Annotated in this window: 99 protein-coding genes and 2 tRNA genes (2 of these 101 only partly in view); 36 read left to right on the top strand and 65 right to left on the bottom strand. The window is 61.6% G+C overall.

Annotated features, from left to right (window positions below):
- On the bottom strand, positions 1-1,001 hold the 5' portion of the coding sequence (locus H7X45_RS06575) for a thiolase family protein (RefSeq protein WP_187336703.1). The gene continues 190 nt to the left of window position 1, outside the view; 1,001 of the gene's 1,191 nt are visible here — the first part of the coding sequence; its start codon is at positions 999-1,001; its stop codon lies beyond the left edge, outside the window.
- Positions 1,002-1,160: 159 nt separating this feature from the next.
- Between H7X45_RS06575 and H7X45_RS06570 the strand changes: the two genes are divergently transcribed.
- From H7X45_RS06570 to H7X45_RS06545, 6 genes are all read left to right on the top strand, one after another.
- The gene (locus H7X45_RS06570) at positions 1,161-2,615 is read left to right on the top strand and encodes a coniferyl aldehyde dehydrogenase (RefSeq protein WP_187337018.1); all 1,455 of its coding nucleotides are present in this window, start codon (positions 1,161-1,163) and stop codon (positions 2,613-2,615) included.
- 83 nt (positions 2,616-2,698) lie between these two features.
- A tRNA-Leu gene (locus H7X45_RS06565) sits at positions 2,699-2,783 on the top strand.
- A 28-nt stretch (positions 2,784-2,811) separates the two neighbouring features.
- Positions 2,812-3,864: an AI-2E family transporter gene (locus H7X45_RS06560; protein WP_187336702.1), complete on the top strand. Its 1,053-nt coding sequence runs from the start codon at positions 2,812-2,814 to the stop codon at positions 3,862-3,864.
- 76 nt (positions 3,865-3,940) lie between these two features.
- On the top strand, positions 3,941-4,573 hold the full coding sequence (locus H7X45_RS06555; RefSeq protein ID WP_187336701.1) for an N-acetylmuramidase family protein: 633 nt from the start codon (positions 3,941-3,943) through the stop codon (positions 4,571-4,573).
- Entirely contained in the window at positions 4,492-4,689 is a 198-nt protein-coding gene (locus tag H7X45_RS15300) for a peptidoglycan-binding protein (protein WP_187337017.1), read from the top strand. Before H7X45_RS06555 ends, H7X45_RS15300 begins: the two co-directional genes overlap by 82 nt.
- Positions 4,690-4,839: 150 nt before the next feature.
- The gene (locus H7X45_RS06545) at positions 4,840-5,979 is read left to right on the top strand and encodes an alpha/beta hydrolase (RefSeq protein WP_187336700.1); all 1,140 of its coding nucleotides are present in this window, start codon (positions 4,840-4,842) and stop codon (positions 5,977-5,979) included.
- A gap of 98 nt (positions 5,980-6,077) precedes the next feature.
- Here the strand turns inward: H7X45_RS06545 and H7X45_RS06540 are convergent, their stop codons facing one another.
- From H7X45_RS06540 to H7X45_RS06530, 3 genes are read right to left on the bottom strand one after another with little or no spacing between them, the layout of a single operon-like run.
- Complete coding sequence (locus tag H7X45_RS06540; RefSeq protein ID WP_187336699.1) at positions 6,078-6,389, bottom strand: hypothetical protein; 312 nt, start codon at positions 6,387-6,389, stop codon at positions 6,078-6,080.
- Complete coding sequence (locus tag H7X45_RS06535) at positions 6,386-7,816, bottom strand: UdgX family uracil-DNA binding protein (RefSeq protein ID WP_187336698.1); 1,431 nt, start codon at positions 7,814-7,816, stop codon at positions 6,386-6,388. The genes H7X45_RS06540 and H7X45_RS06535 overlap by 4 nt, the downstream gene beginning before the upstream one ends.
- A gap of 13 nt (positions 7,817-7,829) precedes the next feature.
- Positions 7,830-9,071: a putative DNA modification/repair radical SAM protein gene (locus H7X45_RS06530; RefSeq protein WP_187336697.1), complete on the bottom strand. Its 1,242-nt coding sequence runs from the start codon at positions 9,069-9,071 to the stop codon at positions 7,830-7,832.
- 280 nt (positions 9,072-9,351) lie between these two features.
- On the opposite strand from H7X45_RS06530, the gene H7X45_RS06525 reads away from it, so the two are divergent.
- On the top strand, positions 9,352-12,405 hold the full coding sequence (locus tag H7X45_RS06525) for a TonB-dependent receptor (RefSeq protein ID WP_187336696.1): 3,054 nt from the start codon (positions 9,352-9,354) through the stop codon (positions 12,403-12,405).
- A 127-nt stretch (positions 12,406-12,532) separates the two neighbouring features.
- Here H7X45_RS06525 and H7X45_RS06520 read toward each other — a convergent pair whose 3' ends face one another.
- The 9 genes from H7X45_RS06520 to H7X45_RS06480 form a co-directional block, all read right to left on the bottom strand.
- Positions 12,533-13,585: a DUF2332 domain-containing protein gene (locus tag H7X45_RS06520; RefSeq protein WP_187336695.1), complete on the bottom strand. Its 1,053-nt coding sequence runs from the start codon at positions 13,583-13,585 to the stop codon at positions 12,533-12,535.
- 41 nt (positions 13,586-13,626) lie between these two features.
- Positions 13,627-15,405, bottom strand: coding sequence for a methyl-accepting chemotaxis protein (locus tag H7X45_RS06515; protein WP_187336694.1), 1,779 nt, complete (start codon positions 15,403-15,405; stop codon positions 13,627-13,629).
- Between the two features lie 32 nt (positions 15,406-15,437).
- Positions 15,438-18,188, bottom strand: coding sequence for a TonB-dependent receptor (locus H7X45_RS06510; protein WP_187336693.1), 2,751 nt, complete (start codon positions 18,186-18,188; stop codon positions 15,438-15,440).
- Between the two features lie 323 nt (positions 18,189-18,511).
- Positions 18,512-19,465, bottom strand: coding sequence for a Csu type fimbrial protein (locus H7X45_RS06505; protein ID WP_187336692.1), 954 nt, complete (start codon positions 19,463-19,465; stop codon positions 18,512-18,514).
- Positions 19,456-21,726 (bottom strand): fimbria/pilus outer membrane usher protein, encoded by a 2,271-nt coding sequence (locus H7X45_RS06500; protein ID WP_187336691.1) that lies wholly within the window; start codon positions 21,724-21,726, stop codon positions 19,456-19,458. The genes H7X45_RS06505 and H7X45_RS06500 overlap by 10 nt, the downstream gene beginning before the upstream one ends.
- Positions 21,727-21,756: 30 nt before the next feature.
- Positions 21,757-22,467: a fimbrial biogenesis chaperone gene (locus H7X45_RS06495; protein ID WP_187336690.1), complete on the bottom strand. Its 711-nt coding sequence runs from the start codon at positions 22,465-22,467 to the stop codon at positions 21,757-21,759.
- Positions 22,468-22,493: 26 nt separating this feature from the next.
- Positions 22,494-22,886: a spore coat protein U domain-containing protein gene (locus H7X45_RS06490; protein WP_246449776.1), complete on the bottom strand. Its 393-nt coding sequence runs from the start codon at positions 22,884-22,886 to the stop codon at positions 22,494-22,496.
- Between the two features lie 124 nt (positions 22,887-23,010).
- Positions 23,011-23,550, bottom strand: coding sequence for a Csu type fimbrial protein (locus H7X45_RS06485; protein ID WP_187336688.1), 540 nt, complete (start codon positions 23,548-23,550; stop codon positions 23,011-23,013).
- Positions 23,551-23,647: 97 nt separating this feature from the next.
- Positions 23,648-24,289: a hypothetical protein gene (locus H7X45_RS06480; RefSeq protein ID WP_187336687.1), complete on the bottom strand. Its 642-nt coding sequence runs from the start codon at positions 24,287-24,289 to the stop codon at positions 23,648-23,650.
- Positions 24,290-24,407: 118 nt separating this feature from the next.
- On the opposite strand from H7X45_RS06480, the gene H7X45_RS06475 reads away from it, so the two are divergent.
- From H7X45_RS06475 to H7X45_RS06455, 5 genes are all read left to right on the top strand, one after another.
- A complete protein-coding gene (locus H7X45_RS06475; protein ID WP_343061126.1) occupies positions 24,408-25,058 on the top strand; it encodes a LuxR C-terminal-related transcriptional regulator in 651 nt (216 codons plus the stop codon).
- A complete protein-coding gene (locus tag H7X45_RS06470; protein ID WP_187336685.1) occupies positions 25,055-25,795 on the top strand; it encodes a CHASE3 domain-containing protein in 741 nt (246 codons plus the stop codon). The genes H7X45_RS06475 and H7X45_RS06470 overlap by 4 nt, the downstream gene beginning before the upstream one ends.
- Entirely contained in the window at positions 25,768-27,522 is a 1,755-nt protein-coding gene (locus tag H7X45_RS06465; protein ID WP_187336684.1) for an ATP-binding protein, read from the top strand. Before H7X45_RS06470 ends, H7X45_RS06465 begins: the two co-directional genes overlap by 28 nt.
- Complete coding sequence (locus tag H7X45_RS06460; RefSeq protein ID WP_187336683.1) at positions 27,519-27,911, top strand: response regulator; 393 nt, start codon at positions 27,519-27,521, stop codon at positions 27,909-27,911. Before H7X45_RS06465 ends, H7X45_RS06460 begins: the two co-directional genes overlap by 4 nt.
- Before the next feature lie 109 nt (positions 27,912-28,020).
- Positions 28,021-28,494 (top strand): hemerythrin domain-containing protein, encoded by a 474-nt coding sequence (locus H7X45_RS06455; RefSeq protein ID WP_187336682.1) that lies wholly within the window; start codon positions 28,021-28,023, stop codon positions 28,492-28,494.
- Between the two features lie 176 nt (positions 28,495-28,670).
- Here the strand turns inward: H7X45_RS06455 and H7X45_RS06450 are convergent, their stop codons facing one another.
- Together H7X45_RS06450 and uxaC are read right to left on the bottom strand one after the other, a co-directional pair.
- On the bottom strand, positions 28,671-30,032 hold the full coding sequence (locus tag H7X45_RS06450; protein ID WP_187336681.1) for a mannitol dehydrogenase family protein: 1,362 nt from the start codon (positions 30,030-30,032) through the stop codon (positions 28,671-28,673).
- On the bottom strand, positions 30,029-31,429 hold the full coding sequence (uxaC, locus tag H7X45_RS06445; protein WP_187336680.1) for a glucuronate isomerase: 1,401 nt from the start codon (positions 31,427-31,429) through the stop codon (positions 30,029-30,031). The genes H7X45_RS06450 and uxaC overlap by 4 nt, the downstream gene beginning before the upstream one ends.
- A 115-nt stretch (positions 31,430-31,544) precedes the next feature.
- Between uxaC and H7X45_RS06440 the strand changes: the two genes are divergently transcribed.
- Positions 31,545-33,032, top strand: a complete 1,488-nt coding sequence (locus H7X45_RS06440; protein WP_187336679.1) for a UxaA family hydrolase — start codon at positions 31,545-31,547, stop codon at positions 33,030-33,032.
- A 9-nt stretch (positions 33,033-33,041) separates the two neighbouring features.
- On the opposite strand, the gene H7X45_RS06435 is transcribed toward H7X45_RS06440, so the two are convergent.
- From H7X45_RS06435 to H7X45_RS06410, 6 genes are all read right to left on the bottom strand, one after another.
- Positions 33,042-34,328 carry a TRAP transporter large permease gene (locus tag H7X45_RS06435; RefSeq protein WP_187336678.1) on the bottom strand — a complete coding sequence of 429 codons (1,287 nt, stop codon included), beginning with the start codon at positions 34,326-34,328 and terminating at the stop codon, positions 33,042-33,044.
- Complete coding sequence (locus H7X45_RS06430; RefSeq protein ID WP_187336677.1) at positions 34,328-34,807, bottom strand: TRAP transporter small permease; 480 nt, start codon at positions 34,805-34,807, stop codon at positions 34,328-34,330. The genes H7X45_RS06435 and H7X45_RS06430 overlap by 1 nt, the downstream gene beginning before the upstream one ends.
- A gap of 2 nt (positions 34,808-34,809) precedes the next feature.
- Positions 34,810-35,724, bottom strand: coding sequence for a TRAP transporter substrate-binding protein (locus tag H7X45_RS06425; RefSeq protein WP_246449773.1), 915 nt, complete (start codon positions 35,722-35,724; stop codon positions 34,810-34,812).
- A gap of 104 nt (positions 35,725-35,828) precedes the next feature.
- Positions 35,829-37,451 carry a family 43 glycosylhydrolase gene (locus H7X45_RS06420; protein ID WP_187336676.1) on the bottom strand — a complete coding sequence of 541 codons (1,623 nt, stop codon included), beginning with the start codon at positions 37,449-37,451 and terminating at the stop codon, positions 35,829-35,831.
- Entirely contained in the window at positions 37,451-38,452 is a 1,002-nt protein-coding gene (locus tag H7X45_RS06415; RefSeq protein WP_187336675.1) for an alpha/beta hydrolase, read from the bottom strand. Before H7X45_RS06415 ends, H7X45_RS06420 begins: the two co-directional genes overlap by 1 nt.
- 36 nt (positions 38,453-38,488) lie before the next feature.
- On the bottom strand, positions 38,489-41,320 hold the full coding sequence (locus tag H7X45_RS06410) for a TonB-dependent receptor (protein WP_214645525.1): 2,832 nt from the start codon (positions 41,318-41,320) through the stop codon (positions 38,489-38,491).
- A gap of 181 nt (positions 41,321-41,501) precedes the next feature.
- On the opposite strand from H7X45_RS06410, the gene H7X45_RS06405 reads away from it, so the two are divergent.
- Positions 41,502-42,866 carry a pectate lyase family protein gene (locus H7X45_RS06405; RefSeq protein WP_187336674.1) on the top strand — a complete coding sequence of 455 codons (1,365 nt, stop codon included), beginning with the start codon at positions 41,502-41,504 and terminating at the stop codon, positions 42,864-42,866.
- Positions 42,867-42,946: 80 nt separating this feature from the next.
- Positions 42,947-43,297 carry a cupin domain-containing protein gene (locus H7X45_RS06400; protein WP_187337014.1) on the top strand — a complete coding sequence of 117 codons (351 nt, stop codon included), beginning with the start codon at positions 42,947-42,949 and terminating at the stop codon, positions 43,295-43,297.
- 3 nt (positions 43,298-43,300) lie between these two features.
- Here the strand turns inward: H7X45_RS06400 and H7X45_RS06395 are convergent, their stop codons facing one another.
- From H7X45_RS06395 to H7X45_RS06375, 5 genes are all read right to left on the bottom strand, one after another.
- Entirely contained in the window at positions 43,301-44,860 is a 1,560-nt protein-coding gene (locus tag H7X45_RS06395; protein ID WP_187336673.1) for a carboxylesterase/lipase family protein, read from the bottom strand.
- Positions 44,847-45,863, bottom strand: a complete 1,017-nt coding sequence (locus H7X45_RS06390; protein WP_187336672.1) for a sugar kinase — start codon at positions 45,861-45,863, stop codon at positions 44,847-44,849. Before H7X45_RS06390 ends, H7X45_RS06395 begins: the two co-directional genes overlap by 14 nt.
- Positions 45,860-46,627, bottom strand: coding sequence for a 2-dehydro-3-deoxy-D-gluconate 5-dehydrogenase KduD (kduD, locus tag H7X45_RS06385; RefSeq protein ID WP_187336671.1), 768 nt, complete (start codon positions 46,625-46,627; stop codon positions 45,860-45,862). The genes H7X45_RS06390 and kduD overlap by 4 nt, the downstream gene beginning before the upstream one ends.
- A gap of 66 nt (positions 46,628-46,693) precedes the next feature.
- Entirely contained in the window at positions 46,694-47,326 is a 633-nt protein-coding gene (locus H7X45_RS06380; RefSeq protein WP_187336670.1) for an RpiB/LacA/LacB family sugar-phosphate isomerase, read from the bottom strand.
- A 137-nt stretch (positions 47,327-47,463) separates the two neighbouring features.
- Positions 47,464-48,489, bottom strand: a complete 1,026-nt coding sequence (locus H7X45_RS06375; RefSeq protein WP_187336669.1) for a LacI family DNA-binding transcriptional regulator — start codon at positions 48,487-48,489, stop codon at positions 47,464-47,466.
- A gap of 340 nt (positions 48,490-48,829) precedes the next feature.
- Here H7X45_RS06375 and H7X45_RS06370 point away from each other — a divergent pair, with 340 nt between their 5' ends.
- The gene (locus tag H7X45_RS06370; RefSeq protein WP_246449771.1) at positions 48,830-49,483 is read left to right on the top strand and encodes a 2-keto-4-pentenoate hydratase; all 654 of its coding nucleotides are present in this window, start codon (positions 48,830-48,832) and stop codon (positions 49,481-49,483) included.
- A gap of 49 nt (positions 49,484-49,532) precedes the next feature.
- Positions 49,533-49,718 carry a hypothetical protein gene (locus H7X45_RS06365; RefSeq protein WP_187336667.1) on the top strand — a complete coding sequence of 62 codons (186 nt, stop codon included), beginning with the start codon at positions 49,533-49,535 and terminating at the stop codon, positions 49,716-49,718.
- A gap of 241 nt (positions 49,719-49,959) precedes the next feature.
- Here H7X45_RS06365 and H7X45_RS06360 read toward each other — a convergent pair.
- The 5 genes from H7X45_RS06360 to H7X45_RS06340 form a co-directional block, all read right to left on the bottom strand.
- A tRNA-Thr gene (locus H7X45_RS06360) sits at positions 49,960-50,035 on the bottom strand.
- Positions 50,036-50,115: 80 nt separating this feature from the next.
- Positions 50,116-50,988, bottom strand: coding sequence for a hypothetical protein (locus tag H7X45_RS06355; protein WP_187336666.1), 873 nt, complete (start codon positions 50,986-50,988; stop codon positions 50,116-50,118).
- A gap of 9 nt (positions 50,989-50,997) precedes the next feature.
- Complete coding sequence (locus H7X45_RS06350) at positions 50,998-52,389, bottom strand: serine hydrolase domain-containing protein (RefSeq protein ID WP_187336665.1); 1,392 nt, start codon at positions 52,387-52,389, stop codon at positions 50,998-51,000.
- The gene (locus H7X45_RS06345) at positions 52,370-53,686 is read right to left on the bottom strand and encodes a replication-associated recombination protein A (protein ID WP_187336664.1); all 1,317 of its coding nucleotides are present in this window, start codon (positions 53,684-53,686) and stop codon (positions 52,370-52,372) included. The genes H7X45_RS06350 and H7X45_RS06345 overlap by 20 nt, the downstream gene beginning before the upstream one ends.
- Before the next feature lie 46 nt (positions 53,687-53,732).
- Positions 53,733-54,881, bottom strand: a complete 1,149-nt coding sequence (locus tag H7X45_RS06340) for a glycosyltransferase family 4 protein (protein WP_187336663.1) — start codon at positions 54,879-54,881, stop codon at positions 53,733-53,735.
- Positions 54,882-54,976: 95 nt separating this feature from the next.
- Between H7X45_RS06340 and H7X45_RS06335 the strand changes: the two genes are divergently transcribed.
- Positions 54,977-55,207: a hypervirulence associated TUDOR domain-containing protein gene (locus tag H7X45_RS06335; RefSeq protein ID WP_187336662.1), complete on the top strand. Its 231-nt coding sequence runs from the start codon at positions 54,977-54,979 to the stop codon at positions 55,205-55,207.
- Positions 55,208-55,228: 21 nt separating this feature from the next.
- Positions 55,229-55,873 carry an MOSC domain-containing protein gene (locus H7X45_RS06330; RefSeq protein WP_187336661.1) on the top strand — a complete coding sequence of 215 codons (645 nt, stop codon included), beginning with the start codon at positions 55,229-55,231 and terminating at the stop codon, positions 55,871-55,873.
- 46 nt (positions 55,874-55,919) lie between these two features.
- Here H7X45_RS06330 and H7X45_RS06325 read toward each other — a convergent pair whose 3' ends face one another.
- From H7X45_RS06325 to cysD, 14 genes are all read right to left on the bottom strand, one after another.
- Positions 55,920-56,834: a hemolysin family protein gene (locus H7X45_RS06325; protein ID WP_187336660.1), complete on the bottom strand. Its 915-nt coding sequence runs from the start codon at positions 56,832-56,834 to the stop codon at positions 55,920-55,922.
- Positions 56,835-56,887: 53 nt separating this feature from the next.
- The gene (gene ybeY / locus H7X45_RS06320) at positions 56,888-57,385 is read right to left on the bottom strand and encodes an rRNA maturation RNase YbeY (protein WP_187336659.1); all 498 of its coding nucleotides are present in this window, start codon (positions 57,383-57,385) and stop codon (positions 56,888-56,890) included.
- Positions 57,386-57,443: 58 nt separating this feature from the next.
- The gene (locus H7X45_RS06315; protein WP_187336658.1) at positions 57,444-59,810 is read right to left on the bottom strand and encodes a calcium-binding protein; all 2,367 of its coding nucleotides are present in this window, start codon (positions 59,808-59,810) and stop codon (positions 57,444-57,446) included.
- A 49-nt stretch (positions 59,811-59,859) separates the two neighbouring features.
- On the bottom strand, positions 59,860-60,852 hold the full coding sequence (locus tag H7X45_RS06310) for a PhoH family protein (RefSeq protein ID WP_187336657.1): 993 nt from the start codon (positions 60,850-60,852) through the stop codon (positions 59,860-59,862).
- Positions 60,852-62,174, bottom strand: coding sequence for a tRNA (N6-isopentenyl adenosine(37)-C2)-methylthiotransferase MiaB (gene miaB, locus H7X45_RS06305; protein ID WP_187336656.1), 1,323 nt, complete (start codon positions 62,172-62,174; stop codon positions 60,852-60,854). The genes H7X45_RS06310 and miaB overlap by 1 nt, the downstream gene beginning before the upstream one ends.
- 70 nt (positions 62,175-62,244) lie before the next feature.
- Complete coding sequence (locus H7X45_RS06300) at positions 62,245-63,084, bottom strand: lysophospholipid acyltransferase family protein (protein WP_425498182.1); 840 nt, start codon at positions 63,082-63,084, stop codon at positions 62,245-62,247.
- Positions 63,068-63,490: a Fur family transcriptional regulator gene (locus H7X45_RS06295; protein ID WP_187336654.1), complete on the bottom strand. Its 423-nt coding sequence runs from the start codon at positions 63,488-63,490 to the stop codon at positions 63,068-63,070. The genes H7X45_RS06300 and H7X45_RS06295 overlap by 17 nt, the downstream gene beginning before the upstream one ends.
- Positions 63,491-63,605: 115 nt before the next feature.
- Positions 63,606-64,013: a Ros/MucR family transcriptional regulator gene (locus tag H7X45_RS06290; protein WP_198095627.1), complete on the bottom strand. Its 408-nt coding sequence runs from the start codon at positions 64,011-64,013 to the stop codon at positions 63,606-63,608.
- Between the two features lie 136 nt (positions 64,014-64,149).
- The gene (gene rimI, locus H7X45_RS06285; protein ID WP_187336652.1) at positions 64,150-64,560 is read right to left on the bottom strand and encodes a ribosomal protein S18-alanine N-acetyltransferase; all 411 of its coding nucleotides are present in this window, start codon (positions 64,558-64,560) and stop codon (positions 64,150-64,152) included.
- A gap of 38 nt (positions 64,561-64,598) precedes the next feature.
- Positions 64,599-65,219, bottom strand: a complete 621-nt coding sequence (gene tsaB, locus H7X45_RS06280) for a tRNA (adenosine(37)-N6)-threonylcarbamoyltransferase complex dimerization subunit type 1 TsaB (protein WP_246449767.1) — start codon at positions 65,217-65,219, stop codon at positions 64,599-64,601.
- Positions 65,220-65,241: 22 nt separating this feature from the next.
- Positions 65,242-65,841: a malonic semialdehyde reductase gene (locus tag H7X45_RS06275; protein ID WP_187336650.1), complete on the bottom strand. Its 600-nt coding sequence runs from the start codon at positions 65,839-65,841 to the stop codon at positions 65,242-65,244.
- Between the two features lie 73 nt (positions 65,842-65,914).
- Complete coding sequence (locus H7X45_RS06270) at positions 65,915-66,679, bottom strand: 3'(2'),5'-bisphosphate nucleotidase CysQ (protein ID WP_187336649.1); 765 nt, start codon at positions 66,677-66,679, stop codon at positions 65,915-65,917.
- On the bottom strand, positions 66,669-68,609 hold the full coding sequence (gene cysN, locus H7X45_RS06265; RefSeq protein ID WP_187336648.1) for a sulfate adenylyltransferase subunit CysN: 1,941 nt from the start codon (positions 68,607-68,609) through the stop codon (positions 66,669-66,671). Before cysN ends, H7X45_RS06270 begins: the two co-directional genes overlap by 11 nt.
- A complete protein-coding gene (gene cysD / locus H7X45_RS06260) occupies positions 68,609-69,517 on the bottom strand; it encodes a sulfate adenylyltransferase subunit CysD (protein ID WP_187336647.1) in 909 nt (302 codons plus the stop codon). The genes cysN and cysD overlap by 1 nt, the downstream gene beginning before the upstream one ends.
- A 200-nt stretch (positions 69,518-69,717) precedes the next feature.
- Between cysD and H7X45_RS06255 the strand changes: the two genes are divergently transcribed.
- Positions 69,718-70,446: an SIMPL domain-containing protein gene (locus H7X45_RS06255; protein WP_187336646.1), complete on the top strand. Its 729-nt coding sequence runs from the start codon at positions 69,718-69,720 to the stop codon at positions 70,444-70,446.
- A gap of 50 nt (positions 70,447-70,496) precedes the next feature.
- Here H7X45_RS06255 and H7X45_RS06250 read toward each other — a convergent pair whose 3' ends face one another.
- Positions 70,497-71,081: a NifU family protein gene (locus H7X45_RS06250; RefSeq protein WP_187336645.1), complete on the bottom strand. Its 585-nt coding sequence runs from the start codon at positions 71,079-71,081 to the stop codon at positions 70,497-70,499.
- Between the two features lie 63 nt (positions 71,082-71,144).
- Between H7X45_RS06250 and H7X45_RS06245 the strand changes: the two genes are divergently transcribed.
- Positions 71,145-71,975 carry an SDR family NAD(P)-dependent oxidoreductase gene (locus H7X45_RS06245; RefSeq protein ID WP_246449764.1) on the top strand — a complete coding sequence of 277 codons (831 nt, stop codon included), beginning with the start codon at positions 71,145-71,147 and terminating at the stop codon, positions 71,973-71,975.
- Between the two features lie 74 nt (positions 71,976-72,049).
- Positions 72,050-74,926 (top strand): M16 family metallopeptidase, encoded by a 2,877-nt coding sequence (locus H7X45_RS06240; protein ID WP_187336644.1) that lies wholly within the window; start codon positions 72,050-72,052, stop codon positions 74,924-74,926.
- A gap of 13 nt (positions 74,927-74,939) precedes the next feature.
- Here H7X45_RS06240 and H7X45_RS06235 read toward each other — a convergent pair whose 3' ends face one another.
- The 13 genes from H7X45_RS06235 to H7X45_RS06180 all read right to left on the bottom strand — a co-directional run bounded on the left by H7X45_RS06235 (position 74,940) and on the right by H7X45_RS06180 (position 88,473).
- Complete coding sequence (locus H7X45_RS06235) at positions 74,940-76,001, bottom strand: phosphatase domain-containing protein (RefSeq protein WP_187336643.1); 1,062 nt, start codon at positions 75,999-76,001, stop codon at positions 74,940-74,942.
- A 56-nt stretch (positions 76,002-76,057) separates the two neighbouring features.
- Positions 76,058-77,362 carry an ATP-dependent protease ATPase subunit HslU gene (gene hslU, locus H7X45_RS06230; RefSeq protein ID WP_187336642.1) on the bottom strand — a complete coding sequence of 435 codons (1,305 nt, stop codon included), beginning with the start codon at positions 77,360-77,362 and terminating at the stop codon, positions 76,058-76,060.
- On the bottom strand, positions 77,359-77,484 hold the full coding sequence (locus H7X45_RS15275) for a hypothetical protein (protein WP_281385195.1): 126 nt from the start codon (positions 77,482-77,484) through the stop codon (positions 77,359-77,361). Before H7X45_RS15275 ends, hslU begins: the two co-directional genes overlap by 4 nt.
- 149 nt (positions 77,485-77,633) lie before the next feature.
- The gene (gene hslV, locus H7X45_RS06225) at positions 77,634-78,191 is read right to left on the bottom strand and encodes an ATP-dependent protease subunit HslV (RefSeq protein WP_187336641.1); all 558 of its coding nucleotides are present in this window, start codon (positions 78,189-78,191) and stop codon (positions 77,634-77,636) included.
- Positions 78,192-78,395: 204 nt separating this feature from the next.
- Complete coding sequence (locus H7X45_RS06220) at positions 78,396-79,697, bottom strand: UDP-glucose dehydrogenase family protein (protein ID WP_187336640.1); 1,302 nt, start codon at positions 79,695-79,697, stop codon at positions 78,396-78,398.
- A 78-nt stretch (positions 79,698-79,775) separates the two neighbouring features.
- Positions 79,776-80,849 carry a mannose-1-phosphate guanylyltransferase/mannose-6-phosphate isomerase gene (locus H7X45_RS06215; RefSeq protein ID WP_187336639.1) on the bottom strand — a complete coding sequence of 358 codons (1,074 nt, stop codon included), beginning with the start codon at positions 80,847-80,849 and terminating at the stop codon, positions 79,776-79,778.
- Positions 80,846-81,637, bottom strand: a complete 792-nt coding sequence (locus H7X45_RS06210) for a class I mannose-6-phosphate isomerase (protein ID WP_187336638.1) — start codon at positions 81,635-81,637, stop codon at positions 80,846-80,848. Before H7X45_RS06210 ends, H7X45_RS06215 begins: the two co-directional genes overlap by 4 nt.
- Before the next feature lie 72 nt (positions 81,638-81,709).
- Positions 81,710-82,711, bottom strand: a complete 1,002-nt coding sequence (galE, locus tag H7X45_RS06205; protein ID WP_187336637.1) for a UDP-glucose 4-epimerase GalE — start codon at positions 82,709-82,711, stop codon at positions 81,710-81,712.
- Between the two features lie 28 nt (positions 82,712-82,739).
- Positions 82,740-83,735: an SDR family NAD(P)-dependent oxidoreductase gene (locus H7X45_RS06200; protein WP_187336636.1), complete on the bottom strand. Its 996-nt coding sequence runs from the start codon at positions 83,733-83,735 to the stop codon at positions 82,740-82,742.
- Positions 83,736-83,766: 31 nt separating this feature from the next.
- Positions 83,767-85,062, bottom strand: coding sequence for a UDP-N-acetyl-D-mannosamine dehydrogenase (gene wecC / locus H7X45_RS06195; protein WP_187336635.1), 1,296 nt, complete (start codon positions 85,060-85,062; stop codon positions 83,767-83,769).
- A gap of 385 nt (positions 85,063-85,447) precedes the next feature.
- Complete coding sequence (locus H7X45_RS06190; RefSeq protein ID WP_187336634.1) at positions 85,448-85,699, bottom strand: hypothetical protein; 252 nt, start codon at positions 85,697-85,699, stop codon at positions 85,448-85,450.
- A 120-nt stretch (positions 85,700-85,819) separates the two neighbouring features.
- Positions 85,820-86,974 carry a non-hydrolyzing UDP-N-acetylglucosamine 2-epimerase gene (gene wecB, locus H7X45_RS06185; protein ID WP_187336633.1) on the bottom strand — a complete coding sequence of 385 codons (1,155 nt, stop codon included), beginning with the start codon at positions 86,972-86,974 and terminating at the stop codon, positions 85,820-85,822.
- Between the two features lie 71 nt (positions 86,975-87,045).
- The gene (locus H7X45_RS06180; protein WP_187336632.1) at positions 87,046-88,473 is read right to left on the bottom strand and encodes an FAD-binding oxidoreductase; all 1,428 of its coding nucleotides are present in this window, start codon (positions 88,471-88,473) and stop codon (positions 87,046-87,048) included.
- A 122-nt stretch (positions 88,474-88,595) separates the two neighbouring features.
- Here H7X45_RS06180 and H7X45_RS06175 point away from each other — a divergent pair, with 122 nt between their 5' ends.
- The 6 genes from H7X45_RS06175 to H7X45_RS06150 all read left to right on the top strand — a co-directional run bounded on the left by H7X45_RS06175 (position 88,596) and on the right by H7X45_RS06150 (position 94,651).
- Entirely contained in the window at positions 88,596-89,177 is a 582-nt protein-coding gene (locus tag H7X45_RS06175; RefSeq protein ID WP_187336631.1) for a sigma-70 family RNA polymerase sigma factor, read from the top strand.
- Positions 89,155-89,967, top strand: a complete 813-nt coding sequence (locus H7X45_RS06170; protein WP_187336630.1) for an anti-sigma factor — start codon at positions 89,155-89,157, stop codon at positions 89,965-89,967. The genes H7X45_RS06175 and H7X45_RS06170 overlap by 23 nt, the downstream gene beginning before the upstream one ends.
- Before the next feature lie 303 nt (positions 89,968-90,270).
- Positions 90,271-91,998 carry a YadA-like family protein gene (locus tag H7X45_RS06165; protein ID WP_187336629.1) on the top strand — a complete coding sequence of 576 codons (1,728 nt, stop codon included), beginning with the start codon at positions 90,271-90,273 and terminating at the stop codon, positions 91,996-91,998.
- 153 nt (positions 91,999-92,151) lie between these two features.
- Complete coding sequence (locus H7X45_RS06160) at positions 92,152-92,454, top strand: PepSY domain-containing protein (protein ID WP_187336628.1); 303 nt, start codon at positions 92,152-92,154, stop codon at positions 92,452-92,454.
- Positions 92,455-92,558: 104 nt separating this feature from the next.
- Positions 92,559-93,224 (top strand): response regulator transcription factor, encoded by a 666-nt coding sequence (locus tag H7X45_RS06155; protein ID WP_187336627.1) that lies wholly within the window; start codon positions 92,559-92,561, stop codon positions 93,222-93,224.
- A gap of 116 nt (positions 93,225-93,340) precedes the next feature.
- Entirely contained in the window at positions 93,341-94,651 is a 1,311-nt protein-coding gene (locus H7X45_RS06150) for an ATP-binding protein (RefSeq protein ID WP_187336626.1), read from the top strand.
- A 301-nt stretch (positions 94,652-94,952) separates the two neighbouring features.
- On the opposite strand, the gene H7X45_RS06145 is transcribed toward H7X45_RS06150, so the two are convergent.
- The gene (locus tag H7X45_RS06145) at positions 94,953-96,371 is read right to left on the bottom strand and encodes a carboxylesterase/lipase family protein (protein WP_187336625.1); all 1,419 of its coding nucleotides are present in this window, start codon (positions 96,369-96,371) and stop codon (positions 94,953-94,955) included.
- Positions 96,368-97,945, bottom strand: a complete 1,578-nt coding sequence (locus H7X45_RS06140) for a carboxylesterase/lipase family protein (RefSeq protein WP_246449759.1) — start codon at positions 97,943-97,945, stop codon at positions 96,368-96,370. The genes H7X45_RS06145 and H7X45_RS06140 overlap by 4 nt, the downstream gene beginning before the upstream one ends.
- A gap of 314 nt (positions 97,946-98,259) precedes the next feature.
- Between H7X45_RS06140 and H7X45_RS06135 the strand changes: the two genes are divergently transcribed.
- From H7X45_RS06135 to H7X45_RS06115, 5 genes are all read left to right on the top strand, one after another.
- Complete coding sequence (locus H7X45_RS06135; protein ID WP_246449756.1) at positions 98,260-99,879, top strand: carboxylesterase/lipase family protein; 1,620 nt, start codon at positions 98,260-98,262, stop codon at positions 99,877-99,879.
- Positions 99,876-101,414: an MmgE/PrpD family protein gene (locus H7X45_RS06130; protein WP_246449754.1), complete on the top strand. Its 1,539-nt coding sequence runs from the start codon at positions 99,876-99,878 to the stop codon at positions 101,412-101,414. The genes H7X45_RS06135 and H7X45_RS06130 overlap by 4 nt, the downstream gene beginning before the upstream one ends.
- A 143-nt stretch (positions 101,415-101,557) precedes the next feature.
- Positions 101,558-102,601: a dihydrodipicolinate synthase family protein gene (locus H7X45_RS06125; RefSeq protein ID WP_187336623.1), complete on the top strand. Its 1,044-nt coding sequence runs from the start codon at positions 101,558-101,560 to the stop codon at positions 102,599-102,601.
- Between the two features lie 115 nt (positions 102,602-102,716).
- A complete protein-coding gene (locus H7X45_RS06120; RefSeq protein ID WP_214645524.1) occupies positions 102,717-105,785 on the top strand; it encodes a TonB-dependent receptor domain-containing protein in 3,069 nt (1,022 codons plus the stop codon).
- Between the two features lie 66 nt (positions 105,786-105,851).
- Positions 105,852-106,544, top strand: coding sequence for a TetR/AcrR family transcriptional regulator (locus H7X45_RS06115; RefSeq protein WP_187336621.1), 693 nt, complete (start codon positions 105,852-105,854; stop codon positions 106,542-106,544).
- A gap of 522 nt (positions 106,545-107,066) precedes the next feature.
- On the opposite strand, the gene H7X45_RS06110 is transcribed toward H7X45_RS06115, so the two are convergent.
- Together H7X45_RS06110 and H7X45_RS15220 are read right to left on the bottom strand one after the other, a co-directional pair.
- On the bottom strand, positions 107,067-107,762 hold the full coding sequence (locus H7X45_RS06110; RefSeq protein ID WP_187336620.1) for a hypothetical protein: 696 nt from the start codon (positions 107,760-107,762) through the stop codon (positions 107,067-107,069).
- A 1-nt stretch (position 107,763) separates the two neighbouring features.
- Complete coding sequence (locus tag H7X45_RS15220; RefSeq protein WP_246449752.1) at positions 107,764-108,204, bottom strand: hypothetical protein; 441 nt, start codon at positions 108,202-108,204, stop codon at positions 107,764-107,766.
- On the opposite strand from H7X45_RS15220, the gene H7X45_RS06105 reads away from it, so the two are divergent.
- Positions 108,205-109,035 (top strand): glycosyltransferase, encoded by an 831-nt coding sequence (locus tag H7X45_RS06105; protein WP_246449750.1) that lies wholly within the window; start codon positions 108,205-108,207, stop codon positions 109,033-109,035.
- On the opposite strand, the gene H7X45_RS06100 is transcribed toward H7X45_RS06105, so the two are convergent.
- Both H7X45_RS06100 and H7X45_RS06095 read right to left on the bottom strand, forming a co-directional pair.
- Complete coding sequence (locus tag H7X45_RS06100; protein ID WP_214645523.1) at positions 109,028-109,711, bottom strand: glycosyltransferase family 2 protein; 684 nt, start codon at positions 109,709-109,711, stop codon at positions 109,028-109,030. The genes H7X45_RS06105 and H7X45_RS06100 overlap by 8 nt on opposite strands.
- 200 nt (positions 109,712-109,911) lie before the next feature.
- Entirely contained in the window at positions 109,912-111,957 is a 2,046-nt protein-coding gene (locus tag H7X45_RS06095; protein WP_187337009.1) for an HAD-IIB family hydrolase, read from the bottom strand.
- Between the two features lie 111 nt (positions 111,958-112,068).
- Here H7X45_RS06095 and H7X45_RS06090 point away from each other — a divergent pair, with 111 nt between their 5' ends.
- Together H7X45_RS06090 and H7X45_RS06085 are read left to right on the top strand one after the other, a co-directional pair.
- Positions 112,069-113,082: a glycosyltransferase family 4 protein gene (locus tag H7X45_RS06090; RefSeq protein WP_246449748.1), complete on the top strand. Its 1,014-nt coding sequence runs from the start codon at positions 112,069-112,071 to the stop codon at positions 113,080-113,082.
- A gap of 609 nt (positions 113,083-113,691) precedes the next feature.
- Positions 113,692-115,343, top strand: the 5' portion of a protein-coding gene (locus H7X45_RS06085; protein WP_187336617.1) for a TonB-dependent receptor. It continues 1,042 nt past the right edge of the window; 1,652 of the gene's 2,694 nt are visible here — the first part of the coding sequence; the start codon lies at positions 113,692-113,694; its stop codon lies off the right edge, out of view.

Below are 115,343 nucleotides of genomic sequence, written 5' to 3'. Positions count from 1 at the left end.
CCGATGTCCTGCATCGCGAACATGGTGACGCAGGCAAAGGCTTCGTTCACTTCCCAAAGATCGACATCGTCGACACTCCAGCCGGCCTGATCCAGCACCTTCTGAATGGCGCCCACGGGGGCGATGGTGAATTCGGCCGGCTCCTGCGCATGCGCGGCATGGGCGACGATGCGGGCGACCGGCTTCAGGCCCTTTTCCTTGGCTTTGCTTTCGCTGGACAGGACGATTGCCGCCGCGCCGTCGCTGATCGAGCTGCTGGTTGCCGCGGTGATGGTGCCGTCCTTGGCGAAGGCGGGGCGCAGGCTGGGGATCTTGTCCGGGCGGCCCTTGCTGGGGCCTTCATCGGTGTCCACCGTCTGCTCGCCGCCGCGATTGGTGAAGGTGACCGGCACGATCTCCTTCTCGAACGCACCGCTTTCAATGGCGGCGTTGGCGCGGCGCAGCGATTCGATCGAGAACTCGTCCATCGATTCGCGGGTCAGCTGATATTTGTCCGCCATTTCCTGCGCGAAGGTGCCCATCGCGCGGCCTTCCTCATAGGCGTCTTCCAGACCATCGAGGAACATATGGTCATAGGCGGTGTCATGGCCGATGCGCGCGCCCGAACGATGCTTCTTCAGAAGATAGGGGGCGTTCGTCATGCTCTCCATGCCGCCCGCGATCACGGTGCCGACCGAGCCGACCTGGATCGCTTCGGCGCCCATGATCACCGTCTGCATGCCGGAGCCGCAGACCTTGTTGACGGTGGTCGCCTGCACGCTCTTGGGCAGGCCGGCCTTGATCCCGGCCTGACGCGCGGGCGCCTGGCCGAGGCCTGCGGGCAGCACGCAGCCCATATATATGCGGTCCACGTCGCCGCCGTCGATCCCGGCACGTTCCACTGCGCCCTTCACCGCGGTCGCGCCCAGCTCGGTCGCGCTGACATCGGACAGCGCGCCCTGCATCGCGCCCATCGGCGTGCGGGCATAGGACAGGATGACGACGGGATCGGTGCTGGACATAGGAAAAGGCCTCTCGTTCGCGTTGGTTTCGAAGGTGATATAATGGCAATGGCCGAGCGCGCAATTCGGTCCTTAGTGCGCGCACATGCCGGTAATGTTTCCGTGGGAGCGCTTCGTGGGTTAGGCTTTGGCGAAACCCATCAGGAGAGAGCCATGCCGATGACCGAGGAAGACGCCCAGACGCCGAGCCACAGCGATGCCGAAATGCGCGCGCTGCTGGAGCGGCAGCGCGCCGCCTTCACCGCTGCGATGCCCGAAGATCTAGACGCGCGGGAGAACCGGCTCAATCGCGCGATCTTCCTGCTGACCGAAAATGCGGACTGGTTTGCCGAGACGATATCGGAAGATTTCGGCCATCGCAGCAAGGAACAGACGCTGCTCACCGATATCGGCCCGTCGGTGAACGCGCTGAAGCATGCCAAGAAGCATTTCCGCCATTGGGCGCGCGGTGAAAAGCGCAGCCCGATGTTCCCGCTCGGCCTGCTTGGCGGGCAGGCGCGGGTGGATATGATGCCCAAGGGCGTGGTCGGGGTGGTCGCGCCCTGGAATTTCCCCGTCGGCATGGTGTTCGTGCCGCTGGCGGGCGTGCTGTCCGCGGGCAACCGGGCGCTGGTGAAGCCGTCCGAATTTACCCCGCTCACCTCCCGCCTGATGGCTGAGCTGGCCCAGAAATATTTCCACGAGGAAGAGCTGGCCGTGGTCACCGGCGGGCCGGAGGTCGGCAAGGCTTTCACCGCGCTGCCGTTCGATCACATGATCTTTACCGGCGCGACCGGGGTGGGCCGCCATGTCATGCGCGCGGCGGCGGACAATCTGGTGCCGGTGACGCTGGAGCTGGGCGGAAAATCGCCCACCATCGTCGGCCGTTCGGCGGACCGCAAAAAGGCGGCGGAGCGAATCGCGCTCGGCAAGATGATGAACGCCGGGCAGATTTGCCTGGCGCCCGATTACGTCATGGTGCCGCAGGAGCAGGAGAGCGGCTTCATCGACGATCTGACCGAAAGCGTGGCTGCGCTATATCCCAAGCTGCTCGCTAATGACGATTACACGTCGGTGATCAATGGCCGCAATGCGGAGCGGCTCGCAGGCTATCTCAATGACGCGCGTAAGAAGGGCGCGGAGCTGATCGAGGTGAACCCGGCGGGCGAGGATTTCTTCAATTCCAACGGCAACAAGATGCCGCTCACTCTTCTGCGCAACGTCACCGACGATATGGCGGTGATGCAGGAGGAGATTTTCGGGCCGATTCTTCCGGTGAAGACCTATCACCGGATCGATGAGGCGATCGATTATGTGAACGCGCACGATCGCCCGCTCGGCCTCTATTATTTCGGCAGCGACGAGGCGGAGGAAGCGCAGGTGCTTGGCCATACCATGTCCGGCGGCGTCACCGTGAACGACGTGCTGTTCCACAACGCGATGGAGGATCTGCCTTTCGGCGGCATCGGCCCGTCCGGCATGGGCAATTATCATGGGGTCGACGGCTTCCGCACCTTCAGCCACGCCCGCGCGGTCTATCGCCAGTCGAAGCTGGATGTGGCCGGAATGGGCGGCTTCAAACCGCCTTATGGCAAGGCCACGGCCCGGGCGATCAAGGGGATGCTGAAGGGGTAGGGCGGCTTTTGATCTGCGATAACAAGCAAATCATTGCCCTTCGCCCGCGCGGTCCCTAAAGCGCTGGACCTGTCGCCGCCCGTGCCCCTGTGGTGGAATTGGTAGACGCGCTCGACTCAAAATCGAGTTCCGAAAGGAGTGCCGGTTCGACTCCGGCCAGGGGCACCATAGCGGCAGGCGTATCGAGGGGCCGGCAATGAACAATCTCACCAAAGCCGATATCGTCCGCAGCACTCTGATTGTACTGCTGCTGGTCGGCATTGCCATGTTGCTGGTGCAGGTAACGACAACGCTGATGCTAATTGCCGGGGCGATCCTTGTGGCCGCGGTAATCCGCGCCTTTTCCGATCCCTTGCAGCATCGCGGCGTGCCGGAAACCCTTTCCGTTCTGCTTGCGCTGATCATCATCATCGCGCTGCTGAGCGGCTTCGGCTATCTGTTCGGCCACTCGCTCAGTACGCAGTTCGACAATCTGGGCTCGCGGCTGACCGACGCCTACAACATGGCGCGCCAGTGGCTGGCCTCTCAGCCCTTCGGCAAGGCGATCCTTTCCTCCACGCCCGACATCCAGAGCTATGTCGGTCAGGCTCTTACCGTCGCCTTCGGTGCGATCGGCGTGATCACCAATCTGGTGCTGGTGATCGTCGGCGGCATCTATCTGGCACTCGACCCCGGCCTTTATGCGCGTGGTACCTCGAAACTGTTCCCGAAAAAGCATTCGGGCCGCGTGTTGGAGGCGCTGCGCGAAAGCGGGGCAGTGCTGCGGCGATATCTTGCCGCGCAGCTGATCACGATGACGGCGGTGGGATCGCTGGTCTATATCGGCATGCTGATCGTCGATATCCCGTCGGCAGGCGCTCTTGGCCTCATCAGCGCGCTCACTAACTTCATTCCGCTGATCGGGCCGTTCATCGGCGCGGTGCCGGGCATCCTGATCGCCTTCGCGGACGATCCGCACAAGATCATCTGGGCCGCGCTGGTCTATCTCGTCGCGCAGCAAATCGAGGGCAATGTGCTCACGCCGATCGTGCAGCGGCACGCGGTGGCCATTCCGCCGGCGGTGCTGATCTTCGCGCTGGGCGCCATGGGCACGCTGTTTGGCACCATCGGCATCGTCCTCGCCGCGCCGATTACGGTGGTGATCTACACGCTGGTGGCCGATCTCTGGTCGCGCGAGACGCTGGGGCATGAAGTCGATACGCTGGAAAATGCCGGTATCGACGATGACAGCGAGACCGCTTCCGAGTGATCGCGTGCATTTGCCGCATGCAATGTAGGGAATGATTTTCTAGTATTTCGAACCTATTTGGTTCGAGGAGAAGATCATGGACTTCCGGGGAAAGGCGCAGCCACTCAGCTTGGGCGCGGTGGCGCGGGCGGCTGCGGCACTGCATTGCGAAGAGGCGGCGATCCACGCGGTGATCGCGGTGGAAAGCCGCGGCGGGTTCGATCGGCAGGGGCGGCCGAAAATCCTGTTCGAACGCCATTATTTCCACCGGCTGACGAACGGCCGGTTCGCCGCCAATCATCCAGACATCAGCGCGCGGCAATGGGGCGGCTACGGGCCCGCATCGCGCCAATATGATCGGCTGGCCCGCGCGATCGCACTCGACCGGGAGGCGGCGTTGCGATCGGCGAGCTGGGGCATGTTCCAGATCATGGGCGACAATTTCGCCGCCGCCGGGTTCACCGATGTCGAGCCGATGGTCGCTGCCATGATGGAGGGCGAGGACCGGCATTTGCAGGCCTTCTGCGCGTTCGTGACCGCGCGCGGCCTGGCGGACGCTTTGGCCCGGCGCGATTGGGCCGCTTTCGCCCGCGGCTATAACGGTCCCGCTTATGCCGCAAACCGCTACGACGCGCGTCTGGCACAGGCATATGCAGCGGCCAGCGGCGGCCCCTGCGCCGCGGAAGCGAAGGCGCCGCGGTCCGCGATCTCCAGACGCGGCTGGGCCTGACCCCCGACGGCCATTTCGGCCCCCGCACCGAAGCCGCCGTCCGCGCCTTCCAGCGCACGGCAGGCTTGGCCGAGGACGGCGTGGCAGGACGCGCAACGCGAGAGGCGCTCGGCTGAGTGGGCGGTCAGGGAACAAGTAAATTTGTGAAAGCAGCCTCAGACTGCTTCGCTGACATTAGATGGGTTGTCACTTCCACCTGAACCCGGTCGTTGCGAGAGAACGATTCCGAAGGCTAGAGTGCGTGCGATTTCCCGGGAGGAGGCAAAGTGTTCAACAGGTTTTTATTCTCGTATCTGCTGCTTCCGGGGATGGCCTTTGGTTCTCCCGCAATGGCGCAACCGGAAAGCGATCATGCGGTACTTTCCGATCCCGATGGAACTCCGATCGTCATCGGATCGGTCCACCGTATTAGCTCGACCGTCTATGGCGACGAGCAAATCGTTACCGTGCGACTGCCGAGGGGATATGCGGATGACCCGAAGCGGCGCTATCCGGTGGTATTCTCGGTCGACGGCGGGCCGGACCAGGATTTTGAACTACTTTCCGGTATTGCCGCCGAAGCCGAATTCTCGACCAGCTTCGAGCCCTTCATCCTGATCGGTGTAAAAACGAAGGATCGCTATAGCCAGCTTACGCCGGATTGGACTCGGATTGATCCGGAGCGTCTGAGCGATGTGTTTGGCGATCGTATGGTGCCGGGTGGGGCCAGTCAATTTCGACGCTATCTCGAAACCGACATCATCCCGTGGGCGACCGGACGCTATCGGACCGGGCGCAAAGCGCTGACATCGGTGTCGTTGGGCGGTCTGTTCGTCATCGATACTTTTCTGGCAACTCCCGAACTGTTCGATGATTATATCGCATTGACGCCCAGCGTTTGGTGGGACGGCGGACGGATCGTGGACGAGGCTGCTGCGAAGCTGGCCAAACAGGATGCCTCGAACCGCCGTATCTATTTCACGATGGGCGACGAAGGCGTCGGAAACCGAAACGGCCTATGGCTGGAGACGCTGGTCGCGGCGTTTGAGACCTCAGCGCCAAAAGGGCTCAAATGGGCGTTCGTAGATCGCTCTTCCGAAGAAGAGCATAGAACGATGGCGTTGACGGGTTGGCTCGATGCGTTCCGCACTCTCTATCTCACCCCTTCGCGGAGCGGCAATCCGCTGCCCCTTGTCTACGAAGATTTTGAGGCTCCGACCTACTCCGCCGAAGCACGCGCCAACATCGATGCGGGAACTTGCCGACATGCAATTGCAACCGCCGTAACGTTTGAGGAAAAGAACAGCGCCCCCGCAGCGTATTACGGTCGCTGTCTGCTGATGAAGCCAGGTCAGAAATTAACTGCAGGCAATTTCGCGTTAGGCGAACTCGGTCTTGACGAAGATCTAGAAATAGTCCCGGAATGAGGAATGTCAGCTTCCAGTCTTTTGATCGGGAAAGCTGGCGGTCGCAAACTCACCTTAGTCCCCGACACAAACTTCTTATTCAAGCGCCGGTTCGCCGCTTAGCCCTCCCGTTCTGCCCACCAGTCGGCATAGGGCGTGTTTTCCACCTTGTAACGATTGTAATCCGGCGCGCCGTCGTTCCACCAGACGGGGCCGCGTTCGCCTAAAGCCCGCTTGGCCTCGTCGACGCGGCGGCGGTGGGCGGTGACGTCCGTGCCGTCCTCGGCTTGGCCGATGGCGCGGCGGGCGTCCATGAGGGTGCGGACCAATGCCTTCTCGCGCTCCGGCTCCAGATCGGGGCGGGTGGCGCGCCATAGGGTTCCGTCGACTACGATATAGCGCCCGTCCGGCGTTTTGGGCGGCTCGCTCATGCGGGCAGGGCGCTTTTTGCCAAGGACAAGTCGCGCACCAGTTTTTCAAACTCCACCTTCTGCCCCGCGCCGTCCGGCAGGCGCAGAAGATAGCTGGGGTGCACGGTGATCAGCAGCTTGGAAGATCCGATATAGTCGATGAGCTGGCTGCGGTTGCGTGATATGGTGAGTGTCTTGCCGGTCAGTGCGCGCACTGCGGTGGCACCCAGCGCCACGATCACCTGCGGCTCCACCACCTGCCGCTCCTGCTCCAGCCACCAGCGATAATATTCGATATCGTCATTGCTGGGCTTGGAATGGATGCGCCGCTTGCCGCGCTGGACGAACTTGAAGCGCTTCACTGCATTGGTGACATAAGCCTCGCCGCGGTCGATCTGCGCGGCGGCGAAGGCGCGGTCCAGCAGCTGGCCGGCGGGGCCGACGAAGGGGCGTCCGGCCTGATCCTCCTGATCGCCGGGCTGTTCGCCGACGAACATCATCCGGGCATCCTTCGGCCCTTCGCCGGGCACGAGCCGATCGGAAAAATCCTCGCGCGGCCAATCGTTTGCCGCGCGTAGCGCGTCGTAGAGCGGCTTCAGCCCGTCGAATCCGCCGCTGGCATGAGCAGGCGCCTGCGTCTCCTTCACCGCAATGGCGGGGGCGTTTTCGCCGTCCGGCGAGGCATTGTCGATCATGGCGTTCATCCGTGCTTCCGCCTCGCGTGTGAGGCCGGGGATCAACGCGGCTTCGGGCAGGTTTTTCCAATATTTTGCGGGCATTTCTGCCATCATCGCCTTCGTCTTCAGCCGAGCCGGATTGAAAATGGAGGCGTAATAGGTCTTCCATTCGCTCTCCACCGCATCCTCCTGCGGCACATCGGACTTCTGCCCGCCGGGGCCGACCTCCAGCTTTTTGCCGTCCCAGGCAATGCTGGCCTCCGGCGTCACGATCAGCCAGTTCATCCCGGTGAAGCGGTTCTGGAAGAATTTCGCGACTGCTTCGGTGATGTGATGTTCCGGCTCGAACCAGGAAACGAAGCTTTCGCGCCCGTTTTCCTCGCCCACTTTGCGGAAGCGCACGAAGGCGTGCATCTTGTGGATGTCGCGGCGCACCGATTTGGCGAGCGCGCGCAGCGTGTACATGTCCGGATCGGCCGGGTTCTGATGGATTTTCGGCTGGGTCTGCGCGCGGAACACGATGCGATAGGCGAGCGCAAACCGCTCCGGATCGCTGTGGAGCAGCGCGGTCTGGATATCGCCGAGCAGTTCTTTGGAAATCACCGGCTTGCGGTCGCCCGGCGGGGGGATGGGGTCGCCCTCGTCGAACAGGGTTTCGGTGCCGATGTTGAACTCTACACGGGCGGGAATCACGCCCGCGAGCAGCAGTTTGCGCGCCGCCTCGCGCCATCCGGCGATATCGGTTTGGGAGGCGAGGGCGATGCGGATCATGACGGGGCCGTCCTCACGCCGCGAACAATTCCATCTGCCGGGCGGGGCGGACCATCTTGCTGCGCAAGTTTGCGCCATCGAGCCAGCGGCCCGGATGCCAGTCCGCCGCGATAATCCAGGCCCGCATCTTCTTCGTGGACCGGCACAGCCGTTCGACATCGGCCAGACGTAGCCGCCCGAACCGCCGCGCACGCAGGATTGCGCCGACGCCTTTGGTGCCGAGGCCCGGTACCCGCAGCAGCATCTCGCGCGGGGCGCGGTTCAGATCGACGGGGAATTGATCGCGGTTCATCAGCGCCCAGGCGAGCTTGGGATCGACCTCCAAATCAAGATGGCCGCCCTGCGCGCCGCCCAAGATTTCGCTCACTGAAAAGCCATAGAAGCGTAACATCCAGTCTGCCTGATAAAGCCGGTGTTCGCGCATCAGAGGTGGTGCGGCGAGCGGCAGGCGCTTGCTCGCGTCGGGGATCGGGCTGAATGCGGAATAATAGACGCGCTTCAGGCCGACGCCAGTGTAGAGCTTCGAACTGGTCTGAAGGATCGCGGCATCGTCCGAAGCGTCCGCGCCCACGATCATTTGCGTGCTGTGCCCGCCCGGCGCGAACAGCGGTGCCTTGCGGCTTTTGCGCCGTTCCACCTTCGCTTCGGTGATCCGGCCGGAAAGGTCCGCCATGGTTTTGCGGATGAGCGGCCCGCTCTTTTCCGGTGCGAACTCCTCGATTGCCGCATCGCTCGGCAGTTCGATATTGATCGACAGCCGATCGGCATAGAGCCCCGCGTCGGCCAGCAAATCCGGGTCAGCCTCCGGAATGGTTTTCAGATGGATGTACCCGCCGAACTTATGCTCGATGCGCAACTTCTTGGCCACCTGCACCAGCAGTTCCATCGTGTAATCGGGCGAGCGAATGATGCCGGACGAAAGGAAAAGCCCTTCGATATAATTGCGCTTGTAGAAATCGAGCGTGAGATCGACGACCTCGTCCACCGTAAACGCCGCGCGGCGCACCCCGCTGGACGAGCGGTTAATGCAATAATGACAGTCGAACATGCAGTAGTTCGTCAGCAGGATTTTCAACAGCGAGATGCACCGGCCGTCCGGCGCGTAGCTGTGGCAGATGCCCATGCCAGTCGTTGACCCGATGCCCCCGGTCTTGCTGCTGCCGCGCTTGATCGAACCCGATGACGCGCAAGACGCGTCATATTTCGCGGCGTCCGCGAGGATTTCGAGTTTCTGGGATCGATCGAGCTGGGCCATGATGTTCGCTCAATGTTCTAGACCCGCCCGGGTTGCGCTGCAAGCGGCAAAGAAAAGTCCCCTCATGTTTCTTCGCCCGGCCAGTAGGTTCAACGGAGCAGAAAAATGGCCCGGTCTGTAGCCACAGCGCAACAAGTGAACCGCACTTTCATTTTTTCGGTACGGAAAATGCTGAACGCTCTGGACAAAGGTGGATCGCGATAGGATGAATGGGGACGAAGCCGCAAAAACGGCCATCCGCCTCGATATCGGGGCGGCACCAAATGGGAGAGGATGAACCATGCGTAAATCGCTGTTGCTTGTCGCGTGCGCTGCCAGCGCCTTGTCTGTGCCTGCCTTCGCGCAGCAGACGCAGGACCCCAGCACGGAAATCGACGCCGCACAGGGTGTTCTTCCAAACCAGGCCGATGCGCAGGAAAGCCCCACCGATACCAATCAGGCCAATTCGCAGGCGCAGCAAGTGGCCCGGTCCGCGCCGCTGTACGGCGATATCGTCGTCACCGCGCAGCGCCAGTCCGAGCGGCTGCAGGACGTGCCGATCGCGGTGTCCGCCTTTAGTGAGGAAGCGCTGGCCGCGCAGCAGATCGACAACGCGCTCGATCTGCAGGCGAGCTTGCCGAACGTGGTCTTTTCCAAGGGCAACTTCACCACATCGTCCTTTACAATCCGCGGCGTGGGCGATCTTTGCGTAGGCTTCTCCTGCGACAGCGCGACGGCGATCCACTCCAACGATATCCCGCTGCTTTCCACCCGCCTGTTCGAGGCGGAGTATTTCGATCTGGAGCGGATTGAAGTCCTTCGCGGGCCGCAGGGTACGCTGTTCGGCCGCAACGCGACCTCCGGCGTGGTTAACGTCATCACCGCCAAGCCCGATCTGTCCGGCTTCCACGCGGCGGGCGAGGCTGAATATGGCAATTACAACTCGATCCGCCTGAAGGGTATGGTCAACGTGCCGCTGGGCGACGTGTTCGGTGTGCGGCTGGCCGGCTATTATCTGAACCGCGACGGCTATACCTTCAACGAGTTCGACAACAGCCGGATCGATGACCGCGATCTTTATGCGATCCGCGGCACCGTGCGGTTCGAGCCGAGCCCGGACACCGTGCTCGATATCATCGGCTATTATTTCCACGAGGACGACAACCGCTCGCGCATCCAGAAACAGCTCTGTAACCGCGACGTAACGGCCATCCTCGGCTGTTCGCCAGACCGGCTGGAATATGAGACGACAAACGGCAACGCCACGCTGGGTGCGGCCCTGTCTTCGCGCCAGCTGTTCGCGCTGCAATCGCTGGCGCAGGGCGGGGTGCTCGGCAATCTAGGCATTGCCAACCTCACCAATCGTCCGGACATCTTCGCCGGTACGGTGAACCCCAGCGATCTGCGAACGGTGAATGTCGATTTCACGCCGACCTATTTCGCCGAAGAATATCACATCCTCGGCAAATTCTATCAGCGCATCGGCCAGTTCGATTTCACCCTATCCGGCGGCTTTACGCATGACGAGGTGGACAGCAGCGTGGATTACACGCTGGCCACATCCGATCCCTTCTCGGCCGAAAGCTTCGCCCGCGCTAATGCCGCCGCGCAGCTTTTCCCCAATAGCGTGGGCGCGGTGCTGCAGAACAATCAGCTTTGCGCATCCTATCCGGGCAGCGACCTGGTCGGTCAGTTCGGCGGCAACCGTTTCGGCTGCTCTACCCGCTCGATCGATTTCGACCGTTCACGCTCCAGCAGCGATCAATGGTCGGTCGAAGGCAAGATCTCGTCCGATTTCGACGGGATGTTCAACTTCCTGCTGGGCGGCATCTATGTCGATCAGAAGGTGAGGAACGGCGATTATTTCGTGGTTTCCACAGGCTTGGAATATGGCTCGGCCGTGCTCGGTGCGGCCGGTGGTGGAGACGGGCTTTTCCTGGCTCCGCCCTATTTCGCCAACACCGTGGGGCGCTACGACCTGAAGAGCTACGGCATTTTCGGCGAAGCCTATCTGGAGTTTACCGATCGGCTGAAGCTGACGGTGGGAGCGCGCTATTCCAACGACCAGAAGACGGTTCGCGCACGCAGCCCGATCCTGGACGTCATCGGCGCGATCGGTACCACCAGCTTCGATCAGCTGATCGGTTATCCCGGCTATGACGCCGACCCGTCGATTCCGGGCAACCAACCCTTCCGCGACACCGAAGTCGGCTTCGACGACGTGACCGGGCGCGTGGTGCTCGATTTCCAGGCGACGCCGGACAATCTGCTCTACGCCAGCTATTCGCGCGGCTACAAATCGGGCGGCGTGAACCCGCCGGTAAACCCCACGCTGAATGCGCCCGTCACCTTCGCTCCGGAAAATATCGATGCGTTCGAAATCGGTTCGAAGAACACCTTCGCGAACGGCGTGCTGCAACTGAATGGTGCGGCGTTCTACTATAGCTACAAGAACCTGCAGATCAGCCGCATCCTCAACCGCACCTCGTTCAACGACAATACCGATGCGGATATTTACGGCGCCGAGCTGGAGGCCATCATCCGGCCGACTCCCGAGTTCACGGTCAACCTGGGCTTCAGCTATCTGCAGACGCGGATCAAGGGCCTGAACCTCACCGATCCGCGCGATCCTTCGGGCGGCCGTCCGGACGTCACCATCATCAAGGATGTGGCGAGCGCGGCGAACTGCGTGCTGATCCCCACGGGCGGCGTCAGCGGCGATGCGCTGGTTTCCGTGGTGAACGGCTTCCTGAATGCCGCGAGCGGACCGGCCAATGGCGAGGCGCTGTTCCGTCCCGGCACGACGCCGGTTCCCGGCACCAATGCGCGCGGTGCGATCTCGTCTTGCGATCTGCTGACCGCAGCGGTGGCAGGCGGCGCTCCGGCCCCGCTGAACGCGCTACTCGGCAGCATCTTCGGCCCCGGCCCGCTGCCCTTCCAGCTCGATCCCGCCTCCAGCGCCCCGCTGCTGCCCACGGGCGTGACGCAGGATCTTACGGGCAACGAACTGCCCGGCGCGCCGAACGTCAAATTCTCGGCCGGTGCGCAATATGTCATCCCGTTCGATAATGGCATGAGCCTGCAGCTGCGCGGAGACCTGGTCTACACCGGCGGCTATTACGCCCGCCCGCAGAATCTGGAGATCGACAAGATCGAAGGCTATGCGCTGGCCAATGCGCAGATCCAGCTGAACGGCGACCAGGAGCGCTGGTTCGTGCGTGGCTTCGTGCAGAACCTGTTCGATAACAACGCGATCACCGGTCAGTATCTGACCGATCCCAGCTCGGGCCTCTACACCAACGTCTTCACCGTAGAACCGCGCCGCTACGGCATCGCAGCGGGCTTCAAGTTCTAAGGCAGCGTTAGAGCGCAAATGGCAGAGGGGCGGGCTTCGGTCCGCCCTTATTGTATTGGAAACCTAAATCAGACTTAATCTGCGAACCTGCAATGGAGCGACGCGCTGTTTCTGCCTTGACCGGAACCTAAAATGTTCGGTGATGCCAGTCGATCCACGCGCCATAAGCGTGGCATGTGGCAAGGTGGCGTTTGGTGCCGCTGGGCCAGCTCGTCAGCGAGAGGTGAACGGCATCGCGCGCAGGTGTCCATTCGAAGCTGATGCGAGCAAGCGGGCGATCGGCAGTCGCGCGTGCACCCGCGCTTACAAAAGCCTCTTCCACAATGGCGCGGGAGGGACCGTCCAGATATTGCAGGGCCATCGAATGGGTGACCACCCGGCATGTTCCCTCATCCTGCGGCGCGGCCAGGATTGCGGGAAGCCAGTGCGTGATGTCGCCCTGATCCACCTGAGGGGGATGGGCGCGTGCGATGCGCAGCGCTTCCGCAAGCCGGCGGGAGCGGCCGTTTTCGTCCGCCCAGACATAGGCCATCAGCCGCTCGCAAGCCTCCAGATCGGTGACGTCGAGCGGGCGCAGGTCTACGCCGCGCGCGGACCGGATCGTCACCGCACGCGGTTCGGGCGACGGCCCGTGCCACGCCGGCGCTATCTTGACCGGTGAGGCAGGATTGCCAACCCGCTTACCGCCCAGATCGAAAGCATAGCGATCGAGATTGAGGTTGAGCCCCGCGCTCGTGCCCAGTTCGTACAGATCGACGGGTAGGCCGACCGATTTGTCGAGCACCATCAGCGCCGCCATGATCGCGGCGGTTCGGCCCACTTCGTTGGTTTGCGGCGGAAAGCGCATCCATATCGCGATCTCGCCGTCCGCGGCAGCCATCGCGTCACCGATCACCCGGTCGAAATCGCCATCATAGGTGCTGTAGAGAAGGCTCAGTGCGGCATCGTCGCCAGCACGCGCCAGCGCATGCAGCGCAGCGTTGAAGCGCATCGCCAAGGCATCGGCCGCGCGGTCGCTCGGCCAGGCGGCGATCAGCGCTGCAGTCTTCGGCGCGCGCAAGAGCTGGCGTTCGCCGGCTTCCAGCACCGCTGCCACAAAGGGCGATCCCATCGCGCGGACCGCCACCGCCTGACGCGCGAGCGGCCCCATCTTGTCCCTGGGACGAACGCGCTCGGTCATTTCACGAACTTGGTCGAAGCATGTCATCATCACGTTCGGTTTCAGCGCCCGCCGGCGCTGACGAGGCGCAGCGGCTCGGACGCGTTCTGATGTTCGGACCGATCGGCTTGCCGTAGCGGTACAGCCCCCGCGCCCTCACCATCGATCTCGAACGTCGCGATGGATGCCGCCAGCTGCTGCGCTTCGGCGACCAGCAGGTGCGCAGCCGCAGAGGTCTGTTCAACCATCGCCGCATTCTCCTGTGTCATCCGGTCCATCTCGCCGATCGCCACATTGATCTGGCCCAGGCTCCTGGCCTGATTATCGGACGAGCGCGCGATCTCATCAATCGATCCACTCACTTCGGCAACCGAATCGATGATGCGCGAAAGCGCCTGTCCGGTTTGATCGACCAGATCGACGCCGGTGCGCACATGCGTGGAGGCGGACGTCACCTTGTCCTTCACCTCGGTCGCGGCATCGGCGGAGCGCTGCGCCAGAGCGCGCACTTCCGATGCAACCACCGCGAAACCCTTGCCCGCTTCCCCGGCCCGCGCCGCCTCGACGCCCGCGTTGAGGGCAAGCAGGTTGGTCTGGAAAGCGATGCCATCGATCAGGCTGATGATCGCTGCGATCTGGTCGCTTGCTTCCTGAATGCCGTGCATCGCCTCGATCGCCTGACGGGCCACATCGCCGCCGCGTTCGGCGTCCTCGCGGGCCTGGCTCATCGATGCACTGGCATCGATGGCCCTGCCGGCGCCGTCGCGGATGGAGGTGGTGACTTCGTCGAGCGCGGCAGCCGATTGCTGCAAGGCGGCGGCTTCCTGCTCGGTGCGACGCGCCAGATCGAGAGCGCCATGATTGATCTCGGTCGAATTGTGCTTGATCGACTGGACGCTACCGCGAACCTCTCCCAGCACGCGCGAAAGGCTGTCGGTGGCATTGTTGAAATCGTCCGAAAGGACGCGGAACGCCGGCGGCACATCGACGATGCGCGCCGTCAGATCGGCGTCCGAAAGACGGCGCAAACCGCCCCCGATCGCCGTCATGGCTGTGGCCCGGTCACGATCCGCAGCTACCTTTGCCGCGGCGGTGTCGCGGAACACCGCCACTGCGCGGGCCATGTCGCCCAGTTCGTCGGGGCGATCAGCCTCGACCTCGATGTCATGGCGTCCGCCGGCCAGCTGCGTCATCGCATCGGTAAGCACGGTGATCGGACGTGCGATCTGCCGGCTGAGCAGCATCGACAAGGTGACTGCCAGGCCGATCAGCGCGATCGCGCCGATCACCAGGGCAAACAGCGCGGTTTGGATCGCATTATGCTGGCTCGTCGCCGCGGCTTCGATCTGCTCGGTCTCGTCATTGCGCAGATCACGCAGCGGCAAGACGCTGTCGCTCACGAGCACGTTGGACCCCGCATCACGCACCGCCTGCTGCGCGTCCTCTCGCCGCCCGTCCTTCACCCAGGCAATCATGCGATCACCCCAGTTTCTCCGCCATTTCAGCGTTTCAAGGCGCGACATCTCCAGCCATTTGCGATGGTCCGGACTAACGAGGAGAGTCTTCAGATCGGCAGCGGTTTCGTCATATTCCTGGCGCGCCTCCTCATAGGATTTGAGATATTTGACATCACCTGTAACCAGAAACCCGCGAAACTGGCTGTTCTGCCGCAGAATCGACATCTCCAGCGTCAGCGCCTTGGCATAGATATCCTGGCTGACGTTGGTTCGTTCGGTGGAGCGGCTGATCATCGTGATCGTTCCGTAGAACACCAGCATCACGACGGCAGCCGTCGCGATGATGGTGAGGAACGCCAGGCCGAGCTTGCGCGGTATTTTCATGGTTCGAAAGATCCAGACCTTTGGTGATGCAATCAGAAGCGGGAGCGCAGCGTCACGCCATAGGTGCGCGGTTCGGCGAGGAATGCGTTGAAGATAGCATTCGCCGTGGCGAATTCTGGTGCACCGAAGGCCTTCACCTGCGAGGCGCTGCCCGCACCCTGGAAGGGCGCGGAGAAGGCGACCTGCGTGTAATCCACGTTGAAGATATTCTGGCCCCAGAACTCCAGTGCCCAGCGCTGATCGCGACCACGAATGCCGACACGCGCATTGACCAGGAAGAAACCGTCCTGCTCTTTCTCCAGGAACAGATCGGACCCGGTGTTATAGTCGCTGGTGAGGCGGCTATCGACATAGAACAGCGCTTCCATGCCGTTGTTGCCGATCGGCGGCGTCCACGCTGCGGAGCTGGTTATGGTATGACGCGGTGCGTTGGAAACCTGCGATCCCGGCAACAGGAACAGCGCGGCGTTCAGTGCCTCTCCCGAATCGCTGCCGACCAGATTGTCCTGATACTGCGTGTGTGCGTAGGTATAGCCCAGATTGAAGGTTAGATCCGGGGCCGGATAAGCCCCCGCCTCAAGCTCGAACCCTTGCGTGACAACGCCCTTGCCAACATCGCCCGTGCAGACGCCCGTGACCGAGGAGTTGTCGCGATCCGCGCCGTTCAGGCTTTCGCTGCACGATCCGATATTCTGGACGATGTAGTTGGTGCCGTTGAAGGTGTTGAGCTGGAAGTTGGTGAACTCTGACCGGAAGGCCGCCAGATTGGCGGTGAACTTGGCGGACGAATATTTGATGCCCAGTTCGAATGCCTGCACGGTTTCGGGATCGAACCGCAAGTTGGAAGCGGATGCCGGAGTGGGTGTTGCGAACACATTCGGGGTCAGGTCCGACCGGTCCAGGTTGAACCCGCCGGCCTTGTAGCCGCGCGCGTAGGAGCCGTAGATCAGGGTGCTGGATGCAGGCTTCCAGGACAGCACCGTCGTGCCGGTGAACTGGCCTTCCGAAATCTCGTCCTCGATCGGAACGCCGTTCAGCGCCGATGATGAATTGCCCGTGCAGCTCAGGGTAACGATGCCGCCAAGCAAGGGCTTCAGCGCGCCGGGCACAGCCGGATTGGCCAGAAGCGGGCTGATCGCGGCCTGCTGCGCGGGACAGATCGTGTTGTCGTTGTTGAACCGGGCATTCAGCCGCTTGCGCTCATTGGTGTAACGCAGGCCGCCGGTGATGCTGAGCGTGTCGGTGATTTTGTAGATATTGTGCGTGAAGAAGGCGAAGTTCGTGCTCGTCTGCTCATAGACATCGCCCAGACTGCCCACATTGTTGATAGTGCTGAGGCGATCCAGGCCACTGATGACCGCTTGGCCAACAGCGGGGGTCAGCACAGCACGTCCTGCCCCGCTCAGGCAACCGCTGGCGGTCGGATCGCGCAGTACCGCAGCGGGGTTGATCGTCGCAACCAGGCGGCATGAAGCAAAAGCGCCATATTGCGACCCGAAGCGCAGATTATCGACGAGATCGAGATTTTCGTGCGCATAATAGCCGCCGACAAGCCAATCGAGCCGGTTATCGAACAGGCCGCCGCTGAAACGGGTTTCCTGCGTGAACGTGCGGAACTTGCGATAGGCATTGCCATCGTCGGGACGGAAAATGATGTCGACATTGCTGAAATCGACATCGCCTGCCCCACCCGATGTATATTCGCGATAGGCGGAGATCGAGATCATGTCGACGGCGCCGAACGACCAGCCGATACGCGCAGACACGCCGCCGTCGGTTGTGAGGTTCGAATAGGCGCGGCCGGGGGTCTGGGCGATCTTGCGGTTATAAGTATCACCCTGGCTCGGCAGCACGCCGCCCAGGCTTTCCAGGATCGAAACGATACGATTTTCCGGAGCGATCGCATAGTCGCCGGGCACGCCCGGTGTCGGATCGAACTTCTCGCGCGTGTCGACATAGGTCGCGCCGCAGCATTTCTCGTCCCGGTGCGTATAATCGCCGATCAGGCGGATCGAGAAATCGTCGGTCGGCTTCCAGAACAGCTGGCCGCGGACGAAATAGCGATTGCGATCATTGAAGTCGGTGTTGTTGATGACGTCGTAGAGAAAGCCGTCGCGCTTGTTGTAAACGCCGTCGATGCGGAAGGCGAGCTTGTCGGCAATGACCGGTCCGGTCAGTGAACCGGCCAGTCGCACGGCATTGTAATTCCCGTAGCTCGCCTCGCCATAACCGCCGAATTCGAAATCGGGATATTTGGTGTAAATGCTAATCGCGCCTGCGGACGAGTTGCGGCCAGACAAGGTACCCTGCGGCCCGCGAAGAACCTCGATCCGCATCACCTCGCCCAGGTCATTGAGACCCGCGCCCGTGCGGCTGCGATAGACACCGTCGATGAATACGGCGACGGAGCTTTCAAGACCGGGATTGTCGCCCACCGTGCCGACGCCGCGAAGGCGCGCGGTCGCATTGGCTTCCGATCCCGTTGAAGAGACGATCAGCGAGGGCGCAAGCTGCGCCATTTGGCGAATGTCCGTCGCACCGGAATTCTGCAAGGCGGCGGAACTATAGGCGCTGACCGCGATGGGCACGTTCGATAGGCGTTGAGACCGACGGGTCGCCGTCACGACGATGTCGGCGGTGTTTTTGGATTCGGCTGGCGCCTCGGCCTTTTCCTCGTCGGTCTGCGTGTCAGAAGTCACCACGCCCCGCAACCCCTGCGCCCCTGCTGGCGAGATTGCACCCAAACATGATGCCGTCGCTGCCAGATACGCCCACTTACGCATAAACTTGTGTTCCCTCGATGATGTATTCCCCGAGGTTCATCTATTTCAGAAATAGATAATCATCCGTTAATCTTCAAATCGCTTGCGGAGACAACGGGTCACCACCGGCCAAACATTTGCTATGTGACGCGGGCATCTCCGGCCGGATCCCAATTTGGTGGAGCAACAGATAAGCATAGGTTTTACTCGTTCGATCAAGCAGTGCTATCGTCAACGAGATCTTCTTTAAAGCGCGGTATGCATCGTTCAGACTGTTAGAGGGAATGGAACCGCACCGGTGCGTAGCGCAACAACTCGTGAAATCTGCCGATCAGGAACTGTCATCAAAAACTAATTAGCAATGTCACCACGTCGCTATAGCTGCCTGGAGGTGGCGTAGGCTGGCTCGCGTCGATCCGTGCTACGAATGTTTGCAGGAGGGACGGGGTAGTCCCGCCAGTTCCCGGCCGCGGATCGGCGAGGGGGTTGGTCTCGTCCCAGATGGTAATGCCGTCGGGGCGGTAAAGGTTGTAATTCAGTCTGTTCCCCCCTCCATCGGTCATGGTTCGCCATGGGCGGGCGGTGCCGTTCTGCCCGCTACTGAAGGCGACCGTAAACAAACTCCCTTTAGTGCAGTCGACCCGCGCAGCTTGCGTAACCGGGACGAAGCCGTTGACGAGCGGCGCGCTGCCGAAACGCACATCGGGGGTATCGATCCGGCAATCGCTGGTAACGACGAGTGTGATCCGGAGCGTGGTCGATCCGCTGCCCGTATAGGTGAGGATACAGACACCGCCCACGCCCACGCCGCCGCAGATTCTCCAACTCCATTGGATCGTGACGATGTCGGTATAGGTTCCGGCGGCAGTATTCGGCATGTCCGTCAGATTGACATAGATGGGTGGGGCGAAATCCGTTTTATCGAGCAGACCTAAGAGCGAAATAAGGGTGGGGTCAAAATAGTCGATCGTCGCGCCCTGGTTGAACGAAAAGGTCCCGCCGGGATCGGCGGAAAGACGGTAGGCGATCGTGTCGCTGCTGTTCGCGCGCAAGCGAAATCCGTTCGTGCTGCTTGCGCTCGCACGCGCGTAGTTGGTGGAGAGCACGGAGAGGACGGCGCCGGTACAGGTCAGGCCGCTCTGAGCGGAGGTTTGCGCTACCTGTCCGGCCTTCACGGCATAGGAACCGGCGGTGCCGAGAGAGGCCGATGCATTGCTCGCTAAGCTGCAAGCCGCGCGCGCTGACCCGGGCAGAAGCAATGCAAACAGGCACACAGCGAACAGTGTGATCAGACGCACGGCACTTCTCCCAGATCGCTATAGGCTTGCGCGTCCTTTGGTACGGTGAAGCGGGCTGTACAGGCTCCTCCATTCGAAATGGCCGATAGCGTGCTATGAGAAGGCGCGTCATCGATGACCGTGACGCCGTCCCAACCGACAATCGTTGCGCTGCCATCAGCAAATTTGGCTGTTGTGCCTGCCGGAAGAGGGGTGCCCGTTATATCGGTCAATCGCACTACAACGCTCTGCGCATATCGGATTGGCATACGGATTATCGCGCCCGTATTTTCACGAAGAGCGGCGCGGGCTTCGACTTTGGTGGTTATGGCGTTGGCAGGAAGATTGATCGGGTCGATCGCGAAGCGGCTGGGAAAATAGGCGTTTACGCGGGGCACGAAAAGCCGCCCACCGGCATTTGTCAGGCCCAACAGCTGGTTTTCGTAATAAACCGGCACGTCAGCTACGCCGGTGGAGACCACGGCGAAGGCGTCGGGCAGGGCATTGGCCGCGAATACACGGCCGTCGATCCATGCAAGGGCGCCGGTTACGCTTCCCCAGGCGGAACTGCCTGATGGAGTGGTCGAGGCACCGAAACTGGCTTGGACCGAACGTCCACGCCATATGCCGCTTGCCTGGCCAAGCGCATTTCCGCGATCGTCGATGGCGGCACCGATCGCGTAGCCAAAGCCGCCATCGTTCGGCACGGCGCGCGAAGCGCTTGTTTCGCCGCGGAAGCTTCCATTTGGCTGCCGGGCCATGCCGCCGCTCACCATGGAGCTGCCGCCCAGCGGTATCATCAGGCGCAATTGCGCGCTCGTTCCGGTGCCGGAAAAATCATGATCGGCGGCAGCAAAAAGCGAAGCGCCGCTGCGCCTCAACGGCAGCGACCAAGATGCCGAGGCAATGCGCGCGCGCAGGCCGCCTTGCGTCCGGTTGTCGAAATAGCCCGCGCCCAAGCTTCCTAGTGCGCCGAGCGAGAGGCTTGCGCTGAAGCGATCTCCGCGGATTGCGCCGCCGCCGACCAAAGCGAGATCGAATGTGCCGAGATCGGCATAGTTTCCGCTGCGCTCCACATGGTCGAAGCCTAGTCCGAAATGCGTTCCGGCATAGCTGTATCCGAGGGTGATTTGATGGCCGGTCGTACCACTAAGACTGCTGACGCCCGCGGCGACATGTACTGCGCCCCAGAGTCCCGGTGCCCAAACCGCGCCTATTCCGCCCGTGGCAAGCTGCGCCGTAGCCTCCGCATGCGCTTCAAGGGTGAATTTGTCCGTCAGGCCTCTACGTGCGGTGGCGGAAAAGGCGAGCGCGCCATAATCAAAACTTGAAAGACCGTAGCCGCGTCTCAGCGCGCCTGCTTCGACTGCAAAATCGAGCATGCCTTGCTGCAGCAAATCGGGGGCCACGTAAAAGGGAACCACGGTTTCGACCTGACGTCCGGTGGCATCGGTGGTCACGATGCGGGCCTCCCCGGCGCCGGTAACCACAGGAATTTGATCCAGCACGAACCGCCCCGGCTCCACGCTGGCCTGCTGCTGGCGATAACCGTTCACGAATAGGTCAACCGCTGAAGGCACGGTCGCCTGACCCGAGAAGCTCGGTAAAGGTACGGTCACAAGATCGGGCCGGATACGGAAATTGCGCGCGATGCCGATGCCGCCCAGTCGAACCGAGCTGGACCATGGCAAGGAATGCGTGATGAGATCGCCTGCGGTGAAGCTCAAAGCGCGCTCGGTATCGACAGCGCGGATCCGGGTGTCGTATCGGACGTATCCGGTACGGCTCATACCGCCGAAGCGAAGAATTCCGCTGTTGGAGACGGTGGCGAGATCCGAAAACGCTCGCTGCTCGCTCCAGAGCGATGCACTCGTCGATGCTCCCCAAAACTGAACGTAGGCATCATAGTTGAGGACGAACCCTGGATCGACCTGTGTGACGTGGCGAATGGCGGCTTTCGCTCGAATACGGGAGGTTGGAAGAAGGCTTGGCGCTACATCGAGATAGAGCCGCTGCGCTGCCGCGTCGTAATTCGCTGTGAACCCGGGAGCCTGCTTCAGTTCGATCGGTTCATCGCCTTCGATAGCGATGCCGGCCGCGCGTAGCGTGGCGGGCGCAATCCAGAGCTCTCCGTCCTTTTCCCAAAGCTCCGCCAGGGTGCCATCGGCGCGTCCGTTCACGACCAGATCGACAAATAGCGTCGAAGAGCCTTGCGCAATATCCGGGATCTCACCGGCCACCGCCGGACTGGCCGCGCAGATTGCCAGCAATGCCGCGGCCATGGTGCGGGACAACATTTTACCCGAACCGGATTACGCTTGGAAAGCGAGCGTCTGGTCCGAGCCGTTGACGTTTACCTGAAACTGATCGAACGAGCGCGGCGGAAGGGGTATTTGGATGCTGCTGCCGGGCAGAACATAGCCCGCCAAGCCAGATTTGATTAGGGCCTCTTTTCCGCCGGACAGCCCACGTAGGTCGCTGAGACGGGCATGGCGGCTGCCGCTGTTGCGGATTGAGAGCATTGGCCCGGAGGGTGCCGCCACAATCCGCGCTTCCAGTTGCGGCGAAACGTTTTCTTGTTTGGAGCCGTAAACGAACAGCGGGATGGAATAGCGCATCTGCACTCGAAGCTGCGCCTGCAGTGTTTCGGCATCGGTGGCTGGCGCCGCTGGCAGTTCGTCGATCAGAAGACGATAGGCCGCTTCGGGTGTATCGGAGGCCTCGGCACGGCGAACGAGCCTTACAAGCTGGCGCCCCCCCGGCTCCACTTCGGCCATAGGCGGGCTGGCCACCAGATCAGCTTGCTGGCTTAGCACATTTTCTCCGGCCGACTGGGACCAGCTGAATGCGCGGACCTGTAGAGTCACGCGCTCCTTGCCCTTGTTCTCAATCCAGATCGCTGTTGCTTTCTGATTTTCGGAGATGGTCGGATCGACCGGCCAGATGACCACCGAAGAGGCCCGGGCAGCGGGCGCGGCGGCCAGCGTCATTACGGCGATGGGCAAAAGCACAGATTTCAGCATAAAACGGTTCCGGTCGAAAATGGTGCTCACCAGCTCAGCGTGACGCGAACGGTATCGGTGTAGAGTCCGGCCGGGATCGCGCCGGTCAGCGTGGCGCGAGCGCGCACGGGAATGGAAAGGCGCGAAACTCCGGCCCCGAATTGCAGCGGAAGCGGCTGGAGGTTCCAAGGTGTCGAACCGTCCGCTGCATAAAGCTGATATGGAATTGCCCCGCTACCGCCGCTACGCGCCAGCATCCGCATCCCGCCAGAAGAGTGGTCGCCCAGATCGACGCTCAAGGCGGCGGTGACGCCCGGCGTACATTCGATGGCAAGTCCCGCGCCTGACGCCGAGACGAGTCCGGCTTCGACCGTTGCCGAAGAGGCACCATCGACCGTTCCCAGATCGATGAGGCCCCAGCGTCCGCTCCCATCGCTCAAGACAGAGCAGCCGGCTACGACGTCAGCCGAAATGCGAAAACTCTTGGCGGTTTCGGCGTGGGCTTCGGCAGCGGGGTACGCGGCCCCGAGACAGCAGACTATGAGGTAAATTAGGCGCATCGGCTTACCAGCTCAAAGTCACCAGCACCGTATCGGTATAGGTGCCCGCAGCCACCACATTCCCGCCGCTGTTCACGCGCGCGAAGATCGGCACGATGATTGGATCAGTGGTGGCCGTACCCAGGCTAAGGCGCTGCCCGATGCCGATTTCGTTCGCTCGCTGAGCATCGGTATACAGGCGGTAGGGCAGGCTGTTACCAGCCGAAGCCATATAGCGCGTGCCCGATGCCGCGTTATCGCCAGAACCGATCGTCAGTTCAGGCAGTACACCCGGCGAACACAGCACCTGCAGCGCGCCAAGAGAGCCGACGAGTTCCCCATCGACGTCGCCGAAAATACCCGGCTGATCGGCAAAGGCGATATTGCCAATCGATCCGACATTGGATTGCACCGAATTCGCGCCGTTCACCACGCAGGCATTTTGCACCACGAGCGATACACCTATGGTGCCGCTGCTGCTGCTCTGCGCGGAGGCGGGAGAAAGAAAGAGTGCGCCCAAAGCAATTGCGGGGGCGATTCCGAAATAAGTATATCGAACAGTCATAGAACGTTCCTGTTGCTGGTCACAGGATCGATCCATCAGTTTAGTCTAAACGAAACCTTTAATGGTTCCACAGTGGTGACGCTAATTAGACTGAAGTCTAATAGGTGGGGCTAGAAAGTTTCTCGAGCGAGAGGGCCAAGGCCAATGTTCGTGCGCTGCGATATGCGTCATAACGCGCGGAAGAATGTCCCTCATCGAGCGCTCTCCAATACCGATTTGCCTCAGCAAAACCGAGCGTCCCCACAAGCCCCGCGATCCGATGTGCCTCTCCTGCCTTCAGACGATTTTCCCTCAAATTTTTAGCGGCCGACGAGAGTTCATCTCGGAGGCGGACAAGCATGGGACGAATAATATTGGTGCCGAATAGCTCTTCAATTTTTAGCGCGCCCTCCATCGACGGCGGCAACCATTTGAGGAGCGACGCGGCCAGCCCGTCTGCAGAGCTAGTGCAGATCATTGCTTCGAACGGCTCGGCGTCACCCAGTCGCGTTTCGTCCTGTCCCAAAGCCAGCGAGATTGGGGTATCCTCTCTCGCCAAGCCTATCTTGGTCGCCTCAAAAAGTGCAACATTTTTGGCATATCCGGAGAATAAACAAACATTATATTCGGATATGGTCTGGTTTGTCCTGCTCACCTTATCTGGAGCAATCAGCTCCACTGTCCAGTGGACCTGCAGCATTTCGATCAGCCCATCGTTACTGGTCGGGATTTCGCCTATAATCGTCAGCTTTGGCTTCATAACGTTTATTCTGTCATATTATACTATAAGGGTATTTTGGTGTACCTTGCTAAACATGGAAGTTTCGCCGAAAGCCATATGTACCAGTTGAAAATCTCGGTTGCACCAGGTGGGGTGATTGTTGAGCCAGGGTGGATATGTACTGATTGCGGATGATCATCCGTTAACGCGAGAAGGCCTTGCGCTAGCGGCGAGGGCTGCGATGCCGGGCGTCGCGCCTATCTCTGCCGGAACTGTGGAACAGGCTGAGCAAGCGCTGGCATCGCGCCGCGCCGTTCGACTGATTTTGCTGGATTTCGTGTTGCCGGATTCGAACGGCTATTCGGGCTTCATGCGCCTTCAGATGGCAAGCCGGTCCAGCCCCATCGTCATTGTTTCCGGGCGGGAAGAGGTTGGCTTGATCGAGGCGGCTCGCGCTCTGGGAGCCGCCGGCTTCATTTTTAAGAGTGATCCGCTGGACAATATCGCCGAGAAGTTACGCAGGATCGATGCAGGCGCCAGCATCTTTCCTTCTGAAGGCAGTCCGGACTCTGTGATTCAAGCTGCGTGCCAAAAGATCGCGAACCTTTCCCCAAGCCAGTTGAAAGTGCTCGTGGCGTTGGCGGATGGGCGGCTCAACAAGCAGATCGCCGCCGATTTGGATGTAACGGAGGCGACGGTAAAGGCGCATCTGACTGCCATATTCCGCAAATTGGGCGTCACAAACCGAACGCAAGCACTTCTCGCGGTGCAGCCGTTGATCGGAAATGGTGGTCTGTCGCTTCAATGAAGACCCGCGCTGCGAAAACCGTAGCAGGGCGGCCGTCTTGGCGCGTCTTCGCCGCCATTGCAGTTGGCGTGCCCTTGCTGATGGCGCTTTTGTTTTTTTGGCTCAGTCATGAGTATCGACGGTCCGAACATCTGCGCAATGAAGAGCGAACCTCCTATGATCGGCGGATGGAGGTGGTGTCCTTACTTGGCCACTTGGCCGATGCCGAAACGGCGCAGCGAGGCTATTTGCTCACCGGAAAACAGGATTATCTGCGGCCCTATTATCCGGCTCGCGCCCAAGCCCGCAGATCGATGGCTTCGCTTGCAAAATCCTCGCGAGAGCGCGGACGAGACGCCGAGAATATCGAGCTGCAGACTTTAGCTGCTGCGAAGTTCATGGAGATGGAGCGCGTTATCGCTCTTCGGGAACAAGGGCGGGCGGCGGAAGCCTATGCCGTTGTTGAACAGGGCCAAGGCAAAAGGGTGATGGACCGCTTACGACGTATCGCCGACCGGATGTTGGTCCGAGAAAGCCGGACGTTGGATGGCCGCCGTACGGCATTTTACGAACAGCGAACCCGTATGCGGACGCTCATCGTGACCGCGATGAGCGTGCTGATTTTGTCGCTTTTCGTCGGATTGACACTTCTGTGGCGTACGCGCTGTGATCGCTTCGAGGCGCGCGCGGCCGCAGATGGCGCGGACGGGACGAGCGTAACCGCGCGATTTTGGATAGCACGGTCGACGGGCTTCTGATCCTTAATGCCAGCGGTACGATCGAGAGCGCAAATCCTGCGGCCCGTGCGCTTTTGAAGCTTTCGGACGAAGCGTTAGTAAGGCGCGATATCTGCACGTTTGTGGACATTGCACCGGGCCATGGGAGCTTTTCCGATCGTATCGGTTTGGTCGATGGGGCCCTTACACGCACTTTCTTTCCCGATCGTTTGGCGACAACCGACGCTGGCGAGACAGTGCCGGTCGACATTACCGTGGGACTGATGTCCATACCGGGCGGGCCGAATTTCGTTATGGCACTGCACGATATTACAGAGCGCAAGCGCGCCGAACGGTCGAAAGACGATCTTATATCGACCGTCAGCCATGAATTGCGTACGCCGCTGACGTCCATAATCGGCGCGCTCGGTCTTATAAGAGCACGAGAGGGCAGCGATCTACCTGAACGCGACCGCCGCTTGATCGATATCGCCGAGAGTAACTCGCGGCGTCTTATTCGTCTGATCAACGACATATTGGATGTCGACCGGATCGAAAGCGGCAGCCTTGCTCTGGAAATCGCACCTGCCGATCTTGCGGAACTTGCTCAGGAAGCTGGTGTACAGGCGCAAGGGATTGCTGACGCGGCATCGGTTTCGGTCGAATGGAAGCACTCCGGACCAGTGCCTGTCGAATGCGACACGGGGCGCGTGCTACAGGTGGCGGGCAATCTGTTGTCCAATGCCATCCGCGTAACGCCTGCCGGATCGACGGTGGGGATTTCGGCCAGTATTATAGACGGCCGCGCGGTAATGCGGATCGACGATGAAGGGCCGGGCGTCCCTGCGGAATTCCGTCATCGCATCTTCGGCCGGTTCGAACGCGCTCATCTTAACGAAAATGGTGGCACCGGCCTGGGTCTCGCCATCTCGCGCGAGATTGTGGAGCGGCACGGCGGCCGCATCTGGTTCGAGGACCGGCCGGACGGTGGGAGCCGCTTCGCCTTCACCCTTCCGCTTCGGTTGCCTGACCGGCCAAGCCCCCGCATTTTAATCGCCGCGGCCGATGACCGGCTCGCGGGCGGACTGGCAATGCAACTGAACGACGCCGGTTTCGCGCACGATCGCGTCCTGAGTGCGCAGGAAGCTTTGTCCGCCATCGAGCAGCTATCATACGAAGCGATCCTGGTTGGTGTCGGTGTGCCGGAATCGGGTGGGCTGGCGTTCGTGCGGAAGCTGACCGATAGTCTTGGATCGGAGCGTCCACCAGTGCTTGTCGTAGCTATGGACGGTGAGCAGGGGATCGCGACCGGTGCGGACGTCATTGATTATGTTCTGCGTCCCGCGGAAGCTGATCGTCTGCGCTCTGCGTTGCGGCGTGCAATCGATGGCAATCGAAAAGCACGCCCGGTGGTTCTGCATCTCGACGACGATTATGATTTGCTGACGCTGGCGGCTGAAGCGCTGGGAAATGATCTGGAGCTTGTCCGGGTTTCGACTCTTGCCGCAGCGCGCGAGGCAATTATCGCCAGAAGGCCCGATGTGGCTGTACTCGATCTAAATCTCGCCGGTGAAAGCGGCTTGGATCTTCTGCCGTTCATGATCGACGAGGATGGAATTGCCATTCCGACGATCATCTATTCTGCGCATGATGTATCGCCTGAGCAGGCCCGGCGCGTCGATGCTGTTCTTATCAAGACGCGTAATGCGCTGCCCGATCTCGGTAGCACGATCCGCCGCGTTCTCGAGCGTAGCGAGACCGCGTTGTGACCAAGCCACTGCACCTTCTCTATGTCGACGATGATCCCGATATTCGCACTATCATCGGTCTGTCGCTGGAGATGGATCCAGCTATCATCGCTTACCCGGCTGACAGTGGAGAGGAAGCGCTGAATTGGCTTGCGTCCGATCCCACCACCGATGCGATCATGATAGATATCATGATGCCGACTATGGACGGTATGCAGCTGCTTAGCGCTATCCGTGAACGTGAGGCATATAGGCATACACCGGTGATCGTCATGACGGCGAAGGGGCGTTCTGCCGAGGTCGATGCCTATCGGCGGGCGGGCGCTTCGGGCGTAATCATCAAGCCGTTCGATCCCCTTCGCTTGGCCAACGAAGTCCGCGCCATTCTAGACGACCCAAATCGTCCTTGATGGAAGCGCATTAGACATTGGTCGCAATCGCTTAGGGTGAGCCCGGCTAGGCAGGATTTTGTTAAACAGGCGGAGAGCAGGTGGACCCACTGATGAAACGGGGGGATCGATGCTCGCCAAATTACTTGATGATCATGAACGGATTGCGCAGCTTGCGGCCGAACTGAGCGATTTTATTGCAGAGGACGCGCCGCCCTTTACCGCGCGGTTTGCGCAGGTTCGATGGAATCTTGCTCGCGAACTTTCCACGCATCTTGCTGTTGAAACACAGATCTTGAAGGAAGCGCTCCGACAGAAAATCCTGCTGGAAAGCCATGCCAACAGTCTTGATCTTACGCTGGGCGAGGACTTGCGCCAGCATATTGTACGCTGGCCGGACCCGGAACTGCGCGACGACTGGTTCGCCTACCGACAGGATTTGGAGGCGCTATTGACCCGCCTTCAACGCAGGGTGGAGCGTGAGGAGACACGCATTTATCCCGCTATTTTCGGTTCATCGCGACTTAGTGGCTTAGGTCTAGCGGGGAGGGGGCGGATCGCATTGGCGACATGGTCGGGACATCTCGCAATCTCGCCCCAATAGAGAGCCTCACCAGGACCTTCTCATCTTTCCTGTCCGAGCACTGTTCGGCAGAGATCGCGAGCTGTCGCTAAGGACGAGTGCGGGTGTTCATTTGGTGCTCTTAAGCGTCTTTCCTCCCTTCAACCCAGAATTTAATCGCCTGCGGAGGAAAATCAGGTGTCATGTCACTGCGAACATCATTCCGCCGATTTAAAAATAGAGCGTAGAAAAACATATTCGGACCAAATTGATTGAGTATCCCCGTATTCGCCAAAGCAGATGTCCAGGAATTCAGAACGATCGGTTGACTGGGCCGCTTCCACCAGCCGGTCCTTGAACGGATCGTCGACACAGCTATTACGCGCGCAGTGCTGCCGCCAGGCTTCGAAACCTTTGCGGATCGCGGGCGTCGGCGCGTCTTGGGACCAATGCCATCGCACCGTATCGAGCCAGCGTTGCGGGAGTTTTTGCGATCCATCCATCGCAATCTGATCAAGTCGATGGCGCAGCGACGGATTGTTGAAGCGCACGATCAATTCTTCCGCATATCGGTCCAGATCTTGTCCGGGGGCCGCGGTTATCGAGGGGAGTGCTTCCTCCAGCATCAGTCGGCGCGCCAATGCGCAGAGCTGGGGATCGGCAATGGCCTGATGCACGAATTCATGACCCGCCGCCAATCCGGCATAGGCCAGGAAGGAATGGGCTCCGTTCAGCATGCGTAGCTTGGCCGTTTCATAGGGCACCACATCGCAAACCATCTCCGCGCCAACCTTTTCCCAGCTAGGACGACCGTTTGCGAAGCGATCCTCGATCACCCATTGGCTGAAATCTTCGGTGAACACCGCGCCCTCGTCGGCCATACCGAGCTGCGCCTGAAGGGCGCTGCGGTCCTTATCGGTCGATCGCGGCACGATGCGATCCACCATGCTGGAGGGCGCGGTGCAATGCGTCTCAAACCAATCCAGCGCGTCGGGTTCGTTCTCCATCATCCATCTGCGCATCAACCGGTGCAGTACGGTGCCGTTATCGGCGAGATTGTCGCAGCTCAGCAGCGTGATACCGCCAAGGCCCGCCTCTGCGCGCTGCGCCAGGGCCCGGCCAAGCAGCGGATAAAAACTTTCCTGCGCCAAGCGAAGATTGAGATCGCCCGCACCGGTACGGCAATAGCCTTTTTCGGTAACCGTGAAACTGACGATGCGGCATGCCGGGTCCGCGATCCGCGCGACGATCGCCGCGCCATCATCTAATGCGAAGAGCACTTCGCGCACGGCACCGATCACACGGACTTGCGCTCCCTCGCCAGACCTCGTCGTGACCGTATAGAGCCCGTCCTGCGGCACAAGCTGGTCGGCAACGCTGCGGGACCGCAGGGAGACGCCGCAAATCGCCCAGTCGCGGTCTCCTTCGTCCATCGCCTGATCGGTATACCAGGCCTGATGGGCACGGTGAAACGCACCAATGCCGAAATGGACGATGCCTATCGCCTGTGCGCCGCGATCATAGGTGAAGCGGTCGGCGTCCTGCGGAAGCGCGTGCAGCGTACGCAGGGACAGCCTCATAGTTTGTAAGCCTGCTTCGCCAGATCATAAGCCAGCGCCTGCGCTAGCTCGGCCGCTTCCCAATCCTCGATGCGGTGTTCCGCAACCAGCTCGGCAAGGAAGCTGCAATCCACCCGGCGCGCGACGTCGTGCCGTGCCGGGATGGAGAGAAAGGCGCGGGTATCGTCGTTGAACCCGACCGTGTTGTAGAAGCCGGCCGTCTCGGTCGTCATACGGCGGAACCGGCGCATGCCTTCCGGGCTGTCGTGGAACCACCAGGCGGGCCCCAGCTTGAGGCACGGATAATGCCCCGCGAGCGGCGCCAGTTCGCGCGCATAGCTGCTCTCGTCGAGCGTGAAGAGGATGATCGACAGCGCGCTTTCGGTGCCGAAGCGGTCGAGCAGCGGTTTGAGGGCGTGAACATAATCGGTGCGGCTCGGGATGTCCGCACCTTTGTCACGCCCAAAACGTTCGAAGAGGCGGGCGTTGTGATTGCGGACCGAGCCGGGATGGATCTGCATCACCAGCCCGTCATCGATGCTCATCGCCGCCATTTCGGTCAGCATCTGTGCGCGAAAGAGCTCCGCATCGCCCCGTTCGCCGGCGCCGCGTCGCACGCGATCGTAAAGGCGTTCGCATTCCGCGGGGGAGAGGTTGGCCGTCTGCGCCGTCGGGTGGCCATGATCGGTCGAGGTAGCGCCCAGTTCCTGAAACCGCGCGCGCATGATGCGGTGAGCCGCGAGATAGCCCTGCCAGCTTGCGCAGTCCTCGCCGGAAACTTCGGAAAACCGATCAAGATTTTCGGTGAACCCTTCGAAGTCGGGATCAACCACCGGGTCCGGCCGGTAAGCGGTAATAACGCGACCGCTCCAGCCGCTCGCTCGGATCGCCCGATGATGATCGAGCGTGTCGAGCGGGCTTTCGGTGGTTGCGATCACCTCGATATTGTAGCGATCGAACAGCGCGCGCGGGCGAAAGGCGTCCGTCGCGAGTTTTTCGGTGATGGTGTCGAAATAGAGGTCGGCCGTCTCGCCATCGAGCCGGACCTGCATGCCGAAGGCCTCGGCAAACACCCAGTCGAGCCAGAGGCGCGAGGGCGTGCCGCGAAACAAGTGATAATTTTCTGCCAAAATCCGCCAGGCGGCGCGCGGATCGGTTTCATGCCCCGCAATCCCCAGATTCTCCAGACGAATGCCCTGCGAATAGAGCATGCGGAAGAGATAGTGATCTGGCACCAGCAGCAGATCGCTGGCGTTTCCGAAGGGATCGTTGGAGGCGAACCAAGCCGGATCGGTGTGCCCGTGGGGGCTGATGATCGGAAGGCCGGCGACCGACACGTAAAGCGCCTGCGCCAGCGCCCGCGTGCCGGGGTCCGTCGGCAACAAACGATCGGGATGAAGGTTCAGCTCACGGGGCATGGTCGGTCCTCTCCGGCGTTTCTTCTCGAACGAGACGGCAGCGCCGCTATGCCACTTGGCGACGCCTTTGGAAACCGGTATCAATGGCTGAAACAAGCCATTTCGGGAGCGGAATATGCTGGCAGCGATCAAGGCCGAAGAAAGCGATCTTGTGGCCACCGCGCTGCGTGCGCTGGAGCCGGGCGAAGAGGTGGCGGTCGCCGGTAACATTATCGCCATCGCCGAAGCGATTCCGGCGCATCACAAATTCGCGCTCGTCCCGCTCTCCGAGGGTGCAGACGTTCGCCGTTTCGGCGCGCGGATCGGACGGGCGACGGAGTCGATCCGTGCCGGCGGGCATGTGCATGTGCACAATTGTGCGACCTGCCTGTCCGGTGAGATCGCCTATTCGGAGCGTCCGGCCGATGCTGCTCTCGATCGTGCCGCCGCCGCTCCGCTGCCCGATTGGAGAGGCTATCGGCGCGCCGACGGGCGATGGGCCACCCGCAACGAGATCTGGCTGCTTCCGACCGTCGGTTGTGTCGCGCCGCTAGTGGAAGATGTCGCGCGTCAAGCGGCCCACCGGCATGCAGGACGTGTCGATGCCATCGCCGGGTTCGGCCATCCTCACGGCTGCTCGCAATTGGGCGACGATCTTGCCCACACACGCCGCTTGCTGGCGGGACTTGCCGCCAATCCCAATGCGGGCGGTGTGGTGCTGACAGGGCTGGGGTGCGAGAGCAACCAGCTGGACAGCCTGCTGGAAGAAATACCGAACGCCGCACGCGCCAAGGTGCGCGTGCTTCGCGCGCAAGATGCGGGCGACGAAAGAGCAGAACTGATGAGCCTGATCGACGATCTGGCGGACGAATTGGCAACTGCGACGCGCGAGATCGCACCGGCCTCGGCGCTGTGCGTCGGGTTGAAGTGCGGCGGATCGGACGCGCTCTCGGGCCTCACGGCGAACCCGCTGCTCGGCCGCTTCACCGATCGTCTCGCGGCGAGCGATGCGCGCGCGATCCTGACCGAAATTCCGGAAATATTCGGTGCGGAGGAAGCGCTGTTCGCGCGTGCCGCATCTCGGGAAGTGTTCGAGGACGCCAGCACTCTTCTGAACCGGTTCAAACGCTACTTCCTCGACCAGGGGCAGCCGGTCTCCGAAAATCCTTCCCCCGGCAATATCGCGGGCGGGATCACGACGCTGGAGGAAAAGTCACTGGGCGCGGTCCAGAAAGGGGGGCACGCGGCGCTGGTCGACGTGATAGATTATGGGCGGCAGGCGACGCGGCCCGGCCTGACCCTGCTCGAAGCGCCGGGCAACGATGCGGTGTCCTCTACAGCGCTGGCGGCGGCGGGGGCGACCATGGTGCTGTTCACTACCGGGCGCGGCACGCCGCTGGGCTTTCCGGTGCCCACGGTGAAGGTGTCTTCCAATTCGAACCTCGCCGCAGCCAAGCCGGGCTGGATTGATTTCGACGCCGGGCGCATGCTGGAAGAAGGGCAGGACACCGTTGCGGCAGCGTTCGCCGCCTATCTCCTTTCGGTTGCCAGCGGGGAGCAGACCCGGGCCGAAGCGAACGGTCAGCGCGCCATCGCAATCTGGAAAAGCGGTGTGACGCTCTAGCCCAGTACCTCAGCCGCCGCCCATCGCATGCGGCAGCCAGAGCGATAGCGCGGGCACGTAAGTGATAACGATCAGCGCGCCGATCAGGGTGAGGTAGAACGGCCAAATGGTACGCACGAGCGTAGTTACCGGGATCTTGCCCACCGCCGATCCGACGAACAGGACCGATCCCACGGGGGGCGTCACCAGTCCGATGCCGAGGTTCAGCATCATGATGATGCCGAAATGAACTGGATCGACACCCACGCCTATCGCAACCGGAAGGAAGATCGGCGTGGTGATGACGATCAGCGGTGCCATGTCCATGAAGGTGCCGAGCAGCAGCAGCATGACGTTGATGATCAGCAGGGTCACAATCGGATTGTCGGTCATCAGCCCGATCAGCGCACCGAGCGCTGCAGGAACCTCCAGCAGCGCGAGCGCGAAACCGAAGGCGGTCGCCGCGGCGATGATGAACAGCACCATGGCCGCCGTGCGCACGGACTTCGCCGCCGCTTCCCAGAGGCCGCCCCAACCCAGACTGCGATAGACGAAGGCGCCCACGAGCATCGTGTAGATCACTGCGATGGCGGAGCTTTCGGTGGGCGTGAAGAAGCCGCTCAGAATCCCGCCCATGATGATGACGGCCGTCATCAGACCGGGGATGGCGAAGGCGGCCGCGCGGAGGAATTCGTGCCAGCCGGGAAATTGCCCGAACGGCAGAGCGCGCTTGCGGGCGACCAGCCAGGCCGCGAGCATCAGCATCAGCCCGGTCAACAACCCCGGAATGACGCCGGCCAGAAACAGATCGCCGATCGACACGCCGATGCCCGACGCGGCCGAATAGATGATCATGTTGTGCGATGGTGGGATCAGCAGGCCCACGATGGCGGCGGTGACAGTGACGTTTATCGCGTAATCACCCGGATAGCCCTTGTCCTTCATCAAGGGCACCATGGTCGATCCGATGGCCGAGGCGCTGGCGATGGCCGAACCCGAGACCGCGCCAAACATCATCGAGGCGCCGACATCGACCACGCCGAGCCCGCCGCGCATGCGACCGACCGCAGCATCCGCCACGCGCACGAGCCGTTCGGCGATCCCGGCGCGATACATTAGATCGCCCGCGAAGATGAAGAAGGGGATCGCCATCAGGGTGAACACGCTGATGCCGGACGCGACGCGCTGGACCGCGACGATCGGGGGAATGCCGATGGCGGCGAAACAGGCGATCGCTGCGGCGAGCAGCGCGAAGGCCACCGGCACGCCGATGATCAGCAGCGCGAACAGCACGCCGAACAGGATCAGTAATTCCATCAGAGCGTCTCCACTTCCGCGCGCGGTTCGTCTCGATGTCGCCCGGTCAGGATCTGGGGCAGGGCGAACACCGCCATGAGCAGGCCCGAGATGGGCAGCGGAACATAAGCGACGGCGCGGCTGAAGCCGAGCGACGGCACGGTGTTGCCGCGCACGATCCAGCAAAGCTGCGCGCCGTAGATCAGCAGCGCGATGCCGATCAGGGCGATAACCAACGCCACCAGACGCGTGAGCGGCCGGGCACGATCGCCCAGCTTTTCCTCGAGCAAAGCGATACGAATGTGGAAGCCTTCGTAGACCCCGGCCGCCGAGGCGAACATGACGTACCAGATCATCAGGATCAGCGACGCCTGTTCGGTCCAGGAGGGGCTGGAGTCCAAGATGAAGCGCCCGAACACCTGCCATCCGACGATGGCCGTCATGATCAGCAGGCCGAGCGTGCCGAACCCGATCAACCAGCGCGAAATGGTCGCGGCCATGCCTATCCTTCCCTCATTGCCAGAATGGCGTCCACGATCCTGCGTTGCGCCCAGGTGGTGATGAACTGATCCCACACCGGTCGCATCAGCCCCGCGAACGGTGCCTTGTTCACCGGATTCACGCGCACATCCGAACGATCGATCACATCCTTCGCTTCTTGAACGCGTGCGTCCCACAGCCGGCGCATCTCGATAACCGAGCGTTTCGCTGCCTGGCGCACCAAGGAGCGATCAGCAGGGTCCAGCGCATCGTAGCTGGCCTTACTCATAACCAGCGCCTCGGGCGTCAGCAGATGTTCGGTGATGCTAAGATAGTTCGCGACCTCGTAATGGCGTTCGCCCACGAAGGTCGGCCAGTTGTTCTCCGCCCCGTCGATCACGCCTTGCGCTAGCGACTGGTAGATCTCACTGAACGGGATCGGCACGGCGTTTGCGCCGAGCGCGTTGACCATCGCAACGTAGAGATCGGACGCAGGCACACGGATCTTAAGGCCGCGCATATCCTCAGGCGTGCGAATCGGGCGGCGCATATTGTAGAAGTTGCGTGCGCCGGAATCGTAGATAGCGAGACCGATCAGTCCATGCGGCTCCATTGATGCCAGCACCTTATCTCCCACCGCGCTATCGACGACTCGGCGCATGTGATCGACCGAATCGAAGACGAAAGGGAGCGAGAAGGGCAGCGTCATCGGCTCGATCGAATTGAGTGGGGCGAAGTTGACGCGGTTGAAATCCAGTCCTCCGAAACTGGTGATCTCCAATGTATCGGTCTCGTTGCCGAGTTGTCCGCCGGCGAATACCTTGATGCCCAGCCGGCCGTTTGTCTTTTCTGAGAGAAAACGCCCCATGAACTCGACCGCGCGCACGGTGGGATAGTCGGCCGGATGCGCATCCGCGCTGGTCAGCATGCCGGACATTACTGGCTTGCAGCCTGGTAATGCGGAGGCGGCCAATAGTCCTAAACTTCCGATCAGCATATGCCGCCGGGTCAGCATATCTAGTTGACCACCCATATTTGACTTTACCCCTCGAGCGCCATGAAGCGGAAGTCGCGGAATTTCGCTTCGCCTGCGCCCGCGGCATAAAGACCGGGGCGCAGCATAAGGAAACCGCCACGAACATTATGATGGTATCCAGAGACTTCCATGCCGCGGTCGAAGCGTTGCCAGGTCTTGCCGTCATCGCCACTGATGTCGAACGTGACGATATGGCGGCGATTGGTCACGCGCATCCGCATGCGGCCGCCATGCGGATTGGCGGGCCGCGCGCGCTCGATCCCGTACTGGTGGGTTACGAAGCGTTCCGCGTCAAAGCCCAGCCCGCAATAGAGCTTGTCGTCGTAAAATAGGATCAGCCCCGCTGTGCCGCCGGGTACGGTCTCGATATCGCATTCGAACACGTAGCTGGTGTCCCCTGCCGTTAGAAGCAGCGGAGATCCACTCGAGGGGGCGTCCCCCTTGCCGCGAAAATGTAGCGTACCGCGATCGGTCTCTACGCGGCTGGCCTCATTAGCGTTGGGGCGGAAGAAAGCCCATTTGCTGCCCAATTTCAAAGGACTAGAGAAATCGTCGGACAGTGCCATTCCATGTGCCTGCGCAGACCCTCCGTCTGGTTTTGCAATCGGTTGCGACAGGTCCCCACCCATCATCTCGAACCAACCATCCTCCCGAAAGCGTACCGGATCGAGCAGACACTGTCGGCCCAACGTCCAGAAGCCATTTTCGTACCCGTGATAAAGCGACCACCAATTACCATCGGGTGCCTCCACCAGCGAAGCATGGCCGCGCGACCACCAGGCCTCGTCGATTGAAGTCGTGCGAACAATAGGATTGTCGGGATGGTGTTCCCAAGGACCGTGCAGCGATTTGGAGCGGGCGGCGATCACCATGTGTCCAGTTGGCGGGCCTGCGGTGCCGCCCACGGCGGTCAGCATATAGAACCATTCGCCGACCTGATGGATCTTGGGTCCTTCGGGCGAAAAACCCTCGACGATCCAGTCCTCGGGATAACGCCAGGCATCGTAAACATGCTCCACCTCGCCCGCGAGCGAGAGATTGTCGTCCGACAAGCGCACCCGGTCTCCGCCCGACAGGAACAGCCAGCGGCTCCCATCCTCGGCGACTGCGTGGCAGGGATCGATATGGTTGGGCAGGCCGAGCGAAACAGGATCGCTCCACGGACCCTCGATCGCATCCGCCCAGCTGACGAAAATGTCGTTCTGGGGCTGTGCCTTCACCGGGATGTAAAGCAGGAAGCGTCCGCAATCCTTGTGAAGGCTAGGCGCCCAGACCGAGCCGATATTGCGCGTCAGAGCGGCGTTCAGGGGACGCCAGTTCACCAGATCGCGCGAGTGCCAGATGGTGAGCCCAGGATAGGCGTCAAAAGTGGAAAAGGTAACGTAATAGTCCTCGCCATCCTTCAGGATCGCGGGATCGGGACGGTCGCCCGAAATCAACGGATTGAGGAAAGTCCCGTTGCCGCGATCGGGAATACGCTGATTGTCAAATCCGCGCTTATAGAGCGGATCGCGGCGGGCGGAGGACTCAGGCGACAAACCCCGCTCCTGGGCGAAACCAGGCCGGATCAGCGCCAATGCCGCAGTCATAGCAGACCCGGCAATGAGGGACCTACGGCTCGCGATCATTAGCCCAGCCCCGTGCCACGCGCCCAATTACGCCAAAGCTCAGGCCATATCTCGACTGGTTTGCCGACAGCCTTGCGCAAGCCGAAACCGTGGCCGCCATGTTCGAACAGATGGGTTTCAACGGGGATGTTCCGCTCCTTAAGGGCGGCACGCAACAGGATGGTGTTGGCTGCCGGGACCACATCGTCGTCCTCGGCATGCAGTAGGAAAACCGGAGGCGCATTGGCGGGGACATTTCGATCCGGTGAATGCGCCGCTTCGAGTGCTGTGGACGGATTTGCCCCCAGAAGCCGCTCGCGCGAACCGGGATGCGCGTTCGGCGCGCTCATGCTGACCACCGGATAGATCGGTGCAGCGCAAATCGGCTTTGCGCTCAGCCTGTCGGTTTGGTCCACCGGGTCGTAAGTTCGCGAGGCAAAGCGTGTCGCAAGATCGGCACAAAGGTGTCCGCCCGCGGAAAAGCCCATGGCCGCGACGCGCTCGGGATCAATGGCATATTCAGCGTGGCGGTGCCGGATCAGCCGCATGGCGCGCTGCGCGTCGGACAGCGCGACATCGGGGCCCGCCGCCCATCCATCATAAGGCAGTCTGTAGAACAGGACAAAGGCGGTAAAGCCGCGCGCCGCCAACCAGCGGCCCAATTCATAGCCTTCCTTGTCGACTACTATATGATTGTACCCGCCGCCGGGCATCAGCAGGACGGCAGCGCCGTTGGGTCGATCAGGCCGGAAGACGGAAAGACGCGGCACGGTGATGCCCAGCACAGCACGATCGGTCACGAGCAAATCCTCCGATCGCTCGGTAGTCTTTTCGATCGGTGGGTTGGCGGGCATTCCCGGGACCCCTTGCGGCCACAAGTCGAGCGTCTCCTCAGGCTGTGGCAAGCCCGGCGGCGCCGCGCCGGGCGCCGCCGGCGGGGCAGTCTGTGCCAGCGCCCGGCTCGCGCTGAACACCGACAACAGCAGTCCTGCCCCCAAAACGGATCTACGATCGCTTTTCACAACGGAGCTCCTCCTGTCGCTTCCGCGAACCGGATGCTACATCTGCACCCGGACACCAGCCATGAACACGCGTCCAAAGTGGTTATTTTCGTAGCCGCGCGGTGCTGGATCGTTGACGAAACGGGTGCGATAGGCGTCGGTAAGGTTCGTTCCTTCCAGCGAAAGCTCCAGCGAATCCGTCAGCCTGTAGCGGATCGAGGCGTCCACGTTGACGATGCTCTCATAGCCTTCGAAAATGTTGAGATTGCCGCTCGTGCTGTCGAGATAGCCGTCGCGATAAGCCACCGAAGCGCGGGCGGAGAAACGTCCGTCTTCGTAATAGACGGTGCCGTTCGCGGCATTCTTCGCCAAGTCCAGCAGCGGCCGCGTGAAGACCGAGGCAGGCCCGGATACGGGATTGCCATTGCCGTTGAGGGCAGTGGCCGGAGTGGCGAGCGTATAATCCACGTCGCTATCGACGAAAGTGACATTGCCGAGCACACCGAAATTACCAAGGAAGCCGTCGAAGAACACGTCGAAGGGCAGCTGCAGCGAGAGCTCCATGCCTTTCAGATTGGCTCCGGGTCCGTTCACGCTGGTGCGGAACTCGATCGGCACGCTTGGGTTCGCCCCACCCACGACCGCGTTGTACAGCGGCGTTCCCACCGTCAGCAGCGATGTCGGCAGACCGCTCTGCGCATAGGTACCCTGGAAAGAACTGGAGAGAGGGAAGCTCGCAATGTCCTTCTGGAAAACGGCGACCGAGGCCAGCGCGCCCGGGGCGAAATACCATTCGAGCGCGGCATCGTAGGTGGTCGCGCGGTAAGGATCGAGAAACGGGTTGCCCGAGCTGATGCGGTAGTTGAATTGATCGACTGACCCGCCCGGCGTAAGGCTACCGAGCGAGGGACGGGTGATCACTTTAGAAACTGCCCCGCGCAGGATCAGGTTGTCCGTCAGGAAAATGTTGAGATTAGCTGCCGGCAACCAGTCGTCATAGCTGCGCTCGACCGTCACCTGGGTGCCGCTGTTGAAGCCCGTCGAAGATTGGTCGGTCTTGATGTAGCGGGTTCCGGCATTGCCGGTCACTCGCAGACCCCCCATCATTTCGGTGTCGAAGTTGAACTGAAGATACCCTCCCTTGGTTTCTTCTGTGACGCTTCGGTCTTCGCCTTGCTGGGAGAGGGCAGGGCGTTGGTAGAGGCCGACGGCGTCCGCAGACGGACCGAGGAGGGGAACCAGCCAGCTGTTGCTGTTGCCGGAAGGCTGACCGGCCTCACCGAGTTCGAAGATTTCTGAGATAGCATCAGTTACCGGAAGGCCGGTCTGGCCCGGTGCGCAGGTGAAGGCAGCGCAATAGGTGCTGTCGCGCCGGAAGCCCTCGGTATCGTAATCGTACCGGCGATAGACGCCGCCAAATTCGATCGCGAACCCTTCGGTGACGTCCCAGGTGAAATCGACGCCCGCCGTCTCGAACTTGTTGGTAACATAGGAAGGGCGGTCGCGAAATTCGGCAAGTTCAAACTGGCCGGGTGTAGTGGCGCCGGCCGGACCGAAATTTAGCGCGGGGAAGTCCATGTTCGAATAGTCGAAGCTGTATCCATTGATCCGATCGTCGAAGGCGATCGTGGTCTCCAGAGGGATATCGGCATCGGAGCGCGATTTGCCGCCACGAAGGTTCACCGCCAGGCTATCGGTCAATTGCTGCTCAAGCAGCGCCGAAACCTGATAGAATTCGGTCGAGCTTTCGCGCGAATAGCGCTCGGTCCGCAGATAGGCGTTATTGAGTGTGCCGGAAATCAGGTTGTTGTTCGAGTCGACGGTGAAATTGGTAAGATCGATCGAGCGTTCGTTGGAACGGATCAGGATTTCGCCCCAGGATTCGTCGCGTGTTTCATTGAACTTAGAATAGAGCCCGTCGATCGACAATTTGGTCCGGTCGGTCGGTGCCCATTGGACCGATGCCGTCGCGCCGAGGCGTTCACGATCGTGCGAGACGAGGCCGTAGCGCGGAATGCGCGGGTGAAAGGCAAGGCCGGCCTGATTGCACAGATCGCTGGGCACGTAGGTCGAACCGGAGAAACAGGGCGTTCCGTTGACCGAGCGGAATGCGCCCTGCGTCCAGCGGACGGTGTTGTTGCCCAGCTCGAAGGTGTTGTATTCTGAATATGCCGCTGAGGCCGAGACGCCGAAGGTTCCAGCGGCGTTCGTCCAGGAAACCAAGCCGGCCAAGCGCGGCCCAACATCGTCCGACAGATCATTGTAGCGCGCCTGCGCGGAGCCGACGAAGTGGAAGCCGGGATCATAGGCGAGGGGGTTGCCGGTATTAAGATCGACCACCGCGCCGAGCGAGCCTTCGTCGAGCGAAGCCTCCGCGGTCTTGTGGACGACGATCGAACTGAAAAGCTCGGATGCGAAAACGTTGAAATCGAAGCCACGATCGCGGTTGGCGCTCGCTCCATCGGTGGAGGTGGCGATGGCTTCCATCCCGTTGACGCGTACGCGTGTGAATTGCGAGCCCAAGCCGCGCACGACGATCTGACGCCCTTCGCCCGCATCGCGTTGGATCGAGATGCCCGGCACGCGCTGCAGCGATTCGGCAAGATTGGTGTCCGGGAACTTAGCGATGTCTTCGGCGACGATCACGTCGATCTGACTGGCGGAATTGCGCTTGGCCGAGATCGCGGCGTTGAGCGATTCCCGGAAGCCGGTGACGACGATTTCGTTGGCTGGGACTTCCGCGCTCAGCACCTCATCGACGTCGTCCACCGTCTGGTCCTGCGGCGCTTCCGGCGAAGCCGTCTGAGCGGCGGCCATCTGCGGCAGACAGAATGCGGCACCGATCAGCAAGGCCGTGCGGGTGCGACGGAATTCGCGTGTGTAGATCATTTGATCCTCCCTCTATGGCACCGGTGTCTTTTAGAAGGATTCGGCCGCGCTTTTGCGGTGCGATCAAATCCTCAGACCTCTGGCGGCTCTTTGTCCCGGCTTTTGGTAACCGGTGTCATTTTTGTTTGCCCGCAGTGGCACCAGCTGTCAAGATGCAAGAATGGAGAGGAGAGACGAAACTATGAAAGCTCAATCTTTATGGCGCGCGAAGGCCGCGCTTGCGGCCCTTTTGCTGGTGCCTATCGCCGTGACCGGCCTTTCCGCGCAGGCCATCGCCGCGCCGGCCGACCCCACCGAAGGCGGGAAGGGCGGTCGTATCATCAAGGTGACCAGCCTGGCGAAGGACGGCCCAGGGAGCCTTGCCGAGGCGCTGGCAGCCAAGGGGCCGCGCATCATCGTCTTCGAAGTCGGCGGCGCGATCGATATGGGACGCAGTTCGCTGGAGATCACCGAGCCCTTCGTCACCATCGCGGGACAGACCGCGCCTGCGCCCGGCATCACGTTGTTGCGGACCGGCATCGATGTGAAAACTCACGATGTGAAGTTGCAACATCTGCGCGTTCTGACAGGCGTGGACAAACAACCGCTGCTCAGTGGTTGGGAGGCCGATGCCTTTTCCACCGTGGCGGCATCGAACGTGCTGGTCGAGAACAACACATTCCTGTGGGCGGTGGACGAGAATATGTCCGCCAGCGGCCCGCGCTTTGCCGGGGATACGGTGGAGGATTGGCGCAAAAATACCAGTCACAATGTGACGTTCCGGCTCAATCTGGCCGCCGAAGGCCTTGCCAACGCCAGCCATCCCAAAGGCGAACATTCGAAGGGCACTCTGGTCCACGACAACACCACGGGTATCGTGTTCGATCGCAATATCTGGGCGCACAATGTGGAACGCTCGCCGCTCGTGAAGGGCGGGGCGCAGGTGTTGATGGTCAACAACCTGATCTACAATCCGGAGCATCGTGCGGTGCATTACAATCTGATGGACCTGGAATGGGCCGGTCATGAGCCGGTAACGGGTGAGATCACCGCGATCGGCAATGTCATGCGCGGCGGCAATGATACGGATGAGGGGCTGCCCTTCCTGATGCTGGGCGGGGTGGGCGATCTGGCTTATTTCGCGCAGGACAACATCGCGGTGGACCGGCACGGCAACGCTCTGCCTGCATTCGGCCGTTACGGCGAAACGCGGGCGAAGGTGATCGAAGCGCAGGCGCCAATGGCGGACATTTCGGACTTCGACATCCTGCCTGCGCGCGATGTGGAAACCACCCTTCTCGCCACTGCAGGGGCGCGTCCGTGGGATCGCGGCCCTGAGGAAACGCGCATCCTCTTCTTTATCGCCGAAGGTCGCGGCGATATCCTCGATTCCGAAGATGAAATCGGCGGATATCCCCGTATCGAGCCGACGCGGGCTCCGTTCCGCGAGAGCGAATGGGATCTGGATACGATGACGCCGAAAGGCGACCTCTATCCGGGCCAGAAGCCGGGTGCGCAGGAACATCTTTCGCCGCGCGACCGTGAAATGCGGACGCCAAGCAAATGAGGGCCATGGCGGGCCTGTCGGTGACGAGTCTGCTGCTGGCTGGGTGCGCCGTCCCATTGAGCGGGGGCGGCGCGCCGCGCATGGTGGTGGTGAGCGAGCGTGACGTGATGGTCCGCGAGCCGCCGCCGCACGGAGCGATCGGCATGTCCACCGCCTATCGCATCAGCGACGCCGCGCCGCAGCCGCGCACCATGGAGTTTCGTCGCCGCGTGCTGGATGTAGGCGCTGCCATCGGCGAACATTCGATCGCGCATGACGAGGTCTATTACGTTGCCGACGGAACCGGCGTTGTGATTTCCGATGGGGTGGAAGCCGCGCTTACAGCCGGGATGGCCGCATATCTGTATGAAGGCGCGCACGTCGGCATCCGCCAAACGGGCATCGAACCGCTATCCCTGATTATAGCTTATCCGGTGGCGCGCCAGCCCTGAGGGTCAGCTGCCCGGCTGAATATAGGGTGCGCGCGACCATAGTTCGCGCTGCCAGCCACGGGGGTCGGGCACGACGCGGATCGCGTCTTCGCCGATGACCAGCGTATCGCGATCGGGAAGGGTATAAGCTGTCCAGCCGGCCAGGCCGGGCGTTCCGTTCCGGGCGAGGCCGGAAAAGGCGCGGATCATGGCCGTGCTGATGGCGCGCGCGCGCGCATCCGTGCCGGAATAACTGCCCGGTGCGTCGAGCGTGCCGAAAACATAGGGGATATCGTCGGTATGGGCGGCCCCGCGCAGAGGATCGATCGGCGAAGGGCGGTCGAGCTGATAGACCCAGCTTTTCTCCGCGCCCGCCTTCGCACGCTCGTCCGCTTCGATCACCTGCCCGGGCCAGCTGCGGCCGGCGGTGGTGGCGGCATAGAACAGCTGTGCGGGCGACCAGTCCGGAAAGTGGCGTCGGTATTGCGCGACCACCCAATCGCCGGGCAGATCGATCTTGATATGGCGTTCCAGTCGATCGGCTATGTTCGTCCAGTCGAGCCCCGTTGCCACCGGTCCGCGCGGATCGATAAATGCGCGGGTTTCCTGGGCAGTGTTCCCTAGGATCATCGGAATATCGAGCGATTGCGGCGCGGCATCCGGCCAGAAGGGGTGGCGCGGAAGGTTGCTCATGTCGAGCACAGGGCCGAAATACAGGCTTCCGCCTAGGATAGGGTCGGTCGCGCCGAGACCCGCGACAAGCTGCTCGGTCGAAAGGTCGAGCAGGCGCGTAGCGTCATTTTCGCCGACCCCAACCTCTTTCAGGAAGGCGCGGGTGCGCTGCAGAGCGTGGCCCGGACCGCTGGCCGTGACTTGCTGTCCGCTCATGGTCGCGGCTGATTGAAACAAGCCGTCGGCGGCGGGCATGGCCATCAGTGTGGCGATCTTGGCACCGCCGCCCGATTGGCCGAATACCATCACGCGCGCCGGATCGCCCCCGAACGCCGCGATGTTCGCACGCACCCATTGGAGCGCACAGACGAGATCGAGCTGGCCGAGGTTGCCGCTATCCGCAAAGCGCTCGCCGAACGGCGCAAGCCAGCCATAGCCGAAGACGTTGAGCCGCTGATTGACGGTGACGACCACCACGTTGCCGCGTTCCGCCAGAACCGCGCCGTGGGTCAGGGGGTCGGTGACGGTGCCCGAATTGTAGGCTCCGCCATGGAAATAGACCATCACAGGTCGCCGTGCACGGCTCTCGGCCTCGGGCGTCCAGACGTTCAGGAAAAGGCAGTCCTCGCTCTGCGGTATCTCCTGCAAACCCGCCTGCGGTGCAATCGGTCTGAATTCATGCGCACTGATGGCCTCGCCCTCGAACGGGACTGGCGTGGGGCGGGCAAATCGCGAGGCGACCGCATAGCGAATGCCTTTGAAAGAGGCCACATTCCCTTCGCGCAGACCATGATAGCGCCCGGCGACAGGCACCGAACGCGCCGCGAATGCCGGCCCTGCGAACAGACCGGCACTGGCCACCAGGCTCAACCCGACGAAGCCGCGCCGATCGAGGCGCTCAGCGCCGGACATCGCCGCCTATTGCGAAGCTGTCCAACTCGGTACGCGTCATCTGGATGCTGTCTCCCAGTCGGCCATGCTTCATCGCCGCCAGGGCCAGTGCGCTCTCCGCCATGGCTTGCGCATCGGCTCCTTCCAGATAGCGCAGCAGCAGACCGGCAGCGAACGCGTCCCCCGTTCCAATGCGGTCGATCACCCCTTCGATGCGCAACTCGTCCGTTTGCCAATGATCGTCGCGCCGATCGACGCGGGCGGCCAACCGGTGGATGGAACCTGTCTCGACATGACGCGCGGTCGAAGCGATTATCTGAAGTCGTGGGAAGGCGGAAAAGGCTGCCTCCGCCGCTTCGCGCCTTCGCTCCGGTCCATCGCCCGAAAATGTACGGCCGAGCAGCAGGGAGATATCGCGGTGGTTGCCGATCAGGATCGTTGCGCACCCGACAAGCTCGCCAAGCGTTTCGCGGGGGCGAGAATCCCAGGCATCCCACAGATTGGCGCGATAATTGCCGTCGAAACATATTGGCACGCCCGCGGCCTCCGCGGCATCCTGCGCAGCCCGGGCCAGAGCAACGCCGCCATACCCCAGAGCGGGCGTGATGCCGGACATGTGAAGCAGGGCTGCCCCGTCCATGGCCGCAGCAAAATCGATGGCGTCCGGCGCGGACTCGGCGAACGCGCTGTACGCGCGATCATAGGTAACGCGCCCGGCCACCGGCCCGGCAGGCGGCTCGTAGAAATAAAGACCCATTCGGCCGGGGGCGTGCCCCGCGAACCGGGTATCGACTTCGGCCGCTGCCAGCGCACGGCGCGCTTTTTTACCGAGCGGATTGTCGGGCAAAACGGTCAGCATGCGGCTCGCGCGGCCAAGACTGGCGAGGGCAATGGCAACATTTGCCTCGGCGCCGCCGACATCGATTGTCATGCCTCCCGCCTCGGCCAGAGGGACGGCACCGCCCGGCGAGAGGCGGAGCAGCATTTCGCCGAAGCAGACGACGGCTCCGTCAGCGGTGCTCATCGCGCCAGCCAGCCGCCGTCCACGGCTAGCACCTGGCCTTGCACATAATCGGCGGCACGGCTGGCCAGGAACACGGCGGCCCCGCCGATATCTTCGGGGCGGCCCCAGCGGCCTTCCGGGATGCGCTCCACGATCTGGCGGTTGCGCGTTTCATCGGTCTGCAGCGCGGCGGTGTTGTTGGTGGCGATATATCCGGGGGCAATGGCGTTCACGTTGATGCCCCTGGGTGCCCATTCGTTTGCCATCAGCTTGGTAAGGCCACCCACGCCGCTCTTGCTTGCCGTGTAGCTCGGCACCCGTATGCCGCCCTGGAATGTCAGCATCGACGCGATGTTGATGATCTTGCCGCGTTGCCCGTCCTGGCTCGACCAACCGACCATATGGCGGGCGGCGGCTTGGCTGAGAAAGAACAGCGTCTTGAGATTGGTGTCCATCACCGCATCCCAATCGGCTTCCGAAAAGTCGAGGGCGTCGTCCCTGCGAATGATCCCGGCATTATTGACTAGGATGTCGAGCCGCCCCAGCCTGTCCACGACGCTCTCGATTACGTCGCCGACAGGCGCAATCGAGGAAAGGTCGGCGGAAACCAGCTCGCAGCGCCGCCCCATAGCCTTCACCTTGGCGGCGGTTTCGCTCGCCTCGCTGCGCCCCACCGCGGCGATGTCAGCCCCGGCTTGCGCCAACGCCAGCGCGATGCCCTGGCCGATACCGGTGTTCGCGCCGGTCACCACCGCCACGCGTCCGGTTAGATCGAATTGTTGCATGCGTCTCGTTCCTCTCCTGCCGCAGAGCTCGCGCGGCCCTGTCGGCGTTCCGACCCTACGAAGCCATCAAAGCTGGCGCAGATACTCCGCGATGTTCTCGTCCTGACAACTGGCGTAGAAATATTCGCCGAAGCGTGCGCCTGCGATGGTTGCCTTCAGGAGATCCTGATCGACGTTCTTGAGCACGGTCACCATGTCATGGGTCGCCGCTGCCTTGAAATCCTTTAGGATGCCGCGATTGGTCTTCATGATGGCAGCGCGCTCTTTGGGATAGCCTTCGCCCGGCGTGCCTTCGAACAGCTTACGGTAGCAATCCTGCAGGTTGAGCTCGGCTGCCCAGCCGAACCCCTTGGCATAGGGCATGGAGACCGCGTTGCCGGCATTGATCTGGCTGAAAAGAAAGGCGTCGGTCGGATCGATGACGAGCCCGCAGAACACGCCGGGCATCGCATTGCAGGCCAGCAACGATCCCATACCGGTGCCGCAGCCGGTCACGACGAAATCGGCCGCTTTCGAATTCAGCAGAATGCCGGTCAGAAGCCCGTTCATAATATAGGTCAGCGAGGCTTCGTCTTCCGCCGTATACATGCCGTAATTGTGCACTTCATGGCCCAGCGGCTCGGCGACGCTGGTGAGCGCTTCATGGATGATGCCGTTCTTGGCGGCCTGACTGTTCTCGGTAATGAGGGCGATTTTCATGCTGTCTCTCCTGCTCCAGTTCGGAGCGTTCGTACTTGAATTTGCTTTCCGGCTTGCAAAAGGCGCGCGCCCTTAGGAAACCGGTGTCATTACCCGTATAGCGATAGTCGGCAGCGAAATTCAACCATCTCTTCGCATCAGGCGTTGGAAGCAGGGGAGGCGACGGAGGCGCGCCGTACCAGGTCCGATCGGAAGCGGGATGGCTGCGTGCCGGCCTCCGCAGGATGGATCAGCTTCAGCGCTGCGGCGCGCGCCATTTCGGCAATCGGCCAGCCCACCGTAGTAAATGGCGGCCAGATATGAGCGGCGAGGGGCGAATCGTCGAAGCCGACCAGCGAAAGATCGTCTGGCACTGCCATCCCGCGCCGGCCCGCGACATGGAGTGCGCCGGCGGCCATTTCGTCATTGCCGGCGAAAATAGCAGTCGGCCGCGGCGATATAGCCAGCAATTGCTCCGCCGCGGCGAGGCCGGATTCAAAGGTGTAGTGACCGGGAGCGAGCATCTCCGGCCGTACCTCGAGACCGTGCCGCTTCATCGCTGCCAAGAAACCGTCGGAACGTTCGCGCGCGGAGCGGAAACCTTCCGGGCCCTCGATCATGGCGATCCGCCGATGGCCCATTTCCACCAGATAATCGACCGCGCGCTCTACTGCTTCGCGATCGTTCGACTCCACCATATGTTCCGGGGCGTCCAGTTCCGCCGATCCCATGCGCACATAGCCGCAGCCAACTTCGCGGCAGAGCTCTGCCAAGGCATCGTCTTCTGAAATCGGCGGCAGGATCATCACGCCGAACGGTCGCTGCATTTCCAGGAAATGACGGATATCGTCCAGCATGGCGGGCGAATGGCGATTCACGGGACGCACCACCAAGGCGAATTCGGTATCGGCGATGGCGTCCAGGACGCCTTCCTGAAAATTTAATACGGTTTGCGCATTCGGATTGTCGTGCAGCAAACCGAGCAGGAAATTGCGCCGGAGTGCGAGCGCGCGCGCCTGGGGATTGGGAACATAGCCGAGCTCCGCAATGACCGCTTCGACCTTGGCCCGTGTATCGGATTTCAGGAGCGGCGAACGATTGATGACTCGGCTGACCGTTTTCTTCGACACGCCCGCCATCCGAGCAACATCGTTGATCGTCGGCTGTTTATCCGATTGCGCCATTCGCTCCGCCAGCAATAGTTCTACACTCCTTGCTCCTAAGCAGGCCGACCGCTTTGCACAATCGCGCGGATTGTCGCGGTCCGGACAGGCTTTGGAAGCAATAGAGCCGAGCCACAATCAATTGACACCGGTTTCCTTCTTCGCCTAACCACGGTTGCGGTCGGCTATTATTCTGGCCTGGATAGGGGGCAGAGTGACATTCCAAACTGCAGCGGATTTGAATGCTGCCACCATTGCGCGTTCATTCGTCGACGCGCGAAAGTCCGGCGAGGCTTTAATCGCTTATCCCGGTGAGCGGCCTGGCGATCTTGCTGCTGCTTATAGGATCCAGGATGAGGCTTTGAAGCTGTGGGACCTATCGGTCGGCGGTTGGAAGGTGGGGCGCGTCGGCGAACCGACGGCCACCGAATTAGGTGCCGACCGCCTTGTCGGACCCATCTTTTCGAATACCATCGTCGAAGTCGGCTCTGCCGAATGCTCAATGCCTGTATTCAGGGACGGCTTTGCCGCCGCGGAAGCAGAATTCATGCTAAGGCTCGCCTCGCCCGATGGCCGCGCCCTGCCCGCGAACAATGAAGAGGCGATGGACTGGATCGATGACATACGCATCGGCATCGAAATCGCTTCATCGCCCTACAGCGACATCAATCGCGACGGGCCATGCGTTACCATTTCGGACCACGGCAACAATGCGGGCTTGATCCTGGGCCAACGCGTCGAGCGAGATCTCTGGAACGACCTGAATTCCATCGACGTGGCACTTGGCATCAATGGCGAAACAGTTGGCGAGGCCAGCGTCGCCACTATGCTCGACGGCCCATTCGGCGCGGCGCGGTTTCTGCTCGCCAATCTTCATGCCCGAGGGATCGAGCCACAGCCTGGCTGGTGGATTTCCAGCGGTGCCATCACCGGTGTGCATGAAGTCTGCCCGGATGATCGGATCGTCGCGCATTTCGGCAGTGTCGGAGAAGTGGCCTGCCGGATCGGACCATAAGGTGTTCTGTCTGTCGACAACATTTGGAGGAATTAGCGGCAAGCGTAGTATGAAAATCGACAAGGCGTTCGGGGTGTTGGGTCCCATGATATTCAGTCAGAAGCCGGTCGAGCGTATGACGCAGTTCGTTGTCGAAGAGCTGCTGAATCTGCTCCTGATCGATTACCGTTCCTGCTCCGATCATTGTCGTGACCTCCCCTTTCAGTTCCTCGAAGCGACCGGCCATCGAAATTGAGCGAAACCTGGCGTTCTGCGCGCTGCAGGTAGCGAGCGGGATGATAGCGACGTAATCGCCAACATTTTGCCAACGCGCCCGGCGCCTGAAATAGTAGCGACCGTTGCGACGCGAGCTGTAGGGGATCTTGGACATGAGCAGGGCGTCCAGCAGAGGGCGAGGACACCCATGCGTCACAGAGTGTGCCACATGTGATTCGCCGCAGGTTGAAAGCGTTCTTTTTAGGGGCTTACGAGAGAAATGGTGCCGGTTGCAGGATTCGAACCCGCGACCTTCGGTTTACAAAACCGCTGCTCTACCAACTGAGCTAAACCGGCCCGTGCCTGTGCAAGACTGCCAGATGGGCTGTGCACGCGATTAGGGCAGGGGGCGGGCGCTCGACAAGGGTTTTGTGCGTTTATCGAATGCCGAAGGTCCAGCCTTCCAACTGCGCGATCCGCCCGCTCATTCCCTCTGGGCTCCACAGGCCTTGCATTTGTACCGCTTCGCGCAGCCAGGCGGCGGTGATCAGTGCGTCGGTCGCGTGATCGTCATAGCGGGCGAGCGGCGGGCAATCGGGGGAGCCGAGCGCCGTAAGCGCCATGCGCAAACCCTCGGCGTCGCGCACCTTGCTGCGCCCCTTGCCCACGCCTGCTGCGCGCGCGGCGAGGCTAGTGTAGATCTCGATCAGCAGCGGCCCCTCGTCCGGCACCGGATCGAACGGCCAGAAGGGGATCGCGCCGTCCAGTGCGTGCAACATGCGCATGCCGGTGAGCGAGCTTTTGCCCACCTGTCCCGCGCCGACCAGGTTGAAGCAGGACCAGCTATTTGCTTGGCCGGTGGCGCGTTGATGTCGTTCCACTTCGCGCAGCCGTCCGATGCCGCCGCCGAAGCGATCGCCCTCGCGCCCGCCATGGCGGCGGAAATAACGGCTGGCCTCGAGGTGATCGACGAAGCTGTTGGCGGACATGTGCGGATCGTCCGCTGCAATCCGCTCCACCAGCGCCCAGAGCGCCCGCGGATCGGCGGGGCTTTCGCTCCAGCCGGGAAAGTATGCGCCGGTGTCCAAAAAGGGGAAGGTGGGCGAAAGATCGAGCCCGATGACGATGTCCGCCTTCGCCTTGGCAAGCGAGCGCAGCCAATCGAGGATGCCGCCGCGTGTCCATCCGCCCTCAGGTTCGATCAGCGCTGGCGGCCCGCTTTCCCGGGCAATCGCCACCGCCAGCCCTTTAGGCTGGGCGACGGCTTGTCCGGACCAATCGATGCAGGCAGTGGCAGCGAAACGGCGCAAACGGGCCTACTAGCGCGCCGTGGACGCCAGCACGGCGGCGGTGAAGGCGGCAATGTCGAAACGGTTCTCGCTGGTGTCATAGCCGCGTCGCACGATCACCATGTCGCGCGAGGGGATGATGACGAGATATTGCCCGCGATTGCCCATCGCCGCGAATGCATCCGCGGGTACGCCCTCGCTATGGTTCATCAACCAGAACGTGGCACCATAGCCGAAAGCGCCCTCCGGCTGCGGACCGCTGGGTCTGCTGACGAACTCCCGCCAGTTCTCGGGCAGTAGCCGTTCACCGTTCCACATTCCGTCGTTCAGATAGAGTTGTCCGAGCCGGGCGAGATCGCGCGAGGTGGTCCAGACCTGGCTGGACAGGATGAAATTGCCGCGCCAGTCGGTTTCCGCGATGGTTCGCGTCATGCCGAGCTTGCGGAAGAAGGAGAGAGGGTATGCCAGGCGGCTGTCCTCGGGCAAGCGTTCGTACACCGCGCGCCAGGCGTCCAGTATATCGTTGTTGGCGTAGCGGAAGCGGCTGCCGGGCGCGTGGAGCAGCGGCCAGTGCGCGGCGCGCGGAAAGGCTGCGGTGCCACCCATATAGACCGGATCTGTGCGGTTGCCCGCGGTGTCGCTGTAGAACCCGCTCGCCATACGCATCAGATTGTCGAGCGTGATGGCGCCGCGCGGATCTGCGGGATCGCGCCATTGGGCAAGCAGCGCGGACTGCGAAGGATCGATCACGCCTTCCAGAACCGCATGGCCGATCAGCGTGCCGCCGATCGATTTTGCGACCGACCAGGTGCGCTGCGATGTGTGTAGGTCGAAGTCGGGCTTGTAGTGCTCCGCCACGATTTTTCCGCCGCGAAGAACGAGGGCGGCGCTGCTCGCCCCGCCGAAGTCTCCAGCCAGCGCGCGGGCTGCGACGGCCGGCACAGCCTTATCGGGTTCCAAGGCACCGGCATCGCCCATCGGCCAAGGCCGCTCGTCGAAGTGATGGAAGGCAATATCCCTCGCTAATCGCGGCAGCTTATCGCCATCCGCCGGATCGGTACCGATCGGCATACTGGCGCAGCCCAGCCCGGCGCGCCACTGCGCGGTGCGCGGCGGCATGTCGGTGTCGAACGCCACCCGTACCTGACCCGCGGTCTCGTCGATCTCGGCGGTCAGGGTTGGGACGATGTCCGCGATCCGTTCGTAGATGCCGGTGAGTTCGTCCGCCTCGATCTGATTCGCGCTCTTTCCGCCGTTCCATAGGCCGGAGCACAGGAACTGCGCTTTGTACCCCGCCGCCATCGCACGGTCATAGCGCGCATCGTCGGCCGTCTGCTGCGCCTGTGCGGCCCCTGCGAAAAGCAGCGCCCCGGTCAGAGCGAGCGTGCACCGCCGTGCTGTCTTAAGGTTGTTCCCGCTCATTCTTCATCCTCTCCCAATAGGCCATTCGCTCGGTCACCTTGCGTTCGAAGCCTCGGTCCGTCGGCGTGTAATAGCGTTCCGGCTCCATCTCTTCGGGCCAGTAGTTCGCGCCGGAAAAGCCGCCCTCGGCGTCATGATCATAGGCATAGCCTTTGCCGTAGCCGAGTTCCTTCATCATCTTGGTGGGCGCGTTGACGATGTTCATCGGCGGCATCAGCGATCCGGTCTGTTTCGCCGATTTCCACGCCGCTTTCTGCGCCTTGTAGGCCGCATTGGATTTGGCCGCGGTGGCGCAATAGAGGCAGGCCTGTGCGATGGCGAGCTCCCCCTCGGGAGAGCCGAGAAACTCATAGGCTTCCTTTGCGGCAAGGCACTGCACCAGCGCCTGCGGATCGGCGAGGCCGATATCCTCGCTGGCGAAACGGGTGATGCGGCGCAGCACGTAAAGCGGTTCCTCGCCCGCCACCAACATCCGCGCGAGATAATAGAGCGAGGCCTGCGGATCGGAACCGCGCATCGATTTGTGGAGCGCGGAGATGAGATTGTAATGCCCCTCGCGGTCCTTGTCGTACACCGGCACCCGGCGGTGGAGCAGCGTGGCCATAGCGCCGGGCTCCAGCGGCTCCTCGATCCGGCTGTTGTAAAGCGTTTCGGCCTGGTTGAGCAGAAAGCGCCCGTCGCCGTCCGCACTCGCCACCAACGCCTCGCGTGCATCACCGGTGAGCGGCAGCGGTTCCCCTTTCTCGGCTTCCGCCCGGTCCAGCAGGACGTTGAGCGCCTCCGGCCCTAGCCGGTGCAGCACCAGCACCTGTGCGCGGCTGAGCAATGCGGCATTGAGTTCGAAGCTCGGGTTTTCGGTGGTTGCGCCGACCAACGTCACCACCCCGCGCTCCACGAACGGTAGGAAGCCGTCCTGCTGCGCGCGGTTGAAGCGGTGGATTTCGTCTACGAAGAGCAGCGTCTTTTTGCCGGTCTTCGCCATCTGGTCGGCCTCGGCGAACGCCTTTTTCAAATCCGCGACGCCGGAGAAGACTGCGCTGATCGCCTTGTAATGCATGCCTACGCTGCCCGCGAGCAGCTGCGCGATGGTGGTCTTGCCGGTGCCGGGCGGGCCCCATAAAATCATCGAACCGAGCTGGCCTGCGCGCACCATCCGCCCGATCGCGCCGTCTGGTCCGGTCAGATGATCCTGGCCCACCACCTCTTCCAGCGTCTTCGGGCGCAGGCGATCGGCGAGCGGTGCGTTCTCGCGCGTCTGCTGTTCCTGCGGCTCATCACCGGCGAAAAGATCATCCATGCGCGCCAATCTAGGGCGGGTGTCGGCGGATCGCCAGCCGCGCCGTTCAGCCCTTCGCGGCCATCAGCTCGTGATAAGCGTCCAGCACGGCCTGATTGACGCGCGGCCAGACATGGTCCTGCATCCGTTGATGGCCAAGCTTGCCGAATCGGCGGCGCATCGCAGCGTCCCGCGCCAGCCGTTCGATCGCATCGGCATAAGCGCTCACGTCGCGCGGCGGCACGAGGAATCCGGTCTCCCCTTCAACCACCAGGTCCATCGCGCCAGTCGCGCGGGCGGCAACCACCGGCACACCGCACGCCATCGCCTCCGAAGTCACATTGCCGAAGGTTTCGGTCACCGAAGGATTGAAGAACACGTCCATCGACGCCACTGCGCGGCCCAAAGCATCGCCCGACTGGAAGCCGGTGAAAATCGCGTCGGGCACCTGTTCGGCAAACCAGTCACGCGCCGGCCCTTCGCCCACTACGAGCACCTTGTGGGGCACGCCGCGCCGAGTGAGCTCGCGCGCCACTTCAGCAAAAATATCGAGCCCTTTTTCCAGGACCAGCCGGCCCAGAAAGCCGATCGCCGGTACATCATCTGAGATGCCCAGGCTGCGGCGCCAATCGAGGTCGCGGCGCGCCGGATTGAAGCGATCGTGATCGACCCCGCGCGACCAGATGCCGATTGGTGTCGTAACGCCCCAGCCAGCGATCAGCTCGGCGATTGAAGGGCCGGGCACCATTACCCGGTCGAACTTGTTGTAGAAGCGCGTCAGCCGCCGGATCAGCCAGGGTTCGATGAAGCCCAGCCCGTAATAGCGCGGATAGGTCTCGAACCTTGTGTGGAGCGAGGCGAGCGTCGGGATGCCGCGTTTGCGCGCCCAGGCGACGGCGGCATGGCCGAGAAATTCGGGCGCGGACACATGGACGAGGTCTGGCGCGAACGCTTCCAGGTCCTTGCGCGGTGTCTTGGGCAGACCGAGGGCAATCTTGTATTCGCCGCGTCCGCCGGGGACGGGCAGGGCAGGGACTTTCACCAGATCGCCCTCGGGTTCGAAAGCAGGTGTGTTGGTGGTCGGCGAATAGATGCGCACGTCCACCCCAGAGTCGATGAGGTGGCGGACCAGCTTATTCAGCGCTTGGTTGGCGCCATCGCGGACATAGTTGTAGTTGCCGCTGAACAGGGCAACGCGAAGCTGATCCTTTTCCATATGCGCGAGCTTTGAGCATTGAGGGCCGCATTTGCCAACTGGAACTTTGCGGAGGCCGGGGCGCTTCACCCCCCGATCATCGAAAGGAAAACCCCATGTCCAACAGCAACAGCTTTCAGACCAACCAATATGTCGAATGGGACTGGGGCAATGGCACGGCCAAAGGCCAGATCGAGGAGCGCTTCGAAAAGGAAGTGACCCGCACGATCGACGGCTCGGAAATCACACGCAAGGGCGATGAAGATAATCCGGCTTATCTGATCAAACAGGAAGATGGTGATAAGGTACTAAAACGCGGCTCGGAATTACGCGCCGCCAAAGACTGAGCGTTTGAGGGGAGGGGAAGAATGCAATCGAAGGTCGAAGGCCTTTTCATCGGCACGCCTAAGCCGTTTCGCGGCGATAGCGCGAGTGCCATCGCGCGCGATCCCGTCGAAGGGCCGGTGGAACTGGGGTGGACCGGGTTCGAAGGCGACCAGGTGGCCGACCCGGTCCACCATGGCGGCTGGGACAAGGCGGTGCATCTCTACCCATCCGATCACTACCCCTTCTGGCGCAAGAAACTGCCCGACCATGACCGGCTGAGGCGCTTCGGCGCGTTCGGCGAGAACATCACCGCGCCCGGTTTTGCTGAACACGAGGTGAAGATCGGCGATCGCTTCCGGATGGGTGATGCGCTCGTGGAAATCAGCCATGGCCGCCAGCCTTGCTGGAAGCTGGACCATCATTTCGGGCGGCCGGATATGATGGCGACCATCGTCAACACCGGCCGCTCCGGCCTTTATCTGCGGGTGATCGAACAGGCCGCGGTGGCGGCGGGGGATGCGATCGAGCGCACCGAACGACCCGATCATGACTGGACCGTTGCCCGCGCTTTTGCGCTCCTGATCCAGCCTGGCAAGCGTGATCCCGGCGCGCTTAAGGATCTCGCACAGCTGGAAACGCTAGCCGAAGCCTGGCGTCAACGCGCTCGAGGTTTGGCGGGAGGGTAAGTCTGGCGCCAGCGTTAGACCTCTCCGCGCAGGCGGAGAGGCACATTTACGCTTCGGGATCGTCCTCGATCACCGGCTTGTGCAGCCGCAGCCTCGTCACGCGCTTTTCATCGCCATCGAGGATTTCGAGTTTCCAGCCGCTGGGATGCTCCAGAATTTCGCCGGCTTCCGGCACCCTGCCGGCCAGCACGAAGGCGAGGCCGCCCAGCGTATCGACATCCTCCGGGACATCGGCCAATTCGGGCGCGACTTCCTTGCCCAGATCTTCCAGTTCGATGCGGGCATCGGCTTCCCACATGCCGCCGTCCAGCTCGGTCAGCTGCGGCTCGGGCTCGTCATCATGCTCGTCCTCGATTTCTCCGACGATTTCCTCGACCAGATCCTCGATCGTGACGATGCCCTCGGTGCCGGAATATTCGTCCAGCACGATGGCGAGATGGGTCCGCGTGGCACGCATTTCGGCCAGCAGATCGAGCACGCCCATCGATTCGGGCACGAAGCGCGGCTGCCGGATCAGCCCGCCGATGCCCTGCGGATTGGGCTTCTCGCTGGCCAGAATCGCGAACGCGTCGCGAATGTGGATCATGCCGATGATGTCATCGAGATTGTCGCGATAGACCGGCAGGCGGCTATGGCCATGCTCGCAGATCATCGCGACCAGATCGTCGAAGCTCGCATTTTCCTCTATGGCGATGATATCCGCGCGCGGCACGGAGACATCGTCCGCCGTATGCTCGCTGAAATGCAGCAAGTTGCGCAGCATCTCGCGCTCGACGCGGCTAAGGTCGCCGGCATTCGCACCGGTCGGCGCGTCGTCGTCGTCCTCATGCTCGTCGATCGCTTCTTCAAGCTGCTCGCGGAGAGAGGGTTCGTGGTCCGATTTGAACAGCAGGGCCTTCAGGCCCTGCCATATTCGTCCGCCGCTTTCGTCGTCGGCGTGATTGGTGCTGTCGTCTGGCATCGCCGGAAGCTGTGCTGCCCCTTCTGTGTTTTCAAGCTGCCCCGGTTCGGGCGTTAGGAATATGGATTGGCAAGGCCGAGCGTGGCAAGTGCTTTCACTTCCAGCTCCTCCATCCGCGCGGCATCGGCTTCGTTCTGATGGTCGTAATCGAGCAGATGAAGCGTGCCGTGCGCAATCAGATGCGTAGCGTGCTGGGCCATCGTGACGCCCTTTTCCTCGGCCTCGCGCGCGCATGTCTCGCGCGCCAGGATGATGTCGCCGAGCAGCGCTTCGCCGTCATCGCTGTTTTCGAGCGATTGGAGCAGATCGGGTTGTACCATCGGGAAGCTGAGGACATTGGTGGGCTTGTCCTTGCCGCGATAAGTGGCGTTCAGGCCCTGAACCTCGTCATCGTCCGACAGCTTAACCGCCACTTCGACGTCCACCTGCTTGTCGATCAGGTTCGCGAAAGGACTGACGCCTAGCGCCGCACGCACCGCGCGCCACGCCAGATCGATCCATTCCTGCTCATCGCCCCAGCCAGGGCCCACCGCGGTTTCTACGTTCAGCATAGCCTGATCGTACTTAGGCATCCTTGGCCGCGTGGGCCAGTGCAAACAGTCTGTCAGGTTAAGGCGCGATCAACATGAAGTTTTCGGCCGAAAGGTCGAGCCCTTTGGGCAATATCGCAAACAGAGGTATTTCGCCTGCCGGACTACCGGCGTTGCCACTTATGAAATATTGAAGCTCGCCAGTTTCCGGATTGTAGATAATCCGCTGTTCTGCGGTAGTCGGCCCGGCGCCAATCCCGAACTGCGCATCGCTAAGCGCGCCCGGCTCGTCAAGATTATCGCGATAAGCAACACGAAAATAATTAAGCTCGATGTAAATCTTGTCTTCTGCCGGATTGAAGTCCGTCAGATAGTTGGGTGACGAATACGTGTTCGTGCCAGGCGTTCGAGTCCGAAGAAATACCTGGAAGATGTCTGCGCCCTCTCCACCGGTCATGGTGGTGTTGATCGTCCCCACCAAATAGTCGTTACCCGTCCCGCCATCGATTGAGGCTGAGCCGGCGATATAGTCGTTACCGGCACCCCCTCTGGCGACCGACAGATTATATCCGTTAGCACCGCTGCGATCGATCACATCGTCGAAACTTGTGCCGATGAGCTCTTGCGCGAAAGGAGCCGGTCTGTTGGGCTGCGGCGGTTCGGCAATCAGGATCTGGTCGCTGGCCGTACGCACGCCCTCATCCGGTTTGACCACGATGCCTTGCCCGAGTTGAGAGAAATCTAGGGTTCCGGGCAAGGATGCGGTTTCGAAAGCAATAGACGGCAGGACTCCGTTGGAAGTATTCGGACCGAAAATTAGATCGTAGAAATAGCCAAGTCCATAAGGTTCGAAGGTGAGTGTAGTTACGCTTTCAGGTATCTGAGTTCCGGTCCCAATTGCATTTCCAATCAGATAGGTGCCCGGTGTATCGATTGTTAGAACTTCCGGCTGAATGTCAGCCGCAACGATTCTGAGGTCGCTGGCGGTCAGACCTGTGCCGATCTGCGCAAATTGAATGGCTGCGCCCGATCCGTTTCCGTCCGCATCGTATGAGAGAGCGCCGGTTTCAGAGTTATAGATGATGCGGTCATCCGCATCGGCTGCTGCCGCGCCGATTGCAATGCTGCTGGAAGCGAGTGGGCCTCCCGCTATTGCCGTGAAAGCCTTCGTATCCAGAAGGATGACGTCGGCGCCGTTATTATAGTCCTGGATGGTCACCACGGCGCCCGCCGTCGGCGTTGCCGTAAAGCGGAACACATCGTCTCCGGCAAAACCGATCAGCGTGTCCGATCCGCCACCGCCGTCCAGTCGGTTGGCACCGAAATTCCCGATGACCAGATTGTTCAGTTCATTGCCCGTCAGGTTCATGGCGAGCGTGGAATTGTGCTGGTGCGTGGAAAGGGTCTCCACTTCCACTCCGGCCGCAAGCTGGTAATTACCGCTCGTAAAGATGATGTCGTTTCCGCCGCCGGCACTTTCCAGGACAACGTCTCTTTGGCCGAAGATACGATAGGTGTCGTCTCCGTCCAGTCCGATAAGCGTATCGCCCTTGACGAGTTCGGATCCACCGCCGTTCAAGACATTGTTGCCGTAGTCACCGATGATCCGCTGCGTCAGTTCGTTGCCGAGCAGGTACATCGATGTGGACTGACCCTGATCGGCCGCCGAAATGGTCTCGACATGGCTTCCGGCAGAAAGATAGAAATCGCCGCTTGTATAGACAGTGTCATTTCCACCGTCCTTCGTTTCGATCACGCTCTCGCCTTGGCCATAGACTCGGTAAGTATCGTCCCCGGCAAGGCCGATAAGCGTATCGGCTCCGCCACCGCCATTCAAAATATTCTTGGCAGAACCGCCGACGATGGTCTGGGCAAAAGCATTGCCGGTCAGGTTGAAAGCTAGGCCTTGCGAAGCCGTCTGAAGCGCGAGATATTCCACGGAAGCCTGAGGCGCGAGGACATAGCTCTGGTTGGCGAAGACGCGATCATATCCTTCGCCAGCTGCCTCCCTGACGACCGCGTTGGCGCTGTAAACATAATAGGTGTCGTCGCCGCGAAGTCCAATCAGCGTGTCGTCACCGCCCCGTCCATCCAGCGAGTTGTTACCGAAATTGCCGACGATCGTCTGCGCACCGGTATTGCCGGCCAGATTGATCGGATCGAGTCCCGAATGATCGGCAGTGGACAGATATTCGATATTGGCTTGTTCGGTCAGCCCATAGCTGACGAAAGTGAGGACGCTGTCATTGCCGGCATTGGAGCTCTCGACGATCCGAGTCGCCGGATCATAAATGATGTAGGTGTCATCGCCAGAAAGGCCTTCCAGCTGGTCTCCCGGCTCTCCTTTCAGAACATCATTCCCACTCGTGCCGGTAATCGTAGTCATACGCGATCTCTCCAATACTTCGGAAAGGGTAATACCAAACCACGTAAACCGATAGGCCAATTTCGCCCAAATTTAAAGCTAAGTAAGAATAGGTCCTTCAGCGCTAGAACTAATGGCCCGTCCCTTCATAGGCATCCACGATCTTGCCGACCAGCGGGTGGCGGACGACGTCTGCCGAGGTGAAGCGGCTGACCGAGATATTCTCCACGTCCTGAAGGCGGGATACGGCATCGGCAAGGCCGCTCATGCCCTCGCCGGGCAAATCGACCTGCTTGGGGTCGCCGCAGATGACCATGCGGCTGCCCATGCCGAAGCGAGTGAGGAACATCTTCATTTGCGCTGGCGTGGTGTTCTGCGCCTCGTCCAGAATAACGAATGCATCGGCCAGCGTACGCCCGCGCATGAAGGCGAGCGGGGCGATCTCGATCTCGCCGCTGGCGATGCGCCGCTCCACCTGCTCGGCGGGCAGGGTGTCGTACAGCGCGTCGTAAAGCGGGCGGAGATAGGGATCGACCTTCTCCTTCATATCGCCCGGCAAGAAGCCTAGTCGCTCGCCCGCCTCTACCGCAGGACGCGAGAGAATCAGACGATCGACCTGCCCGGTGATGAGCATGGCGACCGCCTGTGCCACCGCCAGATAGGTCTTGCCGGTGCCTGCCGGGCCAAGCGCAAAGATGATCTCGTCGCGGGCGAGCGCTTCCATATAGGGCACTTGCCCTGCCGAGCGCGGCACGATGGTTTTCTTGCGCGTGCGGATCATGACGCGCGGGATATCGCGCTCTTCCTTGCGCACGATGCCGTCCAGCGTGGGCTCGTCAGACATGGCGATCGCCGCCTCGACCAGCCCGGTGTCGATTTCCTCCCCGCGCATCACGCGGCTATAGAGCCCGATCAGCACGTCGCGCGCGCGCGCGGCGGCGGCGGCCTCACCTTCAATCTGTACCTTGTTTCCGCGCGCCGCGATGTAGACGGCGAGGCGATTTTCGATCGCCACCAGATTGCGATCGAACTCCCCGAACAGCGGCACCAGCAAATGCGGCTTGTCGAACTCGATCTCGAGCCGCGTGCGATCGCCAGCCCGTGCCTGCTCCTTACGCGCCATCAGGCAGCTTCTCTCATTACGGCTTCTCCCGCCAAGCTATTGGGGCCTGCTTCCTTTAAATCGACCGTCATAAGATCACCGATCGCAGCGTCAGGATGGGATACCACCACCGATTGCAGCCATGGCGATTTGCCGATCAGTTGGCCCGGATGACGGCCCTTGCGTTCCAGAAGGATCTCGCAGCGCCGGCCGACGCTGGCGGCGTTGAATGCCTGCTGATCCTGATTGAGCTGCGCCTGAAGCCGCTGGAGTCGCTCGTCCATCACCTCGGGCGCGATCTGATCGTCCATGTCGGCGGCCGGCGTGCCGGGGCGTGGGCTGTATTTGAAGCTGAAGGCTTGGGCGTAACGGGTTGCGCGCACCAGCTCGAGCGTCGCCTCGAAATCTTCCTCGGTCTCGCCGGGGAAGCCGACGATGAAATCCCCAGAGAGCGCGATGTCCGGGCGCACGGCGCGCACACGGTCCAGCAGCTTCAGGTAACTGGCGCTCGTATGGCTGCGGTTCATGGCCTTCAGTATGCGGTCGGACCCCGACTGAACGGGCAAGTGTAGGAACGGCATCAACTCGGGCACTTCGCCATGTGCGGCGATCAGCCCTTCGCTCATGTCGTTGGGATGGCTAGTGGTGTAGCGGATGCGGGCGAGGCCCGGGATGTCGGCAAGAGCGCGGATCAGGCCGTCGAGGCCCTGTTGGCGTCCCTTATCATCTTCCGCTTCCCAGGCATTGACGTTCTGGCCAAGCAGCGTGATCTCTTTCGCGCCGCCGTCGACCAGCGCCTTGGCTTCGTCGATCAGCGCGCCCCAGGGACGGCTGATTTCGGCGCCGCGAGTATAGGGGACGACGCAATAGGTACAGAATTTGTCGCAGCCTTCCTGCACCGTCAGAAAGGCGGTGGGGCGCGGCTGGGTGCCGCGTTTCGGCAGCGCGCCGAATTTGGAAATGGCGGGCATGTCGGTGTCCAGCGCCTTGGCGCCGCCCTGCGCCTCACGCAGTAATTCCGGCAGGCGGTGATAGGCTTGCGGCCCAACCACCACGTCAACAGACGGCGCGCGTTTCGCAATTTCCGCGCCTTCGGCCTGTGCCACGCAGCCGGCCACCGCGATCATCGGTTTCGATCCGTCCTCGCGCCGCAACCGGCCGATTTCGGAATAGACCTTCTCGGCCGCCCGTTCGCGAATATGGCAGGTGTTGAGGATAACGAGATCGGCATCGGCCTTGTCGCTCGCCGTCATGCCTTGTGCTTCCATCAGCTCGGCCATGCGCTCGCCATCATAGACGTTCATCTGGCAGCCGAAGCTTTTGACGTGATAAGTCTTTGTCATAGAGGCGGGGATATAGTGCGGCGGCGCGTCGCAGTCGACCTTTGGAACGATGGCGAGGATCTGACCGCGCTCAATGCGCCGTAAATTCCCGCAAAGGTTTGCCCAGTGCCTCCACCAGGGCCGCCTCGATCCGTGCGCGGCTTTCGGCGGCGATCTTTTTGCGGCCCGGAAAATCATGCGGATCGAACGGATCGAGGAAGTTCACCGTCATCGGGAAACTGCCCTTGCGCGCCAGCAGGCGAATCGCGTTGTCCTTGCCGGTCTCCACGCCGATCCAGCTGATCTCCTCCGACACCGCGCCGTAATCGAGCATGACCGGCTGAACATAGACCCCGGCGGGCGGTGGTTCGAGCACTTTGAGCATGGGCGTCTTGAACGGCTTCAGGCTGTGCCCGTCAGTGGTCGTGCCTTCCGGAAAAACGGTAATCGACCAGTTTTCGGCAATCGTCTCGCGAAGCAGATTGATCTGCTCGGCAACGCCCAGGCGATCCTCGCGGCTAACGAACACCGTGCGGTTCAAGGTGGAGAGCCAGCCGACCACGGGTGCCTCGCGTATCTCCGCCTTGGCAACGAAGGCGGTGCCGCTGGCACCCGCCAGAGCCAAAATATCAATCCAACTGATATGGTTCGAAATATAGAACACATCGCGCCGCAGCGGTACGCCGACGGTGCGCACGCGCGCGCCGCAGATGCGCGCGGTCGTGCCTAGAAACAGGCGCGGCCAGGGGGAGGGAAGACGGAAAAGGCGCCAGAGATAGTGGAGCGGAACCGCGATCAGCGCGGCGAAGAACATCGCAATGACGCGGGCCGTTAGTCGAAGCCAGCCGGCGATCGTTATCCGCGGTGGAATGCCCCCCGCGGGATCGCCTTTGTCGAGATCGAGCGGGGCGTCGTCAGTCCTTGCGGTCAAGGGCGACGCCATAAAGCTCCATGCGGTGATCGACCAGACGATAGCCAAGTTTCTCGGCGATCTGCTTTTGCAGCGCTTCCAGCTCGGGATCGACGAACTCGACAACCTTGCCGCTTTCAACGTCGATCAGATGGTCGTGATGCGCTTCCGGGGAAGCTTCATAGCGTGCGCGCCCGTCACCGAAATCGTGGCGATCGAGAATGCCGGCGTCCTCGAACAGGCGCACGGTGCGATAAACGGTGGCGATGGAGATTTTCGGATCGATCTCGGAAGCGCGCTTGTACAACTCTTCGACGTCCGGATGGTCGTCCGAGTCAGAGATGACGCGGGCGATCGTGCGTCGCTGGTCGGTGATGCGAAGGCCGCGTTCGGCACACAAAGCTTCCAGATCGATCTTGGTGTGCATTTTACTCATCTTGCCAGGAAAGGGGCCGGGTTCAGCGTCAATCTAAGCCCGGCACCCTTGCTGTCAATGGTCGTGGGCGGCGCCCCCAAAGCGCCGCTTATGGCCGATCATGCAATCAGCTGTCGGCCTTCTTCCGGCCACCCTTCTTGCGGCCCAGGCCGATGTCCTTGGCCAGCTGACGGCGCTGTTCGGCATAGGCCGGCGCGACCATCGGATAGTCGGCGGGCAGGCCCCATTTTGCGCGATAATCTTCCGGCGTCATATCATAATGGGTGTTGAGGTGACGCTTCAGCATCTTCAGCTTCTTGCCGTCCTCAAGACACACAATGTAATCGCGCTTGATCGAATTCTTGATCGGAACGGCCGGCTCCGGCGGCGTTTCTTCCTGCGTCTGGCCATTCAGGCCGGCCAGTGCTTCGTGAACGTTGGAGATGATCAGCGGGAGATCGGAAACCGCAACGCTATTGTTGCTCACATGGGCGGCCACAATGTCGGCCGTGAGCGTAATCAACGTTTCGCTCATCCCGTTATCGTCATGTTCCAATGGAAATTCCTTTTGTTCGGACTGTTTATTTTGAGGGGGGATTTTCGACTTAGAACGCATCCGAAACAGTGTCAATGATCCCAAAGTGGTAAATCACCAATATCGAGAGAATTTGTTACAGGATCACTGCAAGGGTTACTGCATCATGGCATTCACCATCATTGCCCCGATAGTACTGCGCCCGTCGCCCGATCGGCTTGAAGCCGAATTTGGAGTAAAGGGCCTGCGCAATATTGCCCTCGCGCATTTCCAGGAAGACTTTCGCGACCAAAGCGTCGCGCGATTGCGAAATCACATGTTCAAGCAATAAGCCGCCCACGCCCATCCGGCGAAATTCCGGATCAACCGCGATCAGCAGCAATTCGCATTCGTCGAATATCGTCCGGCTGATGGCAAATCCGCTCAGACGATGATCCTGTCGTGCCAGAAGCGTCTCGACACTGGGCAGCGCCAGCATTGATTCCAGCTGCCGGGCATTCCACGCCTCGCCAAATTCCGCGGGAAAGCTTTTCTCGATGATTTCCAATATGGCATCGCGATCCTCCGGCGTTCCCGGAATGATCATCATAACGCGGTACCCGGCAGACGCGCATCCGGACCGCGCACGTAAAGCGGGGAGGGCGCAAGCGGCTCCAACGCCGCGATCAAGGGCCATCTGGCCGCGTCGGGAACGAGATCGATTGCCGTTCCGCCCCCGCGTCTTGCGACGAACTCGTCTGCCGCGTCTCCGGCGATATACTGCGTTACGATATCACGGGCCGCCTCTTCGAACGGGACAGACCGCAGCGGGTCGAGCGCGCGAAGCGAGCGATCGAAGCGCTGCACGAAATATTCGCCGTGTCCGCCGATGGAAACCACTGCAATCTCATCCGGACGGTCATCGTCGGCAAAGGCCATCGCGGCCATTATGCTGACGGCACTATAGCCATGGCACTCCGTCCCCAGTGCGAAGGCGAGCGCGCGGGCCACCGAAATGCCGATCCTTACACCGGTAAAACTTCCCGGCCCGATATCGGTGATAACTCCGTCGATTTCGCCTAGTTCGCCCAGCTCGCCGATCATCGGCACCAGCCGCTCGGCATGGCCTCGTCCGATTAGCTCTGACCGGGAGGCAAGGCAGTCGGAATTTTCGAACAAGGCTGCGGAGCAGGCGGCAGTCGCACTGTCGATAACAAGTTTGCGCAAACCGCCGGCTCCGCGTGCTTTTTTAAAGAACGCTGTTGAAGCGATCGAACGCTGGACGCGGGCTGCGCTCGAAAAGCGTTTCGGGGTCGCCATAGCCGAGCGTCGAGATGAAGTTCGCCTTGAAATGCGGGGTGTCGCCGAAGAAGTCCGCGTTCACCGCTTCTGCGTTGAAGCCGGACATCGGGCCGGTGTCGAGGCCGAGTGCGCGTGCGGCGATGATGAAGTAGGCGCCCTGCAGGCTGGAATTACGGAACGCGCTTTCCTTGCGCTTTTCCAGATCGCCCTCGAACCAGCTTTTGGCGTCGGCATGCGGGAAGAGATCGGGCAGATGCTCGTGGAAATTCTCGTCCATACCGATGATGACGGCGGCCGGTGCATTGCGGACCTTGTCCGCATTGCCTTCGCTTGCATGGCCGGCCAGCCGCTCACGAGCATCATCGCTCAGGCACCAGATCATGCGGGCAGGCAGCTGGTTCGCCGAGGTCGGGCCCATCTTCATGAGCTCCCAGATCGCGTGCAACTGCTGCTCGCTTACTGCTTTGTCGAGATAACCATTATAGGTACGCGCCTCGCGGAAAATCTGGTCGAGTGCATGGTCGTCGAGAGGCTCGCGGATCGGCATGATGGTCTTATCCCTGTCTGGTCTTGAAGGCACCGGATATGGCGGACCACAGGTGGCACGCAAGCCATGAAGTTCAAGAGTGCGGCGTGGTCTTCTCCATCGCGTTGTTCACCAGATCGGCCAGTTCTGCCCGGCATATCAGAAAATCGCCGAGCGACGGGTCGGCGCTGTTATAGCGCATCGGCGATCCATCGAGCCGCGCGCAGTACAGTCCGAATGCGGATGCCACGGCCACAGGCGCTGCATTGTCCCATTCATATTGCCCGCCGCTGTGCAGATAGATATCCGCCTGTCCGCGCACCACGGCCATCGCCTTCGCCCCGGCCGAACCCATCGGGACCAGCACCGCGCCGAGCGCTTCGGCCACTGCCACGGCTTCCTTGGCTGGCCGCGTCCGGCTTACCACCATCCGCAGCGGATCGCCGGCGGCGGGAAGGGGGGAGGGCTCATCGCTGCGCATTACAGTTCCGAGCGATGGCAGCGCGACCGCGCCGATGGCGGCAATGCCGTCCAGCGCCAGCGCGACATGCACGGCCCAGTCATCCCGGCCCTCGCCATATTCGCGCGTCCCGTCGAGCGGATCGACGATCCAGACGCGGCGCGCACTCGCCCGGTGCCCGACATCGGCGCATTCTTCCGAAAGGATGGCGTCATCCGGCCGCTCCCGGCGCAGCATTTCGATAATGCGCTGGTTCGCCCCCTCATCGCCCGCCGCGCCCAGCGCCTTGCCGCTCAGCTCCTGCCGGTCGCGAAGCGAGCACAGATAATCGCCCGCGATTGCCGCGATCTCGGCGGCAAGCGCGGCATCATCGCGACGGGCCAACGGATCAGATGGCATAGGCCCAACCCCCCGCCACGCGATCGACGATCAGATCGGCGGCATCTTCGGGGCTGATCTTCCTGGTATCGATATGGATTTCAGGGTTTTCCGGCCTTTCATAAGGACTGTCGATCCCGGTGAAATTGGCGAGCTTTCCGGACCGCGCCTTCTTGTAAAGGCCCTTCACATCGCGTTCCTCGGCAACCTCCAGCGGGGTGTCCACGAAGATTTCGACGAATTCGCCCGGTTCCATCATCGATCGCACCAGTTCGCGCTCGGCGCGGAAGGGGGAGATGAAGGCGGTCAGCACGATCAGCCCCGCATCGGTCATCAACCGGGAGACTTCGCCCACGCGCCGGATATTCTCGATCCGGTCGGTATCGGTGAATCCCAGATCCTTGTTGAGGCCATGGCGGACATTGTCGCCGTCGAGCAGGAAGCTGTGATGCCCGCGTGCAGCCAGACGCTGTTCCACCAGATTGGCGATCGTCGATTTGCCCGATCCCGAGAGCCCGGTGAACCACAGCACCGCCGCGCGCTGATGCTTCATCGCGGCCCGTCCGTCGCGCGTGACGATGGTGTCCTGGCGGTGGATGTTGAGCGCGCGGCGCAGCGCGAAGTTCAGCATGCCCGCGCCGACCGTGGCATTCGTCATCTTGTCGATCAGGATGAAACCGCCCAGCGGGGCGTTGGGGCTGCCGTCTTCGCTCTTATAGGGTTCGAACACCAGCTCGCTGCCGGTGGTGACCTCAGCCACGCCGATCGCGTTCAATTCCAGCGTCCGCGCGGCCAGCTTCGTCATATCGTTGACGTCGATCTGATATTTCGGCGCCTGAACCGTGGCGGAAACCGTGCGCGTGCCCAGCTTCAGCCAGTAGCCGCGCCCCGGCACCATCGGCTGATCGCCCATCCAGACGATGGTAGCCTCGAACTGGTCTGCGGCCTGCGGCGGATCGTCCGCGGCGGCGATGACATCGCCGCGCGAGCAGTCGATCTCGTCCGCGAAGGTCAGGGTAACAGACTGGCCTGCAACGGCCTCTTCCAGATCGCCGTCCATCGTGACGATACGCGCGATGGTGGAGGTCTTGCCGGACGGCAGCACGCGGATAGCATCGCCGGGACGCACAACGCCGCTGGCGATCTGGCCGGCGAAGCCACGGAAATCGAGGTCCGGGCGGCTTACCATTTGCACCGGCATGCGCAGCGGCTTGGCCTGATCGTCGAGCCGCGGCAGCTCCACCGTCTCCAGATGCTCGATCAGCGCGGGACCGTCATACCAGGGCGTCCGCTCGCTGGCTTCGGCGATATTGTCGCCCGCAAGGCCGGAAAGCGGGATCGCGGTGAAATCCTGGATCCCGATGCTGTCCGCAAAGATGCGGTAGTCGGCCACGATTTCCCGGAAGCGTGCCTCGTCATAATCGACGAGGTCCATCTTGTTCACCGCCAGCACGATGTTCCGGATGCCGATGAGATGCGCAAGATAGCTGTGGCGGCGCGTCTGCGTCAGCACGCCCTTGCGCGCATCGATCAGGATAACCGCAAGGTCCGCCGTCGATGCGCCCGTCACCATATTGCGCGTATATTGCTCATGCCCCGGCGTGTCCGCGACGATGAACTTGCGTTTCTCGGTTGCGAAGAAGCGGTAGGCGACGTCGATGGTGATGCCCTGTTCGCGCTCGGCGGCGAGCCCATCGACAAGGAGTGCGAAATCGATCTGCCCCCCTTGCGTGCCGAAGCGTTTGGAATCGGCTTCGAGCGAGGCGAGCTGGTCTTCGAAGATCATCTTGGAATCGTAGAGCAGCCGCCCGATCAGCGTCGACTTGCCGTCGTCCACGCTGCCGCAGGTAATGAAGCGCAGCATCGATTTGCGGCGATGGGTTTCGAGATAGGCCTCGATGTCCTCCGCGATCAGCGCGTCGGTGCGGTAAATGGGGTCGGCATCGGCCATCAGAAATAGCCCTCCTGCTTCTTCTTCTCCATGCTGGCATCCCCCGCCTCGCGGTCGATCGCGCGGCCCTGGCGCTCGCTGGTCGTGGTGAGCAGCATCTCGCGGATCACGGCGTTCAAATCAGCGGCCTCGCTCTCCACCGCGCCGGTGAGCGGATAGCAGCCGAGCGTGCGGAAGCGCACCGAGCGCATCACCGGCTCCTCGCCGTCCGCCAGCGGGAAGCGATCGTCGTCGACCATCAGGAGCAGGCCGTCACGCTCCACGGTAGGGCGCGGCGCGGCGAAATAGAGCGGCACGATCTCGATCCCCTCCAGCTGGATATATTGCCAGATGTCCAGCTCGGTCCAGTTGGAGAGCGGAAAGGCGCGGATCGACTCGCCCTTGCTTTTGCGGATATTGTAGAGGTGCCAGAGCTCCGGACGCTGCGCTTTCGGGTCCCAGCGGTGCCGCGCCGCGCGGAAGGAAAAGACGCGTTCCTTGGCCCGCGCTTTTTCCTCATCGCGCCGCGCGCCGCCGAAGGCGACGTCGAACCCATGCTTGTCCAGCGCCTGTTTCAGCCCGTCGGTCTTCCACATTTCCGTGTGCAGCGGACCATGATCGAAGGGGTTGATCCCGCGCTCGATTGCCTCGGGGTTCTGGTGGACGATCAGCTCCATCCCCGCCTCGCGCGCGGCTTTTTCGCGCAGCGCGTACATTGCCTGGAATTTCCAGGTGGTGTCCACGTGCAGAAGCGGGAAGGGCGGCGGCGCGGGGAAGAAGGCCTTGCGCGCCAGATGCAGCATGACTGCGCTGTCCTTGCCCACCGAATAGAGCATCACGGGGTTTTCCGCCTCGGCCATCGCTTCGCGCATGATCGCGATGCTTTCGGCCTCCAGGCGCTGGAGATGGGTCAGGGGCTCGGCGGTCATGTGGGCGGTCGCTCGGTTGGTCGCAATTATGAAACGGGGTTCGGGATTGGAGGTACGGATAGGCCGCTATGCGTTCAACCGGGCTTCACTTGGCTACCCCCAAGATTTGCTTCGAAGCGGGTGCCACAGGGGCACTCACATTCGGAACAGGCCGGGATGTGGCCCGTTCGCCGTCGACTTAGCAGTTAAGGGAGACCCGTATGAAGACTGTTCGATATGCTCTTGCCGGCCTTGCCATGATGGCGGGAACCGCGCCCCAGGCACTGATGGCTGCAGAGGTGCAGGTTGCCGCGCAAGCACCCGTCGTCTCGCTCAGCGTCACCGAGGAGGTGCGCAGCGCGCCCGATGCGGCATCGTTCAGCACCGGCGTGACCACCCAGGCTCCCACCGCAACCGAAGCGCTGCGCCAGAACAGCGCGCAGATGTCCGCGCTGATCGAGCGGATCAAGAAGCTGGGCGTTGCGGACAAGGACATCCAGACCAGTGGCATCAATCTGAACGCGCAATATGATTATCAGCAGAACCAGCCGCCTCGCTTCACCGGCTATCAGGTGTCGAACAACGTTACCGTAACGGTGCGCGATATCGATCGGCTGGGTGAGCTGCTCGATCAGGTGGTGCAGGCCGGATCGACCAATCTGAGCGGACCCAATTTCTTCATCGACGACGATATTGCGGTGAAGGCCGAGGCGCGCAAACGCGCGGTCGAACATGCCATGGCGCAGGCGCGCGAATATGCGCGCAATTTCGGCTATTCGGACGTGCGACTGCTGACGGTTTCGGAATCGGTCGATGGTGGCGGCAATTATCCGCAACCGCCGCGGCCGATGGCCGCCCGCATTGTGTCTGCCGAAGCGAAGGCGCCTGTCCAGCCGGGCGAAATCGGCACGAACGTGACCGTGAACTTCGAGTTCGCGATGGTGCAGTAGGAAGACGGGAAACGGGGAGGGCGCTGCCTTCCCCGTTCATGCCGCGCGGATCAGGCGCCTGCGGCGCGCACTTCCGTTACTTCGGGAACATAATGTTTCAGAAGCTGCTCGATGCCCATCTTCAACGTCGCGGTGGACGAGGGGCAGCCCGCGCAGGCACCCTGCATGCGTAAGTAAACGACACCCCGCTGGAAGCCGCGGTAAACGATATCGCCGCCGTCGCCCGCCACCGCCGGACGCACGCGGGTATCGATCAATTCCTTGATCTGCTCCACGATCTCCTCGTCGGCGGGATCGTCGAGCGGAAGTTCGTCTTCCTCCGGCGGCACGGCGATGCCGTTACCCGCGCTTGGGTGGAACAGCGGCATGCCGCCCGAATAATGGTCGAGCAGGGTGGCGAGGACTTCCGGGCGCAGCACCGTCCAGTCGGTGCCGGGCGCGGCGGTGACCGAGATGAAGTCGCTGCCGAAGAACACGCCGGTTACATCGCCCAGCCCGAACAGCGCATCGGCGAGCGGGGAGGCCTCTGCCTCCTCCGGATCGGCGAAGTCGCGCGTGCCCGCCTCCATGACCGTGCGGCCGGGGAGGAATTTGAGCGTCGCAGGATTGGGCGTGGTTTCGGTTTCGATCAGCATGGCTTCCCATTTGGTCCCGATTGTCCGATGCTTCAACCCGTCGCGGCAAAGGGTGATGACGCAATGAAAGGGCAGCGCATGTTCGAAGGCAAGACGATCTGGATCACCGGTGCCTCGTCCGGCATCGGCAAGGCTTTGGCCCGCGCGTTCGGCAAGGTGGGCGCGCAGCTCGTGCTCTCGGGCCGCCGTGAGGACGCACTTAGCGCGCTGGCGGACGAAATCGGCTCGGAAAAGTGTCTGGTGCTGCCGTTCGAAACCACTGATTATGAAGCGCTGGCGGAGAGGGTTCAGGATGCCGTCGGCTTTACCGGCGCGATCGACGGACTGATTAATAATGCGGGGATCTCGCAGCGCTCCCTCGCGGTCGATACCGATTTTGCCGTCTATCGGCGGATCGTCGAGGTAGACCTTCTGGCCCCCATTGCGCTGACGCAGGCGCTTTTGCCTCATTTGCTGGAGCGGGAAGCAAGCTGGATCGTCAACATCTCCAGCGTGGCGGGCAAGGTCGGCGTGCCGATGCGCACCGCCTATTGCGCGGCAAAGCACGGCCTCGTCGGCTATGGCGATGCGTTGCGGGCCGAATGCGCACAGCATGGCCTGCATCTGCTCACCGTGGCACCCGGATCGGTGCGCACGGATGTTTCGCGCAACGCGCTGGCGGGAGACGGATCGCGCCGCGGCGTCAGCGACAAGGCCATCGATCAGGGGCTTGAGCCATCGGCGGTGGCGCAGCGCATCCTGGAGGCGCTAAATAAGGGCGAGCGGGAAATCGTGATTGCCGACGGCATGGAAGCGGGGCTCCCCGGTATGCGGGCAGAGAGTCCGGACCAGGTGTTCGACTTGATGGATCGCATGGTTCGCGAAGGCTATGCGAGGCGGATGGACGCGCGCTAATCCCCTGAAAAGCCGCAATGCCGCTGGGGCATGTTCACTGGCCAGCAAGGCGAGCCATGTCTAAAGCTTCGCTTATGACATCCACGCTGCGCAAGACCGCGCTCGCCATCCTCCTGTCCACCACGCTGATGCCGGTCGCGCTGCAGGCGCAGACGACCGTGCCCGTCGCTTCCACAGTAGAGGCGGTGCCCGCTTCGCAGGAGCGGCCCTGGCTGTATGAAAACAGCGAAATCCCGGTCGATGAGAGCTGGACTTTCGGCGAACTGGACAACGGCCTGCGCTATGCTGTGAAGCATAATGGCGTGCCGCCGGATCAGGCCTCCATCCGTATCCGTGTCGATGCCGGATCGCTGCATGAGCGTGACGATGAGCTGGGCTATGCGCATCTGCTAGAGCATCTCACCTTTCGCGGCTCCACCCATGTTCCGGACGGCGAGGCCAAGCGCATATGGCAGCGCTTCGGCGTGTTCTTCGGCTCCGACAGTAATGCGAGCACCACGCCGACGCAGACCGTCTATCAGCTCGATCTGCCCAATGCGAACCCGGGCGTGCTGGGCGAAAGTATGCAAATTCTCTCCGGCATGATTCGCGATCCGCGTATCAACGCCCAGTCCGTGGGCGCGGAGAAGCAGATCGTGCAAGCGGAGCTGCGTGAGAATGATGGTGCCTCGCTGAAATTGAGCGATGCCACCCGCAAGCTGTTTTTTCAGGGTCAGCGCCTTGCGGATCGCGCGCCGATCGGCACCGTAGCCTCCCTGCAAAACGCTTCGCCAGATAAGCTGCAGGCGTTTCACGACCGCTGGTACCGCCCCGAAAATACAGTGATCGTGATGGCGGGCGATGGTGATCCGGCCACTTATGAGGCGCTCATCAAGCAATATTTCGCGGACTGGAAGGGCAATGGCAAAGCCGTGCCCGCGCCCGATTTCGGCGATCCGACGACTGGCGGTGCGGTTGCAGACGTGGTGGTGGACCCGACGCTTCCGGCCACCATCAGCATTCTGACCGAACGGCCATGGCGCCTGAAGCAGGATACCATCGCCTATAATCAGGGGCTGATGACCGATCTGATCGCGCGGTTGATCATCAACCGCCGGCTGGAGGCCCAGGCCCGCGCAGGGGGCAGCTTTCTGCAAGCCTCGATCAACAGCGACGACATCAGCCGCTCTGCCAATGTTACATCGGTGCAGGTCGTGCCGCTGGGAACGGATTGGAAAAAGGCGTTGGAAGACGTGCGTTCGGTGATTGCCGATGCAGAGGCTTCGCCGCCGTCTCAGGAAGATATCGACCGCGAGATCGAATTTGTCGGTACGCAGTTCCGCTCATCGCTGGAAAAATACCCCTATGAAAGCGCCGCCAATCAGGCGGACGATATCGTCAATGCGGTCGATATCCGCGAAAGCGTGGCCGCTCCGCAGACCGCGCTGGACATCTTTCAGAGCATGCAGGGCAAGATTACCCCTGCTGCCATCCTTGCGTCCACCAAGGCGCAATTCGATGGCGTAAATACGCGCATTCTGATGGCTTCCCCGACGCCGATCGAAGGCGGCGCGCCCGCATTGGCCGCGGCGCTCTCCACGCCGGTGACGGCCGATAGCGGCGCGCGCATAACTCAAGGAACACTAGGCTTCGATGCCTTGCCGAAGCTGGGGGCTCCCGGCACGGTTGCCAGCACGACGCCGCTTCCGCAGCTCGATATGGAGCAGTTGACGCTGTCGAACGGCGTCACTGTGCTGCTGCGCCAGACGCCGGCCGAGAGCGATACGGTTCGCGTGCTGGTGCGCTTCGGCAAGGGCTATCAGGCCTTTTCCCCCGACGGCGACGCACCGGTCTGGTCTGGCCCGGCTGCGCTGATCGATTCCGGTGTCGGCGATCTCGACCGTGAGGCGCTCGATAAATTGGCCAATGGCCGCCGCATCGGCATTGCCTTCGATATCGACGACGATGCGTTCGAACTGTCCGCCGAGACGCGTCCTCAAGACATGGCCGGGCAGCTGCAGCTCCTCGCCGCGAAACTCGCCGATCCGCGCTGGGCACCGGCACCGGTGGAGCGCGCCAAGGCAGCGGTCGCGGTCGGCTATCCCAGCTATGAAACTTCTGCTTCCTCGGTCCTCCAACGCGATCTCACCTGGCTGCTCAGCGGCAAGGACCGTCGTTATCTGGTGCCGGATGGAAAAACTGCGGCGTCACTGACACCGGAAAAGTTCAAGGAGACCTGGGCACCGCAGCTGGCGGCAGGGCCGATCGAGGTGCTGCTGTTCGGTGATTTCCAGCGACCGGAAGCGATCGCCGCGCTGGAGGCGAGCTTCGGTGCGTTGAAGCCGCGCGAGGCGGAAGCCCCTGCGCCGGACGGTCTGGTCCATCGCTTCGCCAAAGCGGGCGAAACGGTGACCGAAACGCATCAGGGCCCGGCCAATCAGGCCGCCGTCGCCATCGCTTGGGAAACCAGCGGCGGCGAGGCAAAGGTAACGCAGAGCCGCCAGCTCGATGTGCTCGCCGAGATTTTTCAAGATCGGCTGTTCGAGCGCTTTCGCGCGGAGCAGGCGAAAAGCTACAGCCCGTTCGTATCGAGCAATTGGCCGACCGGCTTTGACAGCGGCGGCTATTTGGTTGCCGCTAGCCAGGTCGAGCCGGGCAATGTCGACCTGTTCCTGAAACTGTCGCGTGAGATTGCGGCGGATCTTGCCGCCAATCCGGTGCCGGCGGACGAACTGCAACGGGCGGTCGAACCGATCCGTCAGCTCATCCTGCGGGCAAGCTCCGGCAACACCTTCTGGATGGACCAACTGGAGGGCGCCACGCGCGATCCGCAGAAAATCCAGCGGCTGCGCAGTCTGCTCAGCGATTACACCAATGTTACGCCGGCCGAGATACAGGCCTTGGCTGCGCAGTATCTGAAGCCCGGGCAGGGCTTCGTTCTAAAGGTGCTGCCTGCCAAGAGCGGGGGCTGAGCAGGGCGGGGGCTCAGGCCTCCGCCGCTTGCTTTGACGCCTCGTCTGCCGGATCGATCACCCGCGCGGTGTCGCCTGTCCTGTCGATCCGCAGCGTCTCCAGCATCTTCTGGCCGACGTCGAAGCCATCGCCGATCCACACCGCGACGCCGCTTGCCCGAATGCGCTCGACGGCCGCGCGTTTGCGCGCACTCATGGCCGATGTCGACGTGGTGCGAATCAGCACCGCCTCCACCCGGCCCGGATAGAGCGAGACCGCGTCGGCATAGGCCTCGGCATCGCCCTGCGTATCGTCGCCGATCAGCACGAAGCGCAGCGATGGGTAGAAACCCAGGATCCGCGCGATCGAGGCGCGCTTGTGGGCACCGTGGCTCGATTTGCCGAGCGTCTTCAGGCTGAGGCTCCAGTCACGCAGCAGCATCGGCCCCTCGGGCAGCTTCTGCAGCTGAATGAAGCGCATCAGGAAGCCGTAGAGGTTCCAAGGGCTGGACGAGACATAGAAGAACGGGCGGCGCGTTCCGCCTTGGGGGCGCGCGCCGCCCAGTTCCGCGTAGAAATCGCTGGCGCCGGTGACGGCCTTGCGGTCCTCCGGCATCTGCAGGATCAGGCGGCGCCAGTTGCGGGTAAAGCGGTGCGCGCCGGTTTCGATGATCGTATCGTCGATGTCCGAGATGACGGCGATGCGGTTGTCGGTGCCGGGCGCCAGGATCGCGGCCTCGACCGGCTCCGCACCTTCTACATCGGGCATGTCGAGCGTGCAGCTTTCCCAGTCCGCATGCTCGGGCAGGGGGCGCGAGGAGGGCAGGCGCAGTTCGAAGCGTGCGAAACCCTCATCGTCGCTCACGCTCTCCGCCGTCAGATCGCCGAAGCGCAGCCGTACGCGCACGCCGGGGACTTCGTGGCTGGCATAAAGCCGCAACATATACAGGAACTTGGCTGGCCGAGAGGGATCAGCGCGCGGTTGCGGTGGCTGACGCAGCACGCGCACCGTCAGTTCCATGGCCTCCTCGTTGCGAAAGCCGTTATAGGCGGCGATTCCGACGGGGCGACGGCGGGCGAATAGGCGAAGCGGCATGGCCTGCGGCTGGCATAGCACCGCGCGCAAGGCAAGCGCGCCGCGCCGATGCCGCCTTACAGCACGTACTTGCTGAGGTCCGTGTCCTTCGCGATTTCTTCGAGCTGGCTTTCGACATAGGCCGCGTCGATGGCGATCGTCTCGCCGCCGCGGTCCTCCGCCTCGAAGCTGATGTCGTCGAGCAGCTTTTCCATGATCGTCTGCAGGCGCCGTGCGCCGATGTTCTCCACGCTCTCGTTCACCTGCGCCGCGAACCGGGCGACAGCGGCGATCGCGTCGTCGCTGAACTGCAGCGTCACCTCTTCGGTGCCGAGCAGCGCGACATATTGCGTGGGCAGGTTCGCTTTGGTCTCGGTCAGGATGCGCACGAAGTCCTCCTCGGTCAGCGCGCGCAGCTCGACGCGGATCGGCAGGCGGCCCTGCAGCTCGGGCAACATATCGCTGGGCTTGGAGACGTGGAACGCGCCGCTGGCGATGAACAGCACATGGTCCGTTTTCATCGGCCCGTATTTCGTGGCGACCGTGGTGCCTTCGATCAGCGGCAGCAAATCGCGCTGCACGCCTTCGCGGCTGACCGATGCGCCCTGGCGGCCCTCGTTCACGGCGATCTTGTCGATTTCGTCCAAGAAGACGATGCCGTTCGCTTCCGCATCCGCAATCGCGGCGCGCGCCACATCGTCGCTGTCGAGGCGCTTGTCGCTCTCTTCCTCGACCAGTTTGTCCCAGGCATCGGCGACACGCATCTTGCGCTTCTTGGTCCGTTTCTGGCCGAACGCCTTGCCCATCATGTCGCTGAGGTCGATCATGCCGACCTGACCGCCCATGCCCGGCAGTTCCATCGGGGTGGAGGGGCTGTCCTGCACCTCCACCTCGACTTCTGCGTCGTTCATGTGGTTGTCGGTCACGCGCTGGCGGAAGCTCTCTCGCGTCGCCTCGCTCGCGCCCTTGCCGGTCAACGCGTCGAGCAGGCGCTCCATCGCCGCCTTGCTCGCATCCTCGCGCACCGCCTCGCGCCGCCGTTCCCGCTCCAGCCGCACCGCTTCCTCGACGAGGTCGCGGGCGATCTGCTCCACATCGCGGCCGACATAGCCGACTTCGGTAAACTTGGTCGCCTCGATCTTGATGAACGGCGCGTCCGCCAGCTTTGCCAAGCGGCGGCTGATCTCGGTCTTGCCGCAGCCGGTGGGGCCGATCATCAGGATGTTCTTCGGCGTCACCTCGTCGCGCAGGGCTTCCGGCAGGCGTTGGCGCCGCCAGCGATTGCGCAGCGCCACGGCAACCGCGCGCTTGGCCTCCTTCTGGCCGACGATGTGCTCGTCCAGCGCGGCGACGATGGCTTTGGGGGTGAGGGTGTCTTTCATCGGGTTTCCATCAGCATGCGGGTGTCGGACAGCTTCACACAGTTCACACTGTCCAGAGAGGGTTTTTCGAAGACGGCGGCGAAGGGGCCGGAAGGACGGGAAAGGGCGGCTGCGATGGTCATGCAATCAGACCGTAACCGAATGGGTTCGTGTAGGACAGAATTCTGTTCCAAGCTAAGCCTGCCTCCCACTCCGTAAGTCCTGAGCCTGTCGAAGGACGTCTATCCGTATCGCAAAACACCCTTCGACAAGATCAAGGGTTGCGGGCCGGTCAGCTCGTGGTCGCGTCGAGTGATTCCAGCGTCACATTCTCATTGGTGTAGACACACACATCGGCGGCGATCTTCATCGCCTTGCGCGCAAGCTTTTCGGCGTCGTCTTCATAATCCATCAGCGCGCGCGCGGCGGAGAGGGCGTAATTGCCGCCCGATCCGATTGCGGCGATGCCGTCATTGGGCTCCAACACGTCGCCATTGCCGGTGAGGATCAGCGTCACATCCTTGTCGGCGACGGCCATCATCGCTTCCAGATTGCGTAGATATTTGTCGGTCCGCCAGTCCTTGGCGAGCTCGACCGCGGCACGCATCAGCTGCCCGCCATGGCGCTCCAGCTTGGATTCGAGCCGTTCGAACAGGGTAAAGGCGTCGGCGGTGGCACCCGCAAAGCCGCCAATCACGCTGCCGTCATGCAGCTGGCGAACCTTGCGGGCATTGGCCTTGATCACCGTCTGACCGAGCGAAACCTGGCCATCTCCGGCCACGACCACCTTGCCGTTCTTGCGCACGGACAGGATGGTGGTGCCGTGCCAGCTTGGGAGTTTTTCCGTCATGCGCGGCCATATGGGAGCCGCGGGCGGGGGAGGCAAGGCGGGTGGGGGATTCCTGTGTTGCCGACAGATAAATCGTCATCGCGAGCGGAGGGCGTAGCGCGGAGCGCGGCAATCCGGGGTGTGCGCAGCGCTGCGTCCGACCTGGATTGCTTCGTTGCCCTTCGGGCACCTCGCAATGACGATTAAGTTGTCGAGAGTTCTTTCTTACCGCCCTACGCCCGAATAGCTCAGCCCGGCCTTCGCTACGTCTTCGGGATTGTAGACATTGCGCAGGTCGACCAACGCGTCGCCTGCCATGACATTGGCAATGCGTCCCAGATCGAGCGCGCGAAACGCGTCCCATTCGGTCATCATCACCACGGCATGGGCGCCTGAAGCCGCCTCATAGGGCCCGTCGGTCATCACCACATCGGGAAGCAGCTTGGCGGCCTCTTCCATGCCTTCGGGATCGAAGGCGGTGATGTCCGCGCCGGCGTCGGTCAGCGCCTGGACGACGGCGATGGAGGGTGCGTCGCGCATGTCGTCGGTATTGGGTTTGAAGGTTAGGCCGAACAGCGCGACCTTTTTGCCCCGCGCTTCGCCGCCCAGCGCGGCGATCACCTTGCGGGCCATGGCACGCTTGCGCAAATCATTGGCGTTCACCACCGCCTCGACGATCCGTACGGGGCTTTCATTGTCCTGCGCGGTCTTGAGAAGGGCGAGCGTGTCCTTGGGGAAGCAGCTGCCGCCATAGCCGGGGCCGGCGTTCAGGAATTTGGGGCCGATGCGCTTGTCCAGCCCGATACCGCGCGCGACGTCCTGCACATTACCGCCGACCTTTTCACAAAGATCCGCCATTTCGTTGATGAAGGTGATCTTGGTCGCCAGAAACGCATTGGCGGCATATTTGATTAGCTCCGACGAACGGCGACTGGTGAACAGGATCGGCGATTCATTGAGGTATAGCGGGCGATAGATCTCGCGCATCACGTCCTGCGCCCATTCCTCCTCGCTGCCGACGACGATCCGGTCGGGGCGCTTGAAATCCTCGATCGCGGCGCCTTCGCGCAGGAATTCGGGGTTGGAGACCACAGCCAGCGTCTTGCCGGGCGCGGTCTCACCACAGATGCGCTCCACTTCGTCTCCGGTGCCGACCGGCACGGTGGACTTGGTGACGATGACGGTGCGGTCGTCCGCGGCCTTCGCGATTTCCTCGGCGGCGGCATAGACATAAGACAGATCGGCGTGGCCGTCGCCGCGGCGCGATGGCGTCCCGACGGCGATGAAGATCGCGTCCGCGCCGGACACCGCCTCGGTCAGATCGGTGGTGAAGGACAGGCGACCGGCATCAACATTGCGCTGCACCAGCGTATCGAGCCCGGGTTCGTAGATCGGCATCACGTTTTTATGGAGCGCATCGATCTTCTTTGAATCCTTGTCGACGCAGACCACGTCATGCCCGAAATCGGCAAAACAGGCTCCCGATACCAGGCCGACATAGCCCGATCCGATCATGACGACCTTCATCGTATTTTCCCTTCCGATCGCACCGCAGGGGTGGAGGATATTTGCGTTGCCGCGTCTTTACGGTAGCGCGAAGTGAAATCAACTGGCGCTCGTCTCCGCGTCCCGTTCACGGGCGGCATCAACGACCGCACGCATATTCTGGCTGGTCCCGCGCGGCATGATGACGACTTCGCCGCCGCTGGCGACCACGATCAGATCGCTGACGCCGTGCAGGTGGACGCGCACATCGTCACTTCGGACCATGCAGTTGGTGCTGTCATGCACCAAGGCGTTGCCGCGCACGACCGAGCCGGAAGGATCGGGCAGATGCTGATCAGCCAGCGCGTCCCAGCTGCCGATGTCGGACCAGCCGCAATCGAGCGGCATGGCGGCCACAGTGTCCGAGCGCTCCATCACCGCATAGTCGATGGAAATGGAGGGGGCGGCGGCAAAGCTGTCCGCATCGGGCAGGCGGCGCGCGCCAACCTTCGTCTGGCGGTCATGCGCCTGACGCGCCGCCGACACGACGTCCGGTTCATATTGCTCCAGCGCGGCCAGATACCGATCTGCACGCATCAGGAAGATGCCGGCGTTCCAGACGAAACCGCCCTGACGCAACATCGAGCGTGCGCGTTCCTCATCCGGCTTCTCGATGAAGCGAAGGACCGTGGCTAGGCCGCTGTCGCCCATCGGCACGTCGTTCATCTCGATATAGCCATAACCGGTTTCCGGGCCACTCGGCCGAATGCCAAAGGTAACGAGCCAGCCGTCGCGTGCAACGGGTGCCGCCTGCGCCACGGCGGTGCGAAATTCGTCCGAATCGGCGATGGCGTGATCGCTCGGCATGACGAGCATCAACGTATCGTCAGCGCCAGCCTCGAGCGCGGCTATCGCGATGGCGGGCGCGGTGTTCTTCGCGGCGGGCTCCAGGATTACGGCACCGGGTTCAACGCCCATGTCTGCCAACTGCTGCTCGACCAGATCGGCATGGCGTCCATTGGCAACAATGATCGGCGGATCGAACCGCGCGGGATCCGATGCACGAGCGATGGTAAGCTGAAACATCGTCTCATCGGCGGTTAGCGCGAGGAATTGCTTCGGCTGCTCCGCCGTGGATAGCGGCCAGAGCCGCGTGCCCGATCCGCCGGACAGGATGACGGGGGTAATCTTCATGCATGCTCCCAGGCGATGAGCATGCGGGCATCGTCTGAAGCGGTCAGCCGGTCAAGCGAATCGGTATAAAAGCAGTCACCGCGCGCGCCATCCTCACCTTCCGAAGTTACGGTGCCGGCCAGCGGAACGATCCAGAGCGGTGCCGACCTGCTCACGCCGGAGAAACTTGCCCCGCAAAGCTGCAAATCGAACTTCGGCCCGTCGACTAGCCTCAGATCCTCGCTTTCGTCGATATGGCGCTGAAGCTCGGCAGGGAAGGGGCGGGCATCCGCCACCGCCACGCCTTCGTCCAGATGCAGTTCGCGTGGCCGTCCATAATCGTAGAGCCGATAGGTGATGTCCGCATTCTGCTGAATTTCGATGAGGCTGATTCCGGCACCGATCGCATGGACCGTGCCGGCTTTCAGATAAAAGAAGTCGCCCGACCGGACGGGCTTCCAGTCCATCAATTCCTCGATCTGTCCTGATTCAGCCGCCCTGCGCAGTTCGTCCGCAGATAGTTGCCGGTGCGTGCCAACGCCTATTCTCGCGCCGTGGTGGGCATGCAGAATATACCAGCATTCTTCCTTGCCGCTCGGCTTTCCGCGCGCGCGCGCCTGTTGGTCGCTGGGATGGACTTGGACCGACAGCTTCTCGCTGGTGAACAGATATTTGACGAGGATCGGCAGATCGCGGCGTTCGTCATCATACCAGATTTCGCCGATCCGGCGCCCGCTGCCATCTCCGAACGGCGGCGGCAGATCGGTGCGCCCCCACGGTTTTTCGACATAGTGACGCTGCAGCTTCATGGCGGAAATCCTCAGCCGGTTACCAGATTGGGATAACAGCTGATGATGACAAAGGCTGCGTGGTGCAAACGACTAAACTTCACGGTCCTGCAATGTCCGCTCCCAGGCGAGCGCATGGCCTATGATCGAGTCAAGATCATCTAGCTTCGGCGTCCAGTCGAGTGCGGAACGGATGGCGCTGTTGTCGCAGACAAGGGCTGCCGGATCGCCGGCGCGTCTCGCCTCAAACTTGCGTTTGATCTGCCGGTTAGTGACACGGTCTACCGCGTCGAGCACTTCGATCACCGAATAGCCGTGACCATAGCCGCAGTTCAGCGTGTAGCTATCTTCCGGGCGGGCAATCAGCGCCTCCAGCGCGGCGACATGGGCGGCGGCCAGATCGGTGACGTGGATATAATCGCGCACGCCCGTGCCGTCGGCGGTATCGAAATCGCTGCCGAAGATCGCGACATGATCGCGCTTACCGGTCGCTGCCTCGACCGCGACCTTGATGAGATGCGTCGCCCCCGCCGTCGACTGTCCGGAGCGTCCGTCCGGGTCCGCGCCCGCAACATTGAAATAGCGTAGCGCCGCATGGTTCATCGGATGCGCGGCGGAGACATCTTTTAGCATTTCCTCGGTCATCAGCTTGGAGCGGCCATAGGGGTTGATCGGCTGCTTCGGCGCATCTTCACGCACCGGGATGCTCTCCGGTTCACCATAGGTCGCAGCGGTCGAGGAGAAGATGAAGTGGCGCACCCCGCTCTGCACTGCCCTCTCGACTAGCGCGCGGCTGGCTGCGGTGTTGTTGCGATAATATTTAAGCGGATCGGAAACGGACTCAGGTACCACGACGGAGCCAGCAAAATGAAGAATCGCTCCAATGCCATGATCCGCGATCAGCCGTTCGGTAAGCTCCATGTCTTCAACCGAACCCTGAACGAACGTCGCGCGCTCATCCACCGCCCAAGCGAACCCAGTCACGAGATTGTCGAGCACCACTACGTCCCAGCCCGCATCGAGCAGGGCCAGCACCGCATGGCTGCCGATATACCCGGCGCCGCCGGTGACGAGAACGGGGAAGCTCTTGCTCATAGGGGACCCTTGCTGCGCAATCTGTTGCCTATAGATGTTTGTAGGAGCGGTACCAGTTCACGAACTCTGGAATCCCCTCCGCGAGCGGGGTGGCTGGCCGGTAGTCATGATCGCGCGCTGCCGCATCGATGTTCGCGTAGGTCGCGGGCACATCACCCGGTTGCATGGGGAGCAGGATCTTTTCCGCCTCGCGCCCGCAGGCGCTTTCGATCAGGTCGATCAAGTGGGAAAGGCGCTCGGGGCGATTATTGCCGAGGTTGTAGATTGCATGAGGCGCAATGCTTCCGCCCGGCTTCTCTTCGGCGTCGTCGGCGGGCGGGCGGGCAAGGATCGCCGTCACGGCATCCGCAACATCGTCGATAAAGGTGAAGTCGCGACTCATATCGCCATGGTTGTACAGATCGATCGGGCGCCCTTCGAGGATGGCCGACGTAAATTTCCAGATCGCCATGTCCGGTCGGCCCCAGGGGCCGTAAACCGTGAAGAAACGCAGGCCTGTCTGGGGTATGCGATACAGATGAGCGTAGGTCTCACTCATCAGCTCGTCCGCCTTCTTGGTCGCGGCATAGAGTGAGATCGGATGGTCCACCCGGTCGCCGAGCGAGGAAGGTTGTTTTGCCCGCGCGCCGTAGACGGAGGAGGAGCTGGCGTAAACGAGGTGCCCGACTTTGCGCGTGCGCGCCAGTTCCAAGATGTTGAGATGGCCGGCGAGATTTGCGCGAACATAAGCGCGCGGGTTGTCGATCGAATAACGCACGCCTGCCTGCGCGCCCAGATGCACAATGCGATCGATATCCGTCCCTGCGAGCGCCGATTCTAACGATTCCTCATCGGCGAAGTCGAGCTGATGGAAGATGAAGTCTTCGCCCAACTCGCGCAGTGCGGCCAGTCGATCGCGTTTCAACTGCGGATCGTAGTAAGCGTTGAGCTCGTCGATACCGATAACGCTTTCGCCTTCCGTCAGCAGGCGGCTTGCGACGTGATAGCCGATGAAGCCGGCCGCGCCGGTAACGAGGATAGCCATGGATGTCCTTTCGGCCCCGTGGAGTGGCCGATCAGCTGGCGAGGCGCAAGCGTCTCGGTGTGAAGTCCGCACCCGGCTGGTCCGGCCAGATACCGCGCGTGTCATAGACGCACTTGTCGGCCCGCTCGTCGAGCGGCACCGATTTAAAGAGGTCGTGATCCACCAGGACAATGAAGGCGGCGCAATCATCGATCGCGCTGTCGAGGTCAATCAGGCGGGCACCGGTGCCGTCGAACGCGTGGGGGAGGGCGGCGGCATAGGGTTCTACGATGCGGATGCGATCGCCATGCCGCTGGGCCAGCGCCGCCGCGATTTTGAGCGCTGGGCTTTCGCGAAAATCGTCGATATTTGCTTTGAAGGCGAGGCCGAGGCAGGCGACGGGACCGTTGGTCTGCGCGATGATCTGCTCGGCCTTTTCGACGACATGCCCAACCTTGCCCTCGTTCACCGAACGGGCGGTTCGAATCAACGGCGTCTCTTCGGGCGCGCTGTGCACGATGAACCAGGGATCGACGGCGATGCAGTGGCCGCCGACGCCAGGCCCAGGCGATAGGATATTTACGCGCGGATGGCGGTTGGCGAGGCGGATGACCTCCCACACGTCCAGGCCCAGTTTGTCAGATACGATCGAAAGCTCGTTGGCAAAGGCGATATTGACATCGCGATAGGCGTTCTCGGTCAGCTTCGTCATCTCCGCTGCGCGCGATGAGGTGGTGACACATTCACCGCGTACGAAGCGGCGGTAGAAGCTCAGCGCCTTGCGCGCGCAGCGAGGGGTAATGCCGCCGATCACGCGATCATTATTGGTAAGCTCCTCCAGAATGCGGCCTGGCAATACGCGTTCGGGGCAGTATGCAATGGCGATGTCCGCCGTTCCGTCGCACGTTCCGGGCATAGCGAGATCGGGTCGTTCGCGCGCGAGCAGATCGCGCATGGTTTCGGTCGTGCCGACCGGTGATGTCGACTCAAGAATGACGGTGTCGCCCTGCTTCAATTGCGGCGCGATGGCTTCCGCTGCTTCCAGAACATAGCGGATATCGGGCGCGTGATTCTCGTTGAAAGGTGTGGGAACGGCAATCACGAAGACATCCGCGACCGGTACGGAGGCGGAGGCGCTTAGCAGGCCGCGGGCGACCACGCCCTGAACAAGGCCTTCCAAATCGATCTCCTCGATATGGATACGGCCTTCGTTGATCGTGTCGATGACATGCTGCGAAACATCGACGCCGATGACGCGGCTGCCCGACCGGGCAATTACCGCCGCGGTCGGGAGACCAATATAGCCCAAGCCGATGACGGCGACCGTCGGTTTGCTGTCCGCCTGCATATAAGCTCCCGCATCATGATAAGGGGAGGCACATCCCCGGTACATGGTGCAAGGCTATGACGGAATTGGGTAAAGAAACCGGTAAGCCTATCTGGCGCCGAGCGTGAGAGGCATGATAGCGGCCGAAGCGGACATCTCGGCTGATATTTAGAGAGTACAGCATCGGCGAAAAGCAAATAACTTAACTCACCGAGTCTTACGCAAGAGTATGACGCTTCTGCGACCCACCGGCCGCGAATCAGAGGAAAATAAGACAGTACCGCTACCGCTAAGACCTACCTCGCGGAAGTGAGGAGGCAGTTACTTCCGCATCACCCCGAGAAGCAAAGCAAAAAAAAGGGCAGCCGAAGCCGCCCTTTTCTCAAATCTCAATGCGAGAGTCAGCTCAGGGGCTAACGGGCTCGTCATCACCACCGTCGACGGCGATCACGATCGCAGCGATCACGGCAGCAGCGGCGAGAACCGCAATGATGATGCCCGAACCGCCAGCAAGTTCGCTGTTCTGGGAATCAGCGGCGCCAGCGCGCTGTGCCGAAGCAACGGAAAGCGACGAAGCAGAGGTAGCGGCCTGCGCAATGGCAGGAGTCGCTGCGAGCGAAACCGCCGCGGCGGCCGTGAGAAACTTGGTGAAACGCATAAAAGCTCCTAGTAAAACTTATAAACAAGCTCGGCGATTAATTGGCATAGGCCGCCTTGATCGGCAACCTCTAAATGGCCCAATAGACACATAAAAACGATGGGCCGTTATCTTGTGACACTAACGCAACAGTGGCTCCCTGATACCCGAAATGATCGCCTTTGCAATATGCAGTGAGGCGGTCCCGTCACCGAAAGGATTATGCGCTCTCGCCATTGACGCACGAAGCCCGGCGTCGTCCAGCAAGCGATTGGCGTATAAGAGAATTCGATCCTTTTTCGTACCTACCAGAATGGCCGTTCCAGCCTCGACACCCTCTGGCCGCTCGGTTGTCTCGCGCATCACCAGCACCGGTTTTGCGAAAGCAGGTGCTTCTTCTTGCACGCCGCCGCTGTCCGTCAGCACAAGATCGGCATGGGCCAGCAGCCAAGTGAAATTGGAATAGTCGAGAGGGTGCAGCAGCGCGACGGACGCGTTTCCCGACAACCTGTTTTCGATCACTTCGCGAACATTGGGGTTAAGGTGGACGGGAAGCACGCAGGCGGTGTCACTGCGCGCCGCCAGTTCCTCGATCGCGTCGATGATATTCGCCAAACCATCGCCGAAATTTTCGCGCCTATGGGTGGTGACCAAAATAATGCGCTTATCCGCGAAACGTTTCAGAACCAGCCTGGCATCGGCCGCCAGTTCCGGGTTCGCCTCAATCCGGGACCGGGTGGCGAGCAGCGCATCGATCACGCTGTTGCCCGTGACATGGATGGTCGAGGGGTCGACATTTTCCGCGCGCAGGGCAGTGGCGGCAGTCTCTGTCGGCGCAAAATGCAAATCCGCGATCGTGCCGATCACCTTGCGATTCACTTCTTCTGGCCAGGGATGATAAATGTTGTTGCTGCGCAGACCCGCTTCGACATGTGCAACCGGTATCTGACGATAATAGGCTGCCAGGGCGCCACACATTGCGGTAGCGGTATCTCCCTGAACGATCACCCGGTCCGGCCGTATATTGTCGAACAGACTGCCGATTCCTTCCAGCAGCAGCGCCGTGAGCGAATCGAGCGTCTGGCCGGGTCGCATGACGCTCAGATCATGGTCGGGCACGATATCTGCCATCGCCAGCACCTGGTCCAGCATCTCCCGATGTTGAGCGGTCGCGATCACCGTTACGCGAAGCGCCGGCTCTTTGCGCAGCGCGGCGATGACCGGAAACAGTTTGATCGCCTCCGGCCGCGTGCCGAGGATGACTGCGACATGATGTTTGCGCGTATGTTCAGTCATGTCGCCCGACCTGGAACTACCTGAAACTCGATTTCAATGCGCCCTCTTAACCATTAAATCTGAAGAGAACGTCAATCGGCGGTGAGCAGGATTTTACCGGGATTCATAATGCCCTTGGGATCAAGTTCGCGTTTGACTGCGGCCAGCATATTCAGCCGGGCAGGGGGCGTGAGCCGCGCCAGTTCCTGTCGTTTCGCGCGGCCGATACCATGCTCGGCAGATATCGAGCCGCCCGCTTCCACCACCATTCGATAAACCGAGCCGCTGATGGTCTCGCCATCGTCTCGGTACCATTTCTCCGCTTCGATGCCGTCAGGCGCGCGAACGTGGAAATGAACATTTCCATCACCAAGATGGCCGAAAGCGATCGCCTGGGTGCCGGGATAATCCTTCTCGATCCGCGCGGACGCATGCTCGATGAAGTCCGGCATGGCCGCGACCGGGACGCTGATATCATGCTGCAATGCAGGGCCCAAGGCGCGCTCCGCTTCCGAAATCGAATCGCGGATCCGCCAGAAGGTTTCTGCCTGGGCCTCATTGGCAGAGGGCACAGCGTCTTCGATCAGCCCTCGCTCTGCCCCCTCGGAGAGTAAGCGCTCTGCAAGGATACGGGGCGGTTCCTGATCGGCGCGGTCTTGCACCCATTCTGCGAGTACGTACCAGGCGGAAGGGTTCGTCAGCGGCGCGCGTGTGCCAGGAAGATGGGCAATCGTCGCTTCAGCGGTCTCATGGGGAATGAGTTCGAAACCCTCCAGACGATCGGCGCTGCGCTCTTCCAGAAAGCGCAGCAGACGATAGGCGGTGTGGGGCGACGAAACGCCGATCCAGGCGGCGCAGCGATCGATCAGTGCCGGAGCGGTCTTCAGAACGGCGCGGGTGACGATGCCGAGCGTTCCCTCGCTGCCCATGAACAGCTGCTGCAGATCGAAGCCGCGATTGTCCTTCTTCAAAGCGGCGGTGCCGTCGATGACCGAGCCATCAGGAAGCACTGCTTCAAGTCCCGCAACCAAAGCGCGCATGGTGCCGTGCCGCAGCACCTGCGTTCCCCCTGCATTGGTGGAGATGAGGCCGCCCACCGTTGCCGAGCCCTTGCCGCCGAGCGTCAAAGGGAACCGACGGCCTTCTTCCGCCAGCGCATCGTGCAGGTTCTGCAGGATGACGCCCGCCTCGCACAAAACCAGCCCTTCTTCGATCCGGTCCATCGCAATCGCGTCCATCCGGCGCAGGGAGAGCAGCACCGCATTGCCGCTCTCGTCGGGCGTGGCGCCTGCCACCATTCCGCTATTGCCGCCCTGTGGCACTATGGCCACGCCGTGCTCGCTGCACAGGCGAACAACGGCCTGAACTTCCTCCGTGGAGCTGGGCGAAAGCATTGCTGCAGCCTTGCCGTGATAGCGCCCGCGCCAGTCGGTCAACCACGGTGCCATCACCTCGGCATCGTCGGTGAAACCCTTATTTCCCAATAGGCTGGAGAAGCTTGATCGAAGTTTTTCGTGCATGGGCAAGCTTATATCCTTTGATCAAAGCGATGCGAACCCTGTATGCGGTATGGGACGAACGCTTGGTACCGATATAGGGGACGGTGCTTTCAGGCATGACCGATCGCCGCTTCAGGGGGTGTATGACACAAAAAGATCCGCAGGACGATTTGAACGGCGTCCTCGCGCGCGCGCTAGGACGCATTGCTGCCGGTGAGCGGGATGCGCTGGAATCGGTCTATCGTAACAGCCGGGCGCGGCTGTTCGGCATCTGTTACAGGGTCTGCAGCGATCCCGGCGCGGCTGAGGACGTATTGCAGGACGTGTATGTGAAGGTGGCGCTTACCGCGCGCTATTTCGATGCCGGCCGCGGCAGCGCGCTCGCCTGGCTTTCCACCATTGCCCGCAACAGCGCGATCGACTGGCAACGGGCGCGTACACGATCGGGAAAGGTTTTCGACCCTACCGATGATGCCGATGCCCGCGCACGCCTGTTGAAGGACGATTACTGGGACCAGATCGAACTTCGGCGGGAAATTCTCGGCTGTATGGAGACGTTGACCGACGACCAGCGTAAGGCAATTGAGGAAAGCTTCTTCCTGGGTCTGACCTACGCTGAACTGGCGGACCGGGAGAACAAGCCTCTTGGAACCGTGAAAAGCTGGATCAGGCGCGGCCTGAAACGCTTGAGAGAATGTCTGGATGATCGATCAACCTATGACTGACGAGACGCGCATGCTGCTGGCGGCTGAACTCGTTCTCGGTCTGCTGTCGGAGGCAGAGCGCGCCGAGGCGCTCGAACAGCTTGCGCGCGATCCCGAGCTGGCGGTGGAAGTCCGCCGCTGGGAAGCGCATTTGGCGCCGCTGTTCGCCGGTTTCGAAAATCGCGAGCCTTCGCGGGATCTTTACCCGGAAATCCGCGCCCGACTCGATGCCATCGAACATGGCACGCGGCCTGTTGCCCCCGTTGCGCCGATCGCTGCGAACGAAAATTCGCCGCGCGGTGTCGCTTCCGGCTGGCGTGCCGCCGCAATCGGTTTCGCGGTCCTGGCCGCGGGGCTGGGCGGGCTGCAGCTGTTCGATCGGCGCAGCGCCGATGAACCGGTGCGCACGGCACAGACCGCGCCTGTGCCAGACGGGCCCGATCTCAACCGCATCCTGGTGGCCCAGTTGACCGGCGATCAGGGGCCACGTCTCGTGGCCAGCGCCGAGCAGGGGCAGTCCATGCTGCGCATCCGCGCGGTCGGTGCGGATGGCGCGGATGCCTCGCCGCAGGGATCGGTTCCGGTGCTCTGGATCATCGCGGGTGATCAGGCGCCAAAAGCGGTGGGCACGATCGGCTCTGGCGGCACGGTTCGCGACGGCGAGGTCACCACCATCGCGCTTCAGACGACCTTGCGGCAGCTGCTGGACAGCGGGGCGACGCTGGCCGTTACCTATGAACCGGCAGGGGAGGGGCAATATGAAGCGCCCACCACGCCGATCGTCGCAAGCGGTACCGTCTCCCACATCTAAGCTGCGTGCGTGGATGCCGCATCAGGCATCACGACTGCCGGCTAAGCGACGGATTATAATAAAAACTTTTTTCACATTCGCTGCGTCCGGCGTCGTTTCCTTGACGTAGGATGAATGACGTCATTGTGCGGGGAGTATCGAGACTGCTGTCTTTACCTTGTGTCGGCCCTTCCTTGCCGGCGCCTCGCGAAGGCGGCGTTCTGCGACTCTCCCGTTCTGTGATGTGCCGAAAATCTCTTGGGGCTAAGCGACGCAGTTCGTCGGCCTCTGGGGTGGAGACGTTTTAGCCAGAGGGATATCATCATGAAAACCGCATTCACGAAGACCAGTTTAGCCTTGTTTGCTACGACGGCGCTTTCCGCCGTCATCGCCACCGCGCCGGCTTCTGCCCAGACCGCTGCTCCCATGCCGCCGGAGAATGGCGATCTGGAATGCGTCGTCTACAATGACGATACGAACACCTTCAGCCCCGGCGGATCGGCCGAAGGCAGTGACGCGCTGGCATGCGGCAATGGCGCCCTTGCCAATGGCAATTCCACGACCGCAGTCGGCGGCGAGAGCGTCGCCACCGGCCCGGGCGCAACGGCTTTCGGCTGGCAGTCCAATGCCGGGGCGGAGCGCGCCCATGCTCTCGGCCACCTCGCATCCGCCCAAGGCGTTCGTTCGCTCGCCATCGGTGAAGCGGCGCAGGCACAGACGGACAACTCCACTGCGATCGGCAATCTGGCCGTCGCGAACGGCATCGACGCGCTTGCAATCGGCGACAGCGCCAGCGCCACCGGCAATTCGACCACCGCGGTAGGCGGGGAGAGCATCGCTTCCACGCCGGGATCGACGGCGATCGGTTGGCAGGCCCGCGCAACCGGCGCAATGGCGACCGCCGTCGGCCACCAGACCACGGCTTCCGGAGATCGCAGCTTTGCAGGAGCGGAAGATGCGGTCGCCTCCGGCACCAATTCCGTTGCGATCGGTCTTCGTTCCACTGCCACCGGCACGGATTCCGTAGCACTCGGCGCCGATTCGCGTGCGCAGGGCAACAGCACGACCGCGCTTGGCGGCCAGAGCATCGCCTCGACGCCCGGCGCAACGGCGCTTGGCTGGCAGGCGGAGGCAACCGGCGCGATGGCGACGGCCGTGGGGCACCAATCTGTCGCTTCGGGCGCGCAGAGCTTCGCGGGTGCTGAGGATGCCGTGGCATCCGGCAACAACGCCATCGCCATCGGCAACACGGCTTTTGCCAGCGGCGGTGATGCCGTTGCAATCGGCGGCAATCGCGATGGCGGCATGAATGGGGGCCGCGCGACGCAGGCCACCGGCGCATCCTCCACCGCGGTCGGCGGGCAGGCGCTCGCCGTGGCCACTGCCGCCACCGCTTATGGCTGGCGCGCAGAAGCCACCGCCGAACGCGCGACGGCGCTCGGCCATCTGGCGAATGCCAGCGGCGTACGCTCGCTCGCAGCAGGTGAGGCGGCCAACGCATCCGGTTCCGGCGCGATTGCGCTGGGCAACCAGTCGGTTGCCTCCGGTGCGAACTCGATCGCCATCGGCAACGGCGCAACCGCGACCAACGACGGTCAGGTCGTGGTCGCAAGCCTCGGCACCAGCGGACAGTATCAGACGGGCCCGATCTCGGTGGTAACTACCGACAATAACGGCACGCTCGGCCGGTCGACCTTGGCATCGGCCAGCGCAGTCGCCGCCAACACCTCTGCGATCGCCGCCAATACCAGCTCGATCGCGGGTCTTCAGGGCGACGTGCAGACGCTCTTCAGCCTGACTGACGATAACCGTCAGGAAATCCGCAAGGCGAACGAGGGTGTGGCGATGGCGCTGGCCATGGAATCGCCCGCAATCCTGCCAGGCACGAACTACGCCTTCTCCGGCGGCGTCGGCTACTTCAACAACCGCGCCGCAGCAGCCACGGCGTTCAGCGCCCGCGTGGCCGAGAACGCGTCGGTCTCCGCCGGTCTCGGTGTCGGCTTCGACAGCGGCGAAGTCGGCGCGCGCGGCGGCTTCCAGGTCGCTTTCTAAACCCCGCGATCACGAAGCATATGAGGAGGTCGGCGCAGCGATGCGCCGACCTTTTCTTTATGTTCATCCGCAGCGCGAGCTAGATTAACGGAACACTGGCTGAGCGGTGCATTCACAAAACATTCAAAGGCTTCACGCTACAGCAAAGCCATCATGCGTATTTCATCGATCCTCCTCGCCGCGTTTCTGGCGGCTGCTGCGCCCATTGTGCCGCTTGCTACGCAGGCGCATGCGCAGGACGACAACAGCCGTGCGCGCAATCATCTTCGCTCGGGCGAAACTATGAGCCTGCGCGAGATTGAACGCCGGATCCTACCCAAGATGCGCGGGATGCAGTATCTGGGGCCTGAATATGATGCGCGCGCGCAGATTTACCGCCTGAAATTTTTGAAGGATGGCCGCGTCTATTTCGTCGATGTTGACGCGCGCACCGGTGAGATCGTCGAGACGCGCTGAGGCGGCGGCGACCCTGCATTCCAACAGCGCAAAGCCTTTGCTCTGAACTTCCGAACGTCCTAATCGTTACGACGCAAGAACAGACAGGCAATCCGGAGACCATAATGCGCGTCCTCATCGTCGAAGACGAACCCACGCTTGGCCAGCAGCTCAAATCTACGCTGGAGGGGATCGGCTACGCTGTTGATCTGTCGACCGATGGCGAAGACGGCCATTTCATGGGTTCCACCGAAAGCTACGACGCAATCATCCTCGATCTCGGCCTGCCTGAAATTGACGGGCTGACAGTGCTCGACCGGTGGCGCAAGGAGGGGCGCAAGTTCCCCGTCCTCGTGCTCACCGCGCGCGACAGCTGGTCCGACAAGGTGGCCGGGCTCGATGCGGGCGCGGACGATTATCTCGCCAAACCCTTCCAGACCGAGGAGCTGATTGCTCGCCTGCGCGCTCTGATACGCCGCGCGTCGGGCAATGCCTCTTCCGAACTGACCGCGGGCGATGTTCGCCTCGACACGCGCTCGGGCAAGGTCACGTTGGCGGGTGAGCCGGTGAAGCTCACCGCGCAGGAATATAAGCTCCTGAGCTACCTCATGCACCACAAGGGCAAGGTGGTGAGCCGTACCGAGTTGATCGAGCATATCTACGATCAGGATTTCGACCGGGACAGCAACACGATCGAAGTGTTCGTCACGCGTATCCGAAAGAAGCTGGGTGCCGAAGTGATCACCACGATCCGCGGCCTCGGTTACAGTCTTGAGGATCCCGACGCCTGAACAAGCCGGCCGCCTTTGATGCCGATGCGGGAAATGTAACGCGCGTCGAAGGCGACGGCGCGGCGTCAGTTCCGTTGCCCGCTGCGCCGCGCAGTACGGGTTCGCTCAGCAAGCGCATGATCGGCATTGCCGCGCTTTGGATCGGCGTGCTGCTGCTGGGCGGTGCGCTGGCGCTGGACCGGGTGCTGGTGAACTCGGTCGAGAGCAATTTCGACAACCAGCTCAACTACGTCCTCACCGCAATGATCGCGTCCGCAGAAGTGGCTCCTGATGGCGAGGTGCGGTTCAGCCGTCCGCTGGGTGATCAGCGCTTCATGGAGCCCAATAGCGGCTTCTACTGGCAAATTCGGGGTAGGGATTATCCCGACTATCCCTCGCGCTCGCTATGGGATCGCACGCTGCCGGTGGACGTGAACAAAACCTATCTCACCCCCCATTTCAGCGACGTCGACAGCTTCCAGGGGGCAACGCTGCGCATGGTGGAGCGCACCATCATCCTGCCGGACAGCGATGTGCGATGGAATTTTGCCGTGGCGCAAAGCACCGAGACGGTGAAGGCCGATATCAAGCGGCTGCGCTCCACGTTGCTGATCAGCTTTGCGATCTTGGGCATCGGGCTCGTTGTCATGGCCGCGTTGCAGACCTTGTATGGGCTCTGGCCGCTGCGTTCCGTGCGGCAGTCGATCGCGGAAATGCGGTCGGGCCGCAAATCGCGCATCACCGATTCCTTCCCGGAAGAGGTGATGCCGATGGTAGGCGAGCTCAACGCGCTGCTCGATCATAATGAGCGGCAGGCCGAAGAAGCGCGGCGGCACGCTGGCAACCTTGCCCACGCGCTGAAAACGCCGCTCACCGTGGTGATGAACGCGGCCACCGCCAAATCGCCCGATCTCGATCAGGTAGTGATGCGCGAATCGACCACGATGCGCCGCCAGGTGGACCACCATCTCGCTCGCGCCCGAGCCGTAGGCCGCCGCGGCCACGCGCACAGCCGCGCGCAGGTGTGGGACTCGCTGGAATCCGTCGAGCGAGCGGTGGGGCGTCTTTACGATAATGTGCGGCTGGATGTGACGGGGGCGAAAGACGCGATCGTGGCCTGCGAACGCCAAGATCTGGATGAGATGATCGGCAACCTCGTCGAAAACGCGGCCAAATATGGCGGCGGCAGCGTGTTCGTGACCGTCGAGGAAAAGGATGACCGCGTCGAAATCCAGGTGGAGGACGATGGCATGGGTATTCCCGAAGTCGAACGCGAGCGCATCTTCGCCCGTGGCGCACGCCTGGACACAGGCAAACCCGGCACCGGCCTCGGCCTCGCCATCGTTCGCGACGTCGCCGAAATCTACGAAGGCGGCATCACGCTGGAAGAAAGCGAAGATCTGGGCGGTCTGCTCGCCCGCCTGTGGCTACCGAAGGCAGTCCGCTGAGCAAAGCCGCGAGCTCGGATCGTTACTGACACCGAAGCTTTTTGCCTTGGGTCTTTTTGCAGCATTTAGCGGCGATTGCGCGGCAGACGCCGACCGTGGCCCAGAGCACCCGGTACCTTGTAGTGAAAATGCAGAAATGGTGGCGGGTTTCCGACGTACAAAAATCGCCGTCGGTTCGAGCTGTCCGCGTGCTGCTGTAGCAGGTCAGAGATTATTGACTGCTGCGAGCGTGAAGCATGATGATCTGGCAGTCCTTTTATCGCTGAATCAAAAGGAAAAGCGAAAGAGGCATAGTTGATCCTTAAGGTCTGCTAGTCTTTCCCGGTTCCGCGCCATTCGGTGGAGAACGCAGCGTATCGGCAGGGACGAGTTCAGGCACCGGTTTTAGCAACGCGGCGACGTGATCATTGGCCGCGCTGCGTGCAAGCCACCGGAAGGTACCGCCGCAATCGAGCTCTCTTGCATCAAGATTTGCCTTGGCGAAGGCAACCCAGCAAGAATGAACAAGCCGCGCTACGGCCCGGTCTTCCTCGGTCGGTCTCGCATCCTCGGTTGGCGCGTAGCTGTCCAGCGTGTCGAAAACGAAGGGCAACTCACCCGCATGCGGGGCACCGTTCGGGTGCTCGGACCGCAGCGCCGAAGGAACGTAATCGAAAAAATATTGGAAGACGGGACGACGCCCCTCTGCAAGTGCCGCAACGCGCTGGGTGCCGGCGAGGCGCCCTTCGTCCGAATTGGTGCCAAGCATCAACATGACATCATTTTCGGCCCGCTTCTCGAAGGCGTCCATGATGGAGCCGGGCTGCACAACGCCGTCAGAGATCGTGCGGAAGCCAAAGCCGCCGATCTTATGTTCCAGAAAACGCCCCGCATCGAGCGCTCGAAGCTGAGCGGAGGTGGCATCGGCGCCGGGAAGCCCTAGATCGCTTGCCACCTTCGCGCCGATCGCTTCCGCCTTCGCCAGGGGAGTCGCGGGGGTGGGAAGAGATCCGGTGGATTCGATAATTGCCTTGCTAAACAGCCCTTTTGCGATGGGTGAGGTGACCAGATTGGCTGTCATCGTGGCGCCGGCGCTTTCCCCGAAAAGGGTAATATTGCGTGGATCTCCGCCGAAAGCCTCAGCGTTTTCTTTGACCCAGCGAAGCGCAGCGATCGCATCCAACAAAGCGTAGTTGGCGTTCGGCCCGCCGTTCTTCTCGCGCGTCAGAGCGGGATGGGCAAAGCCGCCGAGCCCGCCGAGACGATAGTTGATCGTGACGAGAATCACGCCGTCGCGCGCAAAGGCCGTGCCATTATAGGTCGGCAGGCTGCCCGCGCCGACCACACCGCCACCGCCGAACAGCCAGAGCATGATCGGCGCTTTCGTGCCAGTCTTCGGTGCCCAGATGTTGAGGGTGAGGCAGTCTTCCGAAACCGGACCGTGATAACCGCCGAAATTGGGGCTGCCGTCTGCGTTGATCGGCTGCAGACAGGCTGGGCCGAATGCAAAAGCATCTCGAACACCCTCCCACCGGGGCGTACGCGGAGCCGCCCAGCGACCCTCTCCGACGGGTGGCTGCGCGTAGGGAACACCGCGATACACCCTGACGCCGTCATCTACGCTTCCTCTCAGCGAGCCGGAGGTAGTGCGCACGAGATCACTGTCGATACGCTGCACTTCGCCCGGGGTCGTGCAAGCCGTGACGATCAGCGCACAGGCAAGTCCTAGCGAACGTTTCACAGGCCACGGCCTTCTGGCAGGAGGCGCAGCAGAAGCTCCCGCTCACGATCGGGATCGTCAACCACATGCGGCGGCACGTCGAAGATCATGGTGGCGCGGCTCCTGGCATCGTAGCGCGGCCAAGCAGGCAGGTCCTTCGTGTTCGGATTGCCGGTACGCGCAAAGGCTATCCACGCCTCCGACATGAGGTCCGCCATGCGCTGTTGCTCCGGACCGACCCCGGTGTACGATGTAGAACGCGCCACATTGTCGAACACGAAGGCGATATCGAGAGCGTGGGGCGCTTTCAGGCGGCCGCCTTCCACCGGAGTCTCCCAGTCCAGCCGGTACATGTAAACGGGGGCTGCGGATTGCGCGCTTTTGCGTTCAGCCTGCAGGATGGCCGTGCTGCGATAATTGCGGAATGTGGCCACCTGAAAATAGACCTCGCTCGCATCCGCCTCAGGATAGGCCTTTCGCATTCCGTCGATCACGGCGGTTACGTCGACATCTTCCACGACGGGCTTCAGCTTTTCGGGCAGTTCCTCCCAGGTGAGATCGAAGGCCGCTGGATCGGCAAGGCCTGCCTGCAGCCGCATCTCCGTGCGGTTCGTGCCGACGAGCAGAGGAATGTCTTTGGAAATCGGGGTGGCATCGGGTGCGAAGGGCTGCCGCTTCAGCGATCTCCCGTCGACTACGGGGCGGAAGAACGCCGCATGTGTCTTCGACTGCATGAGAACTTTGACATATTGCTCTGTCGGCAAAGCCGCGAGCCCGGCGACGTCGCCTTGCTCAAGACCTGCGGTCTTGAAGATATCGCGGGTCAGGCCGGTTGCGAGCCGGGGGGTGAAACCGGAGAGGGACATCGATCCGGACTGGGCGATCGCCTTGTCGAACAGGCCGTCCGCCTGCTCCATTCCGAGCAAGGTCGACACCTTGGCCGCGCCGCCTGATTCGCCGAAAATGGTAACATTGTCCGGATCGCCGCCGAACGCCGCTGCATTGTCGCGTACCCATTCGAGCGCTTTGACGGTATCCAGGCTGCCCAGGTTGCCGGCATCGGCGTAACGCGGATCGTCGGTGACGCCAGCGAGATAGAGATAGCCGAACCCGTTCAGCCGATGATTGAGGGTGACGACCACGACATCGCCGCGTTCTGCCAGCCGCGTGCCATCATAGCCGCGGCTTGAGCCGGACCCGGTGACGTAGCCGCCGCCATGTAGCCAGACCATGACCGGTCGTTTCTTTCCGTCCGAAAGCCCCCGGGTCCAGACGTTGACGAACAGACAATCCTCGCTTTGCGGCAGATCGTTCACCCAGGACCGGAAAACCGGTACGTCGCCTGACGGGCGCTGCGGGCAATCGGCGCCGAACTGCGTCGCGTCTCGAGGCTCGGTCCAGCGCTCCGGGGACAGAGCGGTTTGAAAGCGCCTGCCCTCTGTGGATGCGCCGTAGGGGACGCCGCGAAAGATGCTGACCTTTCCGTCTTCGCTGCGCGTTCCGATAACCGGTCCATAACGCGTTTCCAGTATCGGGGCGGCGGAAGCCCGCTCGGTTCCAGCTGAACCTGCCGGAACGGTTGTGCATGCGGTCATGGCAGCGGATGCCATCAAGGCAATGGCAGGCATCCAGCTACGTGATCTGCAAGTCGTGGTCATAAGTGTTTCCTCTCCTCTGGGCGCTCTCGATCGCCCCGCTTTCCTCGTACCGTTTCTTCGAACGGCTTCGTCATTCGACCAGTCACCGCGTTCGTTAGGAACTCGGCGCGGCATACCGGATCACCGAGAGTGTGTAGCGCGTATTTTACAGACAGTCACGATTGTTTCTTGATTAGATTGCCTGCGGCAGGCATCATGCCCTCGATAACCGCCGCCCGGATCGGGGCAGGCGGGCACAACGGAGAGGGCTTATGGATATGCTTGTCAGGCCGAACCGGCGTCGGTTCATGGGGATGTCGCTCGCAGGCGGCGCATTGATCGCGACACGTCCCGTAGCCGCGCAAACGCTTTTTCCGGTGGTGGAAACCACGAACGGCAAATTGCGCGGAATGATGGCGGGCGGGATCGCCAAGTTTCTCGGCGTCCGCTACGCCGCACCCACTTCCGGGGCCAATCGCTTCCGATCGCCGCAACCGGTCGAGAAATGGTCCGGCGTGCGCGGTGCGCTGCAATATTCCGACACGGCTCCGCAGGTCCCGGGGGATCGGCGGCATGCCTATGCCGATCTCATCATGTTCGAAAATCAGCCGCGGGGCCCCGGAGAGGACAATCTCGCGCTCAACCTGTGGTCCCCCACGCTGGATCGGCAAGCGGCAAAACCGGTAATCGTCGTGCTCCACGGTGGCGGTTTCTACGGCGGATCGGGCAACAATATCGGCATGGACGGGGAGGAGATGGCGCGCTTTTCGGACAGCGTCGTCATCTCCGTCACCCATCGCCTCGGCGCATTGGGCTTCCTGCATTTGGCGGACGTCGCCGGTGAGGAGTTCGCATCCTCGGGCACCGTAGGCATGCAGGATATCGTCGCTGCACTATCTTGGGTGCGCGACAATGTGGCCGAATTCGGCGGCGATCCCGGCCGCGTGCTGGTCTACGGCCAATCCGGCGGCGGTGCCAAGACGAGCACACTGATGGCGATGCCGAGTGGCAAAGGCCTTTTTCACCGGGCGGGTGTCATGAGCGGATCGGCGCTGCGCATGATGCCCGAGGAGATCGCCGTCCAAAACGCGGCCAAGCTTATGAAGGCGCTGGATATCCAAGACGTCTCTGCGCTCCAGTCGGTTCCCTGGACGAGCCTCCTCGAAACGCAGGCCAAGCTGGAAGCGGCGGCGCGGGCGAAGGGCGAAGCACCCACATCCTTTGCGCCGGTGGTCGACGGCGTCGTGCTTCCGCGGCATCCGTTCGATCCGGACGCGCCCAAGGTAAGCGCCGATGTGCCGATGATCATCTCGACCGCACTAGACGAGCGATCTTACCGGATGATCGACTTCGACATGAGCGAACAGGGCCTGCGGGAATTCGCGCGTAAGCGGGCGGGTGATCGTGCGGCTGAGGTGCTTGACCTCTACCGTGCCGAAGCGCCGGGCGAGACGCCGTTCCTGCTCGCTGCACGCATGGACAGTGACATCTGGTTCCGCAAGGGCGCGTTCGCGCAGGCCGAGCGCAAGGCGGCGCAGAGCGGCGCGAAGCTCTGGACCTATTTGTGGACTTGGCCCAGCCCCGCGTTCGGTGGCCGCTACGGCGCGGTTCATGGCATCGACGTTGCACCCAGCCTTCACAGCATTCGCGGCGGCCTCAATGGGCCCAGCAACGAAAGCCTGGCGATGGCCGACAAGATCGCGTCCAGCTGGGCCAGCTTCGCCGCCAGTGGTGACCCGAATAACGATAAGCTGCCCGCCTGGGCCGCTTATGATCAAGCGAACCGATCCACCATGATCATGAACTTGGACGCGCATGTCGAACAGGACCCGCGCTCTGAAATTCGCCGCTTCTGGGACGGGATCGATATCGGGCGCGGGGACGTCGAATGACGCAGAAGGGCGCGCCCGTTCTCGAGGCAGAGCGTGCCCTCACGAACATCAGTCGTCGCTCCGCGCTCGTGGGGGGAGGGGTGCTGGCTGCGCTCGGCGCTACGTCGCTGAAACCGGCGCAGGCCAGCGCCGGAAATGATGAGGAAAGCGACGGCGGCGACTGGATCGCCGTCATGCCCGCGATCACGCGTTATATCGCCGGAGCCACCAGCGCTGCCGTGCCCTCCGCCATCCGTGAGCGTGCGCGCTTACATATTCTGGACACGCTTGCTTCGATCATCGCCTGCAGCTCGCTGGAAGCGGCGCGGCACGGGCGGCTATACGCGGTGACGCTGAGCGGCGGACTGGAGAGCCCGATCCTGGGCTCCATGCATCGCGCAAGCCTGATCGATGCGACCTTCGCTTCGGCGATGACCGCGCATGCCGCGGAGATTAACGACTTCATTCCGTCCGCATATGTGCAACCCGGCCCGGCAATCGTCAGTGCAGGGATCGCGTTGGCGCACAAGCACCGTCGCTCCGGCCATGATTTGGTCAGCGCGCTGGTAGCCGGTTACGAACTGGCGGGCCGCATGCCCAAAGCCATCGGGACGCGCAATCTCTGGAAGGCGGGTCTGGCCAATCACGGTATCGGCCCAGTGTTCGGAACTGGCGCCGCGAGCGCGGCACTGCTGGGGCTCGATGAGCGGCAGGTCAATCATATGCTGGCTTACTGCGCTCAGCAGGCATCGGGCTCATGGCAATGGATGCTGGACGTCCAGCATATCGAAAAGGCGTTCGTTTTTGCAGGAATGGGCGCGCGCAATGGGCTGCAGGCCGCGCTCATGGCATCCATGGGGTTCACCGGCGTTCCCGATAGTCTGGATGCGCCCAAGGGCTGGTTCCGCTGGCCAGCGCTGAGCGGGGAGGGCGCAGATCCCTCCATCTTGATCGAAGGCCTTGGCGAAACGTTCGAGATGAGCCATGCTGCGATGAAGCGCTATCCGGTGGGCGGCCCCACTCAACCTGCTGTCCGCGCGCTGCTCGATCTGCGGCGCGAGATCGGAACGCAGGAGGTCGCCGCCATCCGGGTGGAGATGCCGGGGTCGGCGGACACGTTCCGCAGCGCCAACATGCCCGCGCTCAACATCCCCTATCTCGCCGCGATCATCATGATCGACGGGCGGCTGGACTTCGTGGACGCGCAATCGCTCGATCGGATGAACACGGATAGGCGGGCGAAAGCGCTTGCGACGAAGGTGGAGGTGGTAGCCGATCCGACACTCGAAACGGGGGAGGGGGAGGCCCGCACCGAAAGCGCTCGTGTGACCCTGACCACCAAGGACGTAAAGACGCATCAGCGGTTCGTGCCATTTGTGCCGGGCTTTCCCACGCATCCCTTGCAGACGGACGAGGTCGAGCAGAAGGCGCGTGAGCTGGTGGTGCCGGTTCTGGGGAAAGACCGGGCCAAACGATTGATTGCGCTATGCGCATCGCTCGACAACGCGTCATCGATTGAGCCCTTGGTGGCCCTCATGCGCTTTCAGACGAGCTGATGGCGCGGCCCGACCTGACGTCCGGCGGTCCCGCCGCTCGAGAAACCGCCTCTCTCTCGGTGTTCGCCCCGACGGCGGAGCGTTTGCGTCCCGACCGCTCGACCGTCCAGCGCGAATGGTGCGAACGGAATCTTCGCGGCCTCATGAACCTCTTTCTCCCCAGCTTCCTAGAGGATTTTCAAACGCTGGATGAAGAGGCGATCCGCCGCGACGTCAATCAAGCGATAGCCCACGGCTTCAGCGGCACCCTGCCGATGGTCAACTGGACCGTTCCGGGTGATCCACGGTGGGAACAATTCCATCGGATTATCATCGACGAAGCGGCCGGGCGCCTTCCGGTTCACGGCATAGTCTTTAACACGCGCGCGGCGGATGACCGGGCGTTGATCGCGGCGCTGGAAAAGCTCGGGGTCGAGTTGGTCCTGCTTGCACCGCGCCATCCCCCGGACATTGATGCGCACGATCTCCATACTTCCATGAAGGATCGGATCACGGCCACCGGGCTACCGATCATGCTGTACGCCGCGCTGGGCGAGGGCAGGAATTTCCCTCACCTCGGCCCCGCGGGCCAGCCACTGGATGTCTACGACCGGCTTGCGGATCTGCCGAATGTGACGTCGATGAAGATTTCCCAGCCCGTGTCTCTCCTGTCTACGATGCAGCTTTGCGCGCGCCTTGGCGATCGGCTTTCCATGGGGCCGGTCAATCTCGATTTCCTCCCGCTTCTCGCAAGACATATCGAGATCGGCTGGAGCGGGCAGTGGAATGCGGAGGCGGTGCAAACGCCTGCGCTTCCCCTGGGGAGCGAGCTGCTGCAGGCCTCGCTACTATCGGATTTCAGAAAACTCGATCGTACGGCGCGGCAGTTACAACCGGTTCTGGACCGGTTCTTCGCCATCCAAGCTCACGTCATACGCAAGGGCGCGCATCCTTGGGCGCATATGCGCTATTATTCGTGGCTCAGCGGAGGAAATGGTGGCCTGCTTCCACCTGACCCGCATGCACCGGCGGGGGCGGTACCCGTCCTCGATGCGCAGGCGCGCCGCCGTATCCGAAGCGCGTTCGCAGCGTCCGGGCTTCCGGTTACCGACGATCCGGAAGAGCAGTTCGTGGTCGGCCGTGCCGGTTGGGCGCGGGGCGTCAGGATGAGCGCGCTGTCAGCCCTACCCAATTATTCCGTGGAATGAACATGGGTGTGGCTTCCATCGCGGTTTTTCCGTCCGCACTGGTCCGTCAATCGTTGGAAAAAATTGAGCAAATTCAGAAGCGTCAATCAGCTAGCCGTATAAGTTACAAACATACTTGACTGTTTATATCAATGGCCGCATCGTGCTGGTCGAACGCCGCAAGTCGGCGGGAACACTGCAAAAAGCAGGTTCCAAACATGGGAGAGTGATGATGAGGCATGTACGCATCGCCGCACTGTGCGGCGTGTGCCTGGCCGGGATGGCAAACCCCGCTTTGGCGCAGCAGGTAACCCCCACGAACGAAAGCAACGAACTGGGCCTTGAGGATCGCAATCCTGCGCCCGTGGCCGAGCCCATCGTGGTCACCGGATCGCGCATCGTGCGGCGGGACTTTACCGCCGAAAGCCCTATTACGACGATCGATCAGGACTTCATCCAGGATTCCGGGCCGGCCACAATAGAGCAGTCGCTGAACGCTCTTCCACAATTCCAGGCCACGCAAGGCTCTCAAACCTCGGCCATCACCGGGGGCTCGGGCGGGCGGGCCAATGCCAATCTACGCGGTCTGGGGGCCGAGCGGACGCTGGTGCTGTTCGACGGGCGCAGACTGCAACCTTCCGACACATCCGGCGCGGTCGATCTCAACACGATCTCCTCTGCGCTGATCTCGACGGTCGAGGTAATCACTGGGGGCGCCTCCGCCGTCTACGGATCGGATGCGATTGCCGGGGTAGTGAACTTCAAGTTCAACAACCGTTTCCGCGGGTTCGAACTGGAAGGCAGCGCAGGCATTTCCGAGCTCGGCGATGCCGCCACCTATAGCGGATCGCTGACCTGGGGAGGGGACTTCGCAGATCAGCGCGGCCGAATTTTCCTTTCGGGATCCTATCTAGAACGCGACACCGCTTCTCAGAACGCTCGCGCCTTCTTTGACAACCAGGATGGTACGTCATCGCCCACCAGTGGTCTGATCATTCAGTCCGGTCGTAATCCCTTCGGCTTCGGAAGGCCGCAAAATGTCGCGGCATTCCGCAATCTGTTCGCCAACACCTATGGCACCAGCATTCCCGGTGTTTCGAGCAGCTACAACATCAATGCCGACGGCACGATTATTGGCCGCAACGGTGCCCTCAATCTGCGCAATACGCAGGGGACCGGCTATATTGTAGCAGAAGGCGTTATTCGTCAGCGCAGCCTTTACGATTCCACCGTCCAACTGCCAATCGAGCGCTATACCGGTTTCGGCCGCGGCGAGTTCGATATCACATCCGATATCACCGCTTATGCGCAGTTGAACTATGCCAATTACACCGTCGATCAGACGTCTGCGTCCGGCGTGCTACAATCGGTGGTGGATCCCATCCAGATCCCCGTCAGCAACCCGTTCATTACGCCCGATCTCCGGATATTGCTGAATGCACGGCCGGTCCCGACCGCACCTTTTTCTTACTATTTCACGGGAACGCGTATCGGCCGCTTGCGGGTTGAGGAGCAATATGACGTCTATCAGGCGCTGGGCGGCCTTAAAGGGCAGCTGGGATCGTCCTTTGGCTTCGATGTGTATGTTAGTCACGGAAAGACAACGCAGGATTCGCGAACCTTCAACCAGATAAGCCGCAGCCGTTTCAATCAGGTCGTCAGCGCGGCGGACGGCGGCGCAAGCCTGTGCGAAGGGGGCTATGATCCGTTCGGTTTTGCACCTGCTTCCCAATCCTGCTCGGAATTTCTGACCATCGATACTGCCAACCGTTTTACCTTCGAACAGACGGTGGTGCAGGGTAATCTGAACGGCCAGATGTTTGAGCTTCCGGGCGGAACGGCGGGTTTCGCCGTTGGTGCGGAGTACCGGCGCAACAGCTACGATGCCGCGATCGATCCGCGCCTGAGCCCCCAGCCGACCGGAACGCCGGGCGTCACCACCGCTCCTGAGGTGCTGGGCACGTCCGGCCAATCGTCGTCGGGCGGCGACATCGCGGTGTCCGAAATCTACGGCGAAATTTTGTTACCGGTCCTGCGCGGGCTCGAGTTTGATCTGGCCTATCGCTATTCCGATTATGATCGGATCGGCGGGGTTCATACATACAAAGCCGGCGCGAACTGGACGCCGATGCGCGGCCTGACCATCCGCGGTGGATATTCGCGCGCCATTCGCGCGCCCAGCCTCGGCAATCTTTTCGCGCCGAGAGAGGGTGCCATTGGCATTATCGGTCGTGCGGCGAGCGGCGGAGGCGATCCTTGCGATGTCACTGGCGATGCTCGCAACGGGCGCATCGAGGGTGTTTCGCGCGATCAGGTACGTGCCCTATGCATTGCGCAGGGCGTGCCGGTTTCGCTGGTCGATGGTTATACTTATTCCGGATCGGCCAACGCTGCCTTCCGGATCGGCAATCCCGATTTGCAGGAAGAAACCGCGGACAGCTACACCATCGGCGCCGTACTGCAGCCGCTGTTCATGGACAGCGTGCTGGACGGTTTTTCGCTGTCGGTCGATTACTATAATATCAAGGTAGACGATGCGATCGGCTATGTGACCAGCCCGATCGCGCTCAACCAATGCTATAATTTCGGCGGGCAGAACCCTGATTACGATCCGCAGAACTTCGCTTGCCAGCTGATCGAACGGGATGCCTCGGGCCTTCTTGCGAATATCCAGGAGCCGCTCTTCAACCTGGCGCAATATCAGACGTCCGGTATCGATTTTCAGATCGACGCATCGCTGGATGTCGCAAACGTCGGTCGTCTCTTCCTAAAAAGCGCAGTGACTTACGTGATCGACTACAAAATCCAGTCCGTCGATTCGGAACCGGTACGCGATTATGCGGGCACTGTAGGCAATGCCCAGATTGACGGGTTCTCGAGCACGCATCCTGCGTGGAAACACGTCACGACATTGGGTGTCGGCGGCGAACTGGGGTCACTATCGTTGCGCTGGCGCTATATCGGTCAGCAGGATAACTCCATCATCGTCACCGATCCCAATACGGACGCCGAAGGGGTGCCGGCGATCAGCTATTTTGACCTCATCGGGCGCTTGGCGGTCAACGATGATTTCGAACTGCGTGGCGGCATTACCAATCTTGCCGATCGCCAACCGCCGGAATTCGGCGGCAATTCGGTAACGCCAACATCTACGTATGACGTTATCGGGCGGCGTTTTTTTGTAGGAGCGACGGCGCGGTTTTAAAGGCCGCGTCGAGACCCACTATTTTGCAACTTGGCGGCGAACCGCAGCCTGTGCGAAAGACCGCGAATGACCAAGCAATCGCCTCCCGACAAGCGCGCCGCATCGGCGGGCGATGGTAGTATCAAACCACGTCAACGGCGTTCCCAAGCTGAGCGGCGCGAAGAGTCTCGTCGGCGCGCCGTTGATGCAGCGATCCACTGCCTGGCCGAGGAGGGTTATGCGGCCACTACGATGATCCACGTGGCGGAGCTTGCGAAAATAAGCCGGGGCGGATTGTTGCATCATTTTCCGGGCAAACCCGAACTGCTGGAGGCTGTGGCCCGCGAATCTATCCGGCGCCTGACAGCCAAGCGCAAAGCGGCCCTCGGCAACGCAAAGGAAGGCGTGGATCGCTTCATTGCGTTGACTGATGCGGCGTGGGCCAACATTCGCGAGCCGGAGTCCATTGCCATCATGGAAATCATGATCGGTTCGCGCAGTGACCCGCAAATTACCGATCTCTCCCGCACCTTGGCCAAGCTCGATCGGTTCCAGGCGGTTAAAGCGAAAAAGCTCGCTCGCCGTGCAGGCATCACATCAGATAAGCTGATCGATACAATGAACCGCCTGCACCAAGCGGCGATGCGGGGATTGGTGCTGGAATGGGTGATCACCGGAAATGAAGATCATGCCGAGGAGGCGTTCGATCTACTATCTTGGTACAAAATTAAGGTCACCGAAAGAATGCTTGAAGAAAGCAGTCACCTCACCAGTGTTTAAAACAAATAGCCATAAATGCTAGAAAGTTGGTTTGGTCTTCGTATATCTAGAAAAGCCAAATTTAACTTGGCGGTGTAGTGTGGCGCCGATTGATGCGTATCAAGTAAAGAAGATCCTTCGCTGAAGCAAATGGGTTTAGTGCAGGAGTAAACGCGAGGCAAAACAGATTAAAACTTGATAAAATACCTTGCGGGTGTAAGTCCGTATTGTGCGGTTACATAAAACTTAGTCGGCATCTTCGAGACGCATCAGTATTACGCAATGTAATTTAGATAAGCACTAATCTAAGTCGAAGCTGAAGAAATACTTATCGAGGCGTCGATTAGTGCCGGACAAGAAGTATCTCGTTTTCATCACGAAGATAGTGATCTCCATGATCCGGAAAGAAAGCTGAGAAGAGCTAAGTCCATAAAATCGTAGGCCGATTATAGGTGGCTCAAGTTGGGCACTTAAAAGTCGGTCACATCCCGGCAAATCACTCCACCGGCCGGTCGATACCTTCTCTAAATATCCTCAGGAGAATCATCGGATCGTCTCGCTTGCCGAGAACAACTCCTCCAATGACGTGTCGATATGGTCGGCCACAAAGTTTCGATCCTCCGCAGTCAGGGGCTCATATCCTTGTGCGTGAAAGGCCCGGTTGCCTTGCCCCTTGTAGCTTCGAACCGGCACGAATTCTTCGCACGGCGAACATCCAGTGATCGTCTCGATCTGCCGAACCAGGCTCGCGGGATCATGCACCAGCTGTTCGTGGGTTAGGAAAACCGCAGCGCCCGAGCGTTCGGCCGTCGCGGTCCAGTTGGCGAGCTTCGCATTGCGCATGACGACTGCGTTGGCGAACCGATCACCGGTCGCCGGGCAGCGCTCCTCCATGATAGGCGTGCCGAGCAGGGGATGGTTTTCATCGATGTTCCAGAACTCGGTGTCCCAGATCGTGTCCCATGGCGCGCGAATGAAGTCCGGGAAGCTGAGCGCGCGCATTTCAGGGCTGGTATGCCATGGCTGGCGATAAAGGCTGCGCAGCCACTCACCCACTTCCCGCGCAATTACAATAACGGCCACATCGCTTGGAATGTCGGTCCGTTCGGGCACGAGCCAATGTTTGAAGCCGTAATCCTCAGTGAAGCAAAGGTCGGGGAAATTGGTTTCCACCAAGCGGATCAAGGCATTGGTGCCGCTGCACCGTTCTCCGTAAATCTGGAAGCGACGGATCGTCAATTCATTCCCCTTTCGTTCTCGGCTGCAGGCCATGCCAAACCTCAAACCGGCTGTCGCCCTCACGCGGATCGTAAAGCAGCTGATGAATGTTAGCCGGCGCAACGGTGCTGCCATTTCGAACGTCTGCAGGCTTATGCAGGAAACCGAAAATCGCCGGCGCGAGCAGACAAGCGACCGCCGTCCCATCGCCGTCTTCGCTCATCATCAGGGCAGGGGACACGCCAACCGGATCATGGCGATTGCGCAGCACCTTCCCGCAGAGCGCCCATTGGTGATCATGACGGCTGACCCTTCGCAATTTGACGGGTTGGCACGGGACGCGGACATCGTCGGCTTGCCGAACATGATCGGCGCTCCGTCGCGCAGCGCAGCTCTGCACGATCAGCCTACTCCCACAACCATGCATTGCGTGCCGTTGGGCGTGGAAGAAATGCGTGGTCATATGGCCCGAATCGCTGAAACCCTTCATCGCTATGATCCCGCATTGTTCCTGATCGACGTTTCTGCCGAAATCGCGTTGCTTTCGCGGATCATGAGCGTGCCTGCGGTATCCATCCGTATGCATGGAGACCGCGGCGACGCCGGCCATTTGGCAGGATATGAGGCTTCGGTCGCCATGCTTGCGCCCTTCGATGAGCGATTGGAGCAGTCGGACTATCCCGGCACGCTGCGCAGAAGGACGTTCTACACCGGCGGGCTGTGCACCACGCGCGATCCCATCCTTACGAAAGAGGACGCGCGTGAAAAATTGGGAATGGACCCGGATCGGCCGGTAACATTGGTGATCGCCGGTGGCGGCGGTTCGGGAACGCCCTACGCGCCGTTGACCGTCGCAGCGCGCGCGGAACCCGATACGTTGTGGTTGATTGCCGGACCAGTCCACCGCGAAGGTCACGAAACCGACTTCGGAAATCTGGTGGAACTTGGCTGGATCGACAATCTGACCGAGTATCTTTCAGCGGCCGACCGGGTGGTTGCGTCGGCAGGGGACAACACCGTGCACGAAATCGCAAGAGCGGCGAAACCGTTCCTGTGCGTGCCCGAATGGCGCTATTTTGACGAACAGAGGGCGAAGGCTCGCGAGCTCGAGCGTTTGGGCGCTGCCGTTTTTCGCGAAACATGGCCCGCGGCCATACCGGCCTGGACCGAAGCACTGGCGCAGACCGATGCGCTCGATCCGGCGTCGATTGCCGCATTGCATGATGAGAATGCTGCCCATGATGCGGCGTTCTGGCTGGAAGATCAGGCGAACCGACTTTGGGATATTAGCTGAAGCGCACGTCATCCGGTTGCCGTGCCGCGGCGATTTCCGCATCGCTCGGTTTCCGCAGGCATTCGATCCGATCACCCGTCCGCTCGATGTAACCAGCGTTTTCAAAAGCTTCGAGCCAATAGTCCATGCACCATTCCCCCCATCTGTCGCGAAACAGCGCGGCATTGCGGAGAATGGATTCGAAATGCTGAAGCGGCGGTTTGTGAACGGCATGATGTTGATGGAAAGCTACCGTGCCGCCAAGCCAGTATAGGTCGACACCGGCCGCGCGAAGCCGCTGTCCGAAATCGGTCTCCTCCGCACCATATCCGAAATAGGCATCGTCCATGCCTCCGGCAGCAAACCAGGCAGATCGTTTCATGATGAACGCGAGGCCCCACAACTCGCCGTGGTCCGCGATCGGCGCACTGTCTATTCCGGCTAGTGCGGGCTTCGCGGGGTGGCGCTGCCCCAGTTCGCACAGCTTTTCGTAATCGGGCAGGCCCGATTTTTTCAGCCAGCCTGATCGGTGCGCGGGCAAATAACGTACTTCGGGCAGGAACACACCATTGAAGGCAAGCGATGTCGTTTCCGCCGCACGTCGAACGAAGTCGGGATCCGCAATGCAATCGACATCGAGAAACGCCAGGATATCGCCGCTCGCCTTCATCGCGGCTGCATTGCGCGCGGCGGCCAAGGGAAGCTCGTCTCCCTCCACTTTGCAAAAGTGCACAGGGAAGGGGAGGGAGCGGTTCAACGCGGGCGGTTCAGGCTGCATATGCGCAACCACCAACTCGTCAGGAGCGACGCGTTGAGCCGCCAGCCCGGCTATCAGATGGTCGAAATGGTCCTGCCGTCCACGTATGATGGTTGCTGTGCTGACGGACTGAAAAACCCCTACCACAAACCGGCCTTACGGAAGTGCTGCACGCCTTCCAGGATGCCAGCGGCATGGGTCGCACGGGCAATGTAGGCATGTGCCAAGGCAGGATGATCCCCAATGCCGTCGCTGGCATTGCCGACGATAATCGGATGCCGGCACGCGCGGAGCATAGCGATGTCATTTCCGCTGTCGCCGGCCACGACCAGTTGATTAGGTTCGAGCCCAAGGACCTGCGCCACATATTTTACAGCGGCGCCTTTGCCGCTCCCGCGGGCAAGCAAATCTACATAGCGACCATGACTGATCACGGTCTCGCCGGCAAAGCCGTTACGCCGCAAATCTTCGGCTAGTGTGTTTACGTCGGCCTTTCCGACAAAGAAGCTGGCTTTGCCAGGCTTCTGTTCCAGGAATCCCTGCGGTTCCAGACCCAGCGCAACCGCCAGATTGGCAAGGGCATCGGGGTCCCAGTTTCGTAGGAGCGAATTGGACCAGGCGGCATCTTCGACGAAACGCCGCATATCGCGGTCGTACCAATGTACGCAGCTTCCCACGCTGCTGATGATGACATCGGGCGTCGGAACATTCTCGGCGGCAAGAATAGCCTGTGCGCTGTGAAAACTCCGCCCGGTAGCGATACCCAGAACCACATTCTGACGATGATCCTGCTGCCACGAAAGAAATTCGCGCAACGCTGCGCGATCGCCGAGGAGCGTGTTGTCGATATCGCAAACCAGCATTCGATTGTGGGCGCTCGGTGCAATTTCGGGAAGCGTAATTTCTTTGATCAACCGGTGATAAATGGCGCAATGGGCTTGCCAGTCATATACCCGGACCGCCGCTGATCCTGCTTCAGAATACTGCGTCCATTTGTCCTCATCGGACAGGATGTCGAGGCAAGCTGCTGCGATGCCCGCCCGGTCGGTGGGACAGACAAGCAGTCCATTTCCGCATCGTTCAATGATGTCGTTCGGTCCGCCGCTGTCCGTCGCAACCACGGGAAGGCCGGAGGCGGCAGCTTCCAGCAGCGTCAGTCCGAACGGCTCGTTCAGCGCGGGGTTGACGAATACGCCGCCGGTCTCGCGAGCCAGCGCGTAATATGCGGGGATGTCGCACGGCGCGTGCGATTTAGGATAGGCAACGCTGCCGTACAGATCATGCCGGTCGATAGCGGCGATCAATTCTTCGATCACCTCACGGCATTCCTGTTCCAGATCGCCCATAAGGCCGCGGCAACCGGCCACGATCACCAGATTGGCCTGCTTTCGCAAATGCGCATTGCCGGCATAGGCTTCGAGCAATGCCATCAAGTTCTTCTTGCGAACCGGCCGCGCGATCGCGAGCAGGATCGGCTTCTCCGGCTCGCGAAGAAACCGCTGCAACTCGCCGCGAACGGTGTCGCTGGGCGTAGCATCTTCAAAGCGATCGAGGACACATCCGGGCGGGATTACCCTTATCCGGCCGCTATCGATCCCGTCATAATGAGAATATTGGGCCTCCGCCTCGTCGCGCGAACTGGCGATTACCGCGTCGGCTGCTTCAAGTACGCGTTCTTCGATGGCAATGCGGCGCTCGATCTCTTCATCACTGACGCCCTGGCTCGCTTGCCGCTTGACCGCCCCCAGCGAATGTCCTGTAAAGAGATAGGGAATGCCAAAGCGTTCCTTTGCTGCGCGCGCGAGAATACCACCGTCAGCGTAATGAGCGTGGATGAGGTCCGGCAACTCGCCGCAGCTGGCCAGAAAGGCAAGAAACGCATCGCACAGCGCCTGGTGCTGTTGCCAGAGTTGCTCCTTCGGCAGATAGGCCGCTTCTCCATCCTGCAGGCGGATCAGCCGCAATTTGCCGGAAACTTCGCCAGCATCGGGCGCGTAGGCTTCGCCGAGCTTATCGTTCTCAAAGCCGCGCGTGACGATATCGATATGCGTAACATCGAGGTCTGCGGCGCTCGCCCTCACGAGTTCCAGCAAATATTTTATGTGGCCGCCCGTGTCCGCCGTAATTCCGTAAGAGACATTTGCCAGCCGAAGGCATCCCTGCAGAGCAATATGGCAAATGCGCATTGAGATCGTTCCTTCCGGATGCAAGAGCGTCAGATCACGCATTCAAGTTCCTGAGATAGTGGCCGATAAATGTTAGCTTCCTGCAGAATTGCTCATGTCGCGCCGGTCATCTTGCCTGTTCCGCCGCTAAGCTATGGCGGCACCGAACGCGTGATTGCAGATCTCGCGCGGGCACAGGCCGCGCTTGGGCACGAGCCGGTGATCTTTGCCGGCAGCGACAGCAGCATCGATCTTCCGCTCCGTTCCGGCTTCCGCTCCCTATCCGATCATCGCGGCAAGGGCACAGTGCCGCCGGGGCTCGCCGCAGAGCTGGAGGCCGCTCAGCTTGCCGAACTGCTGAGGGCGGGAGATGCTTTCGATATCGTCCATTTGCATGGGTCCGCTCATGCCAGCGCACTGTGTCAGACCTGGGCAGCGCCCGTTTTCCGGACGATCCATTGGCGCGCGGACGAGGAAGATCACCGCCAGCATTTCCGTCAATTTCCCGAAGAGCGCGTGGTCGCCATTTCCCACGCCCAAGCCGAAGACATGCCGCAATCCTCTCTGGCGGGTGTCGTGCATCACGGCATCCCGGTCGATCGGCTGACAGAGGGGCGCGGGGCGGGCGGCTATCTTGCCTTCATCGGACGAATGACCGACCAGAAGCGGCCGGACCGGGCCATCGAATTGGCCAGCCGGGCGGGCCTTCCTCTGCAGCTTGCCGGTCCCGTCGATCCCGGAAATCCTGACTATTTCGATCGGGTCGTGGCTCCCGCGCTATCTTCTTCGATACGGCATGTCGGGAGTATCGATGATCGCGCCAAGCAAAGTTTTCTGGGAGATGCTTCGGCCTTGCTGTTCCCGATCGACTGGCCGGAACCCTTCGGGCTGGTGATGATCGAAGCAATGGCCTGCGGAACGCCGGTGATAGCGTGGGCCAAGGGCAGCGTCCCGGAAATCGTCGAGGACGGAGTAACCGGTATCGTCGTGCAGTCTCTGGACGAGGCGCTGGCGCGCTTACCTGAGGTCCTCGCGCTCGACCGAGGCCGCGTCCGCCAACGCTTCGAGGAGCGCTTTACCGCAACCCTCATGGCACAAGACATGTGTGCTCTTTACAGTGCCGTTTTGGAAAGTTCGGAGATTTAGGCTGCGCCCTTTGCTAAGGGATGGCGCCAGCCATCCCATTCTAAGAAGGGAAAGACATCGGTTGCGCCCATCGAACGCGAGGTCGGCCATCGTCCGCTAACTGATAGTAAGGGAACTAGAACTGTCCGCGTGGCCTGGCAATAATTTCTTTAGCCAAATTGTGTGCAGCTAGGGGGTTGAGGACAAGGCTTGGCCCTCGACCTCGACTTCCGCTTCTTCGTCCAATTCTAGAACGTGGTGAAGCTAGTTACGCCTCGGTAAACCTCCATCATCGGTAGTCCGTCTTCCCCTCGAGCATTGAGACGATCGGCTTTCCACCGAGAAATGTCGGTTTATTTTTGTCCGATCCGTTTGCATTGGCCCCTTATAAAAATCGGTCAAACCATAGACCAATTCGTCCACTGCGCTGATGCCGCAGTCTTGGGTGGGAAGGCCTGTTGCTGCAATGCAACAGTTTTTCGTAGTGGGCTGCAATACGGCTTGCTTGTGTGGCCATAGCGCTAAGCCCTTGTTATCCGAGCTGTGTCTTGGGCGAACCATGTTTCGCCATATTCCGACATCTGAACCGGCGTCCTCAGGCGATGCCGACTCTGAAACAAGGGACCTAAAATGAACCGCATCTCGAACGGCGCCTCCGGCGTCGCGATTGCTATCGCCTTATCCACGCCTGCGGCCGCGCAGCAGACCAGTGAGCAGCCGGCAACGCGGCAGCCCCCTGCCGCTCAAAGTGCTGCGGCGCAGAAGGCTAAGCCGAAGGGCGGTGCGCCGGTCATCATCGTGACCGCGCAGCGGCGCAACGAGAACCTGCAGGACGTGCCGATCGCCGTCGACGCCATTGGCGAGCAGGAGCTCGAGCAGCTCAATATCAACACCTTCGACGATTATCTGCAGCAGCTGCCGTCTGTTACCGCAGGCGGTCAGGGCCCTGGCCTCAGCACGATCTATATTCGTGGGCTCGCTTCGACGACGCCCAACCTCACCACCGCGGGCGTTGCGGGACTTGCTCCAAACGTTTCGCTTTATCTCGATGAGCAGCCGCTGGCACAGCCAGGCCGCAACCTCGACGTTTACGCTGCCGATCTGCAGCGGATCGAGGTGCTGAAAGGGCCGCAGGGCACGCTGTTCGGTGCCAGTTCCCAGTCGGGCGTGGTCCGTCTGATCACCAATAAGCCCGACCTGTCGGGCTTCGACGCCAGCTTTACCGTCGGCACGTCTTTCACCAAGGGCGGCGAGGAAAGCTACAAGGCCGAGGCCATGATTAACCTGCCCGTGACGGACCGTTTGGCGGTACGCGGCGTCGTCTATCTGGACGATCAGGGCGGTTATATCGACAATATCGCGGGCACGCGCAGCCTGCGTGACAGCGCGCGTTTCCGCCAAGCCGGCACCGTGCGCCGCAACGGCGTGCCCGTGGCACCGAACCGCGCCGGCATTCAGGCGGGCGCCGATCTTTCCAATGTGACGTTCCGTCAGGCCGACAATTCCGGGCTGGTCGAGGACAATTTCAACGACGCCCAATATTCGGGCTTCCGCGCTTCCGCGCTCTACGAAATCTCGCCGGATTGGAGCGTAACGCTTACACACACCCGCCAGAGCCTGGAGACGGACGGCGTTTTCTTCGCCGATCCCGAGCTCGATCTCGACAATCTGGAGATCCAGCGTTTCGAGGACGATCGGCTGGAGGATAACTTCTCCAACACCGCCTGGAGCGTCGAAGGGCGCCTCGGCATGCTCGATATCGTGTATAACGGAGCCTATACGGACCGCGAGGTCGATCAGCGAATAGACTATACCGATTATCTTTTCGCCGGGCAGTATCTGCCTTATTATATCTGCGACGGCTCGGTGAGCTATCCCGGTGCCGGCAACGATCCGAGCGGCACCTGTCAGGAGCCCAATCTCTACGTTACCTCTCAGGGCGGAACCACCGTCTTCACGCAGGAGCTGCGCTTCAGCACGCCCGAACAGAACCGTTTCCGCGTTACCGGCGGCGGCTTCTATTCGAATCTGATCCTGAAGGAGCGGAACGACTATAATTATCCGGGCAATATCGAGGCGGCCCCATTTGGCGGCTTTGCCCCGAATTTCCCGTTCCCAGGGGCCTATCAGAGCGATCCCGGCCCGCTGCCAGCCAGCGCCATCTTCCGCAACGACGTGCGCCGTTCCGATCGGCAGATCGGCATTTTCGGCGAGGCGAGCTACGATCTCGTCCCCGATCTGCTGACTGCCACCTTCGGCGCGCGCTATTACGATGTGGAAGT

Source organism: Novosphingopyxis iocasae (assembly GCF_014334095.1).
GTDB classification, from domain to species: domain Bacteria; phylum Pseudomonadota; class Alphaproteobacteria; order Sphingomonadales; family Sphingomonadaceae; genus Novosphingopyxis; species Novosphingopyxis iocasae.
The sequence above is the reverse complement of the archived record's forward strand: the minus strand, read 5'-3'. Positions and strand labels throughout refer to the sequence as shown.

Coding starts and splice junctions, on each gene's coding strand:
- H7X45_RS06570 (WP_187337018.1), top strand. CDS start 1,161: ATGACCGAGGAAGACGCCCAGACGCCGAGCCACAGCGATGCCGAAATG.
- H7X45_RS06130 (WP_246449754.1), top strand. CDS start 99,876: ATGACGCAGAAGGGCGCGCCCGTTCTCGAGGCAGAGCGTGCCCTCACG.
- wecB (WP_187336633.1), bottom strand. CDS start 86,974: ATGACTGAACATACGCGCAAACATCATGTCGCAGTCATCCTCGGCACG.
- miaB (WP_187336656.1), bottom strand. CDS start 62,174: ATGACAAAGACTTATCACGTCAAAAGCTTCGGCTGCCAGATGAACGTC.
- H7X45_RS06400 (WP_187337014.1), top strand. CDS start 42,947: ATGGTGGTGGTGAGCGAGCGTGACGTGATGGTCCGCGAGCCGCCGCCG.
- H7X45_RS06520 (WP_187336695.1), bottom strand. CDS start 13,585: ATGACCGAGCGCGTTCGTCCCAGGGACAAGATGGGGCCGCTCGCGCGT.
- H7X45_RS06270 (WP_187336649.1), bottom strand. CDS start 66,679: ATGCCATCTGATCCGTTGGCCCGTCGCGATGATGCCGCGCTTGCCGCC.
- hslU (WP_187336642.1), bottom strand. CDS start 77,362: ATGAAAGACACCCTCACCCCCAAAGCCATCGTCGCCGCGCTGGACGAG.
- H7X45_RS15220 (WP_246449752.1), bottom strand. CDS start 108,204: ATGACCACGCATTTCTTCCACGCCCAACGGCACGCAATGCATGGTTGT.
- H7X45_RS15275 (WP_281385195.1), bottom strand. CDS start 77,484: ATGACCATCGCAGCCGCCCTTTCCCGTCCTTCCGGCCCCTTCGCCGCC.
- H7X45_RS06395 (WP_187336673.1), bottom strand. CDS start 44,860: ATGTCCGGCGCTGAGCGCCTCGATCGGCGCGGCTTCGTCGGGTTGAGC.
- H7X45_RS06150 (WP_187336626.1), top strand. CDS start 93,341: ATGATCGGCATTGCCGCGCTTTGGATCGGCGTGCTGCTGCTGGGCGGT.
- H7X45_RS06160 (WP_187336628.1), top strand. CDS start 92,152: ATGCGTATTTCATCGATCCTCCTCGCCGCGTTTCTGGCGGCTGCTGCG.
- H7X45_RS06295 (WP_187336654.1), bottom strand. CDS start 63,490: ATGCACACCAAGATCGATCTGGAAGCTTTGTGTGCCGAACGCGGCCTT.
- H7X45_RS06455 (WP_187336682.1), top strand. CDS start 28,021: ATGCTCGCCAAATTACTTGATGATCATGAACGGATTGCGCAGCTTGCG.
- H7X45_RS06140 (WP_246449759.1), bottom strand. CDS start 97,945: ATGACCGCATGCACAACCGTTCCGGCAGGTTCAGCTGGAACCGAGCGG.
- H7X45_RS06405 (WP_187336674.1), top strand. CDS start 41,502: ATGAAAGCTCAATCTTTATGGCGCGCGAAGGCCGCGCTTGCGGCCCTT.
- H7X45_RS06375 (WP_187336669.1), bottom strand. CDS start 48,489: ATGGCGCAATCGGATAAACAGCCGACGATCAACGATGTTGCTCGGATG.
- cysN (WP_187336648.1), bottom strand. CDS start 68,609: ATGGCCGATGCCGACCCCATTTACCGCACCGACGCGCTGATCGCGGAG.
- H7X45_RS06390 (WP_187336672.1), bottom strand. CDS start 45,863: ATGAGCACCGCTGACGGAGCCGTCGTCTGCTTCGGCGAAATGCTGCTC.
- cysD (WP_187336647.1), bottom strand. CDS start 69,517: ATGACCGCCGAGCCCCTGACCCATCTCCAGCGCCTGGAGGCCGAAAGC.
- H7X45_RS06530 (WP_187336697.1), bottom strand. CDS start 9,071: ATGGCCCAGCTCGATCGATCCCAGAAACTCGAAATCCTCGCGGACGCC.
- H7X45_RS06555 (WP_187336701.1), top strand. CDS start 3,941: ATGGACTTCCGGGGAAAGGCGCAGCCACTCAGCTTGGGCGCGGTGGCG.
- H7X45_RS06350 (WP_187336665.1), bottom strand. CDS start 52,389: ATGAGCGGGAACAACCTTAAGACAGCACGGCGGTGCACGCTCGCTCTG.
- H7X45_RS06275 (WP_187336650.1), bottom strand. CDS start 65,841: ATGCCGATCCGCGAGCCTCTCGACGACCATGCACTCGACCAGATTTTC.
- H7X45_RS06510 (WP_187336693.1), bottom strand. CDS start 18,188: ATGCGTAAGTGGGCGTATCTGGCAGCGACGGCATCATGTTTGGGTGCA.
- H7X45_RS06310 (WP_187336657.1), bottom strand. CDS start 60,852: ATGGCGCGTAAGGAGCAGGCACGGGCTGGCGATCGCACGCGGCTCGAG.
- uxaC (WP_187336680.1), bottom strand. CDS start 31,429: ATGCCCCGTGAGCTGAACCTTCATCCCGATCGTTTGTTGCCGACGGAC.
- H7X45_RS06410 (WP_214645525.1), bottom strand. CDS start 41,320: ATGATCTACACACGCGAATTCCGTCGCACCCGCACGGCCTTGCTGATC.
- H7X45_RS06135 (WP_246449756.1), top strand. CDS start 98,260: ATGGATATGCTTGTCAGGCCGAACCGGCGTCGGTTCATGGGGATGTCG.
- H7X45_RS06485 (WP_187336688.1), bottom strand. CDS start 23,550: ATGACTGTTCGATATACTTATTTCGGAATCGCCCCCGCAATTGCTTTG.
- H7X45_RS06155 (WP_187336627.1), top strand. CDS start 92,559: ATGCGCGTCCTCATCGTCGAAGACGAACCCACGCTTGGCCAGCAGCTC.
- H7X45_RS06345 (WP_187336664.1), bottom strand. CDS start 53,686: ATGGATGATCTTTTCGCCGGTGATGAGCCGCAGGAACAGCAGACGCGC.
- wecC (WP_187336635.1), bottom strand. CDS start 85,062: ATGCAGGCGGACAGCAAACCGACGGTCGCCGTCATCGGCTTGGGCTAT.
- H7X45_RS06560 (WP_187336702.1), top strand. CDS start 2,812: ATGAACAATCTCACCAAAGCCGATATCGTCCGCAGCACTCTGATTGTA.
- H7X45_RS06325 (WP_187336660.1), bottom strand. CDS start 56,834: ATGCCAGACGACAGCACCAATCACGCCGACGACGAAAGCGGCGGACGA.
- H7X45_RS06440 (WP_187336679.1), top strand. CDS start 31,545: ATGCTGGCAGCGATCAAGGCCGAAGAAAGCGATCTTGTGGCCACCGCG.
- H7X45_RS06240 (WP_187336644.1), top strand. CDS start 72,050: ATGACATCCACGCTGCGCAAGACCGCGCTCGCCATCCTCCTGTCCACC.
- H7X45_RS06250 (WP_187336645.1), bottom strand. CDS start 71,081: ATGCTGATCGAAACCGAAACCACGCCCAATCCTGCGACGCTCAAATTC.
- H7X45_RS06515 (WP_187336694.1), bottom strand. CDS start 15,405: ATGAAAATACCGCGCAAGCTCGGCCTGGCGTTCCTCACCATCATCGCG.
- ybeY (WP_187336659.1), bottom strand. CDS start 57,385: ATGCTGAACGTAGAAACCGCGGTGGGCCCTGGCTGGGGCGATGAGCAG.
- kduD (WP_187336671.1), bottom strand. CDS start 46,627: ATGCAACAATTCGATCTAACCGGACGCGTGGCGGTGGTGACCGGCGCG.
- H7X45_RS06340 (WP_187336663.1), bottom strand. CDS start 54,881: ATGGAAAAGGATCAGCTTCGCGTTGCCCTGTTCAGCGGCAACTACAAC.
- H7X45_RS06245 (WP_246449764.1), top strand. CDS start 71,145: ATGAAAGGGCAGCGCATGTTCGAAGGCAAGACGATCTGGATCACCGGT.
- H7X45_RS06450 (WP_187336681.1), bottom strand. CDS start 30,032: ATGAGGCTGTCCCTGCGTACGCTGCACGCGCTTCCGCAGGACGCCGAC.
- H7X45_RS06220 (WP_187336640.1), bottom strand. CDS start 79,697: ATGAAGGTCGTCATGATCGGATCGGGCTATGTCGGCCTGGTATCGGGA.
- H7X45_RS06470 (WP_187336685.1), top strand. CDS start 25,055: ATGAAGACCCGCGCTGCGAAAACCGTAGCAGGGCGGCCGTCTTGGCGC.
- H7X45_RS06425 (WP_246449773.1), bottom strand. CDS start 35,724: ATGTCCGGCATGCTGACCAGCGCGGATGCGCATCCGGCCGACTATCCC.
- H7X45_RS06330 (WP_187336661.1), top strand. CDS start 55,229: ATGCAATCGAAGGTCGAAGGCCTTTTCATCGGCACGCCTAAGCCGTTT.
- H7X45_RS06380 (WP_187336670.1), bottom strand. CDS start 47,326: ATGAAAATCGCCCTCATTACCGAGAACAGTCAGGCCGCCAAGAACGGC.
- H7X45_RS06235 (WP_187336643.1), bottom strand. CDS start 76,001: ATGCCGCTTCGCCTATTCGCCCGCCGTCGCCCCGTCGGAATCGCCGCC.
- H7X45_RS06105 (WP_246449750.1), top strand. CDS start 108,205: ATGGCCCGAATCGCTGAAACCCTTCATCGCTATGATCCCGCATTGTTC.
- H7X45_RS06495 (WP_187336690.1), bottom strand. CDS start 22,467: ATGCTGAAATCTGTGCTTTTGCCCATCGCCGTAATGACGCTGGCCGCC.
- H7X45_RS06210 (WP_187336638.1), bottom strand. CDS start 81,637: ATGAAGCTGCAGCGTCACTATGTCGAAAAACCGTGGGGGCGCACCGAT.
- H7X45_RS06215 (WP_187336639.1), bottom strand. CDS start 80,849: ATGAAGATTACCCCCGTCATCCTGTCCGGCGGATCGGGCACGCGGCTC.
- H7X45_RS06175 (WP_187336631.1), top strand. CDS start 88,596: ATGACACAAAAAGATCCGCAGGACGATTTGAACGGCGTCCTCGCGCGC.
- H7X45_RS06480 (WP_187336687.1), bottom strand. CDS start 24,289: ATGAAGCCAAAGCTGACGATTATAGGCGAAATCCCGACCAGTAACGAT.
- H7X45_RS06115 (WP_187336621.1), top strand. CDS start 105,852: ATGACCAAGCAATCGCCTCCCGACAAGCGCGCCGCATCGGCGGGCGAT.
- H7X45_RS06365 (WP_187336667.1), top strand. CDS start 49,533: ATGAAAATCGACAAGGCGTTCGGGGTGTTGGGTCCCATGATATTCAGT.
- H7X45_RS06095 (WP_187337009.1), bottom strand. CDS start 111,957: ATGCGCATTTGCCATATTGCTCTGCAGGGATGCCTTCGGCTGGCAAAT.
- H7X45_RS06290 (WP_198095627.1), bottom strand. CDS start 64,013: ATGAGCGAAACGTTGATTACGCTCACGGCCGACATTGTGGCCGCCCAT.
- H7X45_RS06255 (WP_187336646.1), top strand. CDS start 69,718: ATGAAGACTGTTCGATATGCTCTTGCCGGCCTTGCCATGATGGCGGGA.
- H7X45_RS06500 (WP_187336691.1), bottom strand. CDS start 21,726: ATGGCCGCGGCATTGCTGGCAATCTGCGCGGCCAGTCCGGCGGTGGCC.
- H7X45_RS06430 (WP_187336677.1), bottom strand. CDS start 34,807: ATGGCCGCGACCATTTCGCGCTGGTTGATCGGGTTCGGCACGCTCGGC.
- H7X45_RS06200 (WP_187336636.1), bottom strand. CDS start 83,735: ATGGCTATCCTCGTTACCGGCGCGGCCGGCTTCATCGGCTATCACGTC.
- hslV (WP_187336641.1), bottom strand. CDS start 78,191: ATGACGGAAAAACTCCCAAGCTGGCACGGCACCACCATCCTGTCCGTG.
- H7X45_RS06170 (WP_187336630.1), top strand. CDS start 89,155: ATGATCGATCAACCTATGACTGACGAGACGCGCATGCTGCTGGCGGCT.
- H7X45_RS06335 (WP_187336662.1), top strand. CDS start 54,977: ATGTCCAACAGCAACAGCTTTCAGACCAACCAATATGTCGAATGGGAC.
- H7X45_RS06420 (WP_187336676.1), bottom strand. CDS start 37,451: ATGATCGCGAGCCGTAGGTCCCTCATTGCCGGGTCTGCTATGACTGCG.
- H7X45_RS06125 (WP_187336623.1), top strand. CDS start 101,558: ATGAACCTCTTTCTCCCCAGCTTCCTAGAGGATTTTCAAACGCTGGAT.
- galE (WP_187336637.1), bottom strand. CDS start 82,711: ATGAGCAAGAGCTTCCCCGTTCTCGTCACCGGCGGCGCCGGGTATATC.
- H7X45_RS06535 (WP_187336698.1), bottom strand. CDS start 7,816: ATGATCCGCATCGCCCTCGCCTCCCAAACCGATATCGCCGGATGGCGC.
- H7X45_RS06540 (WP_187336699.1), bottom strand. CDS start 6,389: ATGAGCGAGCCGCCCAAAACGCCGGACGGGCGCTATATCGTAGTCGAC.
- H7X45_RS06190 (WP_187336634.1), bottom strand. CDS start 85,699: ATGCGTTTCACCAAGTTTCTCACGGCCGCCGCGGCGGTTTCGCTCGCA.
- H7X45_RS06525 (WP_187336696.1), top strand. CDS start 9,352: ATGCGTAAATCGCTGTTGCTTGTCGCGTGCGCTGCCAGCGCCTTGTCT.
- H7X45_RS06435 (WP_187336678.1), bottom strand. CDS start 34,328: ATGGAATTACTGATCCTGTTCGGCGTGCTGTTCGCGCTGCTGATCATC.
- H7X45_RS06180 (WP_187336632.1), bottom strand. CDS start 88,473: ATGCACGAAAAACTTCGATCAAGCTTCTCCAGCCTATTGGGAAATAAG.
- H7X45_RS06165 (WP_187336629.1), top strand. CDS start 90,271: ATGAAAACCGCATTCACGAAGACCAGTTTAGCCTTGTTTGCTACGACG.